The 115,343-nt window shown below is 54.3% G+C and carries 106 protein-coding genes, 3 tRNA genes and 1 rRNA gene (1 of these 110 running past the window's edge); 61 read left to right on the forward strand and 49 right to left on the reverse strand.

Annotation, left to right across the window (positions count from 1 at the left end; genetic code table 11):
* Positions 1-29 precede the first annotated feature (29 nt).
* Both DD597_RS04445 and rrf read left to right on the forward strand, forming a co-directional pair.
* Positions 30-105 (forward strand) — tRNA-Thr (locus tag DD597_RS04445).
* Between the two features lie 43 nt (positions 106-148).
* Positions 149-264 (forward strand): 5S ribosomal RNA (gene rrf / locus DD597_RS04450).
* A 340-nt stretch (positions 265-604) separates the two neighbouring features.
* Here the strand turns inward: rrf and DD597_RS04455 are convergent.
* The 3 genes from DD597_RS04455 to DD597_RS04465 form a co-directional block, all read right to left on the reverse strand.
* Positions 605-826: a lipoprotein gene (locus DD597_RS04455; RefSeq protein WP_003860364.1), complete on the reverse strand. Its 222-nt coding sequence runs from the start codon at positions 824-826 to the stop codon at positions 605-607.
* Positions 827-1,074: 248 nt separating this feature from the next.
* Positions 1,075-4,188 (reverse strand): efflux RND transporter permease subunit, encoded by a 3,114-nt coding sequence (locus tag DD597_RS04460; protein WP_023314926.1) that lies wholly within the window; start codon positions 4,186-4,188, stop codon positions 1,075-1,077.
* A gap of 11 nt (positions 4,189-4,199) precedes the next feature.
* Positions 4,200-5,339 carry an efflux RND transporter periplasmic adaptor subunit gene (locus DD597_RS04465; protein WP_129255980.1) on the reverse strand — a complete coding sequence of 380 codons (1,140 nt, stop codon included), beginning with the start codon at positions 5,337-5,339 and terminating at the stop codon, positions 4,200-4,202.
* Between the two features lie 398 nt (positions 5,340-5,737).
* On the opposite strand from DD597_RS04465, the gene envR reads away from it, so the two are divergent.
* Positions 5,738-6,385 carry an acrEF/envCD operon transcriptional regulator gene (gene envR, locus DD597_RS04470; protein ID WP_023314924.1) on the forward strand — a complete coding sequence of 216 codons (648 nt, stop codon included), beginning with the start codon at positions 5,738-5,740 and terminating at the stop codon, positions 6,383-6,385.
* Here the strand turns inward: envR and DD597_RS04475 are convergent.
* The 14 genes from DD597_RS04475 to DD597_RS04540 all read right to left on the reverse strand — a co-directional run bounded on the left by DD597_RS04475 (position 6,380) and on the right by DD597_RS04540 (position 19,312).
* On the reverse strand, positions 6,380-8,464 hold the full coding sequence (locus tag DD597_RS04475; RefSeq protein WP_003860371.1) for a bifunctional diguanylate cyclase/phosphodiesterase: 2,085 nt from the start codon (positions 8,462-8,464) through the stop codon (positions 6,380-6,382). The genes envR and DD597_RS04475 overlap by 6 nt on opposite strands.
* A 140-nt stretch (positions 8,465-8,604) precedes the next feature.
* Positions 8,605-8,769 (reverse strand): DUF2556 family protein, encoded by a 165-nt coding sequence (locus DD597_RS04480; RefSeq protein WP_003860373.1) that lies wholly within the window; start codon positions 8,767-8,769, stop codon positions 8,605-8,607.
* Between the two features lie 178 nt (positions 8,770-8,947).
* Positions 8,948-9,244, reverse strand: coding sequence for a DNA-binding transcriptional regulator Fis (gene fis, locus DD597_RS04485; RefSeq protein WP_000462905.1), 297 nt, complete (start codon positions 9,242-9,244; stop codon positions 8,948-8,950).
* Positions 9,245-9,267: 23 nt separating this feature from the next.
* On the reverse strand, positions 9,268-10,233 hold the full coding sequence (dusB, locus tag DD597_RS04490) for a tRNA dihydrouridine synthase DusB (RefSeq protein ID WP_022651936.1): 966 nt from the start codon (positions 10,231-10,233) through the stop codon (positions 9,268-9,270).
* A 329-nt stretch (positions 10,234-10,562) separates the two neighbouring features.
* On the reverse strand, positions 10,563-11,303 hold the full coding sequence (locus tag DD597_RS04495; protein ID WP_003860379.1) for a carbonic anhydrase: 741 nt from the start codon (positions 11,301-11,303) through the stop codon (positions 10,563-10,565).
* 137 nt (positions 11,304-11,440) lie between these two features.
* Positions 11,441-12,322, reverse strand: a complete 882-nt coding sequence (gene prmA / locus DD597_RS04500; RefSeq protein ID WP_003860381.1) for a 50S ribosomal protein L11 methyltransferase — start codon at positions 12,320-12,322, stop codon at positions 11,441-11,443.
* A gap of 11 nt (positions 12,323-12,333) precedes the next feature.
* On the reverse strand, positions 12,334-13,785 hold the full coding sequence (gene panF, locus DD597_RS04505) for a sodium/pantothenate symporter (RefSeq protein WP_023323805.1): 1,452 nt from the start codon (positions 13,783-13,785) through the stop codon (positions 12,334-12,336).
* Positions 13,775-14,017 (reverse strand): YhdT family protein, encoded by a 243-nt coding sequence (locus tag DD597_RS04510; RefSeq protein WP_003860385.1) that lies wholly within the window; start codon positions 14,015-14,017, stop codon positions 13,775-13,777. Before DD597_RS04510 ends, panF begins: the two co-directional genes overlap by 11 nt.
* A 108-nt stretch (positions 14,018-14,125) precedes the next feature.
* A complete protein-coding gene (gene accC, locus DD597_RS04515) occupies positions 14,126-15,475 on the reverse strand; it encodes an acetyl-CoA carboxylase biotin carboxylase subunit (protein ID WP_003860388.1) in 1,350 nt (449 codons plus the stop codon).
* A 10-nt stretch (positions 15,476-15,485) separates the two neighbouring features.
* Positions 15,486-15,950: an acetyl-CoA carboxylase biotin carboxyl carrier protein gene (gene accB / locus DD597_RS04520; protein ID WP_003860389.1), complete on the reverse strand. Its 465-nt coding sequence runs from the start codon at positions 15,948-15,950 to the stop codon at positions 15,486-15,488.
* Positions 15,951-15,971: 21 nt separating this feature from the next.
* Positions 15,972-16,424 (reverse strand): type II 3-dehydroquinate dehydratase, encoded by a 453-nt coding sequence (gene aroQ / locus DD597_RS04525; protein WP_003860391.1) that lies wholly within the window; start codon positions 16,422-16,424, stop codon positions 15,972-15,974.
* 234 nt (positions 16,425-16,658) lie between these two features.
* Positions 16,659-17,258 (reverse strand): protein-methionine-sulfoxide reductase heme-binding subunit MsrQ, encoded by a 600-nt coding sequence (gene msrQ / locus DD597_RS04530; protein WP_003860393.1) that lies wholly within the window; start codon positions 17,256-17,258, stop codon positions 16,659-16,661.
* Positions 17,259-18,260, reverse strand: a complete 1,002-nt coding sequence (msrP, locus tag DD597_RS04535; RefSeq protein WP_003860395.1) for a protein-methionine-sulfoxide reductase catalytic subunit MsrP — start codon at positions 18,258-18,260, stop codon at positions 17,259-17,261.
* 77 nt (positions 18,261-18,337) lie between these two features.
* Positions 18,338-19,312: an MDR family oxidoreductase gene (locus DD597_RS04540; protein ID WP_003860398.1), complete on the reverse strand. Its 975-nt coding sequence runs from the start codon at positions 19,310-19,312 to the stop codon at positions 18,338-18,340.
* Positions 19,313-19,495: 183 nt separating this feature from the next.
* Between DD597_RS04540 and csrD the strand changes: the two genes are divergently transcribed.
* The 8 genes from csrD (at position 19,496) to tldD (ending at position 31,769) form a co-directional block, all read left to right on the forward strand.
* On the forward strand, positions 19,496-21,436 hold the full coding sequence (gene csrD, locus DD597_RS04545; RefSeq protein ID WP_003860399.1) for an RNase E specificity factor CsrD: 1,941 nt from the start codon (positions 19,496-19,498) through the stop codon (positions 21,434-21,436).
* 282 nt (positions 21,437-21,718) lie between these two features.
* A complete protein-coding gene (mreB, locus tag DD597_RS04550) occupies positions 21,719-22,762 on the forward strand; it encodes a rod shape-determining protein MreB (protein ID WP_000913396.1) in 1,044 nt (347 codons plus the stop codon).
* Between the two features lie 62 nt (positions 22,763-22,824).
* On the forward strand, positions 22,825-23,841 hold the full coding sequence (gene mreC, locus DD597_RS04555) for a rod shape-determining protein MreC (RefSeq protein WP_003860400.1): 1,017 nt from the start codon (positions 22,825-22,827) through the stop codon (positions 23,839-23,841).
* Positions 23,841-24,329 carry a rod shape-determining protein MreD gene (mreD, locus tag DD597_RS04560; protein WP_048244952.1) on the forward strand — a complete coding sequence of 163 codons (489 nt, stop codon included), beginning with the start codon at positions 23,841-23,843 and terminating at the stop codon, positions 24,327-24,329. The genes mreC and mreD overlap by 1 nt, the downstream gene beginning before the upstream one ends.
* A 9-nt stretch (positions 24,330-24,338) precedes the next feature.
* Positions 24,339-24,932, forward strand: coding sequence for a nucleoside triphosphate pyrophosphatase (locus DD597_RS04565; protein WP_032608002.1), 594 nt, complete (start codon positions 24,339-24,341; stop codon positions 24,930-24,932).
* On the forward strand, positions 24,922-26,391 hold the full coding sequence (gene rng, locus DD597_RS04570; RefSeq protein WP_003860405.1) for a ribonuclease G: 1,470 nt from the start codon (positions 24,922-24,924) through the stop codon (positions 26,389-26,391). Before DD597_RS04565 ends, rng begins: the two co-directional genes overlap by 11 nt.
* A gap of 42 nt (positions 26,392-26,433) precedes the next feature.
* Positions 26,434-30,240, forward strand: a complete 3,807-nt coding sequence (gene yhdP, locus DD597_RS04575) for an AsmA2 domain-containing protein YhdP (RefSeq protein WP_063159089.1) — start codon at positions 26,434-26,436, stop codon at positions 30,238-30,240.
* A gap of 83 nt (positions 30,241-30,323) precedes the next feature.
* Positions 30,324-31,769 (forward strand): metalloprotease TldD, encoded by a 1,446-nt coding sequence (tldD, locus tag DD597_RS04580; protein WP_003860414.1) that lies wholly within the window; start codon positions 30,324-30,326, stop codon positions 31,767-31,769.
* A gap of 49 nt (positions 31,770-31,818) precedes the next feature.
* Here tldD and aaeR read toward each other — a convergent pair whose 3' ends face one another.
* Complete coding sequence (gene aaeR / locus DD597_RS04585) at positions 31,819-32,745, reverse strand: HTH-type transcriptional activator AaeR (protein WP_003860415.1); 927 nt, start codon at positions 32,743-32,745, stop codon at positions 31,819-31,821.
* 179 nt (positions 32,746-32,924) lie between these two features.
* On the opposite strand from aaeR, the gene aaeX reads away from it, so the two are divergent.
* The 5 genes from aaeX (at position 32,925) to DD597_RS04610 (ending at position 37,900) form a co-directional block, all read left to right on the forward strand.
* Entirely contained in the window at positions 32,925-33,128 is a 204-nt protein-coding gene (aaeX, locus tag DD597_RS04590) for a p-hydroxybenzoic acid efflux pump operon protein AaeX (protein WP_003860416.1), read from the forward strand.
* 7 nt (positions 33,129-33,135) lie between these two features.
* Complete coding sequence (gene aaeA, locus DD597_RS04595) at positions 33,136-34,068, forward strand: p-hydroxybenzoic acid efflux pump subunit AaeA (protein ID WP_048209694.1); 933 nt, start codon at positions 33,136-33,138, stop codon at positions 34,066-34,068.
* A 5-nt stretch (positions 34,069-34,073) separates the two neighbouring features.
* Positions 34,074-36,041, forward strand: a complete 1,968-nt coding sequence (aaeB, locus tag DD597_RS04600) for a p-hydroxybenzoic acid efflux pump subunit AaeB (protein WP_003860418.1) — start codon at positions 34,074-34,076, stop codon at positions 36,039-36,041.
* An 86-nt stretch (positions 36,042-36,127) separates the two neighbouring features.
* Positions 36,128-37,582 carry an NAD-dependent succinate-semialdehyde dehydrogenase gene (locus tag DD597_RS04605; RefSeq protein ID WP_003860422.1) on the forward strand — a complete coding sequence of 485 codons (1,455 nt, stop codon included), beginning with the start codon at positions 36,128-36,130 and terminating at the stop codon, positions 37,580-37,582.
* Positions 37,583-37,627: 45 nt separating this feature from the next.
* Positions 37,628-37,900: a barstar family protein gene (locus tag DD597_RS04610; RefSeq protein WP_003860424.1), complete on the forward strand. Its 273-nt coding sequence runs from the start codon at positions 37,628-37,630 to the stop codon at positions 37,898-37,900.
* 59 nt (positions 37,901-37,959) lie between these two features.
* Here DD597_RS04610 and yhcN read toward each other — a convergent pair whose 3' ends face one another.
* Positions 37,960-38,223, reverse strand: a complete 264-nt coding sequence (gene yhcN, locus DD597_RS04615; protein ID WP_003860426.1) for a peroxide/acid stress response protein YhcN — start codon at positions 38,221-38,223, stop codon at positions 37,960-37,962.
* 378 nt (positions 38,224-38,601) lie between these two features.
* On the reverse strand, positions 38,602-39,072 hold the full coding sequence (argR, locus tag DD597_RS04620; RefSeq protein WP_003860428.1) for a transcriptional regulator ArgR: 471 nt from the start codon (positions 39,070-39,072) through the stop codon (positions 38,602-38,604).
* A gap of 397 nt (positions 39,073-39,469) precedes the next feature.
* Here argR and mdh point away from each other — a divergent pair, with 397 nt between their 5' ends.
* On the forward strand, positions 39,470-40,408 hold the full coding sequence (gene mdh, locus DD597_RS04625) for a malate dehydrogenase (RefSeq protein WP_003860429.1): 939 nt from the start codon (positions 39,470-39,472) through the stop codon (positions 40,406-40,408).
* A 51-nt stretch (positions 40,409-40,459) separates the two neighbouring features.
* On the opposite strand, the gene degS is transcribed toward mdh, so the two are convergent.
* The 3 genes from degS to zapG form a co-directional block, all read right to left on the reverse strand.
* Positions 40,460-41,527: an outer membrane-stress sensor serine endopeptidase DegS gene (gene degS, locus DD597_RS04630; RefSeq protein ID WP_003860430.1), complete on the reverse strand. Its 1,068-nt coding sequence runs from the start codon at positions 41,525-41,527 to the stop codon at positions 40,460-40,462.
* Positions 41,528-41,619: 92 nt separating this feature from the next.
* Complete coding sequence (degQ, locus tag DD597_RS04635) at positions 41,620-42,987, reverse strand: serine endoprotease DegQ (protein WP_063944809.1); 1,368 nt, start codon at positions 42,985-42,987, stop codon at positions 41,620-41,622.
* Positions 42,988-43,157: 170 nt separating this feature from the next.
* Positions 43,158-43,556: a Z-ring associated protein ZapG gene (gene zapG / locus DD597_RS04640; protein ID WP_003860432.1), complete on the reverse strand. Its 399-nt coding sequence runs from the start codon at positions 43,554-43,556 to the stop codon at positions 43,158-43,160.
* Positions 43,557-43,745: 189 nt separating this feature from the next.
* Here zapG and zapE point away from each other — a divergent pair, with 189 nt between their 5' ends.
* The 11 genes from zapE (at position 43,746) to DD597_RS04695 (ending at position 54,098) form a co-directional block, all read left to right on the forward strand.
* On the forward strand, positions 43,746-44,870 hold the full coding sequence (gene zapE, locus DD597_RS04645) for a cell division protein ZapE (protein WP_023314916.1): 1,125 nt from the start codon (positions 43,746-43,748) through the stop codon (positions 44,868-44,870).
* Between the two features lie 292 nt (positions 44,871-45,162).
* The gene (rplM, locus tag DD597_RS04650; RefSeq protein ID WP_003860434.1) at positions 45,163-45,591 is read left to right on the forward strand and encodes a 50S ribosomal protein L13; all 429 of its coding nucleotides are present in this window, start codon (positions 45,163-45,165) and stop codon (positions 45,589-45,591) included.
* Positions 45,592-45,606: 15 nt separating this feature from the next.
* Positions 45,607-45,999 carry a 30S ribosomal protein S9 gene (rpsI, locus tag DD597_RS04655; RefSeq protein ID WP_003860436.1) on the forward strand — a complete coding sequence of 131 codons (393 nt, stop codon included), beginning with the start codon at positions 45,607-45,609 and terminating at the stop codon, positions 45,997-45,999.
* Positions 46,000-46,306: 307 nt separating this feature from the next.
* Entirely contained in the window at positions 46,307-46,945 is a 639-nt protein-coding gene (gene sspA, locus DD597_RS04660) for a stringent starvation protein SspA (RefSeq protein WP_003860438.1), read from the forward strand.
* A 5-nt stretch (positions 46,946-46,950) separates the two neighbouring features.
* Positions 46,951-47,448 carry a ClpXP protease specificity-enhancing factor gene (gene sspB, locus DD597_RS04665; RefSeq protein WP_003860440.1) on the forward strand — a complete coding sequence of 166 codons (498 nt, stop codon included), beginning with the start codon at positions 46,951-46,953 and terminating at the stop codon, positions 47,446-47,448.
* Between the two features lie 371 nt (positions 47,449-47,819).
* Entirely contained in the window at positions 47,820-48,497 is a 678-nt protein-coding gene (locus DD597_RS04670; protein ID WP_023323800.1) for a DUF1120 domain-containing protein, read from the forward strand.
* Between the two features lie 128 nt (positions 48,498-48,625).
* Entirely contained in the window at positions 48,626-49,330 is a 705-nt protein-coding gene (locus DD597_RS04675) for a fimbria/pilus chaperone family protein (RefSeq protein ID WP_023323799.1), read from the forward strand.
* 14 nt (positions 49,331-49,344) lie between these two features.
* On the forward strand, positions 49,345-51,831 hold the full coding sequence (locus DD597_RS04680) for a fimbrial biogenesis outer membrane usher protein (RefSeq protein WP_129255981.1): 2,487 nt from the start codon (positions 49,345-49,347) through the stop codon (positions 51,829-51,831).
* On the forward strand, positions 51,828-52,394 hold the full coding sequence (locus tag DD597_RS04685; protein WP_023323797.1) for an outer membrane protein: 567 nt from the start codon (positions 51,828-51,830) through the stop codon (positions 52,392-52,394). The genes DD597_RS04680 and DD597_RS04685 overlap by 4 nt, the downstream gene beginning before the upstream one ends.
* 168 nt (positions 52,395-52,562) lie before the next feature.
* Positions 52,563-53,228: a DUF1120 domain-containing protein gene (locus DD597_RS04690; RefSeq protein WP_023323796.1), complete on the forward strand. Its 666-nt coding sequence runs from the start codon at positions 52,563-52,565 to the stop codon at positions 53,226-53,228.
* A 198-nt stretch (positions 53,229-53,426) separates the two neighbouring features.
* A complete protein-coding gene (locus DD597_RS04695; protein WP_045350321.1) occupies positions 53,427-54,098 on the forward strand; it encodes a DUF1120 domain-containing protein in 672 nt (223 codons plus the stop codon).
* A 56-nt stretch (positions 54,099-54,154) separates the two neighbouring features.
* On the opposite strand, the gene gltD is transcribed toward DD597_RS04695, so the two are convergent.
* Both gltD and gltB read right to left on the reverse strand, forming a co-directional pair.
* Positions 54,155-55,573: a glutamate synthase subunit GltD gene (gltD, locus tag DD597_RS04700; RefSeq protein ID WP_017382721.1), complete on the reverse strand. Its 1,419-nt coding sequence runs from the start codon at positions 55,571-55,573 to the stop codon at positions 54,155-54,157.
* 9 nt (positions 55,574-55,582) lie between these two features.
* Positions 55,583-60,043: a glutamate synthase large subunit gene (gene gltB, locus DD597_RS04705; RefSeq protein ID WP_129255982.1), complete on the reverse strand. Its 4,461-nt coding sequence runs from the start codon at positions 60,041-60,043 to the stop codon at positions 55,583-55,585.
* Positions 60,044-60,730: 687 nt separating this feature from the next.
* Here gltB and DD597_RS04710 point away from each other — a divergent pair.
* A complete protein-coding gene (locus tag DD597_RS04710; RefSeq protein WP_114078569.1) occupies positions 60,731-61,672 on the forward strand; it encodes a TIGR01212 family radical SAM protein in 942 nt (313 codons plus the stop codon).
* On the opposite strand, the gene DD597_RS04715 is transcribed toward DD597_RS04710, so the two are convergent.
* On the reverse strand, positions 61,652-63,154 hold the full coding sequence (locus DD597_RS04715) for a helicase HerA-like C-terminal domain-containing protein (RefSeq protein ID WP_129255983.1): 1,503 nt from the start codon (positions 63,152-63,154) through the stop codon (positions 61,652-61,654). The genes DD597_RS04710 and DD597_RS04715 overlap by 21 nt on opposite strands.
* A 137-nt stretch (positions 63,155-63,291) precedes the next feature.
* Between DD597_RS04715 and DD597_RS04720 the strand changes: the two genes are divergently transcribed.
* A complete protein-coding gene (locus DD597_RS04720; protein ID WP_022651917.1) occupies positions 63,292-64,938 on the forward strand; it encodes a dihydroxyacetone kinase subunit DhaK in 1,647 nt (548 codons plus the stop codon).
* A 147-nt stretch (positions 64,939-65,085) separates the two neighbouring features.
* Here the strand turns inward: DD597_RS04720 and DD597_RS04725 are convergent, their stop codons facing one another.
* The 5 genes from DD597_RS04725 to pepA form a co-directional block, all read right to left on the reverse strand.
* Positions 65,086-66,105, reverse strand: a complete 1,020-nt coding sequence (locus tag DD597_RS04725; RefSeq protein WP_003861889.1) for an NAD(P)-dependent alcohol dehydrogenase — start codon at positions 66,103-66,105, stop codon at positions 65,086-65,088.
* 83 nt (positions 66,106-66,188) lie between these two features.
* Positions 66,189-66,692: a GNAT family N-acetyltransferase gene (locus DD597_RS04730; protein ID WP_003861887.1), complete on the reverse strand. Its 504-nt coding sequence runs from the start codon at positions 66,690-66,692 to the stop codon at positions 66,189-66,191.
* A gap of 123 nt (positions 66,693-66,815) precedes the next feature.
* Positions 66,816-69,671, reverse strand: coding sequence for a valine--tRNA ligase (locus tag DD597_RS04735; protein WP_116290902.1), 2,856 nt, complete (start codon positions 69,669-69,671; stop codon positions 66,816-66,818).
* Positions 69,671-70,114, reverse strand: a complete 444-nt coding sequence (gene holC / locus DD597_RS04740) for a DNA polymerase III subunit chi (RefSeq protein WP_003861884.1) — start codon at positions 70,112-70,114, stop codon at positions 69,671-69,673. The genes DD597_RS04735 and holC overlap by 1 nt, the downstream gene beginning before the upstream one ends.
* Before the next feature lie 68 nt (positions 70,115-70,182).
* Positions 70,183-71,694 carry a leucyl aminopeptidase gene (gene pepA / locus DD597_RS04745; protein WP_003861882.1) on the reverse strand — a complete coding sequence of 504 codons (1,512 nt, stop codon included), beginning with the start codon at positions 71,692-71,694 and terminating at the stop codon, positions 70,183-70,185.
* 265 nt (positions 71,695-71,959) lie between these two features.
* Here pepA and lptF point away from each other — a divergent pair, with 265 nt between their 5' ends.
* The 5 genes from lptF (at position 71,960) to mtgA (ending at position 78,221) form a co-directional block, all read left to right on the forward strand.
* Positions 71,960-73,060, forward strand: a complete 1,101-nt coding sequence (gene lptF, locus DD597_RS04750; RefSeq protein WP_003861881.1) for an LPS export ABC transporter permease LptF — start codon at positions 71,960-71,962, stop codon at positions 73,058-73,060.
* Entirely contained in the window at positions 73,060-74,142 is a 1,083-nt protein-coding gene (lptG, locus tag DD597_RS04755; protein ID WP_001147540.1) for an LPS export ABC transporter permease LptG, read from the forward strand. Before lptF ends, lptG begins: the two co-directional genes overlap by 1 nt.
* A gap of 137 nt (positions 74,143-74,279) precedes the next feature.
* Positions 74,280-76,613 (forward strand): aerobic respiration two-component sensor histidine kinase ArcB, encoded by a 2,334-nt coding sequence (gene arcB / locus DD597_RS04760; RefSeq protein WP_000809803.1) that lies wholly within the window; start codon positions 74,280-74,282, stop codon positions 76,611-76,613.
* A gap of 232 nt (positions 76,614-76,845) precedes the next feature.
* Positions 76,846-77,499, forward strand: coding sequence for an isoprenoid biosynthesis glyoxalase ElbB (gene elbB / locus DD597_RS04765; protein ID WP_003861876.1), 654 nt, complete (start codon positions 76,846-76,848; stop codon positions 77,497-77,499).
* Positions 77,496-78,221: a monofunctional biosynthetic peptidoglycan transglycosylase gene (gene mtgA / locus DD597_RS04770; RefSeq protein WP_032660497.1), complete on the forward strand. Its 726-nt coding sequence runs from the start codon at positions 77,496-77,498 to the stop codon at positions 78,219-78,221. The genes elbB and mtgA overlap by 4 nt, the downstream gene beginning before the upstream one ends.
* A gap of 39 nt (positions 78,222-78,260) precedes the next feature.
* Here mtgA and npr read toward each other — a convergent pair whose 3' ends face one another.
* The 11 genes from npr to DD597_RS04825 form a co-directional block, all read right to left on the reverse strand.
* On the reverse strand, positions 78,261-78,533 hold the full coding sequence (gene npr, locus DD597_RS04775; protein ID WP_003861872.1) for a PTS phosphocarrier protein NPr: 273 nt from the start codon (positions 78,531-78,533) through the stop codon (positions 78,261-78,263).
* Positions 78,530-79,384: an RNase adapter RapZ gene (gene rapZ / locus DD597_RS04780; protein WP_003861870.1), complete on the reverse strand. Its 855-nt coding sequence runs from the start codon at positions 79,382-79,384 to the stop codon at positions 78,530-78,532. The genes npr and rapZ overlap by 4 nt, the downstream gene beginning before the upstream one ends.
* A 45-nt stretch (positions 79,385-79,429) precedes the next feature.
* A complete protein-coding gene (gene ptsN, locus DD597_RS04785) occupies positions 79,430-79,921 on the reverse strand; it encodes a PTS IIA-like nitrogen regulatory protein PtsN (RefSeq protein WP_003861869.1) in 492 nt (163 codons plus the stop codon).
* 82 nt (positions 79,922-80,003) lie between these two features.
* The gene (gene hpf / locus DD597_RS04790) at positions 80,004-80,291 is read right to left on the reverse strand and encodes a ribosome hibernation promoting factor (RefSeq protein ID WP_003861866.1); all 288 of its coding nucleotides are present in this window, start codon (positions 80,289-80,291) and stop codon (positions 80,004-80,006) included.
* A gap of 22 nt (positions 80,292-80,313) precedes the next feature.
* Entirely contained in the window at positions 80,314-81,747 is a 1,434-nt protein-coding gene (gene rpoN / locus DD597_RS04795; RefSeq protein WP_003861864.1) for an RNA polymerase factor sigma-54, read from the reverse strand.
* A gap of 47 nt (positions 81,748-81,794) precedes the next feature.
* Entirely contained in the window at positions 81,795-82,520 is a 726-nt protein-coding gene (gene lptB / locus DD597_RS04800) for an LPS export ABC transporter ATP-binding protein (RefSeq protein WP_003861862.1), read from the reverse strand.
* 6 nt (positions 82,521-82,526) lie between these two features.
* On the reverse strand, positions 82,527-83,081 hold the full coding sequence (gene lptA, locus DD597_RS04805) for a lipopolysaccharide ABC transporter substrate-binding protein LptA (protein WP_003861860.1): 555 nt from the start codon (positions 83,079-83,081) through the stop codon (positions 82,527-82,529).
* Positions 83,050-83,625 carry an LPS export ABC transporter periplasmic protein LptC gene (gene lptC / locus DD597_RS04810; RefSeq protein ID WP_003861858.1) on the reverse strand — a complete coding sequence of 192 codons (576 nt, stop codon included), beginning with the start codon at positions 83,623-83,625 and terminating at the stop codon, positions 83,050-83,052. The genes lptA and lptC overlap by 32 nt, the downstream gene beginning before the upstream one ends.
* Positions 83,622-84,188, reverse strand: a complete 567-nt coding sequence (gene kdsC, locus DD597_RS04815; protein WP_003861856.1) for a 3-deoxy-manno-octulosonate-8-phosphatase KdsC — start codon at positions 84,186-84,188, stop codon at positions 83,622-83,624. The genes lptC and kdsC overlap by 4 nt, the downstream gene beginning before the upstream one ends.
* 14 nt (positions 84,189-84,202) lie before the next feature.
* A complete protein-coding gene (gene kdsD, locus DD597_RS04820; RefSeq protein WP_003861853.1) occupies positions 84,203-85,189 on the reverse strand; it encodes an arabinose-5-phosphate isomerase KdsD in 987 nt (328 codons plus the stop codon).
* 13 nt (positions 85,190-85,202) lie between these two features.
* Positions 85,203-86,180, reverse strand: a complete 978-nt coding sequence (locus DD597_RS04825; RefSeq protein ID WP_003861852.1) for a calcium/sodium antiporter — start codon at positions 86,178-86,180, stop codon at positions 85,203-85,205.
* A 227-nt stretch (positions 86,181-86,407) separates the two neighbouring features.
* Between DD597_RS04825 and mlaF the strand changes: the two genes are divergently transcribed.
* The 7 genes from mlaF to murA all read left to right on the forward strand — a co-directional run bounded on the left by mlaF (position 86,408) and on the right by murA (position 91,201).
* The gene (mlaF, locus tag DD597_RS04830) at positions 86,408-87,220 is read left to right on the forward strand and encodes a phospholipid ABC transporter ATP-binding protein MlaF (protein ID WP_003861850.1); all 813 of its coding nucleotides are present in this window, start codon (positions 86,408-86,410) and stop codon (positions 87,218-87,220) included.
* 7 nt (positions 87,221-87,227) lie between these two features.
* Positions 87,228-88,010 (forward strand): lipid asymmetry maintenance ABC transporter permease subunit MlaE, encoded by a 783-nt coding sequence (gene mlaE / locus DD597_RS04835; protein WP_003861848.1) that lies wholly within the window; start codon positions 87,228-87,230, stop codon positions 88,008-88,010.
* 4 nt (positions 88,011-88,014) lie between these two features.
* A complete protein-coding gene (gene mlaD / locus DD597_RS04840; RefSeq protein ID WP_003861847.1) occupies positions 88,015-88,563 on the forward strand; it encodes an outer membrane lipid asymmetry maintenance protein MlaD in 549 nt (182 codons plus the stop codon).
* A gap of 18 nt (positions 88,564-88,581) precedes the next feature.
* Positions 88,582-89,217: a phospholipid-binding protein MlaC gene (gene mlaC, locus DD597_RS04845; protein WP_003861845.1), complete on the forward strand. Its 636-nt coding sequence runs from the start codon at positions 88,582-88,584 to the stop codon at positions 89,215-89,217.
* On the forward strand, positions 89,217-89,510 hold the full coding sequence (gene mlaB / locus DD597_RS04850; protein ID WP_003861843.1) for a lipid asymmetry maintenance protein MlaB: 294 nt from the start codon (positions 89,217-89,219) through the stop codon (positions 89,508-89,510). Before mlaC ends, mlaB begins: the two co-directional genes overlap by 1 nt.
* Positions 89,511-89,636: 126 nt before the next feature.
* Positions 89,637-89,891, forward strand: a complete 255-nt coding sequence (gene ibaG, locus DD597_RS04855) for a BolA family iron metabolism protein IbaG (protein ID WP_003861840.1) — start codon at positions 89,637-89,639, stop codon at positions 89,889-89,891.
* A gap of 50 nt (positions 89,892-89,941) precedes the next feature.
* Positions 89,942-91,201 carry a UDP-N-acetylglucosamine 1-carboxyvinyltransferase gene (gene murA, locus DD597_RS04860; RefSeq protein WP_006812128.1) on the forward strand — a complete coding sequence of 420 codons (1,260 nt, stop codon included), beginning with the start codon at positions 89,942-89,944 and terminating at the stop codon, positions 91,199-91,201.
* 63 nt (positions 91,202-91,264) lie between these two features.
* Here the strand turns inward: murA and sfsB are convergent, their stop codons facing one another.
* Positions 91,265-91,552, reverse strand: coding sequence for a DNA-binding transcriptional regulator SfsB (gene sfsB, locus DD597_RS04865; protein ID WP_017382732.1), 288 nt, complete (start codon positions 91,550-91,552; stop codon positions 91,265-91,267).
* A 228-nt stretch (positions 91,553-91,780) separates the two neighbouring features.
* On the reverse strand, positions 91,781-92,752 hold the full coding sequence (ispB, locus tag DD597_RS04870) for an octaprenyl diphosphate synthase (protein WP_003861833.1): 972 nt from the start codon (positions 92,750-92,752) through the stop codon (positions 91,781-91,783).
* A 257-nt stretch (positions 92,753-93,009) separates the two neighbouring features.
* Here ispB and rplU point away from each other — a divergent pair, with 257 nt between their 5' ends.
* The 4 genes from rplU to cgtA all read left to right on the forward strand — a co-directional run bounded on the left by rplU (position 93,010) and on the right by cgtA (position 95,850).
* Complete coding sequence (gene rplU / locus DD597_RS04875; RefSeq protein WP_003025032.1) at positions 93,010-93,321, forward strand: 50S ribosomal protein L21; 312 nt, start codon at positions 93,010-93,012, stop codon at positions 93,319-93,321.
* Between the two features lie 19 nt (positions 93,322-93,340).
* Positions 93,341-93,598: a 50S ribosomal protein L27 gene (rpmA, locus tag DD597_RS04880; protein ID WP_003861831.1), complete on the forward strand. Its 258-nt coding sequence runs from the start codon at positions 93,341-93,343 to the stop codon at positions 93,596-93,598.
* 95 nt (positions 93,599-93,693) lie between these two features.
* A complete protein-coding gene (locus DD597_RS04885; RefSeq protein WP_003861826.1) occupies positions 93,694-94,659 on the forward strand; it encodes a DMT family transporter in 966 nt (321 codons plus the stop codon).
* 15 nt (positions 94,660-94,674) lie between these two features.
* Positions 94,675-95,850 carry an Obg family GTPase CgtA gene (gene cgtA / locus DD597_RS04890; RefSeq protein ID WP_003861823.1) on the forward strand — a complete coding sequence of 392 codons (1,176 nt, stop codon included), beginning with the start codon at positions 94,675-94,677 and terminating at the stop codon, positions 95,848-95,850.
* 33 nt (positions 95,851-95,883) lie between these two features.
* On the opposite strand, the gene pmrB is transcribed toward cgtA, so the two are convergent.
* From pmrB to dacB, 3 genes are read right to left on the reverse strand one after another with little or no spacing between them, the layout of a single operon-like run.
* Entirely contained in the window at positions 95,884-96,927 is a 1,044-nt protein-coding gene (pmrB, locus tag DD597_RS04895) for a two-component system sensor histidine kinase PmrB (RefSeq protein ID WP_003861821.1), read from the reverse strand.
* Positions 96,924-97,586: a two-component system response regulator PmrA gene (gene pmrA / locus DD597_RS04900; protein WP_129255984.1), complete on the reverse strand. Its 663-nt coding sequence runs from the start codon at positions 97,584-97,586 to the stop codon at positions 96,924-96,926. Before pmrA ends, pmrB begins: the two co-directional genes overlap by 4 nt.
* A 2-nt stretch (positions 97,587-97,588) precedes the next feature.
* Positions 97,589-99,022 carry a serine-type D-Ala-D-Ala carboxypeptidase gene (gene dacB / locus DD597_RS04905; protein ID WP_129255985.1) on the reverse strand — a complete coding sequence of 478 codons (1,434 nt, stop codon included), beginning with the start codon at positions 99,020-99,022 and terminating at the stop codon, positions 97,589-97,591.
* 228 nt (positions 99,023-99,250) lie between these two features.
* Between dacB and greA the strand changes: the two genes are divergently transcribed.
* On the forward strand, positions 99,251-99,727 hold the full coding sequence (greA, locus tag DD597_RS04910) for a transcription elongation factor GreA (protein ID WP_003861815.1): 477 nt from the start codon (positions 99,251-99,253) through the stop codon (positions 99,725-99,727).
* Between the two features lie 151 nt (positions 99,728-99,878).
* Here the strand turns inward: greA and yhbY are convergent, their stop codons facing one another.
* A complete protein-coding gene (yhbY, locus tag DD597_RS04915; RefSeq protein ID WP_003861814.1) occupies positions 99,879-100,172 on the reverse strand; it encodes a ribosome assembly RNA-binding protein YhbY in 294 nt (97 codons plus the stop codon).
* A gap of 127 nt (positions 100,173-100,299) precedes the next feature.
* On the opposite strand from yhbY, the gene rlmE reads away from it, so the two are divergent.
* From rlmE to DD597_RS04945, 6 genes are all read left to right on the forward strand, one after another.
* The gene (rlmE, locus tag DD597_RS04920) at positions 100,300-100,926 is read left to right on the forward strand and encodes a 23S rRNA (uridine(2552)-2'-O)-methyltransferase RlmE (protein WP_003861812.1); all 627 of its coding nucleotides are present in this window, start codon (positions 100,300-100,302) and stop codon (positions 100,924-100,926) included.
* Positions 100,927-101,028: 102 nt separating this feature from the next.
* Complete coding sequence (ftsH, locus tag DD597_RS04925) at positions 101,029-102,963, forward strand: ATP-dependent zinc metalloprotease FtsH (protein ID WP_003861810.1); 1,935 nt, start codon at positions 101,029-101,031, stop codon at positions 102,961-102,963.
* Positions 102,964-103,061: 98 nt separating this feature from the next.
* On the forward strand, positions 103,062-103,910 hold the full coding sequence (folP, locus tag DD597_RS04930; protein ID WP_003861807.1) for a dihydropteroate synthase: 849 nt from the start codon (positions 103,062-103,064) through the stop codon (positions 103,908-103,910).
* A complete protein-coding gene (gene glmM, locus DD597_RS04935) occupies positions 103,903-105,240 on the forward strand; it encodes a phosphoglucosamine mutase (RefSeq protein ID WP_003861804.1) in 1,338 nt (445 codons plus the stop codon). The genes folP and glmM overlap by 8 nt, the downstream gene beginning before the upstream one ends.
* A gap of 222 nt (positions 105,241-105,462) precedes the next feature.
* Entirely contained in the window at positions 105,463-105,795 is a 333-nt protein-coding gene (gene secG / locus DD597_RS04940; RefSeq protein ID WP_003861803.1) for a preprotein translocase subunit SecG, read from the forward strand.
* Between the two features lie 9 nt (positions 105,796-105,804).
* Positions 105,805-105,891 (forward strand) — tRNA-Leu (locus DD597_RS04945).
* Positions 105,892-106,078: 187 nt separating this feature from the next.
* Here the strand turns inward: DD597_RS04945 and argG are convergent.
* Positions 106,079-107,425, reverse strand: a complete 1,347-nt coding sequence (gene argG / locus DD597_RS04950) for an argininosuccinate synthase (protein WP_022649518.1) — start codon at positions 107,423-107,425, stop codon at positions 106,079-106,081.
* A 286-nt stretch (positions 107,426-107,711) separates the two neighbouring features.
* Here argG and DD597_RS04955 point away from each other — a divergent pair.
* The 8 genes from DD597_RS04955 to pnp form a co-directional block, all read left to right on the forward strand.
* A tRNA-Met gene (locus DD597_RS04955) sits at positions 107,712-107,788 on the forward strand.
* A gap of 207 nt (positions 107,789-107,995) precedes the next feature.
* Positions 107,996-108,448 (forward strand): ribosome maturation factor RimP, encoded by a 453-nt coding sequence (gene rimP, locus DD597_RS04960; RefSeq protein WP_014833432.1) that lies wholly within the window; start codon positions 107,996-107,998, stop codon positions 108,446-108,448.
* A gap of 28 nt (positions 108,449-108,476) precedes the next feature.
* Entirely contained in the window at positions 108,477-109,979 is a 1,503-nt protein-coding gene (nusA, locus tag DD597_RS04965; protein WP_003861798.1) for a transcription termination factor NusA, read from the forward strand.
* A gap of 24 nt (positions 109,980-110,003) precedes the next feature.
* Complete coding sequence (infB, locus tag DD597_RS04970) at positions 110,004-112,691, forward strand: translation initiation factor IF-2 (protein WP_003861796.1); 2,688 nt, start codon at positions 110,004-110,006, stop codon at positions 112,689-112,691.
* A 106-nt stretch (positions 112,692-112,797) separates the two neighbouring features.
* On the forward strand, positions 112,798-113,202 hold the full coding sequence (rbfA, locus tag DD597_RS04975) for a 30S ribosome-binding factor RbfA (protein ID WP_003861793.1): 405 nt from the start codon (positions 112,798-112,800) through the stop codon (positions 113,200-113,202).
* Complete coding sequence (gene truB / locus DD597_RS04980; RefSeq protein WP_045331543.1) at positions 113,202-114,152, forward strand: tRNA pseudouridine(55) synthase TruB; 951 nt, start codon at positions 113,202-113,204, stop codon at positions 114,150-114,152. The genes rbfA and truB overlap by 1 nt, the downstream gene beginning before the upstream one ends.
* A 154-nt stretch (positions 114,153-114,306) precedes the next feature.
* Complete coding sequence (gene rpsO / locus DD597_RS04985; RefSeq protein ID WP_003861789.1) at positions 114,307-114,576, forward strand: 30S ribosomal protein S15; 270 nt, start codon at positions 114,307-114,309, stop codon at positions 114,574-114,576.
* Positions 114,577-114,818: 242 nt separating this feature from the next.
* Positions 114,819-115,343, forward strand: partial view of a polyribonucleotide nucleotidyltransferase gene (pnp, locus tag DD597_RS04990; protein ID WP_003861786.1) — the start only. Its footprint extends 1,614 nt past the window's final position; 525 of the gene's 2,139 nt are visible here — the first part of the coding sequence; it begins with the start codon at positions 114,819-114,821; its stop codon lies beyond the right edge, outside the window.

The following is a 115,343-nucleotide window of genomic DNA, read 5'->3' on the forward strand; positions in this document are numbered from 1 at the left end:
AGGGAACTGCCAGGCATCAAATTTAGCGTGCTGATATGGCTCAGTTGGTAGAGCGCACCCTTGGTAAGGGTGAGGTCCCCAGTTCGACTCTGGGTATCAGCACCACTTTATACTTAGGTTAAAGTTCGGCAAGAAGTAAAAGAATTTGTCTGGCGGCTTTAGCGCGGTGGTCCCACCTGACCCCATGCCGAACTCAGAAGTGAAACGCCGTAGCGCCGATGGTAGTGTGGGGTCTCCCCATGTGAGAGTAGGGAACTGCCAGACATCAAACAAGTAGAAAGGCCATCCGAAAGGATGGCCTTTTTGCGTTATATCTCCAGCTAAACCAATTCCCTCATTCGATGTTCTCACTGGTGCCGTTAATACCCTACGGACGTAGCGCTTTACCGTACTGAAACTGTAGTTGTGAAATGCATTCTGCTGGCTCGCAGTAGTGTTAAATGAATTAAATGTTATGCCAAATGCTGTACAGGTAAGGGATATAGCGAGGAGTAAGGTAGCGTATTGAATTTAATTAATATCTGATGTTATTTGCGATGGGGAATATACGTTTCTTATATCAGGCAAAAATAAAAGCGCGGCCATCGCCGCGCTTTTAGAAGCCTTATTTAGTGAGGGCGACAATACCGAGTGTCAGGCCAGCGATTGCCGCGGCGCCACCAGCAATCGCACCTGCTGTTTCCCAGTTATCCTGGGTAGTGCCCTTCATACAGGTATTGGTGTGAACCAGTCGCCCCTGATCGTCGTATACCGGTACACATGGGGAATCGTGCGCGCAACCAGCAAGCAGCGCAGCGAGAAGTGCAACGGAAAGGAATCTTTTCATGATGTTACCTCAATATGATCGCCTATTCGCTAAAGAGCCGATGCGGCAATTAACGAATCGATGATTATTTTACCACCGCACTAATACCATGCAGCACGTGGAATAATCTCAATTTGTGTGGATTGTAAAAATTATGAAGAAAAAAGCGCGGGCAGTAATTATTAATGGAGGAAATGTGAAGAGGGGATGTGTTTTTACATTGTTTTCAGGAAATAAAAAAGGCACCAGAGGTGCCTTTATGATTTTCATTAATCCTTGTGCTTTGTAAATCGTCTCCGGACAACCACAAAGAAAACAGGAACAAAGAATATGGCCAACAGGGTGGCTGAGAGCATCCCGCCCATCACGCCCGTCCCGACCGCATTTTGTGCACCACTACCTGCACCGCTGCTGATGACCAGAGGCATAACACCAAGGATGAATGCCAGGGAAGTCATCAGGATAGGACGCAGACGCATACGCGAGGCTTCAAGCGTGGCTTCGATAATCCCTTTGCCTTCTTTATCCATGAGATCTTTGGCGAACTCAACGATCAGTATGGCGTTCTTGGCTGATAAACCAATTGTTGTAAGCAGACCAACCTGGAAGTAAACGTCATTGTTCAGCCCTCGCATTGATGCAGCCAGAAGCGCACCGATCACCCCCAGAGGCACAACCAGCATGACCGAGAATGGAATTGACCAGCTTTCATAGAGAGCCGCCAGACACAGGAACACCACAATAAGTGAAATGGCGTACAGCGCCGGAGCCTGATTCCCGGAAAGTCGTTCCTGATAAGACATCCCCGTCCAGTCGTAGCCGATGCCGGACGGCAGTTTTGACGCAAGGTTTTCCATCAGCGCCATTGCCTCACCGGTACTTTTGCCTGGTGCAGACTCACCGAGGATCTCCATTGATGGCATCCCATTGTAACGTTCCAGACGCGGTGAACCGTACACCCAGTGAGAGCTGCTAAAGGCAGAGAAAGGCACCATTTCGCCGTTAGCGCTACGCACATACAGGCCGTTAATGTCTCCGGGTAGCATACGGAAGCGAGCATCAGCCTGGACATAAACTTTTTTCACCCGTCCGTGATCGATAAAGTCGTTCACATAGGTGCCACCCAGGGCTGTTGAAATAGTCTGATTGACGTCAGACACGCTCACACCCAGCGCCTGTGCCTTCTCCTGATCGACGTCCAGCTTGAACTGTGGCGTATCTTCCAGTCCGTTAGGACGCACGCGGACCAGTAAGTCAGGATGTTCTCTCACCATGCCCAGCAGCTGGTTACGCGCCTGCGTTAACTGCGTATGTCCCAGGTTTGCCTGGTCTATCAGTTCAAAGTCAAAGCCTGTTGCGGTACCCAGTTCAATAATGGCAGGCAGGTTAAACGGAAATACAAGGCCGTCTTTGATCTGGCTGAACGCTTTCGTCGCGCGGCTGACAATCGCCTCAACGCCGTTTTCCTTGCCCGGACGCTCTTCCCATGGCTTCAGGCTGACGAAAGCGATACCGGAGTTCTGACCCTGTCCGCTAAAACTAAACCCGTTTACGGTAAAGACCGATTCAACGTTCGCTTTCTCTTTCGTCAGGTAATAATCCTGAACCTGATCGAGTACCTGCTGGGTACGCATCTGCGTCGCCCCTGCCGGCAACTGAACCATCGTCATAAACACACCCTGATCCTCTTCCGGCAGGAAGGAGGAAGGCAGGCGCAGGAACAGAACTGCCATGCCGCCGACGATGATGACGTAAACCAGCAGATAGCGGCCGGTCTTACGTAAAATGCCGCTCACGCTGTTGCTGTAGTGCTCCACACTCTTATCAAAGAGCGCGTTAAACCAGCCGAAGAAACCACCTTTCTTTTCATGATGTTCGCTGGAAACCGGTTTGAGCAGCGTTGCACAAAGAGCAGGCGTTAATATCAACGCCACCAGTACCGACAAGGCCATCGCGGAGACAATGGTCAGCGAGAACTGGCGATAGATAGCCCCGGTTGAACCACCAAAGAATGCCATCGGAATAAATACCGCCGAAAGCACCATGGCAATGCCCACCAGAGCGCCCTGGATTTGCTCCATTGACTTCTGCGTCGCCTCTTTTGGCGGCAGCTTGTCCTCAACCATGACGCGTTCTACGTTCTCGACTACCACGATGGCGTCATCGACGAGAAGACCTATCGCCAATACCATCCCGAACATCGTCAGGGTGTTAATGGAGAACCCGAACGCAGCCAGTACCGCAAAGGTGCCCAGTAACACCACGGGAACGGCGATAGTGGGAATAAGCGTTGCCCGCAGGTTTTGCAGGAACAGGTACATCACCAGGAACACGAGAACAATCGCTTCAAACAGCGTCTTCACCACTTCATGGATGGAGATCTTCACGAAAGGTGTGGTGTCGTACGGATACACGACTTTCAGACCCTGAGGGAAGAAGGGCTGCAACTGCGCCAGTTTACTCTTGATGGCGGCAGCGGTATCCAGCGCGTTTGCGCCAGTCGCCAGCTTGATCCCCAGCCCCGTTGCTGCCTGGCCATTGATTTTGGTGACCATGTTGTAGTTTTCGCCACCCAGCTCAATGCGTGCCACATCTTTCAGGTGGACCATTGAACCGTCCTGGTTCACCTTCAGCGTCACACGACCAAACTCCTCCGGCGATTTCAAGCGTGTTTGAGCAATAATTGAGGCGTTCAGTTGCTGCCCTGGTACGGACGGCGTTCCTCCCAACTGGCCCGCAGCAATCTGGTCGTTCTGTGTTTTCAGCTGGTTAATGATATCCAGCGGCGTGAGCTGATATTTGTTCATCGCGTTGCTGTCCAGCCAGATGCGCATTGCATACTGGGCACCGAACAGTTGCACGTCACCGACGCCGGAAGTACGGCTGATCGCATCTTTTACGTTAGAAGCGACATAGTCGGAGATATCATCCTGCGTGAGATTTTTATTGTCCGACACAAAGCCTGCAACCAGCAGGAAGCTGCTGCTGGATTTCTCCACGCCAATCCCCTGCTGCTGCACTTCTTGCGGCAGCAGCGGCATGGCGAGCTGGAGTTTGTTCTGAACCTGCACCTGCGCGATATCAGGATCCGTACCCGACTCGAACGTCAGCGTAATGGTGACGTTACCGGCGGAATCACTGGTGGACGACATGTACATCAAATTATCGATACCGTTCATGTTCTGTTCGATAACCTGAGTTACGGTGTCCTGTACCGTCTGGGCATCAGCGCCAGGGTAGGTTGCTGTCACCGCCACCGCTGGCGGCGCAATGGTCGGATATTGCGCCACCGGCAGTTTTAAAATGGCCAGCCCGCCTGCAATCATCAGAATGATGGCGAGTACCCAGGCGAAAACAGGCCGTTGAATAAAGAAATTAGCCATGTCGTTATTCCTTAACTGGCTGGAGTCGCGGCGGTATCAGGAATAGCCACGACGGTAACGCCAGGGCGAACTTTTTGCAGGCCGCTGATAATGACGCGGTCGCCGTTTTTCAGGCCTTCCGTGATCAGCCAGCGATCGCCAATCGCCTGCGGTGCAACGACAGTGCGCGATTCCACCTGGTTTTTATCGTTTACCACAAGCACAGTGGCATCCCCGCGCGGTGTACGGGTTACCCCCTGCTGGGGAACAAGAATGGCATCAGGTTGTGTACCTTCGTCAATGCGTGCACGGACAAACATACCCGGTAACAGCATATGCTGAGGGTTAGGGAAGAGGGCGCGAAGGGTGATTGAGCCGGTACTTTCATCTACCGTGACATCAGAGAACTGGAGCGTTCCTTTCAGTGGATAAGGCTGGCCATTTTCCATCAGCAACTCGACGCTGCTGGTGTCTCCCTTTTGCAGGCTCGTCTGCTGCTTCAGACGCATAAAATCGCTGCTGGATTGCGTCACATCGACATAAATGGGATCGAGCTGCTGAACCGTCGCCAGTGCAGTCGACTGACCATTAGTAACCAACGCCCCTTCGGTGACGCTGGATTTACCTATACACCCGTTGATTGGGGATGTGACTTTGGTATAAGCCAGGTTGATCCGCGCGCTTTCAACGCCAGCCTTCGCGGCAACGACGCTCGCATCCGCCTGCTGGGCGGTTGCCACCGCCTGATCGTACTCCTGCTTGCTCACATATTGCGTACCGACCAGCGGAACGTAACGTTTCACCGTCAGATGAGCGATATTGGCCGCCGCCTGTGCTTTTACCAGTTCACCTTTCGCATTGTCGTAGGCTGCCTGATACGTGGCCGGATCGATCTGATAAAGGGATTCACCCGCTTTGACGTCGCTGCCTTCGGTAAAATTACGGTGCAGAATGATACCACTTACCTGGGGACGAACCTCCGCAACACGATACGCGTCAGTTCTGCCAGGCAATTCTGTCTTTACGGCCAGTGGCGCGCTTTTAACAATATGAACACTGACCTGAGGAGCTTGCGCATGCTGCTGTGGGTTTTCTTGCCCATCGCACCCGGTAAGCAGCGCGGCACAGACAATGAAACCGGATAAGGGTAAGCATCTGAAGTGATTCGTCATTACTGTTCCTTAAACTACCCCTGAACCGATATTTGTCATGAATCGGTGAAAGGGTGTGAGGCAAAAAAAGAAATGTAGCTTCGTATAATAATGAGGGTATTTAATGTTTTTTAATTTATAAGTGCTGATGGAGCTTTTAAAAAGTAAAAATCGGAATCTGACCCAGTGCATTCGACACTCTATTTCTGTCAGGATAATCAACGAAATGCTTTTTGGTGAAAGCTATACATATGTTTTATGTATTTAATATATTCAATTTATTCACGAGGTTTATAAATTAAACGAATTGACTTTTTTTGTGCAAAACTAACAAGGATTTTGGTTAATACTTTGTCTGACACGACCACGGCAATATCCTTTGATAACGTATCAATCTTGTAAGTAACGAGTAGCAGGTAATGGCGCGCAAAAAGAAAGAAGAGGCTCAAAAGACCCGCCAGCAGCTGATTGAAGCCGCTATCAGGCTATTCGCGACGCGTGGCGTGGCCAGCACCACGCTTACCGACATTGCCGATGCAGCTCAACTCACTCGCGGGGCGGTTTACTGGCATTTCTCGAGTAAAGCGGAAATATTTAACGCAATATGGGAACAGCAATTGCCGCTGCGTGAAATCATTCGTGACAGGCTAATGCTTTCCGAAAATGACGACCCTTTGTTAATGCTTCGTGAACAATTTATTGTTGCGCTGCAATATATTGCGAGCGAACCCCGACAGTATGCGCTTTTACAAATTCTGTATCATAAGTGTGAATTTCATGACGATGTGATTTCAGAATGTGAAATACGCAAGCGGATCGGTTTAAACGATGATTATCTTCGCAAGACGCTTAAGCGATGCATTGCTCATAACATTATCTCTTCGCAAACTAATATTGAACTGGCGCTGATTGTTTTCCATGCCTTTTTTAGCGGAGTCATTAAAAACTGGTTAATGGATAACACCAGTTTTAATCTGTACAAACAAGCGCCGGCGCTGGTGGATAATATTCTGGCGACACTAAATATCACCCGAGTGGCGCCAGTGGTTTACGATACAGCCTTATGACTGCGCCCGGGGTGGCGACATCTCCCCGTGCTGGCACTGTTCCATAATAGCTTGCGCGGTAATTGGTTTGCCCAGCAGATAACCCTGTAGCGTATTGCATCCCAGTTCTGTCAGGAAGGTCTGCTGCGCTGCGGTTTCGACCCCTTCCGCCACGACCTTCAGATTCAGCGTTTTTGCCAGGGCGACAATCGCCGAGACAATTGTCGCATCTTCGCTCTCTCCACTTAACTCTTTCACAAAAGCGCGATCGATTTTCAACTCGCAGGCGGGAAGCCGCTTAAGATAGAGAAGGCTTGAGTAACCTGTACCAAAATCGTCTATTGAGGCTTTTACTCCCGCATCCGTCAGCGCTGTCAGGACGCGTACGCTTTCGTCCGGATTGCTCATTGCCGTGGTTTCAGTCACCTCCAGAATCAACATGCCGGGCGGCACGCTATGGCGCGTCAGACAATCGAGAACCGTTTTAACCAGCGACGGCTGTTCGAACTGCAACGTAGAAAGATTCACCGCCATTGACCAGTCCGTGTGGCCCTGAAGATGCCATTCACGCAGCTGGCGGCAGGCCTCGTCGATTACCCAGTTTCCAATCGGAATAATCAGCCCTGTTTTCTCTGCCAGCGGTAGAAACAGGTCGGGGGAGAGTAATCCCTGTTTGGGATGCTGCCAGCGTAACAGCGCTTCGAACCCGATGACCGGCCCGGCAGGGGCGTGGAATTTAGGTTGATAAAGCAGGCGTAACTCATCACGGTCGATGGCCTGCCACAGATCATTCATCAGCTGTAGATGCGTCTGCGCCAGCGTATTCATTGACGGCTGGAAGAAGTGATAGCCGTTGCGACCCATATGTTTCGTGTGGTACATCGCAGCATCAGCGTTAAACATTAGTTCACGATCGGTTTTGCCATCGTGTGGATAGAGCGCAATGCCAATGCTCAGGGTGACCATCAGTTCGTAAGGATCGAGATGGAACGGGCTATCAATGACGCGCACCAGTGAATTTGCCAGTGAGGCAGCATCATCCGGGGTGGCGGTTTCGGCCAGCAGCACGAATTCATCCCCACCGATACGCGCCAGCGTGTACTGACCTTTCAACTGCAACAGCAAACGCTGAGTCACCGCTACCAGAAGCTTGTCACCGACATCATGACCATAGGCATCGTTGACGGTTTTAAAGCCGTCGAGATCCATAAACATCAGCGCGAAAGGGCTTCCTTCGCGATCGGCCTTGCTGATGGCCTGATCGAGGCGATCCTCAAGCAGAATACGATTGGGTAATCGCGTCAGCGTATCATGCAACGCCAGCTGTGCGAGTTCACGATTAGCTTCTGCCAGTGATGAGGCCAGCAGCGAGGTACGAGCCTGAAGGCGGGCATCAAACATCGACACCAGCAGCGTAATCCCCAGAATAGCGAGCGCGACCACGCTAACCAATATCGCCAGCCAGCTCCCGTTAATGCCATGATGGTGGACCATCGTCGACATCGGAAATTGTGCTGCTTCCATGCCAGCGTAATGCATGCCAGCGATAGCGATGCCCATGGTGATCGCCGCCCCCAGCCGCATCAACGCCATTCGTGCGGCTTCCTGACGTAAACGGAACGTCAGCCAAAGAGCGGCCAGTGAAGCGGCAAGGGCTATGACCACAGAGATAGCCACCCACGTTTTATCCCAGACAATACCCGGTGTGACCTCCAGGGCAGCCATACCGGTGTAGTGCATGGCAACAATGCCCGTTCCCATCACGACGGCGCCAGGCAGCAGCCGGCGCAAACGTAGCTGCTCGCCGCTAACGAGCCACAGGGCAAACATTGACGAGCTAATGGCGATAACCATCGAAAGCACGGTCAGGGCCGCGTTGTAACTCATGCTCATGGAAAGATCCATCGCCAGCATACCGATGAAATGCATCGCCCACACGCCAATCCCCATCGAAACACCGCCACCTGCCAGCCAGACGCGTGCAGCGACGCCCTGGCTTCCAGCAACGCGCGCAGCCATATTCAGTGCGGTATAGGCGGCAAGAATGGCAACAACAAAGGAGATGACTACGAGGATTTGGTTGTATTGGCTAACCAGCATGGTCTGTTCACTCGTGTGAGACGTTAAGCAAGAGCGGTTGGAAAGGGGACAGACATTATCATCGTCAGGAAATGACGAAAAGTGATTTAAGCCCCTGTTTTTATTGGGTGTTAACAGGGTTTTATACAGGATGGAAGCGGTTAGTCCAGCTCTGAGCAGTTGACCAGTTTAAGCGGGTTCACGGAATTCATATTGCGACATTTATCGGTTTCAGTGCTCATCAGTTCAATCCACTGCATCAGCAGCGCATCGAAAATGAAAACAGAGACAGCAAAAACGACCAGCCACCAGTATTTACGAATCATGTGTCATTCCGCGAAAAGAGAGCCTGTAAGTTGGTGGAAATATACACGAAAAGCGGGCGTTGAAAAGTGGGGAAAGGGAAGGTTTACAAAGCGTTGACGGTTGCTCGCCCGAACGATAAAAAAGGCGCTTCCCCATGCCGAAGAGCGCCTTTTTAAACAAGCAGTTAGCTAATCGAAATTAGTTCATGCCGTATTTTTTCAGTTTCTTACGCAGGGTACCACGGTTGATGCCCATCATCAGGGCAGCGCGGGTTTGATTACCACGGGTGTATTGCATCACCATGTCCAACAGTGGCTGTTCAACTTCAGCCAGTACCAGCTCATACAGGTCATTAACATCCTGACCGTTCAGTTGAGCAAAATAGTTCTTCAGTGCCTGTTTAACCGAGTCACGCAGGGGCTTTTGAGTCACCTGATCCTGAGAGTTAACGGTAGAAACGGTCAGTACGTCAGAATTTACGCGTTGTTCGAACATAGTTCTGTCAGCTCTTTATTTCATTACGCAAGATTTTCGAAGTATGCCTCCAACGCCTCCAGCTGTTCGCTGGCATCCTCAATGGCGTTGAATGTGCGCCGAAACTGGTCATTTGGAGCGTGCTCCTGGAGATACCAGGAGACGTGTTTACGCGCAATTCGGTACCCTTTTGCCTGGCCGTAGTGGTCATGCAATTCCCGAACATGCGAACAAAGCAAGCGCTTGACCTCTGCCAGAGGCAGCGGGGCAAGCAGCTCCCCAGTGTCCAGATAATGCTGGATTTCCCGAAAGATCCAGGGTCTTCCCTGAGCGGCACGTCCTATCATCAGAGCATCAGCTCCCGTATAGTCGAGCACAGCTCTGGCTTTAAGCGGGTCAGTAATGTCGCCATTCGCGATAACCGGAATGGAAACTTTCTGCTTAACTGCCCGAATGCTGTCGTATTCAGCTTCACCGTTGAACAAACAGGCGCGAGTGCGTCCATGAATGGTCAGGGCCTGAATGCCACAGTCTTCGGCCAGTTGGGCAATCTCTACGCAGTTACGGTGTTCCGGCGACCAACCCGTGCGAATCTTCAACGTAACAGGAACGTCCACTGCGCTGACAACCGCCGTCAGGATTGACTTCACCTGGTCGGGGTATTGCAGAAGGGCTGAACCTGCAAGCTTGCGATTCACCTTTTTGGCCGGGCAACCCATATTGATATCAATAATCTGGGCGCCACTTTCCACGTTAATACGCGCGGCATCTGCCATTTCTTCAGGCACGCTTCCGGCAATTTGCACGGTGCGGATACCTGGTTCATCCACGTGCACCATCCGAAGGCGGGACTTGTCGCTTTCCCAAACCTGCGGGTTAGACGACATCATCTCGGAAACGGTTAATCCTGCTCCCATCTCGTAGCACAGCGTCCTGAACGGCCGGTCGGTAATACCTGCCATTGGGGCTGCGATCAGGCGATTTCTGAGCTGGTGGTGTCCGATGCGCATGAGTTAAGAAATGACCATACTGTGACTGCAAGGCGGCGTATATTACGCATTTTTTGCACGAGATGAAAGGCCAAACTTTGAACAATCCTCTGTTGTAGATCAAGGAATCGCCAGTCATTCTTTTGGGATAAGATTATTCGCTATTTAAATCATTGTGTTATGAATAAATGAACATTTTGTGGGCGCTTACAATTTCCCGTAACTTCTCATCATTTCTGAATAAATGGATCAATTGTTCGGGATAATCTGCTGCTATAAGCAGCAGATTATGGCGCTTCTTTGCGATCTGCGTCGCATTTCAGCACAGGATATCAACGTAAAAAATCGACTTATTCAACAACCAGACGGCCATGAAGCGGCTGAACCGGGCGGCTGTTTTCGTGGTGCAGAGTGTGAGTAAATTTTTGCAGCTGTTCAGCAGAGACGGTCAGCGGATGCTTGAGGACCAGCCACGTTACCCCTTCTGAACACGGTGGGGTGGTCAGAGAGCCGCTAAAACGCCAGTAAGTTTTATCCGCGGGCAGTAATTTATTCATATCAAGGGTTGGCTTAATCGTGACGTTCTGGTCAACCTGTCCCGGCATCACGCCCCAGAGTTTATCCAGTTCAGTGTTTGCAGCGCCCTGATCGAACATAACGGCAACGACCGTCAGTTCGCCGTCAGCGTTTTTATGGACCAGATGCATTTCCATTGCGTATTTTTTACCGTGCACCGTGTTTTCGGATGGTGCATGGAAATGGAACTGCTGTAACGTCCAGCGCTGTTTATCAAGCGTGATGCTGTCGCGTGTATCGGCATTTTCACTCGCCTGGATAGTATGGCCGTTATTTGTCAGAATGACCGGGCCGTCGATATAGTGCGTTTCCAGCGGAGAGATGTGGGCTTTGACCGTGTTATCTATGTTGACCGGCGACTGATACATTCCGCTTTTACACGTCTTGTACGCCTCGTCCAGTTCGCCCCAGTGTTCCGGTGCGCCTTCTCCTTGATAGCTCCAGTGTGATGCGTAAGCCGTAGCCGAAATCATGCTCAGCGCCAGCAGCGCTGCCTTGCCTGAAATGTGTTTCATCATATTCTTCCTGTGAATTTTATTATCCAAATCAATAATTAACATTGTGATTTGTGGGGTTATTTTATCGAAGAAAGGAAGAAGGCGGGAGAAAAAACCGAAGGAAAAAGGCGTGGTCAGACGACCACGCCAAACGCTTATTTTTTATGACCGGTGATGCGACACCACTCTTCTTTCTCGACCACCGGGTCGAGCGCAAAGAGATCGGCGTAGGCTTCACAGACGCTGTCTGCCTGGCTGGCAAGGATACCGGACAGGCCCAGCAGACCGCCTTCAACCGGCAGCACGCTGATTAATGGCGCCAGCTCGCGTAATGGGCCAGCCAGGATATTCGCGACCACCACATCGGCTTTCATCGCCTCTGGCTGTGCATCGGGCAGATACAGTTCAAGGCGATCGGAAACGCCATTACGCTCGGCGTTATCACGGCTGGCCTGAATCGCCTGCGGATCGATGTCGATCCCGATGGCTTTTGCCGCGCCCAGTTTCAGTGCTGCGATAGCAAGGATCCCGGATCCGCAACCGAAGTCGATCACGGTTTTGCCTTCCAGATCCAGGCCATCCAGCCATTGCAGGCACAGGGAGGTTGTCGGGTGGGTACCGGTGCCGAACGCCAGACCCGGATCCAGCATCACGTTGACGGCGTTTTCATCGGGCACTTCACGCCAGCTTGGGCAGATCCACAGACGCTGACCAAACTGCATCGGATGGAAGTTGTCCATCCACTCGCGTTCCCAGTCTTTGTCTTCCAGCTGTTCAATTTTATGCGCGAAACCCGCGCCCAGCAGCGGATGGTTTTCCAGAATCGCCACGACCTCTTTCATATCGGTTTCTGCATCGAACAGGCCGATAACGTCCGTATCACCCCACAGGCGCGTTTCGCCTGGCAGCGGCTCAAAGACCGGCGTGTCATGCGTGTCCTGGAAGGTGATAGAGACCGAACCGGCCTCCATCAGCGCATCACTCAGTTCTTCGGCGTTCGCGCCGGTTGTGTTCAGTTTTAATTGGATCCACGGCATGGCAAAACTCTTTATTTGTCAGTAGAAATCAGGGCAGTTTGTGGCACCGGTCGACCAAAACGGTTTCCCACCACAAACGCCAGTAAACTTAACAGTAACGAAGGCACGATCGGATGGAAGCCCAGATACTGAATTTTAAACGTAGCGAGAACGGCATACAGGACGCCCCCGACAATCATGCCGCTTAATGCACCCGCGGCATTCGCGCGTTCCCAGTACAGCCCCAGCACCAGCGGCCACAGGAAAACGGCCTCCAGCCCGCCAAAGGCGAGCAGGTTTAGCCAGATGATCATCTCCGGTGGACGCCACGCGGCCAGCAGCAGTAACGCCCCCAGCACCAGGGTAATCACCGCCGACATACGCTTGAGGCGTCGCTCATTTTCGACCTGTTCAGGGCGCAAATTCAGATAGAGATCTTTAATGATCGTAGCGGAACTTTGCAGCAACTGAGCGTTGATGGTCGACATAATGGCCGCCATGGGTGCGGCGAGGAAAATCCCGGCGGCAAACGGCGGAAGCACTTTCACCATCAGGGTCGGAATGACCAGATCCGGTACGGTAAGGTCAGGGATCACCGCGCGGCCCAGCGCGCCCGCCAGGTGCATACCAAACATCAGGATCGCCACCACAATTGTCCCGATAATGATCCCGCGGTGCACCGCTTTGCTGTCTTTATATGAGATGCAGCGCACGGCAGTATGCGGCAGGCCAATCACGCCAAAGCACACCAGCACCCAGAACGAGGTCATAAAGGTTGGAGAGAGGATATCATCCGCCCCCTGCGGCGAGACCAGTTTCGGATCGATCGCTTCCAGGGTTTCAACCGCATGGCTCAGGCCCCCTGCGGCATGCACGATACCCACCAGCAGAACGAGGGTGCCAATGAGCATCACCATCCCCTGCATCGTGTCGTTGAGTACGCTGGCGCGGAACCCGCCAAACGCGGTATACAGCGCGATACTCACACCGAAAATGACCAGGCCCGTCTCATAGGGGATACCGGCTGCCGTCTCCAGCAGACGTGCGCCGCCGATAAACTGCACCGTCATTGCGCCAATAAACGCCACCAGCAGACTCAGGCTTGCCAGCCATACCAGCAAGCGACTCTGATAGCGGGCAAACAGCATATCGTTCAGCGTTACGGCATTGTAGCGACGGGCCAGAATGGCAAACTTTTTACCCAGTATGCCCAGAGAGAGCCAGATGGCAGGCAGCTGGATCATGGCCAGCAGTACCCAGCCCAGCCCGTACTTATAAGCGGCGCCCGGGCCACCGATAAACGAGCTGGCGCTGATGTAAGTAGCGGTCAGCGTCATGGCCAGCACGACGCCACCCATTGAGCGGCTCCCGAGGAAATACTCGTTCAGAAAGGTGCCGGTCGAACGTTTACGCATCGCATAAACCGACAGGCCAAACACCAGGAACAGGTAAGCGATAAGGGGCAGAATGACTTCAAGCTGCATCATCGTCCTCCAGTGAAATATCGCGATAGATGAATTTCACCATCGCCCAGCACAGCAGGATAAACACCAGCGGCAGCAGCAGGCAGGCCATTTCAAACCAGTGCGGGAGGCCGGTAATGCCAATCGCCGAATCAGGTAAGTAAGCAGTTACTAACCATGCGGCGAGATAGAGAAGGGTCAGCCACAGCGCCCAGCGCGCTTCTTTATGGGCCTGAACAAAACGTTTGTCCATTTTTTGTCCCTTGTGGATGAAGAAAGCGGGGATTGTACATGATGGGGCTTAGCGATCCCCAGAAATAAAAAAGGCCGGATAATCCGGCCTTTTAGCAACACTGATCTCTTACTTCTCGTTCAGACCGAGTTTTTTCTCCAGGTAATGGATGTTAGTCCCACCATTCTGGAAGTGCTCGTCGCTCATAATGCGCATCTGGAGATCAACGTTGGTTTTGATCCCGTCGATGATCAGCTCCTGAAGGGCGTTCTTCATGCGGGCAATGGCCACGTCACGGTTTTCGCCGTAGCAGATCAGCTTACCAATCATTGAGTCATAGTACGGCGGTACGGTGTAACCGGCGTAGATATGGGACTCCCAGCGCACACCAAAGCCACCCGGCGCGTGGAAACGCGTGATTTTACCCGGGCTTGGCAGGAAGGTGTTCGGGTCTTCGGCGTTGATACGGCACTCTACCGCATGGCCTTTAACCACAACTTCTTCCTGTTTGATGGACAGCGGCTGACCGGCTGCGATACGCAGCTGTTCTTTAATCAGGTCAACGCCGGTGATCATTTCGGTAACCGGGTGTTCAACCTGAATACGGGTGTTCATCTCAATGAAGTAGAACTCGCCGTTTTCGAACAGGAACTCAAAGGTACCCGCCCCGCGATAGCCGATATCGACACACGCTTTGGCGCAACGCTCACCGATGTAGCGACGCAGTTCCGGCGTAATGCCCGGCGCTGGCGCTTCTTCGACGACTTTCTGGTGACGACGCTGCATGGAGCAGTCACGTTCTGCCAGATAGATCGCGTTACCCTGACCGTCAGCCAGCACCTGAATTTCGATGTGGCGTGGGTTTTCCAGGTATTTTTCCATGTACACCATGTCATTGCTGAAAGCCGCTTTCGCTTCCGCTTTGGTCATGGAGATGGACTGCGCCAGTTCAGCATCGCTGCGTACAACGCGCATACCGCGACCGCCGCCGCCGCCGGACGCTTTGATGATCACCGGATAGCCAATGCGTTTAGCATGGGCGCGGTTAGCATCCATATCGTCGGTCAGCGGGCCGTCAGAGCCCGGTACGGTTGGCACGCCAGCTTTTTTCATCGCGGTGATGGCAGACACTTTGTCACCCATCAGGCGAATGGTGTCAGCTTTCGGGCCAATGAAGATAAAGCCAGAGCGTTCAACCTGCTCAGCAAAGTTGGCGTTCTCAGAGAGGAAACCATAACCCGGGTGAATCGCGACCGCGCCAGTGATTTCGGCGGCGCTGATGATCGCCGGGATGTTCAGATAGCTTTTTACGGACGGAGCCGGACCGATACAGACCGTCTCATCCGCCAGCAATACGTGTTTTAAATCGCGATCCGCGCTTGAATGCACGGCCACGGTCTTGATGCCCAGTTCTTTACAGGCACGAAGAATACGCAGTGCAATCTCGCCACGGTTGGCGATAACAATTTTATCCAGCATGTTCGCCTCGTTACTCGATGACGACCAGCGGCTCGTCAAATTCTACCGGCTGACCACTTTCGACCAGGATCGCTTTCACAGTACCTGATTTGTCTGCTTCGATCTGGTTCATCATTTTCATGGCTTCAACGATGCACAGGGTATCGCCTACGTTGACTTTCTGACCCACTTCGATGAACGCCTTCGCGTCCGGGCTCGGGGTGCGGTAGAAAGTACCAACCATTGGGGAACGTACGATGTGACCACTGATTTCTGTTGCAGCCGCAGGTGCCGCTTCTGCTGCCGCTGGCGCAACGGCTGCGGAGAGCGCAGGCTGCTGCACTGGCGCAGCATAAGCTTGCTGCATTACCGGGAAGCTAGCGGCTGGGGCTGCACGGCTGATGCGTACAGACTCTTCGCCTTCAGAAATTTCCAGTTCGGAGATGCCTGATTCTTCAACCAGCTCGATCAGTTTTTTAATCTTACGAATATCCATGAGTGGGTTCCGTACTCTTGTTTAGTGTGATTGTGACAAGCGTTTTACCGCTGTCTGTAAAGCGTATGAATAGCCGTCTGCACCCAGCCCACAAATCACGCCAGCGGCGATATCTGACAGGTAGGAGTGGTGGCGGAACGGCTCTCGGGCGTGCACGTTACTCAGGTGAATCTCGATAAACGGGATACTCACCGCGAGCAGTGCGTCGCGTATAGCAACACTGGTGTGCGTAAACGCGGCCGGATTGATCAGGATATAGTCCACAGTGTCTTTAGCCTGATGAATACGGTCGATGATTGCGTACTCCGCGTTAGACTGAAAATGGTCCAAATCCACATTCAGCGACGCTGCTTCCGTACTCAGACGGTTAACAATTTCGCTCAATGTTAGCGTGCCGTACTTCTCTGGCTCACGGGTGCCGAGCATGTTCAGGTTCGGTCCGTTTAAAACTAAAATTTGGAATTTATCAGCCATTATGCCGCTATCTCCTGCGATTTTCGGGTAAAAAACAACATATACCCTCAAAGCGCAATTGTCACCCTTTCAGAGGCCTAAAACCCCTGTCCGGAAAACCGAAGTCGCACATTATAACGATTTCGTAGCATTTGGCAGCTAAATACTGGTCTTATCAGGGAAGATTATCAACCGCTATCCGAAAAAGATTCGCGGTTGATAAATAATCTGCGGGAAAACGCACAGTTTCGTGAACTATCGCAACCACTGGCGGAACTTCTTGTAACGCCACGCTAAAAGTGCCAGGGCCAGCAGGGCGTAGATGACCGGCTGAGGGGATAAAATCTTCACCGACCACAGGTAATGAATAGGGGCGAGGATCGCGACCAGATAGACGAAGTTATGCAGTAGTTGCCAGCGTCGCCCCAGTTTTCGCTGCGCATACTGCGTGGATGTCAGCGTCAGCGCCAGTAAAACCAGCCAGCTTACGATACCCAGCGTCAGATAGGGACGCGTCACCAGTTCGCTGCCAAGGAGTGCCAGGTTATTAATGCCCAGTTCCAGCAGGGCGTAGCTGGTGAGATGCAGCGTTGCCCAGGCGAAACACCATAGCCCTAAAAGCCGACGGGTGCGTATCAATAATGGCTGTTTAGCGTAGCGCGCCAGCGGTGAGACGAGCAAGGTCGCCAGCAAAAATTTCAGAGCCATCCGACCCGTAAAATGCTGAATATCTTTCGCCGGATCGGCACTGAACTGTCCCTGGCTGGCTGCCCAGAAGAGCCAGATAAAGGGGAGCAATCCGGCTAAATGCAGGAGTACCTTCAGCCAGGTTATCTGCTTTGCCGTTAAACGCACTTAGAAGTTCTCCCGTAAGTTCAGACCACGGTAGAGGGATGCCACCTCATCCGCATAGCCGTTAAATAGCAGCGTTGGCTGGCGTTTAACATCCAGCGCGCCGCCGGAACCGATAAAACGTTCTGTTGCCTGCGACCAGCGCGGATGGTCAACGTGCGGGTTAACGTTGGCAAAAAAACCATACTCGTCAGGCGCTGCCAGGTTCCAGGTGGTGGGGGGGCGTTCACGGGTGAGCTTAATGCTGACGATCGATTTGATGCCCTTGAAACCGTATTTCCACGGTACGGTCAGGCGAATGGGCGCCCCGTTTTGCGGCGGCAGCGCTTTGCCATAAACCCCGACGGTGAGCAGCGTAAGCGGATGCATGGCTTCGTCGAGACGTAAACCTTCAACGTAGGGATACTCCAGCCCGCCGCCGATAAACCGATCCTTCTGGCCTGGCATCTCGTCCGGGGCATAGCGCGTCTGGAAAGAAACATACTTCGCGTTGCTGGTGGGCTCAACCAGCGCCAGCAGTTTATGCAAAGGGAAACCTACCCACGGCACCACCATCGACCAGGCTTCCACACAGCGCATACGGTAAATGCGTTCTTCAAGGGGGAAGCGGGTGGTGAGGTCATGATGATCCAGCGTCAGCGGTTTTGCCACCTCGCCATCTATCTTCAGCGTCCAGGGATCGGTTTTCATGCTCCCGGCGTTGGCGGCAGGATCGGCCTTATCAAGACCAAACTCATAGAAGTTGTTATAGCCGGTGACTTTATCTTCCGGCGTCAGCGTCAGTTTATTCTGCCACTGTGCCGGTTTGGTGAAGTCAAGCGGTGCGCCGGAGGGGGCTTTCGGGCGATCGTTGCCCTTAAACCAGTCGAGCAGATCGGCATGGGCCGCAGGGGTGAGCGTCAGGGCAGTGGCGCTGATGCCAAGCATTTTCAGGATCTGGCGGCGCTGTAGCATAAAGACAGATTCAGACGTTACGTCGGCTTCCGTCAGTTTTCGGGTTTTCATGGCATCCTCCGTCAGGCGTTTTTCTAAGCATGACGGAGGAGGAGGGTTAGCGCGAATATGTCACGAAAATTTGAAGATTAGGCGATTTTAACCAGCGCACGACCGTGGAACTGGTTGTCCATGATTTTATTGGCGAACTCTGGCGCCTGGCTCAGGGTGATCTCAGTGGCGCTCTGCTCATAGAATGAGGCTGGCAGATCCTGCACCAGACGTTCCCAGGCCTCAGCCCGCCGCTCGGCTGGGCTCATGACCGAATCGACACCCTGAAGACGCACGTTACGCAGAATAAATGGCATCACCGTCGTCGGCAGGGCAAAACCACCCGCCAGACCACAGGCCGCCACGCAGCCGCCGTAATTCATTTGCGCCAGCACCTTCGCCAGCACGTTGTCGCCGACGGTATCTACTGCGCCAGCCCAGACCTGTTTTTCCAGCGGGCGGGTCTCGGCGAATTCGTCGCGGCTCAGAATACGGCTTGCGCCCAGCTGACGTAGATAATCATGCGTACTTTCGCGGCCAGAGACGGCGGCGACCTGATACCCCAGCTTGTGCAGCAGCGTGACGGCCGTGCTGCCCACGCCGCCGCTGGCGCCGGTGACGACAATTTCGCCCGAGTCAGGACGAATCCCGGCCTCTTCCAGCGCCATCACGCACAGCATGGCGGTGAAGCCTGCCGTGCCGATGATCATCGCCTTACGACCGTCCAGGCCTTTCGGCATCGGGACCAGCCAGTCACCTTTGACGCGCGCCTGTGCTGCCAGTCCGCCCCAGTGGTTTTCACCTACGCCCCAGCCGGTGAGCAGCACCTGCTGTCCGGCGTGAAAACGCGGATCTTCACTGGTATGCACGCGGCCTGCAAAGTCGATTCCTGGCACCATCGGGAAATTTCGGATGATTTTACCTTTTCCCGTAATCGCCAGTGCATCCTTATAGTTCAGGCTGGACCAGTCGATATCTACGGTCACGTCGCCCTCCGGCAGGCGGTTCTCCTCAATGGCTTGCACCGAGGCAACGGTTTTGCCGTCCTGCTGTTCTAAGATCAAAGCCTGCATACAGGGTCCTCACTAGGTTTGATGATGGGAAAATATGTCCTGATGACTATACTCGCTCAATGAAACGCAGTGCCGATTTAACGCAATAAATTGCCAGATACACCAGGTTTGATAGTATGTCGCATTTAAAATGCAAGTTAGTGCTCACTTGCCCCCCCTTCAACCCACGGAGTAATCTCAAGGATGCGATTAACGACGAAGTTCTCAGCTTTTATTACCTTGCTGACGGGGCTGACCATATTTGTCACGCTAATCGGCTGCTCGCTGAGCTTTTACAATGCCATCCAGGATAAGCTGGTTAACCGGGTTGAATCGGTTGCATCGGTTATCGACACTCGCCTGATAACGTCCTCCTTCCCGGCGCTTTCGCGTGAGCTGGATGAGTTAATGGTGCCTGTGGATATAGTGCAGATCGACATTAAACAGGGGAAGCAGACCGTTTTCAGCCATACCCGCCAGGGCAGCTATCGTCCTGCCGGCACGGTAGATCAGTATCGGGACGTCACGGTTAATTCACTTAAACATCCGGGTATGACAATTCATCTGATGTACCAGGATCCGATGAGCAACTATTTACGCTCGCTTATGACCACCGCGCCCTTAACCATCGCCGTTGCTTTTATCGTACTGCTGATTTTCCTCGCCGTTCGCTGGCAGCGTCGTCAACTTTCCGGCCAGGAACTGCTGGAAACACGCTCCGTGCGGATACTGAATGGCGAGCGGGGTCCGCAGGTGCGGGGATCGGTTTATGAATGGCCATCACGCACCAGTAGCGCCCTGGACGTGCTGCTCTCCGAAATCCAGTTTGCCAGCGATCAGCGTAGCCGTATGGACACGTTGATTCGCTCTTACGCCGCGCAGGATAACAAAACGGGCCTCAACAACCGTCTCTTCTTTGATAATCAGCTGGCTACGCTTCTTGATGACCCCGAAAAGGTGGGTACGCATGGCGTGGTAATGATGATTCGCCTGCCCGACTTTGATCTGCTCCGTGATACCTGGGGTCAGCGCGTGGCGGAAGAGAACCTCTTTACGCTGATTAATCTGCTGTCCACCTTTATCATGCGCTACCCCGGCGCGTTACTGGCACGCTACCACCGCAGCGACTTTGCCGTCTTGCTGCCGCATCGCACCTTAAAGGAATCCGAGAGTATCGCCAGTCAGCTGCTGAAAGCCGTCGATGCGCTGCCCCAGAGCAAAATGCTCGACAGAGACGACATGGTGCATATAGGCATCTGTGCCTGGCGCGGCGGTCAGTCGACGGAGCAGGTGATGGAACATGCGGAAGCGGCAACGCGTAACGCCGTATTGCAGGGGGCGAACGGCTGGGCGGTCTATGATGATACGCTGCCGGAGAAAGGGCGCGGCAACGTGCGCTGGCGAACCCTGATTGAACAGATGCTGAGCCGGGGCGGACCGCGCATCTATCAAAAACCGGCGGTCATGAAGAGTGGTCATGTCCATCATCGTGAGCTGATGTGCCGTATTTTTGATGGCACCGAAGAGGTTATCTCCGCGGAATATCTGCCCATGGTGTTGCAATTCGGATTGTCCGAAGAGTATGACCGTCAGCAAATCACCCGCCTCATTCCGTTTTTATCGTACTGGCCTGAAGAAAATCTGGCTTTACAGGTGACCGTCGAATCGCTGATCCGTCCGCGCTTTCAGCGCTGGTTACGTGACACGTTAATGCAATGCGAAAAATCGCAACGCAAACGCATTATTTTTGAACTTGCAGAGGCAGATGTAGGTCAACACATCAGCCGGTTGCGCCCGGTGGTGCGTTTAATCAATGCGCTTGGGGCTCGCGTGGCGGTAACCCAGGCGGGTCTGACGCTGGTGAGCACCAGCTGGATCAAAGAGCTGGATGTTGAATTATTGAAGCTGCATCCGGGTCTGGTAAGGAATATTGAAAAACGCACGGAAAACCAGCTGCTGGTACAAAGCCTGGTGGAAGCGTGCAAAGGAACGCAAACGCAAGTATTTGCCACAGGCGTACGTTCACGAAGTGAATGGCAGATGTTGACAGAGCGCGGCGTGACGGGCGGTCAGGGGGATTTTTTTGCCGCCTCTCAGCCGCTTGACACCAATGTGAAAAAATATTTGCAAAGATACTCTGTTTGACCTGCCGTTTACTTTGTTTTCACGTAGAATATCGCGCCTGTAGCTTTGAGTAAGACGAGCATAAAAGCCAGTGAACGACCTTTAATGGGTTACAAGTGAAAGTGAGGGACGCTGCTGTTTACTCAGCCCTGAGGGATTCAGGGGATGAATTTGTAACAAAGGAAACGTGCTGCACTAATTTTCACCGTAGCAGACGATTTTTGCGCCTTGTCGCTGCTGCGTGTGGTTGGTAAAGTAAGCGGATTTTGTTTTCCGCCCCAGCTTTCAGGATTATCCCTTAGTATGTTGAAAAAATTTCGTGGCATGTTTTCCAATGACCTGTCCATTGACCTGGGTACCGCGAATACCCTTATTTATGTAAAAGGACAAGGCATCGTATTGAATGAGCCTTCCGTTGTGGCCATTCGTCAGGATCGTGCCGGCTCGCCAAAAAGCGTGGCCGCAGTAGGTCATGATGCGAAGCAGATGCTGGGCCGTACGCCGGGCAACATCGCCGCGATCCGCCCAATGAAAGACGGCGTTATTGCTGACTTCTTCGTGACCGAAAAAATGCTTCAGCACTTCATCAAGCAGGTTCACAGCAACAGCTTCATGCGCCCAAGCCCGCGCGTGCTGGTGTGTGTGCCGGTTGGCGCGACCCAGGTTGAACGCCGTGCAATCCGTGAATCTGCTCAGGGTGCCGGTGCGCGTGAAGTGTTCCTGATTGAAGAACCGATGGCTGCGGCAATTGGTGCGGGTCTGCCGGTTTCTGAAGCAACCGGTTCTATGGTGGTGGATATCGGTGGCGGTACCACTGAAGTGGCCGTTATCTCCCTGAACGGCGTGGTGTACTCCTCTTCCGTGCGTATCGGCGGCGACCGTTTCGACGAAGCTATCATCAATTACGTTCGCCGTAACTACGGCTCTCTGATCGGTGAAGCGACCGCAGAGCGCATCAAGCACGAAATCGGTTCTGCCTACCCGGGTGATGAAGTGCGCGAGATCGAAGTTCGCGGTCGTAACCTGGCGGAAGGCGTGCCACGCGGATTCACCCTGAACTCCAACGAAATCCTGGAAGCGTTGCAGGAGCCACTGACCGGTATCGTGAGCGCGGTGATGGTTGCGCTGGAACAGTGCCCGCCAGAGCTAGCCTCCGATATTTCCGAGCGCGGTATGGTTCTGACCGGTGGTGGTGCGCTGCTGCGTAACCTCGACCGCCTGTTAATGGAAGAGACAGGTATTCCTGTCGTAGTTGCAGAAGATCCACTGACTTGCGTCGCCCGTGGTGGTGGCAAGGCGTTGGAAATGATCGACATGCACGGCGGCGACTTGTTTAGCGAAGAGTAGTCGGGTGTGAGAGGGTAGCAATTTGCTACCCTTTCTCTCTGACGCGAGAATACGCATAGCCTATGAAGCCAATTTTTAGCCGTGGCCCGTCGCTACAGTTTCGCCTGATCCTGGCGGTTCTGGTTGCGCTCGGGGTCATTATTGCCGATAGCCGCCTCGGTACGTTCAGCCAGATCCGAACGTACATGGATACCGCCGTCAGTCCTTTCTACTTTATTTCAAATGGTCCCCGTGAACTGCTCGACTCCGTGTCGCAAACGCTCTCATCGCGTGACCAGCTCGAACTCGAAAACCGTGCGTTACGCCAGGAACTGCTGCTGAAAAACAGCGAGCTGCTGATGCTGGGGCAATATAAGCAGGAAAACGCACGCCTGCGTGAACTGCTTGGCTCGCCGCTGCGCCAGGATGAACAGAAAATGGTCACCCAGGTGATCTCCACCGTAAACGATCCGTACAGCGATCAGGTGGTGATTGATAAAGGCAGCGTGAACGGCGTATACGAAGGTCAGCCTGTCATCAGCGATAAAGGCGTCGTGGGCCAGGTTGTGGCGGTTGCCAAACTGACCAGCCGCGTGCTGCTGATTTGCGATGCCACCCATGCACTGCCGATTCAGGTGCTGCGTAACGATATTCGCGTGATTGCCGCCGGTAACGGCTGCACGGACGATCTGCAACTGGAACATCTGCCCGCCAACACGGATATCCGCGTGGGCGACGTGCTAGTGACGTCCGGTCTGGGCGGTCGTTTCCCTGAGGGCTACCCGGTTGCGGTTGTCTCTTCCGTGAAGCTCGACACTCAGCGTGCCTACACCGTGATTCAGGCGCGTCCAACGGCCGGCTTGCAGCGTTTGCGCTACCTGCTGCTGCTGTGGGGCGCCGATCGTAACGGAGCTAACCCGATGACCCCGGAAGATGTGCATCGCGTGGCGAATGAACGCCTGATGCAGATGATGCCGCAGGTACTGCCTGCGCCGGATGCGATGGGACCACCTGCACCCGTACCGGCTCCGGCGACGGGGTTAACGCAGCCGCTGCCGGATGCGCCGCCACCGCCGCAAGTCTCGGGTGGAGGGCAGTAGTGGCCAGTTATCGTAGCCAGGGGCGCTGGGTAATCTGGCTCTCATTCCTCGTTGCACTGTTGCTGCAAATTATGCCCTGGCCGGACGACATTCTTGTTTTCCGGCCAAACTGGGTATTGCTCATTTTGCTCTACTGGATCCTTGCCCTGCCGCACCGCGTAAATGTCGGCACAGGTTTTGTGATGGGTGCCATACTGGATCTTATCAGTGGCTCTACGCTTGGCGTCCGCGCCTTATCCATGAGCATTATTGCGTATCTCGTCGCACTCAAATTCCAGCTCTTTCGTAACCTTGCGCTCTGGCAACAGGCGCTGGTGGTGATGTTGTTGTCGCTCGCTGCGGATATCATTGTTTTCTGGGCAGAGTTTTTAGTGATCAACGTCTCTTTCCGACCGGAAGTGTTCTGGAGTAGTGTAGTAAACGGTGTGCTCTGGCCGTGGCTGTTCCTGCTGATGCGTAAAATTCGCCAGCAGTTTGCCGTGCAATAAAAGGTTTCTATGACGTCTTTGTATCTTGCCTCCGGTTCTCCGCGTCGCCAGGAACTGCTCGCGCAGTTGGGTGTCTCCTTCGAACGCATCGTTACCGGTATTGAAGAAAAACGTGCTGAGGGTGAAAGCGCTCAGCAGTATGTCTCTCGTCTGGCGCGTGAAAAAGCGCAGGCGGGCGTGGCATGCGTGCCGCGTGACTTACCGGTGCTGGGTGCGGATACCATTGTCATTCTCAATGGTGAGGTGCTTGAGAAACCCCGCGACGCAGACCATGCGGCGCGGATGCTGCGTAACATGTCCGGACAAACCCATCAGGTGATGACGGCGGTAGCGCTGGCAGACAGCCAGTACGCTCTGGATTGCCTTGTGGTAACGGAAGTGACGTTCAGAGTCCTCACCGACGAGGAGATCGCCGGCTATATCGCCAGCGGTGAACCTATGGATAAAGCAGGTGCATACGGTATTCAAGGGTTGGGTGGCTGTTTTGTCAGGAAGATAAATGGCAGCTATCACGCCGTAGTCGGCTTACCGCTGGTGGAAACGTATGAGTTGCTGAGCAATTTTAACTCACTGCGTGAGGGAAGGGATAATTATGACGGCTGAATTGTTGGTAAACGTAACGCCATCGGAAACCCGTGTGGCCTACATTGATGGTGGCATTCTTCAGGAAATTCATATTGAGCGTGAAGCGCGACGCGGAATCGTAGGCAATATCTACAAAGGTCGTGTCAGTCGTGTCCTGCCGGGTATGCAGGCGGCTTTTGTAGATATTGGGCTCGATAAGGCGGCGTTTTTACATGCCTCCGATATCATGCCGCACACCGAATGTGTGGCAGGCGAAGAGCAAAAGCAGTTTGCCGTGCGCGACATCTCTGAGCTGGTGCGTCAGGGCCAGGATCTGATGGTGCAGGTGGTAAAAGATCCGCTGGGCACTAAAGGCGCGCGTCTGACCACCGACATCACCCTGCCTTCACGCTACCTGGTGTTTATGCCGGGGGCGTCGCACGTCGGCGTGTCACAGCGTATTGAGAGCGAAAGCGAGCGTGAGCGCCTGAAAAAGGTGGTCAGCGCCTACTGCGACGAGCAGGGCGGGTTTATTATCCGTACCGCGGCGGAAGGGATCAGCGAAGAAGATCTCGCCTCGGATGCGGCCTACCTGAAGCGCGTCTGGACCAAAGTGATGGAGCGTAAAAAACGCAACCAGACCCGCTACCGGCTGTACGGTGAGCTGGCGCTCGCTCAGCGCGTATTACGTGATTTCGCCGACGCCCAGCTTGACCGCATCCGCGTGGACTCCCGTCTGACGTACGAAGCCTTACTGGAGTTCACCGCCGAGTACATCCCGGAAATGCCGGGTCTGCTGGAGCATTACACCGGACGCCAGCCGATATTTGACCTCTATGACGTTGAAAACGAAATCCAGCGTGCGCTGGAGCGTAAGGTTGAGCTGAAATCGGGTGGCTATCTGATCATCGATCAAACCGAAGCGATGACCACCGTCGATATCAACACCGGCGCGTTTGTCGGCCATCGCAACCTCGATGACACCATCTTCAACACCAACATCGAAGCGACGCAGGCCATCGCGCGTCAGCTTCGCCTGCGTAATCTGGGCGGCATTATCATCATCGACTTTATCGATATGAATAATGAAGATCACCGCCGTCGCGTGTTGCACTCTTTGGAGCAGGCGCTGAGTAAGGACCGCGTGAAAACCAGCATCAATGGCTTCTCGCAGCTCGGTCTTGTGGAAATGACCCGGAAACGGACCCGCGAAAGCGTGGAACATGTCCTGTGTAATGAGTGTCCAACCTGCCATGGACGCGGAACGGTAAAGACGGTGGAGACGGTCTGCTACGAGATCATGCGTGAAATTGTCCGTGTCCATCATGCCTACGACTCAGACCGTTTTCTGGTCTATGCTTCCCCTGCGGTGGCGGAGGCCCTGAAAGGGGAAGAGTCGCACGCGCTGGCGGAAGTGGAAATCTTTGTCGGCAAACAGGTAAAAGTGCAAATTGAGCCGCTCTATAACCAGGAGCAGTTTGACGTCGTCATGATGTAAACGCAGTTCACTGCGAGATTTAAGGCTGACAAGGAGAGACGCGTGAGGCGATTGCCGGGGATTTTACTGCTTACAGGGGCAACGCTGGTCGTGATTGTCGCGTTGCTCGTGAGCGGGCTGCGTCTCGTCTTGCCGCATCTGGACAGCTGGCGTCCGCAGATCCTGGCAAAAATCGAATCCGCCACCGGCCTGCCGGTGGACGTGAGTCATATCGAGGCAAGCTGGCAGAACTTTGGCCCGACGCTAGATGCGCGGGATATCCGCGCCAGCCTGAAAGATGGCGGCCACCTCAAAATCAAACGCGTCACCCTGGCGCTGGATGTCTGGCAAAGCCTGCTGCATCTGCGCTGGCAGTTTCGCGATCTCACCTTCTGGCAACTTCAGCTGATGACTAACACGTCGCTGCAAAGCGGCGACAGCGATCGAGGGCTGGAAACCAGCCGTATCAGCGATCTGTTCCTGCGGCAGTTCGATCATTTCGATCTGCGCGACAGCGAAGTGAGCTTTATTACTCTTTCCGGTCAGCGCGCTGAGCTGGCGATCCCACAGCTGACCTGGTTAAACGGGAAAGATCGCCACCGCGCCGAGGGGCAGGTGAATCTCTCCAGCCTGAACGGGCAGCACGGGGTTATGCAGGTGCGGATGGATCTGCGTGACGACAATGGCCTGCTGAACAACGGCAGGGTCTGGCTACAGGCGGACGACGTGGACGTGAAGCCGTGGCTCGGTGAGTGGCTACAGCAGAACATGCAGCTGGAGACCGCGCGCTTCAGCCTGGAAGGCTGGATGACGCTGACGAACGGGGCGTTCGCCAGCGGCGATATCTGGCTTAAGCAGGGGGGCGCGAGCTGGAAAGGGGAAAACCATCAGCATCAACTTTCCGTCGATAACCTCACCGCACACGTGACGCAGGATAAAGGCGGCTGGCAGTTCGCCATTCCGGATACGCGCATCTCCATGGATAACAAACCCTGGCCGCGCGGCGCGCTGACGCTGGCGTGGATGCCGGAACAGGACGTCGGCGGGATAAACGGTAAACGCAGCGACGAGCTGCGTATCCGCGCCAGTAACCTGGATCTGACGGCGATCGAAGGGCTGCGTTCAATGGCCGCAAAACTTTCACCGGAGCTGGGCGAAATCTGGCTGGCGACGCAGCCGAGCGGGCAGATAAACCGGCTCGCGCTGGATATTCCGCTCCAGGCTACGGAAAAGACGCGTTTTCAGGCGGCATGGAAAAATCTCGCATGGAAACAGTGGAAATTGCTGCCGGGTGCCGAGCACTTCAGCGGTAAACTGGAAGGAAGCGTGGAAAACGGCAGGCTGACGGCAGAAATGCAGGACGCGAAAATGCCGTACGAAACGGTCTTCCGTGCGCCACTGGAGATCGAAAAGGGAAATGCCACTCTCAACTGGCTGAAGAATGACAAAGGTTTTCAGCTCGATGGCCGCGATATTGATGTAAAAGCCAAAGCGGTACATGCCCGCGGTAATTTCCGTTATCTACAGCCTGAAGGCGATGAGCCGTGGCTGGGTATTCTGGCGGGCATCAGCACGGATGACGGTTCGCAGGCGTGGCGCTACTTCCCGGAAAACCTGATGGGGAAAGCGCTGGTGGACTATCTCAGCGGCGCTATTCAGGGCGGCCAGGCGGATAACGCCACGCTGGTCTACGGCGGCAACCCGCACCTGTTCCCGTATAAGCACAACGAAGGCCAGTTCCAGGTTCTGGTGCCGCTACGCAACGCCACCTATGCCTTCCAGCCAGACTGGCCGGCGCTGAAGAATCTGGATATTGAACTCAACTTCCTGAATGACGGCTTGTGGATGAAGACGGACAGCGTCGCGCTGGGCGGCGTAACGGCAAGCAACCTGACGGCAAACATCCCGGATTATTCCAAAGAGAAGCTGCTGATTGATGCGGATATTAAGGGGCCGGGTAAAGCGGTTGGCCCGTACTTTGAAGATACGCCGCTGAATGACTCCCTGGCAGCCACCCTTCAGCAGTTGCAGTTAGATGGCGATGTGAATGCTCGCTTACATCTGGATATCCCGCTGGACGGTGAATTGACCACCGCCAAAGGCGACGTTCGCCTTAATAACAACAGCCTCTATATCAAGCCGCTGGACAGCACCCTGAAAAACCTCAGCGGTCAGTTCAGCTTTGTTAACGGCACGCTGAAAAGTGAGCCGCTTAAAGCGACCTGGTTCAATCAACCCGTTAATATCGATTTCTCCACCACCGAGGGCGATAAAGCCTACCAGGTGGCGGTCAATATGGACGCGAACTGGCAGCCGTCACGCATGGATGTTCTGCCGAAGCCGATTGAGAATGCGGTGGACGGTGCGGTGTCATGGAATGGCAAGGTCGCCATCGACCTGCCTTATCATGCCGGTGCGCGCTATAACGTCGACATTACGGGCGATCTAAAAAACCTCAGCAGCCAGCTTCCCGCGCCGCTGAATAAAAAAAGCGGTGAAGCATTGCCCGTCAACGTTAAGGTTGCGGGCAACCTTAACAGCTTCGATTTAACCGGAAACGCGGGCGGAACAAACCACTTCAACAGCCGCTGGCTGCTTAACCGCAAGCTGACGCTGGACAGGGCGATCTGGACGACGGACAGCCGTACCACGCCGCCGCTGCCGGAGCAGGCGGGCGTTGAACTGAATCTCCCGCCGATGGATGGCGCAGAGTGGCTGGCACTGTTCCAGAAAGGTGTCGGGCAAAACGTCGACCAAACGGCGCAGTTCCCGCAGTCCATTACCTTGCGCACGCCTGCGCTGACGCTGGGCGGGCAGCAGTGGAACAACCTGAGTATTGTCTCCCGGCCGACGGTAAACGGCTCAAAGGTCGAGGCGCAGGGGCGTGAGATCAACGGTTCGTTGATCATGCGCGATCACGCGCCATGGCAGGCGGCTATCCGTTATCTCTATTACAATCCGACCTTTACGGCGTCTAAAGCAGAGTCGACAAGCACTTCTCCTGTCAGTGGCAGTGGGACGTCGCGCGTGGATTTCAGCGGCTGGCCCGATCTCCAGCTGCGCTGCGCGGAGTGCTGGTTGTGGGGACAGAAATATGGCCGTATCGACGGTGATTTTGCCATTCACGGAAATACGCTGAGCCTCTCTGGTGGGCTGGTGGATACCGGCTTTGGCCGCATGACTGCCGCGGGCGAATGGGTGAACAAACCGGGTGAACAACGCACCTCGCTGAAAGGCGATATTAAAGGCAATAAGCTGGACGCCGCGGCTAACTTCTTCGGCATTAGCACGCCGCTTCGCGGATCGTCCTTCGATGTGAATTACGATCTGCACTGGCGCGCTGCGCCGTGGACACCCGATGAAGCTTCGCTTAACGGCATCCTGAAAACCAACTTCGGTAAGGGTGAGATTGCCGACGTGAGCACGGGGCGCGCCGGGCAGATCCTGCGCCTGCTGAGTTTTGATGCGCTGCTGCGCAAGCTGCGCTTCGATTTCAGCGACACCTTCAGCGAAGGTTTCTACTACGATTCAATTCGCAGTACGGCGTGGATCAAAGACGGCGTTCTGCATACGGACGATACGCTGGTGGATGGCCTGGAAGCGGATATCGCCATGAAAGGCTCGGTCAACCTCGTGCGTCGCGAACTGGATATGGAAGCCGTGGTGGCGCCGGAAATATCCGCAAGCGTGGGCGTTGCGGCGGCCTTTGTGGTGAACCCGATTGTCGGTGCGGCGGTGTTTGCCGCCAGTAAAGTGCTGGGGCCGCTGTGGAGCAAGGTCTCTATTCTGCGCTATCGCATTACCGGTCCGGTCGATAAACCGCAGATTAACGAGGTGCTGCGCCAGCCGCGCAAAGAAGCACCGCAATGATTTGACGTGGGCAGGTAATTGCCTCACTCTCAATAAATACGATCTTTATACCGCCCCGGGCGGCAACGAACGAGTAGCAATAGATGAGTCTGAACCTGGTAAGTGAACATTTGCTCGCAGCGAACGGCCTGAGCCATCAGGACCTGTTCTCCATTCTTGGTCAACTGACCGAACGCCGCCTCGACTACGGCGATCTCTATTTCCAGTCGAGCTATCACGAATCCTGGGTTTTAGAAGACAGCATCATTAAAGATGGCTCTTACAACATCGACCAGGGCGTCGGCGTGCGCGCCGTCAGCGGGGAGAAAACCGGTTTTGCTTATGCCGATCAGATTAGCCTCGCCGCACTTGAGCAGAGCGCGCAGGCCGCGCGCACCATTGTGCGTGATACCGGAGATGGTCGCGTGAAAACGCTGGGTGAAGTGCAGCACGCTGCGCTCTATACCAGCATCGACCCGCTGCAAAGCATGAGCCGCGAAGAGAAGCTCGACATCCTGCGTCGCGTGGACAAAGTGGCTCGCGCGGCGGATAAACGCGTGCAGGAAGTCTCTGCCAGCCTGACCGGTGTTTATGAACTGATCCTGGTGGCGGCGACGGACGGTACCCTGGCGGCGGATGTTCGCCCGCTGGTGCGTCTCTCTATCAGCGTGCAGGTTGAAGACGACGGCAAGCGCGAGCGCGGCTCAAGCGGTGGCGGCGGTCGTTTTGGCTATGACTGGTTCCTCGGCGACGTTGACGGCGAAGCGCGCGCGGATGCGTGGGCAAAAGAAGCCGTGCGCATGGCGCTGGTCAACCTGTCTGCCGTGGCGGCACCTGCCGGTACGCTGCCGGTGGTTTTGGGCGCAGGCTGGCCTGGCGTGCTGCTGCACGAAGCGGTCGGTCACGGCCTTGAGGGTGATTTCAACCGTCGCGGGACGTCCGTATTCAGCGGTCAGATGGGGCAGCTTGTCTCCTCCGAACTGTGTACCGTGGTGGATGATGGCACCATGCTCGACCGTCGCGGCTCGATTTCTATCGACGATGAAGGCACGCCGGGCCAGTACAACGTGCTGATCGAAAACGGCGTACTGAAAGGCTACATGCAGGACAAGCTTAACGCGCGCCTGATGGGCGTAGCGCCAACGGGTAACGGTCGTCGCGAATCCTATGCGCACCTGCCGATGCCGCGCATGACCAACACCTACATGTTGCCGGGCAAATCCACGCCGCAGGAGATTATCGAATCCGTTGATTACGGGATCTTCGCGCCAAACTTTGGCGGCGGTCAGGTGGATATCACCTCCGGCAAATTTGTCTTCTCTACCTCAGAGGCGTATCTGATTGAGAAGGGCAAAGTGACCAAAGCGGTGAAGGGCGCAACCCTGATTGGCTCCGGCATTGAGGCCATGCAGCAGATTTCCATGGTGGGTAACGATCTGAAGCTGGATAACGGCGTGGGCGTTTGCGGCAAAGAGGGCCAGAGCCTGCCTGTGGGCGTCGGTCAGCCTACGCTGAAAGTAGATAATCTGACGGTGGGCGGCACGGCGTAAATTTTCCCCCGCACCCTAACCCTCTCCCCAACGGGGAGAGGGGAAAAGCCTACTCTTTCCTTCTGCCCCGCATGCCCTGAAACAGCTCCGCCACTTCCACAAAATAGTCCGTCAGATAGTTAATACAGACCTGCACCTTCAGCGGCAGCTTGTCCTTTTCCGTATAGAGCGCGTACACCGGACGCGGATCGGACTGGTAGCGCGGGAAGAGGATCTCCAGCACGCCGCTGTTGATCTCGTTGATCACCCACATCAGCGGTACGTAGGCGATCCCGGCCCCGGCCACCAGCCAGCGTGAGATGGTCATCGGATCGTTGGTGACGAAGCGGCCTTCAGGCAGCAGTTTAGTGGAAAGCCCTTCCGGCGCGATCAGTTCAAATTCGTTATCTGGCCGAACGCTGTATTCCAGCCACGAGTGGTTGCTCAGATCGGCAGGTTTCTCCGGCACGCCATACTGTGCCAGGTAGCTTTTCGAAGCGCAGACCACCATCGGCATGCTGCCCAGTCGACGCGAGAACAGGCTAGAGTCCTGCAACGCGCCAACGCGGATCACCACGTCTAACCCATCGGCAATCAGGTCCGGTGCCGGAATGCCCGTAACCAGATTAACGGTTAAACCGGGATACTCTTTCAGCATTTCCGCCGTCATGGCAGCGAGAACATTTTGTGCCATAGTTGAAGAACACCCTATACGCAGCGTGCCGATAGGCGTGTTGTTAAAGGCATAGAGCTGCTCGTGAACGTCCTGCACTTCATGCAGCATTCGACGGCAGCCCTGATAGTAAATTTTACCCGCTTCCGTCAGCCCGATGCTGCGGGTGCTGCGGTTGAGCAGCTTCACCTGAAGCTCATCTTCCAGTTTTGACACTGTCTGGCTAATGGATGAGACGCTCATTTGTAGCTGACGTGCTGCGGCGGTAAAAGAGCCTTGCTCAACCACTTTCGCAAAGACGGACATGCGTTTTAGACGTTCCATTATTCACTCTGGCTTAAAAGTGATTTAGATCACATATGATAGATAACAGCATAACAGTTACGTTAATATATTATTAATTACATAACGGCTGCGCCACTCTCGCCCGGCAATTCTTGCTCTCCTGCGGCGGCGCGAGCTTAAAAATCCAGTAACCTGCACTCTCTTTAATCAAGGTCAACATGAGTCTGTTTCCCGTTATCGTGGTGTTCGGTTTGTCGTTCCCACCGATATTTTTCGAGCTTCTTTTATCACTGGCGATCTTCTGGCTGGTGCGCAAGGTGCTGGTCCCTACCGGGATTTATGATTTCGTCTGGCATCCTGCATTGTTCAATACCGCGCTGTATTGCTGCCTGTTCTATTTAATATCGCGCATGTTTGTCTGAGGTTGATGTGAAAACGCTAACAAGAAAAATCTCCCGCACTGCCATCACTATGGCGCTGGTCATCCTGGCGTTCATCGCTATTTTTCGCGCCTGGGTTTATTACACCGAATCCCCGTGGACGCGCGATGCGCGTTTCAGCGCGGAGGTGGTCGCGATAGCGCCCGATGTCGCCGGTCTCATTACGGCAGTCAACGTCCACGATAACCAACTGGTGAAAAAAGATCAGGTGCTGTTCACCATCGACCAGCCGCGCTATCAAAAAGCGCTGGAAGAAGCGGAAGCAGACGTGGCGTATTACAACGCGCTGGCCTCTGAAAAACGCCGTGAAGCAGGACGCCGTAACAAGCTGGGCATCCAGGCCATGTCCCGGGAAGAGATTGACCAGTCCAATAACGTGCTGCAAACCGTGCTGCATCAGCTGGCAAAAGCGCAGGCGACGCGCGATCTGGCGAAGCTCGATCTGGAACGTACCGTTATCCGCGCCCCGTCCGATGGCTGGGTGACCAACCTCAATGTCTATGCGGGCGAGTTTATTACGCGCGGCTCTACGGCCGTGGCGCTGGTGAAAAAGAACTCTTTCTACGTCCTCGCCTATATGGAAGAGACCAAGCTGGAAGGCGTGCGTCCGGGCTATCGCGCCGAAATCACGCCGCTCGGCAGCAACCGGGTCCTGAAGGGAACCGTGGACAGCGTGGCCGCGGGGGTGACCAACTCCAGCAGTACCAATGATTCAAAAGGGATGGCGACCGTCGATTCTAACCTCGAGTGGGTTCGTCTGGCGCAGCGCGTACCGGTACGCATTCGTCTGGATGAGCAGCAGAGCAACCTCTGGCCCGCAGGCACCACGGCGACGGTGGTGATCACGGGTGAAAAAGACCGTGATGCCAGCCAGGATTCGATCTTCCGTCAAATCGCCCATCGCCTGCGCGAGTTTGGTTGATCGCTATGGGCATTTTTTCCATCGCCAGCCAGCACATCCGCTTCGCCGTGAAGCTGGCATGCGCCATTGTGCTGGCGCTGTTTGTTGGCTTCCATTTCCAGCTTGAAACGCCGCGCTGGGCCGTTCTGACCGCCGCGATCGTCGCCGCCGGTCCTGCCTTCGCGGCGGGTGGCGAACCTTACTCCGGGGCAATTCGCTATCGCGGGATGCTGCGTATTATCGGCACCTTTATCGGCTGTATCGCCGCCCTGACCATTATCATCCTGATGATCCGCACGCCGCTGCTGATGCTGATTGTATGCTGTATCTGGGCGGGTTTTTGCACCTGGGTCTCTTCGCTGGTGAAGGTGGAGAACTCGTACGCCTGGGGTCTGGCGGGATATACCGCGCTGATTATTATCATCACCATTCAGAGTGAACCGCTGCTTGCTCCGCAGTTCGCCGTGGAACGTTGCAGCGAGATTGTCATTGGTATCGTCTGCGCGATTGTCGCAGACCTGCTCTTCTCTCCGCGATCGATCAAGCAGGAAGTCGATCGTGAGCTGGACGCGCTGATTGTTGCTCAGTACCAGCTCATGCAGCTGTGCATTAAGCACGGCGACAGCGAAGAGGTCGACAAGGCCTGGAGTGCGCTGGTGCGCCGCACGCAGGCGCTGGAAGGGATGCGCAGTAACCTCAATATGGAGTCTTCCCGCTGGGAGCGGGCCAACCGTCGTCTGAAAGCGATCAATACCGTCTCGTTAACGCTGATCACCCAGGCGTGTGAAACCTACCTGATTCAGAACACCCGCCCCGAAGTGGTAACGGATACTTTCCGCGAACTGTTTGATGAGCCTGTGGAGACGGTGCAGGACGTGCATCGACAGCTTAAACGCATGCGTCGTGTGATTGCGTGGACAGGAGAACGGGATACGCCAGTCACCATTTATACCTGGGTAGGCGCCGCAACGCGCTACCTGCTCCTGAAACGCGGCGTGATTAGCAACACCAAAATCAGTGCGGCGGAAGAAGAGGTGTTACAGGGCGAAGTGGTGATCAAACCTGAATCCGCCGAGCGCCATCATGCGATGGTTAACTTCTGGCGTACCACCCTGGCCTGTATACTCGGCACGCTGTTCTGGCTGTGGACCGGCTGGACGTCTGGCAGCGGCGCGATGGTGATGATTGCCGTCGTCACCGCGCTGGCGATGCGTCTGCCCAACCCGCGCATGGTCGCGATCGATTTTCTGTACGGCACTATTGCGGCGTTACCTATTGGCGCGCTCTACTTCCTGGTGATTATTCCCTCGACGCAGCAAAGCATGCTTTTGCTCTGCATCAGCCTGGCGGTGATGGCGTTCTTTATCGGGATTGAGGTACAAAAACGCCGTCTGGGATCGTTAGGCGCACTGGCGAGTACGATTAACATCATCGTGCTGGATAACCCGATGACCTTCCATTTCAGTCAGTTCCTGGATAGCGCACTAGGTCAGCTGGTGGGCTGTTTCCTGGCAATGATGGTGATCCTGCTGGTGCGGGATAACTCTCAGGCGCGGACAGGGCGCGTGCTGCTGAATCAGTTTGTATCGGCCGCCGTATCGTCCTTGACCACCAACACCGCGCGGCGCAAGGAGAACCACCTGCCGGCGCTCTATCAGCAGCTGTTCCTGTTGCTAAATAAATTCCCGGGCGATGTCGCCCGCTTCCGCCTGGCGTTAACCATGATTATCGCGCACCAGCGTCTGCGGAACGCGCCAGTGCCGATCAACGACGATTTGTCCGCCTTCCACCGCCAGCTACGGCGCACGGCGGACCATGTGATATCGGCATCCAGTGATGACAAACGTCGCCGCTACTTTAAGCAACTGCTGGAGGAGCTGGATATCTACCAGGAGAAACTGCGGATCTGGGAAGCGCCGCCGCAGGTTACCGAGCCGGTAGAGCGGCTGGTGTTTATGCTGCACCGCTACCAGAATGCGCTGACAGACAGCTAACGAAGAGAAAACCGACGCCAAAAGCGTCGGTTTTTTTGTGGCTATACTTATTCTTGCAGGTTCAAACATTCAGGAAGGGAGGACACATGACAACCCAGGCTCTTCAGGACAGTATTCTTTTTCAGACCGGGTATCTGGTCAACGGTATCTGGAAAACACTAGACACCACGTTTGATGTGCTAAACCCGGCCACGGGCGAGGTCATTGCGAAAGTGGCGAAAGCAGGAAAAGCCGAAACCGAAGAGGCCATTGTGGCCGCGACGAAGGCCTTTCCCGCATGGCGCGCAAAAACGGCAAAAGAGCGTTCCGCGATCCTCTATCGCTGGTATGAACTGATTATCGAGAACAAAAGCTGGCTCGGGCGGCTGATGACTACCGAACAGGGCAAGCCGCTGAAAGAGGCTGAAGGTGAGGTGGACTACGCTGCTAGCTTCATTCAGTGGTTTGCCGAGCAGGCCAAGCGCGCCAACGGTGAAATCATTCCTCCGGTTAAACCTGGCTCCCGTATTCTGGCCACTCGTGAACCTGTCGGGGTGGTTGCTGCTATCACGCCATGGAATTTCCCGATGGCTATGCTCACCCGTAAGCTCGGCCCGGCGCTGGCAGCAGGATGTACCGGCGTGATCAAACCTGCAAACAACACGCCGCTGAGCGCCTTTGCGCTGCTGACGCTGGCGAAGCAGGCCGGTGTGCCGGATGGTGTGCTGAATGCGGTCGCGGGGAGCACCTCAGAAATTAGCGACGCCATTATGGCCAGCCATGACGTGCGCAAAATCTCGTTTACGGGTTCAACCGCCGTCGGGAAAACGCTGGTTCGCAATTCCGCAGAGACCATGAAAAAGGTATCGATGGAGCTGGGCGGTAATGCGCCGTATATCGTTTTCGAGGACGCGGATATTGATGCCGCCGTCAAAGGCGCGATCGCCAATAAGTTCCGTAACGCCGGGCAGGTCTGCGTCAGCGTAAACCGTTTCTATATTCAGGAGACGGTCTATGACAAGTTCGTCAATCAACTTGCCGATGCGGTGAAGGCGCTGAAGGTGGGTAACGGTCTGGACGAGGGCGTCGTTGTCGGCCCGCTGATTGAGCCTTCGGCTGTCGAGAAAGTGCGTGAGCACGTCGAAGATGCGGTAGCGAAGGGCGCCACGGTGCTGGCTGGGGGTAAACCGCACGAACTTGGCGGCAACTTCTGGATGCCAACCGTACTCGGTGACTGCCATGAAGGCATGAAGCTGGCAGAAGAGGAGACCTTTGGTCCCGTAGCCGCCTGCTTCCGCTTCACGTCGGAAGACGAAGTGGTTATGCGCGCTAACAATACGCCTTACGGGCTGGCGGCCTACTTTTATACCCAGAATCTTTCGCGCGTGTTCCGCGTCTCACAGGCCATTGAGAGCGGCATGATCGGAATTAATGAATGTGCGGTCTCGACCGAACTGGGTCCGTTTGGGGGCGTAAAAGAGTCCGGGCTGGGCCGCGAGGGGTCCGTGCTGGGGCTGGAGGAGTTTCTGGAAGTTAAAACCCTGCATATCGGGGGATTATAATAGACAGGGCGGCATTTGCCGCCCGCCTGTACCGGGTGGCTGGCAATGAAAATTTATACCTTTGATTTTGACGAAATTGAGAGTCAGGAAGACTTCTATCGCGAGTTTATTCGGGCGTTCGACCTGGAGCGGGGCAGCGTAAGCAATCTTGATATGCTGTGGGATGTGGTTACCGGCGACAGGCTGCCGTTACCGCTGGAAATCGAATTTACCCATCTGCCTGAAAAACTGCGCAGACGCTTTGGCGCATTGATTTTATTGTTTGATGAAGCGGAGGAGGAGCTGGAAGGGCAACTGCGTTTCAACGTGCGCCAGTGATAAAAAAGCCCCTGACCGGGAGGTCAGGGGCAAGTCGTATGATGAGATACGACGAGGGTTTATTTGTACAGTTCTGCGGTAGCGTGCCAGTGGTCGCCACTGCGCGCTTCGATGATGCGATAAGATGACGCACCCTGTTCTTCCGCTTTTTTGTTCAGCATTTCGTGCATGTCCATCGGAGACGTACCGATGGCACCAACAGAAACAGTCCCGATAGCCTGACGGGATTGTGCCTGTTCGGCATTAATGGTGTCGGCTGCAAACGCACCGAATGACAGGACTGACAGTACGCTCAGGGTAGCTACAGTGGTTTTAATTTTCATGATTATTTACCTCGTCAATTATTTTACTGGGGTCTTTGTTCTGTGACCCTCATCACAAAATCAAGTATACACTAATCACGCTAAAAATTAATACCAGGCTAATGGTTTCCCCTGTTATTACGTGTTAAAAAAATCATTTTTTATAACGCGAATGCATAAAAAAGGACGCCACAATGCAAGATTTATGGTTTTTTCTTTCCTAAATCAAAGGGATAGATCAATTTGATTTTTTGTGCGATTTTGCGGCAGATCATTCACTGAATGAATGTTAACAGGCGGTAAAAAGCACTATTTGCAAAAACAGCAGGCAGAGAAAAGCAGGGTAAAACGCGGAAGCAGCAGAATGATCCCCGCAGTCAGGCGCTACGGGGCAGACAATTACAGCTCCTGTTCGAACAGGACCAGAATCGCTTCGTAGAGGTCTTTCACCGAGAAACCATTTGCCGGGGTGGTAAAAATGGTGTCATCACCGGCGATGGTTCCGAGGATCCCCTCTGCTTTACCCAGCGAGTCCAGCAGGCGGGCAATCAGCTGGGCTGCGCCCGGGCTGGTGTGGATCACGACCACGGCATCGTTATAGTCGATGTCCAGAACCAGGTTTTTCAGCGGGCTGGAGGTCGTTGGCACGCCAAGTTCAGCAGGCAGGCAATAAACCATTTCCATTTTGGCGTTGCGCGTACGCACCGCTCCAAACTTGGTTAACATGCGAGAGACCTTCGACTGGTTGATGTTGTCGAAGCCTTGTTCCTGCAACGCCTGAACAATTTCTCCCTGAGAACTGAATTTCTCTTCTTTGAGTAGCGCTTTAAACGCCTTCACTAATTCTTCTTGCTTAGACGAGCTTCGCATAAGTCACCCGGAATATGACGATAGAAACAACATTATTATGCATGTGGATGAATTTTTATGCAAATTATCTACCTGACGCCAGGCTGAAATAATGTTATGAAAGGGAGAGATTTTATCAGATTTCGTTATCGGAAAACATGCCTGGGTCACGCCGCGCAAATAACCTTAAAAGTAAATTAAATGTTATCAAAATGATGTTGTTTTGGTGGCGTGGCAGGGTGTATTGTAACCCCCTCTTAATTCGTTGTTGCCTACAGCCCGATAGTATTCAGGTGAAGGTGAAAGACGTGCGACCTCAAATTCTTTAGCGATGAAAATTGTAATTAATGACGTGCTGAATTATGGTCGCCGCAACGGAGTTACAGATACTTAAGTTAACCATAATAAGGAGTTTAGGATGAAAGTCGCAGTCCTCGGCGCTGCTGGTGGTATCGGCCAGGCGCTTGCCCTACTACTGAAAACCCAACTGCCTTCAGGCTCAGAACTCTCCCTGTACGATATTGCTCCGGTAACCCCAGGTGTGGCGGTTGACCTGAGCCACATCCCGACAGCTGTGAAAATCAAAGGCTTCTCCGGTGAAGATGCGCGTCCTGCGTTGCAGGGTGCCGACGTGGTGCTGATCTCCGCGGGTGTTGCACGTAAACCGGGTATGGATCGTTCAGACCTGTTCAACGTCAACGCGGGCATCGTGAAAAACCTGGTTCAGCAGATCGCTGAAACCTGCCCGAAAGCGTGCATCGGTATCATCACCAACCCGGTGAACACCACCGTTGCCATCGCAGCAGAAGTACTGAAGAAAGCAGGCGTTTACGACAAGAACAAACTGTTCGGCGTAACTACGCTGGATATCATCCGCTCCAACACCTTCGTGGCTGAGCTGAAAGGCAAGCAGCCAACGGAAGTGGAAGTGCCGGTTATCGGCGGTCACTCTGGCGTGACCATCCTGCCTCTGCTGTCGCAGATCCCGGGCGTGAGCTTCACCGAGCAGGAAGTGGCTGACCTGACTAAACGCATTCAGAACGCAGGCACCGAAGTGGTGGAAGCGAAGGCGGGTGGCGGTTCTGCAACCCTGTCTATGGGTCAGGCGGCGGCACGTTTCGGCCTGTCTCTGGTTCGCGCGTTGCAGGGCGAAAAAGGCGTTGTTGAATGCGCCTATGTTGAAGGCGACGGTGAACACGCGCGCTTCTTCTCTCAGCCGCTGCTGCTGGGTAAAAACGGTGTTGAAGAGCGTAAGTCTATCGGCACGCTGAGCGCGTTTGAGCAAAACGCGATGGAAGGCATGCTGGATACGCTGAAGAAAGACATCACGCTGGGCGAAGAGTTCGTTAACAAGTGATCTTGTCCCGGTAAAAAAAACGGAGCGCTAAGCTCCGTTTTTTTATGCCCGTCAGTTAGTGGCCGGGTATTCCTGGATGGTGACCTGGATCGTCAGCTTCTTGTCATTACGCATGACTTCAACAGGGATGATGGAGCCCGGGCGAATCTCAGCCACCTGGTCCATGGTTTCCAGCGCAGAGACCGCTGGCGTACCGTTGACGGAAAGGATAACGTCGTTCACCTGGATACCTGCATTGGCCGCCGGGCCGCCAGGCGCCACTTCGTTGACCACAATCCCCTGGATCTGATCGATACCACCGCCCTGCGTATGCATCGGTGCGATTTCACGCCCACCAATACCGATGTAGCCACGGATCACGCGGCCATCGCGGATCAGCTTGTCCATGATCTTGGTCGCCAGCTGGAATGGAATGGCAAAGCCAATCCCTTCCGGCGTTTCGCCGTCGTTGCTCTTGTCGAAGGAGAGGGTGTTAATGCCCATCAGTTCGCCCAGAGAGTTCACCAGCGCACCGCCGGAGTTACCGTGGTTGATCGAGGCATCGGTTTGCAGGAAGTTCTGCCGCCCTGACGGGTTCAGGCCGATTCGACCGGTCGCGCTGATGATCCCCTGAGTGATGGTCTGGCCCAAGTTATACGGGTTACCGATCGCCAGTACCACATCGCCGATATGCGGCGTTCGTTTGCGATTAATCGGGATAGTCGGCAGACCGCCGGTGGCGTTGATCTTCAGCACCGCCAGATCGGTCAGGCTGTCCGACCCCACCAGCAGGGCTTCAAACACGCGGCCATCCTGCAAGGCGACGATAATCTGGTCGGCATCGTTAATGACGTGTTTATTGGTGATGATGTAGCCCCGGTCATCCATGATCACACCGGAACCGAGCGTGCGGATCTCCAGCTGGTTATGAGCAGAACTGTTAAGCCCGCGGTTATAGACGTTAACCACGGCGGGGGCGGCACGGCGTACCGCCTGATTGTACGTCGCAGGCGTTTCATCCGTGCTGTCGAACTGAGGAGCCGACAGTTTGTTGAACTGGCGTAAAGATGGCATAGCCACCAGCAGCAGACCGGCAACGATCAAACCAATGACAATTGAACGAAAGAGCTTTAAAAGCATGATGCGTGTGTCGTTAAAAAAGGAACGGTTTGCAGCATAACATGAGTTATCCGGACATCACACGCAGCGGCGATGCCCGGAGTTGCAAATGGTTAACGCAGTAAAATGTAGAGGGTATCGTTGCCACGGATAATTTGCAGGGCAATAACTGCCGGTTTACTCTCCAGCACCTTACGCATTTCGGCAATAGACTGCACGCGAGTACGGTTCACGCCCACGATCACGTCGTCCTGATGCAAACCTGCCTGCGCGGCCGGGCTGCTCTTCTCAACGGTAGTGACAGAAATGCCTTTCGTGCCGTTTTTAAGCTGACCGTCGCTCAGCGTAGCGCCCTGTAGAGTCGGGGAGATCTGTTCTGCGCTGGCGGAAGAGGAGGTGCTCTTGTCCAGCGTCACTTCCACGGTCAGCGGTTTGCCCTCGCGGATCAGGCCCAGCTTCACTTTAGCGCCAGGCTCCGTGGTGGCAATACGCGAACGTAATTCAGCGAAGCTGCTCAGCGGTTTATCGTTCAGGCTGACAATAACGTCACCGGATTTCACGCCCGCTTTCGCAGAGCCTGAGTTGGGCAGCACTTCGCTGACAAACGCCCCGCGCTGGACGTTGAGCTTAAAGGCTTTGGCGATATCGGCGCTCATCTCCATGCCTTTGATGCCCAGCAGACCGCGCTTAACCTCGCCAAACTGAATCAGCTGTTGAGACAGAGTTTTCGCCATGTTGCTCGGAATGGCAAAACCAATCCCGATGCTGCCGCCGCCTGGCGCGAGGATAGCGGTGTTGATGCCGATCAGCTCACCGTTCAGATTAAGCAGCGCACCGCCGGAGTTGCCCCGGTTGATGGAGGCATCGGTCTGGATGAAATTTTCCAGCCCTTCGAGATTCAGGCCGCTGCGCCCCAGGGCGGAGACAATTCCGGAGGTGGCGGTCTGGCCTAAGCCGAACGGGTTACCGACCGCGACAGCAAAATCACCGACGCGCAGCTTATCGGAATCAGCAATGGCGATCTGGGTCAGGTTGCTGGGGTTTTGTACCTGTAGTAGGGCGATATCACTCTGATCGTCACCGCCGATCAGTTTGGCGTCAAACTCCCGGCCATCGTTCAGCTGAACGCTGATTTTATCGGCCTGGCTGATCACGTGGTTATTGGTCAGGATATAGCCCTTAGCCGCGTCGATAATTACCCCTGAGCCCAGACCTTCAAACGGCTGAGCCTGCTGATCCGGCGCGTCTTCGCCAAAATATTTCTTCAGCTCTTCGGGAATACGCTGGCTTTGGCGTGCCGTCCCTTCCACCTGAACGCTGACTACCGCAGGCAGGACTTTTTCAAGCATCGGCGCAAGGCTGGGAATGGCTTCTTGTCCAGGCACCTGCGAAGGCAGTGCCGCACTGACGGGGAAGGACGCCGAGAGAGATAACCCGACACTTAACGCTAAGGCGCTCAACAGCTGGTTTTTTTTCTTCATCGATGCTGACTCTCGTATCCTGGAATGAAAAAGAACGGCCCCAAAAACATCTTGATGTTATTGAATTTTCAACCGCTGAACAATGAGGTGTTTGACTAAATAATAGCTGGGGACGGGAAGAAAGGACGGGCGCATAAGGTGCGCCCGTAAAATTTATTCAGGTTGTGCGATTAATCGCGTTTTACGCCACCGCGCAGCAGGCCGGACGCGCCGTCTGAATAGTCGCGTGGCATCTGAACCGGTGCCTGATCGTTACCGGCTTCAGAATCAGCCAGACGATTGCGGAAGGGGTTGGTCTCCGCGGTCATTTCCGGCAGCAGGCTGCTGGAGCTTTTCGCCATGTGCTGGTAGAGCTGGCGATAATCTGTCGCCATGTTGTCCAGCAGCTCAGCGCTACGGGCAAAGTGGCTGACCAGCTCTTCGCGATATTCTTCCAGTTCGGCTTTGTTCTTTTCCAGTTCGTATTGCAGTGACTGCTGCTGACGCAATTTGCGGTTACCGAAACGCATGGCCACAGCACCAATGATGATGCCGACGACTAAACCGATTAGCGCATATTCCCAGGTCATGAACTTCTCCCGTTGTCTTGTTGTTCCGTAGGGTGTTGGCTCGGCTCCTGCCTGTGCCTGATTATGCCACTATAACCGCTATTTCCGCAGAAGTGGAATCCTGACGTATCATCGCGTAGTGTAGAACGGCCTTTTTTTCATCAGCCACGCGCGCTGGTGAGGTTTAACTAAAGGAATAACAACAACATCATGCAAAACCTGTCCCCTTCATCGCGTTACCAACTGGCCCTGAGCGAGGGCACACACCAGCCGGATGATGTCCAGCGTGAAGCGGTTAACCGCCTGGACACGATTTATCAGGAAATTCTGGCGAAACCCGCCGATGCGGTGCAGAGCAGTGGGCTGAAGGCGGCATTCGGCCGTTTACTGGGCAAAAAAGAGCCCACGGTAAACGCACCGGTTCGTGGATTATATATGTGGGGTGGCGTTGGGCGGGGTAAGACCTGGCTGATGGACATGTTCTACCAGAGCCTGCCCGGCACGCGTAAGCAGCGTCTGCACTTTCACCGTTTTATGCTGCGGGTCCATGAAGAGCTGACGGCGCTCCAGGGCGAAACCGACCCGCTGGAGATTGTGGCCGATCGCTTCAAGGCGGAAACGGACGTGCTCTGCTTCGACGAGTTCTTTGTTTCCGATATTACGGATGCCATGTTGCTGGGGGGCCTCATGAAAGCGCTGTTTGCGCGTGGGATTACCCTGGTGGCGACCTCAAATATCCCGCCGGATGAGCTTTATCGCAATGGTCTTCAGCGGGCGCGTTTCCTGCCAGCCATAGATGCCATTAAGCAGCACTGCGACATCATGAATGTCGATGCCGGCGTCGATTATCGTCTGCGCACATTAACGCAGGCGCACCTGTGGCTTTCACCGCTGAACGCCGACACAGCCAGCGAGATGGATAAACTCTGGCTGGCGCTGGCAGGGGCACCGCGGGATAACGCGCCAGCGCTGGAGATTAATCATCGCCCGTTGTCGACGCTTGGCGTAGAGAACCAGACGCTGGCCGTCTCGTTTGCAACGCTCTGCGTGGACGCCCGCAGCCAGCATGACTACATTGCGCTTTCACGTCTGTTCCATACCGTTATGTTGTGGGATGTGCCCGTTATGACCCCACTCATGGAGAGCGAAGCGCGCCGCTTCATCGCGCTGGTAGATGAGTTTTACGAGCGCCACGTTAAGCTGGTGGTCAGCGCCGAGGTGCCTTTATATGAGATCTATCAGGGCGAGCGCCTGAAGTTTGAGTTCCAGCGCTGCCTGTCGCGCCTGCAAGAGATGCAGAGCGAAGAGTACCTCAAGCGTGAGCATATGCCGTAATAAATGCGCCCCTCTCCCCGTGGGAGAGGGGCTGGGGGTGAGGGCACCAGACCGCACAGTACGCAACCCCGAAAAACCCATTCCAAATCACATTTAAGGGTCGATCTTTGACCTCAACTTCTCTATAATCTTGCGACCCCACGTTACGAGAAGGTTTTTTTCCCGAAACTTTCTATGTGTCGGCATGTGCTATTCGAAGGGGTAGGTTTGCCGGACTTTGTCGTGTGAACCTCAACTGACTAAACGTTTGGGTGTTCACCAACGTGTAACTTATTATTTGGGTAAGCTTTTAATGAAAACTTTTACAGCTAAACCAGAAACCGTACAGCGCGACTGGTATGTTGTTGACGCGACCGGTAAAACTCTGGGCCGTCTGGCTACTGAACTGGCTCGTCGCCTGCGCGGTAAGCATAAAGCGGAATACACTCCGCACGTTGATACCGGTGATTACATCATCGTTCTGAACGCTGACAAAGTTGCTGTTACCGGCAACAAGCGTACTGACAAAATGTACTACCACCACACCGGCCACATCGGTGGTATCAAAGAAGCGACCTTTGAAGAGATGATTGCCCGCCGTCCTGAGCGTGTGATTGAAATCGCGGTTAAAGGCATGCTGCCAAAAGGCCCGCTGGGTCGTGCTATGTTCCGTAAACTGAAAGTTTACGCAGGCAACGAGCACAACCACGCGGCACAGCAACCGCAAGTTCTTGACATCTAATCGGGATTATAGGCAATGGCTGAAAATCAATACTACGGCACTGGTCGCCGCAAAAGTTCCGCAGCTCGCGTTTTCATCAAACCGGGCAGTGGTAAAATCGTAATCAACCAGCGTTCTCTGGAACAATACTTCGGTCGCGAAACTGCCCGCATGGTAGTTCGCCAGCCGCTGGAACTGGTTGATATGGTAGAAAAACTGGATCTGTACATCACCGTTAAAGGTGGTGGTATCTCCGGTCAGGCAGGTGCGATCCGTCACGGTATCACCCGCGCTCTGATGGAGTACGACGAATCCCTGCGTTCTGAACTGCGTAAAGCTGGCTTCGTTACTCGTGACGCGCGTCAGGTTGAACGTAAGAAAGTGGGTCTGCGTAAAGCACGTCGTCGTCCACAGTTCTCCAAACGTTAATCCATTCTGCTTACGCAGAACGATTGGCGAAAAACCCGCTTCGGCGGGTTTTTTTATGGATAATACGCAGGTTATCCACAGTAACATTTCATATATCTTCTCTTTTTCCACATTTCCGGAATCCCCTCACCACAAAGCCATCAAAATCTGGTAAACTATCATCCAATTTTCTGCCCAAATATCGGTGAATACTCGATTTTTGTTCGATTCTTGAACAATGTGTCTTCTCTGGGATGGGCGATACATCATCTGGCTGGCCCCGTTGGGCTGGTAGCAGTAAAAATTCTGAATATACCTGGAGGTTTTCATGGCTGTCGCTGCCAACAAACGTTCGGTAATGACGCTGTTTTCTGGTCCTACTGACATTTATAGCCATCAGGTTCGTATCGTGCTGGCCGAGAAGGGTGTCAGTTTTGAGATCGAGCATGTGGAAAAGGATAACCCGCCTCAGGATCTGATCGATCTCAACCCGAGCCAAAGCGTACCGACGCTGGTGGATCGCGAGCTGACCCTGTGGGAATCCCGTATCATTATGGAATACCTGGATGAGCGTTTCCCGCATCCGCCGCTGATGCCTGTTTATCCTGTTGCGCGTGGTGAAAGCCGCCTGTACATGCAGCGTATCGAGAAAGACTGGTACTCGCTGATGAACGTTATTGTCAACGGTTCCTCTTCTGAAGCGGATGCTGCACGTAAACAGCTGCGTGAAGAGCTGCTGGCGATTGCGCCGGTATTTGGTCAAAAGCCTTTCTTCCTGAGCGACGAATTCAGCCTGGTAGATTGCTACCTGGCTCCGCTGCTGTGGCGTCTGCCAACCCTGGGCGTAGAGTTCAGCGGTCCTGGCGCGAAAGAGCTGAAAGGCTACATGACTCGCGTCTTTGAACGCGACTCTTTCCTGGCATCCTTAACTGAACCGGAACGTGAAATGCGTCTCGGCCGAGGCTAATGACTGTGGAAATGTCACAACTTTCACCACGCCGTCCGTATCTGCTGCGCGCCTTCTATGAATGGCTGCTGGATAACCAGCTCACGCCGCACCTGGTTGTGGATGTGACGTTGCCGGGCGTGCTGGTTCCAATGGAATACGCGCGCGACGGACAGATTGTACTGAATATTGCGCCACGCGCAGTGGGTAACCTGGAGCTGGCGAACGACGAAGTGCGCTTTAATGCGCGCTTCGGCGGCGTGCCGCGTCAGGTTTCCGTGCCGCTGGCAGCTGTGCTGGCTATCTACGCCCGTGAAAACGGTGCGGGCACAATGTTTGAGCCGGAAGCAGCTTATGATGAAGAGGTTGCGAGCCTGAACGATGAAGAGGGCGGCGTTGGGACCGAGAGCGAAACGGTGATGTCTGTGATTGATGGTGATAAGCCCGATCGCGAAGATGATAACGATCCTGATGACGATCCGCCGCCGCGCGGAGGACGTCCGGCATTACGCGTTGTAAAATAACGCTAACTCAATTTTAATCTTAACGGTCAGGTTTATGCCTGGCCGTTTTTTTTTGGAGAAAATTATATATTTTTTAAATTGATCGAAAAATAAGAATATGAGACTGCATTTTTCGTTTTTTTTTATCTCGAGAAGAATGGTTACAATAATAAACGCAATGAATAATTTAAGCGGGTAGCCTTGCGTAATACCCGATTTAATAATTCATGATTATTATATCAGAGAAACTAAAAGTATAAATTAAATTTGCTAAATTGCATATATTTATAAAAATAATATTATAAAGTTCCCCAGTGACAGCTCATATTGCAAAAATAGTTTTGTACCTGATGGAAACCTATTTTTAATTATCATATGTTAAGGATTAACGAATGAAAAAAGTTCTTATTGCCACCGCACTGTCTCTTTGCGTCGCTTCCGCATTTGCTGCTGATACCGCAGTATTGCAGGTAAAAGGTAAGCTGACAAATGCTGCCTGTACTCCAGAATTAAGTAAAGGTGGTGTAGTAGATTACGGTACTATTCACCTTGGTTCATTGTCTGCCAGCGCAGTAAACCAGTTAGGTCAGAATAATATCGATCTAACCATCACTTGTTCTGCTGCGACGAAAGTTTCGTGGACTATGGTTGACGATCGTGCAGAGACGAATGCGGGTTTAACCGTTAATAACGCAATGTTTACCGGTGCAAGCCTATCCAATTCTAGTCAGACCTACGGTGTAGGTAAAACAACGGGCGGCGTGAACATCGGCAGCTATGCAATGTTTGTTAAGGTTGATAGCGTAACCGCTGACGGGGCGACAGTTGATCCTATTTACACTCAGAATGGTGATACCTCCAAGTGGACCACGAGCACGAATGGTTCTAGTCAGGCTCAAAACATCCGTGAGTTTACTGTTGCAAAATCTGGCGAAAAAGTTCCATTGGCATTCCTGAGTGCAACATTCCCGCTGGTGACATCACTGGCTATTCAGGATACTACCACGCTGGCCATTACCGACGATACCACACTTGATGGTCAGCTGACTATCAGCCTGAAATATTTATAATATTTTAAAAGTTATAATATTTTAAAATCGGTATATTAATTAAAAAGGGAATAAACATATCTTGTTTATTCCTTTCTAACTACACGTGAACATGGAATGTTGTGTTGTGGATTAAAGGAGTGATAATTATGTCTTGTTTAAAGAAAACCTTACTGAAGTCCGTTATTGCTGCCGCTCTGTTTTCAGCTCAATTCTCGACGTATGCAGCAGGAATGGTTCCTGAAACCAGTTTACTGGTAATTGATGAGGCAACGCACAGCGGTACGATCAACGTCAAAAATACGGACAGCTTTCCGGCTCTGTTATATACCAATGTCCTTGATTTACCGGACGATCAGGGTTTAAAACTGATTTCCACCCAACCAGTGGTACGTCTGGAGCCTGGCCAGACCCAGCAGCTTCGTTTTATTTTACAAAATAAAGAACCGCTGGAGGCTGAGCACTATAAACGTGTGACGTTCGAGGGTATTCCGCCGAAAAGCGATAACAAGAACATTAAGATCGGATTTAATCTTCGTCAGGATTTGCCTGTGCTTATCCGTCCGGCGAAACTGGCGGTTGTTACCGATGCATGGAAGTACCTGGAATGGAACGCAACGGGTACAACGCTTACGGTGAAAAACCCCAGCAAATACGTTGTGCGTTTGGCACAAAACGTTATGACTCAGCCATCTGGCACCGCAGGCACGCTGCCTAAAACGTATATTTTACCAGGCCAAAGTATGACCGCAACTCTGAAGAAAACGGTGAGCGGCGATAATAAAGTGAAATTTTTCCCGGCCAGTCGCTACGGTGTGGAAGTACCGAGCTTTGTTTCAGAATTAAATAAATAACACTCAATAGGGATATGACGGTGTGTAAAAAAAGCCGCCTTGCACTTTGTGTCCGCGCTATTCTTTGCGGCACATTACCTCTGGTAGTCCTCGCGTCACCCTCTTTGTATGCGAGGGAAGTGACGTTTGATACGGGCATTATTCAGTCACGTGGATTAAGCCCCGATTTAAACCATTACTTTGCACAAGCGCCACGATTCTTACCCGGCACACACTCTGTACAGGTTAAAGTGAATGGGAAAGATCGCGGTACGGCCGCTGCACGTTTTAATGAAGACGGCGAGCTCTGTATTGATAAAGATTTTCTGGATTTTGCCGGGATTATGCCTGTCCCGCTCAAGGCTGGCGAAGCGTGCCATGATATCCGCAGCGATTATGCGCAGGCGGTTGTCAACGCATTACCAAACCAGGACGCGGTAGAGCTTTATTTACCCCAGGAGGCAATTAACAGTTTAACCTCCAATATTAAACACTTTCAGCAAGGTGGCACGGCGGGGTTACTGAACTACTCATTATTCAGTACCCGTAACGAATATGGCGACAGCGATAACAGCCGCTATTCGCAGGCTAGCCTGGAGGCTGGCTTTAATACGATGGACTGGTCTGTGCGCAGCCGTTATATCCTGACGGATGATGATGGCGATAAAAATGCGGAAAGCATTTACACCTACGCGGAGCATGTATTTGTTCCCCAGCGCCTGACCATGCAGGTGGGTGAAATTAACGCCATGTCCGGTGTATTAAGCGGCGTGCCGATTACGGGGGTGCAGCTCATGCCCACCAACGGCCTGGAAAGGGACGGGACTGGCGTAAGCGTATCGGGTATCGCCCGTTCCTCGCAGGCGCGCGTTGAGGTGCGCCAGAGTGGTCGTCTCGTCTACAGTACGTTAGTGCCGGCGGGTCCGTTTACCCTGGACGATATGCCAGTTGTCAGAAATAACGTCGATCTCGACGTGACTGTCGTGGAATCAGATGGCTCTTCAAGCCACTTCATTGTGCCTGCTTCCGCAGTCAGAACCCGCAAGCTGGGGCGTCCGCAGGGATTGACCATGTCTGTGGGCCAGGTACGGAGTATTGACAGCGATTATAGCGATCCGCTGGTCGCGAACGTCTCTGACGGCTGGCGTATCACACCATGGATGAACGTACTGGCATCCGGCGCAGTGGCAGAAAAGTATCAGGCTGCGGGCGGCAGCGCGGAGTTTATGCTCTCTGATATATGGGGCATCACGACTACCGCTGCGGCAAGTAAAGAGCAGTTTGGCGACAGTAATAGCGGGCTCAAAACCGAGCTGCAAAGCGATTTAACGCTGGGTGAACACGTGAGCCTTTCCGCCAGCGCAACGCATTTTAGCAGCGGTTACCGCGAGCTTGCCGATGCGCTGGATGATGAATTTCAGCCTAATGATAATACTTACAGCGGCAACGTAAGTTTTGCGACAGGGATTGCGGGTACGTTTAGCGCAGGGTTTAACTACAACCAGAGCGCAAACTACGAGGACAGCCGCTACCTGCTGCTGTCGTGGGGTAAAACCTTTAAATATGCCAGCATCACCGTGAACTGGCAGAGCGCCGTCGGAAATACTGATGACGAGCAGGATGACGATATGCTCTACGTCAACCTGAGCATTCCACTCGGCGGCTCGCAAAGCCTGAGCAGCTATATGCGCAAGCAGGGTGACAGAACCACCTATGGTGTCGCGAACAGCGGCGCCATTGGCGATAACACCAATTATTATATCTCTGCGGATCGTGATAACGATGAGAATGAGAATAGCTTTAACGGCAATATCAACACTAACCTGCACTATACCCAGTTGAGCGTTGGTGGGGGCAGCAGCGGTAGTAACCAGCGCAACTATAGCGCAACGCTGACGGGCGGTATCGCAATGCATAAAGATGGCGTGACCTTCTCGCCGTACGCTATTAAAGATACGTTCGCCATCGCTAAGCTGAACGAGCCGAAGAGTGGCGTAGAGATTTCAACGCCGCAGGGCACCATCTGGACCGATCATTGGGGACAGGCTGTGGTACCGGGGCTGAATGAGTGGCGTAACTCCCGTATTGAAATTGATGCCAATAAACTTCCGCCAAGCATGACGCTGGCGAACGGCATTAAATACGTTGCGGCAGGGCATGCTTCCGTTAGTGAAGTCAGCTTTAAAATCCTGAATAGCCGTCGCGTGATGCTGCGGGTGAAGAGAGCGGATGGTACACCACTGGCGAAGGGGTTATCCATTGTTGATGAGAAGGGCAATTATATCGTCACCAGCGTGGATGGTACACCACTGGCGAAGGGGTTATCCATTGTTGATGAGAAGGGCAATTATATCGTCACCAGCGTGGATGACGGCCATGTGTTTATCAATGATGCCGATCAGCTGAAAGGGCTGTATGCCATGGATGACAATAACAATCGGCTTTGTCAGATTCACTATACCTTAAGTGATAAAAAAGATGACGAAGCGTTCTATGAGGAAGTAAACGGAGTATGCCAATGAAGACTCAGCGCGTAATCAAAGTAGCGACGTTTCTGGCGTTTTGTTTACCCGGTTTGACGCTTGCCGAAGATTGTCAGATCACGCTTTCTCAGCCCATAGTAGATTATAAACAGCTCAAGCGTGACGATATTGTTACGTCTCAGCAAAGCTGGCATAAATTGCCGGAACGGGAAGTTACCGTGAATGTGTTTTGTCCAGACAAACAGAAGCTGGCAGTGCTTTTACAGGGTAATGCTGGAGAGAAAGGTCGCTTCCGTTTTGGTCAGAATGGCGGTGTCGCAGTTAAAATTGATGATATGAATGTTGATGGCAAAAGCTATACCGTGGGTAAAACGGTTGATCAGCTTAACTTTACGCCGGAAAGCGGGTCGCCTTCGCCATTCTATTTAAGAAATAATGAAGCCGTCGTCGCGGTTGAAAATAACCAGGCCGTTACGGGCCAGCAGATGACATTTACAGCTACGATATTCCCTGTGCTTAATGAAAGTGCATTCAGTAATAATGCCGATCAAACAACGCTGGAAAGCGATTTAAGCTGGAAAATATTGCAAAATAATCCATAGGCAATGTGGTGATGATATCGTAATAACGTTATCTTTAAGCGTTGCAGGATTGTTTTATCACGAATGGTACGCCATTTAATTAGTAAGTGCGGAATATACAACCCATTCTTTACATGAATAAAAGATTGGGTTGGGTTTCCGTGAATCAATAATGTTAAGGATTAACAAATGAAAAAAGTTCTTCTCGCTACCGCGTTGTCTCTTTGTGTCGCTTCCGCATTTGCTGCTGATACCGCAGTATTGCAGGTAAAAGGTAAGCTGACAAATGCCGCTTGTACTCCTCAGTTAAGTAACGGCGGTGTCGTAGATTATGGCACTATCCATTTGGGTGAGCTCTCTGCAACAGCTGTTAACCAGTTAGGTGACAAAGATATTAACCTGACGATTACATGCGGTGCGCCTACTCAGGTTGGTTGGGTTGTGAATGACGATCGCGAGTCAAGTAAGGCTGGTATTAATGTCGATTTCAACGGCACAATGCAAAACATTTCTTACTATCAGTATGGCGTAGGTAAAACCACAGGTGGTGTGAATATTGGTAACTATATGCTTTTCATCAAAAATAAGAAAGTCACCATTGATGGGCAAGAGGGCGACGAAATTTTTTCAAACGTCGACTGGAATGGCTCTAAATGGGAATCAGGCGGTGCGGTTCGCAGCGACGGTATCTCCATTATCAGTGCCGCAACCACAGGCACAACGACCCCTGTTGCATTTACCACTGCGGTTTTCCCACTGGTTACCTCTCTGGCTATTCAGGGGACCGATACGCTGGCGATTACTGACGATACATCTTTAGATGGTCAGGCAACAATTACCCTGAAATACCTTTAAGTTATTTGGATATTAATATCCCGCTCTGTCGTTGTGTAAGGCTATATTAGCATTTACGCTTACAGCGGATTATTTAGGTTTGAATATGTAGAGGGAGTAACTTCCCTCTTTGTTTAGAAAATTCTGTTTTTAATAGCGAGAGTAGCCCACTTTATTAAAAGCAGAAAGAACATTTACATTAACGTTAAGAATTAACAAATGAAAAATGTTGTATTGGCTTCTATGCTTGTCATGTTTGTATCTTCTGCCTTTGCCGCAGACACCGCCGTACTGAAAGTCACAGGCGTTCTGACAAATAGCAGTTGCATCCCTGAAATCAGCGGCGGTGGCGTGGTAGATTACGGTACGATCCACCTGTCAGCCCTGAACACCACTGCTATTAACCAGCTGGGCCAGAAAGATTTCTCTCTTTCTATTACCTGCCCTGCGCTGACCAAAGCGGGCTTTAGCGTTTCTGACGACCGTACTGGTACTGCGCCAAACATTATGGTTAAAGATGGTGCGGGTAACGGTAACGATATTATTCAGCCGCTCAATATGTTTGGTCTGAATAAGACCGCAGGAAACGTTAACATCGGTAACTACACCATTTTCGTGAAAAACGACACGATTACTGCTGATGGTGCCACTGTTGGGGCGATCTACAGCGCAGACAACGGCACCAGCTGGTCTGATAACGGCACACTGATGGTTAATGACGGTAGCCAGATTGTATCCGTTGCTACAGTTGGCAGCACCGCGCCAGTTGCGTTTAAAAACCTGGTCATTCCGATGGCGGTTTCTGCTGCGATTCAGGATACCAATACGCTGGCTATTACTGATGATACCAACATGGATGGTCAGGCAACGTTTACCATCAAGTATCTGTAATATTCAGAAACTGGCAGAATATAAAAATAATGCCCGGCATTGCCGGGCATTATTATTTACACTTCGAGGAAGTTCATGATCCCATCAGCCGCTTTACGACCTTCGGCAATCGCCGTGACCACCAGGTCAGAGCCACGAACGATGTCGCCACCGGCGAAGATTTTCGGGTTGCTGGTCTGGAACGCGTTGTCGCTGCCTTCTGGCGCAATGATGCGGCCCTGAGAGTCCAGCTCTACGCTGTGCTTCGCCAGCCACTCCATGCTGTGAGGACGGAAACCAAACGCCATCACCACGGCGTCAGCCGGGATCACGTGTTCAGAACCGGCCACGATCTCCGCGCGACGACGGCCTTTCGCATCTGGCGCACCCATCTCCGTGCGCGCCATCTTCACGCCGCTCACTTTACCATTGGCATTCACTTCAATACCCAGAGGCTGAATGTTGAACTGGAACTCGACGCCCTCTTCACGCGCGTTTTTCACTTCGCGTTTAGAACCCGGCATGTTCTCTTCGTCACGACGGTAGGCACAGATGACATGCGCCGCATTCTGACGAATGGAGGTACGCACGCAGTCCATCGCGGTATCACCGCCGCCCAGCACCACCACGCGTTTGCCTTCCATACTGACGAACGGCTCATCGGCGGTCTCGCCGTAGCCCATTAGCTGTTTGGTATTCGCAATCAGGAACGGCAGCGCGTCGTACACGCCTGGCGCATCTTCGTTCTCCAGACCACCGCGCATGGACTGATAGGTTCCCACGCCCAGGAACACGGCGTCGTAATCTTTCAGCAGGTCGTCGAGCTGTACGTCGCGGCCCACTTCGGTGTTGAGTTTGAACTCAATGCCCATGCCGGTGAAGATTTCGCGGCGGCGGGTCATGACCTCTTTCTCCAGCTTGAAGGCCGGGATACCGAAGGTCAGCAGGCCGCCAATCTCTGGGTGGCGATCGAAGACCACCGCCTTCACGCCGTTACGGGTCAGCACGTCCGCACAGGCCAGGCCTGCCGGGCCCGCGCCGATAATCGCCACGCGCTTGTCGGTTTGACGCACACCGGTCATATCCGGACGCCAGCCCATCTCGAACGCTTTATCGTTGATATAGCGTTCGATGTTGCCGATGGTCACCGCGCCAAACTCGTCGTTCAGCGTACAGGAGCCTTCACACAGACGATCCTGAGGGCACACGCGGCCGCACACTTCCGGCAGGGTGTTGGTCTGATGAGACAGCTCGGCGGCTTCAAAAATACGCCCTTCGTTGGCCAGCTTCAGCCAGTTCGGGATGTAGTTATGGACCGGACACTTCCATTCGCAGTAAGGGTTACCGCAGGACAGGCAGCGGTCTGCCTGTGCTTTGGCCTGGCCTTCTGAAAACGGCTCATAGATTTCAACAAATTCAATTTTACGGATCTTCAGCGGTTTCTTTGGCGGATCAACACGCTGAAGGTCGATAAACTGGTAAACGTTCTGGCTCATCTGAATTCCTTACTGCGCCTGCACGCGCAGCTCTGCTGCGCTACGACTACGGTGACCCAACAGGGCTTTAACATCGCTGGACTTCGGCTTAACCAGCGCGAATTTCGCAGAGAACGCCGGCCAGTTGGCCAGGATCTCTTCGCCGCGCGAAGAACCGGTATGCTGCACGTGTTCGGTAATTAAGCCGCGCAGGTGTTCTTCGTGGATGGCCAGAGTATCAACGTCCAGCACTTCCACCAGCTCAGGGTTCACGCGTTTGCGGAACTCACCGTCTTCATCCAGGACGTAGGCAAAACCGCCCGTCATGCCCGCGCCAAAGTTCACGCCGGTTTTACCCAGGACGCACACTATTCCGCCCGTCATGTATTCACAGCCGTTATCGCCGATGCCTTCCACCACGGTGATGGCGCCGGAGTTACGCACCGCAAAACGCTCGCCCGCACGGCCCGCGGCAAAGAGACGACCGCCGGTTGCACCGTACAGACAGGTATTGCCGATGATGCTTGCTTCATGGCTGCGGAAGGCTGAACCAACCGGAGGACGCACCGCCAGCAGACCGCCCGCCATGCCTTTTCCGACGTAGTCGTTGGCATCACCGGTCAGGTATAACTCAACGCCACCCGCGTTCCACACGCCGAAGCTCTGACCCGCGGTACCGCTGAAATGCGCGGTAATCGGATCCGACGCCAGACCCTGATCACCGTGCGTTTGCGCGATGTAACCGGAGAGAGACGCACCCACGGAACGGTCGGTGTTGCGGATATCAAACCAGAACGTTTTGCTCTGCTTCTCATCCACATACGGCTTCGCCTGTTGCAGCAGCTGTGCGTTCAGCACGCCGTTATCGAACGGCGGGTTGTTCTCGGTACAGTAAACCGCTTTGCCAGGATGCGGCTGAGCGGTTTCCAGCAGCTTGGACAGCTCCAGCTTCTGCTGCTTGGCCGTGAAGCCCTCAAGCTCTTTCAGCAGGTCGGTACGGCCAATCAGATCCACCAGACGCTTCACGCCCAGCTGCGCCATCAACTCGCGGGTTTCACGGGCGATGAAGTCAAAGTAGTTAGTCACTTTGAACGGCAGGCCGTGATAGTGGTTCTTACGCAGCTTTTCGTCCTGGGTAGCAACGCCCGTTGCACAGTTGTTCAGGTGGCAAATACGCAGGTATTTACAGCCGAGCGCAACCATTGGGCCGGTACCAAAGCCGAAGCTTTCCGCTCCCAGAATCGCCGCTTTGATGATGTCGAGGCCGGTTTTCAGCCCACCGTCCACCTGCAAACGGATCTTGTGACGCAGGCCGTTAGCGACCAGCGCCTGCTGGGTTTCCACCAGGCCGAGCTCCCACGGACAGCCCGCATATTTCACGGAGGAGAGCGGGCTTGCGCCGGTGCCGCCGTCGTAACCGGCGATGGTGATCAGATCCGCATAGGCTTTCGCCACGCCGGTGGCAATGGTGCCAACGCCCGGTTCGGAAACCAGCTTCACGGAGATCATCGCTTTCGGGTTGACCTGTTTCAGGTCGAAAATCAGCTGCGCCAGATCTTCGATAGAGTAAATATCGTGGTGCGGCGGCGGGGAGATCAGCGTCACGCCTGGCACCGAGTAGCGAAGCTTAGCGATGTACGGGGTGACTTTATCACCCGGCAGTTGACCGCCTTCACCCGGTTTTGCCCCCTGAGCGACCTTAATCTGGATCACGTCGGCGTTAACCAGGTACGCAGGCGTTACGCCAAAGCGACCGGACGCCACCTGCTTGATACGGGACACTTTGTTGGTGCCGTAGCGGGCCGGATCTTCACCGCCTTCGCCGGAGTTGGAGTTGCCGCCGATGCTGTTCATGGCTTCCGCCAGCGCTTCGTGGGCTTCCGGGCTCAGCGCGCCGATGGACATCGCCGCGGTATCGAAGCGTTTGAACAGCTCAGACGCGGGTTCAACCTCGGCAATGCTGACCGCTTCCTCACCCGGATTGAGGGCAATGAGATCGCGCAGCGTCGCCGCGGGACGGTTGTTCACCAGCTCAGCATACTGCTGATAATCGCTGTACTCGCCGCTCTGCACCGCCTGTTGCAGCGTGCGCACTACGTCCGGGTTATAAGCGTGATACTCACCCCCGTGGACATATTTCAGCAGGCCGCCCTGTTCCAGCGGCTTACGTGCCAGCCAGGCGCGTTTCGACAGGTTAACCAGATCCTGCTGGAAGTCAGCAAAACCAGCGCCACCGATACGGCTGACCACGCCCTGGAAGCAGAGGTTGGCGACCTCGTTATGCAGGCCGACCGCTTCAAACAGCTTCGAGCAGCGGTAAGAGGCGATGGTCGAGATGCCCATTTTGGACATGATCTTGTACAGACCTTTGTTGATGCCGTTACGGTAGTTCAGCATCACAGCACGGTAGTCTTTGTCGATCGCGCGGGTATCTACCAGGCGTGCCAGCGTTTCGTAGGCCAGGTACGGATAAATCGCCGTGGCGCCAAAGCCTAACAGCACCGCAAAGTGGTGCGGGTCGCGCGCGCTCGCGGTTTCAACGATGATGTTGGCATCGCAGCGCAGGCTCTTGTCCACCAGACGCGTCTGGATAGCCCCCACCGCCATGGGGGCAGGCACCGGCAGACGGTTTTTCGCGATGTTGCGGTCAGACAGCACCAGCAGAACGGTGCCGTTACGTACCATCTGCTCGGCTTTGTCGCACAGCGCGTTCACCGTCTCTTCGAGGCTCTTTTCGGTCACGTCGAAGGTGATATCGAGCGTGTCGGCGCGATAGTGCTCCTCGGTCATGGTGGTGAGCTGTTTGAAATCGGAGTACAACAGGATCGGTGATTTAAAGGTCAGACGGTGCGCCTGGCCTTCGGCTTCACAGAATACGTTCATCTCACGGCCGATGCTGGTGGCCAGCGACATGACGTGGGCTTCGCGCAGCGGGTCTATTGGCGGGTTAGTGACCTGCGCAAACTGCTGACGGAAATAGTCGTAAATAATGCGTGGCTGGCTGGAAAGCACGGCAAACGGGGTATCGTCACCCATTGAGCCGACCGCTTCCTGGCCGTTTTCGCCGAGAACGCGAATAACCGAGTCCAGTTCTTCCGCGCTGTAGTTAAACTGCTTCTGGAAGCTCGCGAGGGTGTCATCGTCCAGCTCGCGGCTGCCCACTTCTTCGTCCGACAGATCTTCAAACGGCACCAGACGACGCACGTTTTTCTCCATCCACTCTTTGTACGGATGGCGGCTCTTCAGATCGTTGTCGGTTTCGGCGGAATGCAGAATACGCCCACCGCGGGTGTCGATCACCATCAGCTCGCCCGGACCGACGCGGCCTTTTTCGACCACTTCGTCAGGCTGGTAATCCCAGATGCCGACTTCAGAGGCGCAGGTGATGAGCTTGTCTTTGGTGATAACGTAGCGCGCCGGACGCAGACCGTTACGGTCCAGGTTACAGGCGGCAAAACGACCGTCGGACATCACGATGCCCGCCGGGCCGTCCCACGGCTCCATGTGCATGGAGTTAAAGTCGAAGAACGCGCGCAGCTCAGGGTCCATATCCGGGTTGTTCTGCCAGGCCGGTGGCACGAGCAGACGCATGGCGCGCACGATATCCATCCCGCCCGCCAGCAGCAGCTCCAGCATGTTATCCATGGAGCTGGAGTCCGAGCCGGTTTCGTTGACGAACGGTGCGGCATCGTGCAGGTCCGGGATCAGCGGGGTCTGGAACTTATAGGTACGGGCGCGGGCCCACTGGCGGTTGCCGGTAATGGTGTTGATCTCACCGTTGTGCGCCAGGTAGCGGAACGGCTGAGCCAGCGGCCAGCGTGGAACGGTGTTGGTGGAGAAGCGCTGGTGGAACAGGCAAATGGCCGATTCCAGACGCAGGTCCGCCAGGTCCAGGTAGAAGCGCGGCAGGTCAGCCGGCATACACAGACCTTTATAGATGTTCACCAGGTTAGAGAGGCTACAGACGTAGAACTCTTTATCGTCCTGAAGACGTTTTTCAATGCGGCGGCGTGCGATAAACAGACGGCGTTCCATATCACGCGGACGCCAGCCCGCAGGCGCGTTGACGAAAATCTGTTCAATACGAGGCAGCGAGGAGAGGGCGATTTCACCGAGCACCCCTTCGTTGGTTGGCACATCGCGCCAGCCGACAATCGACAGGGTTTCACGCTGAAGTTCTTCTTCAACGATGCGGCGTGACGCGGCAGCTTTTTCTGGATCCTGATTCAGGAACAGCATACCGACAGCGTAGTTTTTGGCTAAACGCCAGCCGCGCTCTTCCGCCACGATGCGGAAGAAACGATCCGGTTTTTGCAGCAGCAGGCCGCAACCGTCGCCGGTTTTACCATCGGCAAGGATGGCGCCACGGTGCTGCATACGGGCCAGTGCGTGAATAGCAGTACGCACTACCTTGTGGCTAGGTTCGCCTTCTATGTGGGCGATCAGGCCGAAACCACAGTTATCCTTCTCAAGGGATTTATCGTACAACATATCAGTGAACCTCCCCAGGCTCGTCGGGCTTCCCACTGAACTTTACCGTGGCGCACAGGCACAGAAAGAGCATGGCGACGGGGTTTGCGTTTCATACGCGGACCTCGCATTCGCCCTCTTTTTCATCCTTTCGCGCAGGTAAACAAGTTTGAGGACTTGCTTCAGAGGGAATCTCAATTACTGCATAAATATGATGAGCAGGCCGCTCATCCAGAAAGCTTCCAGCGGATTTCCAACTTATCGGGAATTGGTACACAGGTCAAATGGCAATCTTATTTATACAAAAATGTGCTAAAGAGAGTTTATCTACCTGTATTTTAAGGTTATTTAACTAATTTTACATTGATTGATTGCCCTGAAAGAGCGCAGCGGAGTGTGATCTGACTCACTATATGAAAGCGGTATTATCCATGTAGCGTGCTGAATAGCGGTTTTATAGCAGAACAATAATCTGGCATTGGCCGCAATCCCGCATAAACACACTGTTTTTCAGTGATGGCGCTATAAATGAAAAAAACAATCAGAACATAAGGAAAAGTAATCACATGCGGCGTGAATGAAATTGCAGTAATCCTGAGTATTTATTCATATAGATAAAGGCCGTCCAGGGCGATTGATCCAGGTCATCGCCGACAGAGGCTAAAAATGGCAGGCTTGTCCCCTTTCTTCGGGACGGTCTATCAGATTATGCAGTTACAGAAATTAGTCAATATGTTTGGTGGGGATCTTTTGCAGCGCTACGGACAAAAGGTTCACAAACTGACGCTGCACGGCGGCTTTAGCTGCCCGAACCGCGATGGCACCATCGGGCGTGGTGGCTGCACCTTCTGTAACGTGGCCTCGTTTGCTGACGAGGCCCAGCAGCATAAATCTATCGCTGAACAGCTCGCCCATCAGGCGAGTCTGGTGAACCGCGCGAAGCAGTATCTGGCCTATTTCCAGGCCTATACCAGCACGTGGGCGGAGGTGCAGGTGCTGCGCTCGATGTATCAGCAGGCGGTTGCTCAAGCGAACATTGTCGGGCTGTGCGTGGGGACGCGTCCGGACTGCGTGCCGGACGCCGTGCTGGATTTACTTAGCGAGTACAAAGAGAAGGGCTACGAGATCTGGCTGGAGCTGGGCTTGCAGACCGCGCATGACAAAACCCTGCACCGTATCAATCGCGGGCATGATTTCGCCTGCTATCAGCGCACCACGCGTCTCGCCCGCGAGCGTGGATTAAAAGTCTGCTCGCATCTGATTGTCGGCTTGCCGGGAGAAGGGCAGCAGCACGGGCTGGAAACGCTGGAAAAAGTCGTTGAGACCGGCGTGGATGGCATTAAGCTGCATCCGCTGCATATCGTGAAGGGCAGCATAATGGCGAAAGCCTGGGAAGCGGGGCGGTTATGTGGTATCGAACTCGACGACTATACGGTGACTGCGGGGGAAATGATTCGCCATACGCCGCCGGAGATTGTTTACCACCGCATCTCGGCAAGCGCCCGCCGTCCAACGCTTCTGGCACCGCTATGGTGTGAGAACCGCTGGACGGGGATGCTGGAAATCAACCGCTATCTACAGGAGAACGGCGTACAGGGGTCGGCGCTTGGCCGCCCGTGGGTTCCCACGCTACCGGCGACGGCCGCCTAGCAGACTTCCCAGCATGCCGCGTACTATCTGGTTGGTAATCTGACGCGTCGCGCTTTTTGCCATGGTCTGAACCACGCCATCGCGTTTGCCGCCGCGTGGCCCGGTGCTGCCGAACAGAATATCTTTCAGCCCGCCGAGAATGCCGTCGTCCACGGCAACAGATTGCCCTTTTGCGGCAGGCGCATCCTGCGATTCGGCAGTCGCCTGCACCCCTTTTTGCAGCATCTCGAACGCCGATTCGCGATCCACCTCGTCTTCATACTTTCCGTACACCGGGGAGTGGTTAATCAGGCTGTTGCGTTCATCGTCCGTTACCGGACCCATGCGCGAGCAGGGCGCAATCACCATCGCGCGCTCGACAACTGTCGGGCTACCTTTTGCATCGAGAAACGAAATCAGCGCTTCACCGATGCCCAGCGCCTGAATGGCGGTTTCGGTATCAAAGGCCGGATTGACACGCATGGTTTGCGCCGCGGCTTTCACCGCTTTCTGATCTTTCGGCGTAAAGGCGCGCAGGGCGTGCTGCACGCGGTTACCCAACTGCCCCAGTACGTTGTCCGGAATATCCGACGGGTTTTGCGACACAAACCAGACCCCGACGCCTTTGGAGCGGATCAGGCGGATAACCTGTTCAATTTTATCCAGCAGCACCTGCGGCGCGTCGTTAAACAACAGGTGCGCTTCGTCAAAGAAGAACACCAGTTTGGGTTTTTCCAGATCGCCTGCTTCCGGCAGTTGTTCGTACAGTTCAGAGAGCATCCACAGCAGGCTGGCGGCGTAAAGCTTCGGCATCTGGTAGAGCTTCTCTGCGCTCAGAATGTTGATGATGCCTTTGCCGCTGCTGTCGGTACGCATCCAGTCTTTGATATCCAGCATTGGCTCGCCGAAGAAGTGTTCGGCGCCCTGTTGCTCCAGCGTCAGGAGCCCGCGCTGAATGGCGCCCACTGAGGCGCTGCTAATATTGCCGTACTGGTTCTGGAAGGATTTGGCGTTATCGCCAATGTACTGGGTGATGGCGCGCAGATCTTTGAAGTCGAGCAGCAGTAGCCCCTGATCGTCGGCGATACGGAAGATAATGTTCAGTACCCCGGACTGCACGTCGTTGAGGTTAAGCAGACGAGCCAGCAGCAGCGGGCCGAGGTCGGAGACGGTGGCACGCACCGGATGCCCTTTTTCGCCGAAGATATCCCAGACCACCACCGGATTACCGTGCGGCGTCCAGTCCGTGATACCGATATTTTTCAGGCGCTCAAGCAGTTTTTCTGACGCTGCACCTTCCTGAGCCACCCCAGTTAAATCGCCCTTCACGTCAGCCATAAAAACCGGCACGCCAGTCTCTGACAACGACTCAGCCAGCTTTTGCAGGGTAACGGTTTTTCCCGTCCCGGTCGCGCCGGTGATCAGGCCATGACGGTTCGCCATCGCGGGCAGTAAAAACAGCTCTTTTTCCAGCGTCCTGGCGATTAGCAATGGTGTACTCATGATGCACGTCCTCTCGTAGTCCTGGGTGGAGTATAGGCAACCTGACGGCAAAATGTCTGCGTAAATTCCTCACTTTGCGGCGCATTATCCAGTGCGGACTATGCTTTTGCATACGGTAAACAAAATTTTGGGAAACTATGTCCAGATTCTTTTTTAACGACCGCAAACAGCTTGTCAACGATGCCATTGAAGGCATACTTCTCTCCGCGCCGCACGGTAATCTCGTCAAACTGGATATCGATCCGGCCATCCGCGTGGTGGCTCGCGGCGACTGGGATAAAAGTCGCGTGGCGGTGATCTCCGGTGGCGGCTCCGGCCATGAACCGGCACATGCCGGGTTCGTCGGCAAAGGCATGCTTACCGCAGCGGTGTGTGGCGATCTGTTCGCCTCCCCAAGCGTGGATGCGGTCCTCAATGCCATTGTGGCGGTGACGGGCGACCGTGGCTGCCTGCTGATTGTGAAAAACTACACCGGCGACCGGCTTAACTTTGGCCTGGCGGCGGAAAAAGCCAAACGCTACGGCCTTAAGGTCGAGATGGTTATCGTGGCGGATGATATCGCCCTGCCGGATAACAAGCAGCCGCGTGGTATCGCGGGAACGGCGCTGGTGCATAAAATTGCGGGATATGCGGCAGAGCAGGGGAAATCGCTAAACGACGTGCGGGATATTGCGCAACAGGCCTGCGATAACCTCTGGAGCCTGGGCGTGGCGATGCAAACGTGCAACCTGCCGGGCAGCGATGATGAAGGGGGGCGCATTAAACAAGGCCATGTCGAGCTGGGTTTGGGCATTCACGGCGAGCCGGGAGCTTCCGTCGTGGATACGCAAAACAGCAAAGCCATTATCGACACGCTGGTGACGCCGTTACGCGCGCAGGCGGGGGAAGGGCGTTTTGCGGTGCTGATTAACAATCTTGGTGGCGTATCGGCGTTGGAGATGGCGCTGCTGACCAAAGAGCTGGCGCACTCGGCGCTGAAAGAGAACATTGCGTATCTGATTGGCCCGGCGCCGCTGGTGAGTGCGCTGGATATGAAAGGCTTTTCGTTAACGCTGCTAAAGCTCAACGATTTCTTCGAGAAGGCGATTCACGCCGAGGTCGAGACGCTGGGCTGGCAGAAGCCCGTGGCGTTCGCGCCCCTGCGTACCGTCCCACATAGCGCCCTTCATGATCGCGTGGAATATGCCCCGTCGGACAATACGGAGGTGAGCGAGGCCGTCGCCTCGGTAACGAAAACATTGATTCAGCTGGAAAACCGCCTTAACGCGCTGGATGCCAAAGTAGGCGATGGCGACACGGGCTCCACTTTTGCGCAAGGGGCGCGGGATATTGCGCAGCGACTTGAGGAGAACAACCTGCCCCTTAACGACGTGCCGACATTACTCCTGCTGGTAGGCGAGCGGCTGGCAACGGTGATGGGCGGATCGAGTGGGGTGTTGATGTCGATCTTCTTCACGGCGGCAGGACAAAAGCTTCACGATGGACAGCCGCTACCTGAAGCCTTGCTGAGCGGACTTGCGCAGATGAAGCAGTATGGCGGCGCGGATCTCGGCGATCGTACGCTGATCGATGCGCTGCAACCGGCGCTGGAGGCGTTACAGAAAGGCAATATTCAGGCGGCAGCGCAGGCCGCGCAGCAGGGCGCCGAAGCAACGGCAAAAATGGCGAAAGCCGGCGCGGGACGCTCGTCGTATGTGAATAAAGAGAATCTGGACGGGGTGATGGATCCGGGGGCAGTCGCGGTGGCGGAAGTTTTTAAGACCATGGTAGATGCAAAACGGTAACAACCGTTACCGTTTTTAGTGTTTGCGCCCTCTCCCTGTGAGCTGAGGGATCCCCACAAAATAATGCCTGCACAGACGGCCCCCTCTCCCTTGAGGGAGAGGGTTGGGGTGAGGGCATCAGGCCGCACATTCCCCGGCAATGTCACATCAAAAATCCGCTTTCAACACCACGCGGTAGCGGGCTTTGCCGTCGCGCACGTGCTGGATCGCTTCGTTGATTTTTGACATCGGGTACAGCTCGGTGGTGGGTGCCACTTTTGTGCGTCCGGCAAACTTCATCAGCTTGCGCAGCTCGTACGGTGTACCGGTCGCGGAGCCTGACACGCTGCGATCCCCGCCGATCAGGGTAAACGCCGGAACCGGCAGCGGCTTCATCACCGCACCCACGGTGTGGAAGTTACCGCCGTAGGCCAGCGCTTCAAAGTACGGCTGCCAGTCGAGATCGACGTTTACCGTGTTGATGATCAGGTCAAACTGGCCTGCCAGGGCGGTGAGCGCCTGCGGGTCGCGACTGTTCACCACTTTATCCGCACCCATGGCCAGCACTTCCTGCTCTTTCGCCGGGTTAGAGCTGAACGCCGTGACTTCACAGCCCATCGCGTGCAGCAGCTTGATGGCAATATGCCCCAGCCCGCCAATACCGATCACGCCCACGCGGCTGGTGGCGGTGATGTGATGCATCAGCAGGGGCTTAAAGACGGTGATGCCGCCACACAGCAGCGGACCGGCGGATTCGATATCAATGCTGTCCGGCAGCGGGATAACCCATTGCCAGTCGGCGCGCAGCTTATCGGCGAAACCGCCCTTGTTAAGGATGGTCGGCGTTGCGCCCTCAAGGCAGTTGATCTGGTTGCCGCTGATACAGGCATCGCAGTGACCGCAGCTGCGTGCCGTCCAGCCGATACCCACGCGCTGGCCCACTTTCAGCCCTTTGTCCTGCGCGGCGCTGCCGAGCGCCACGACGCGGCCAATGACTTCGTGCCCGGCAACCAGCGGATAGCTGGAAAAGCCCCATTCATTGTCGATCATCGAGAGATCCGAGTGGCAGATCCCGCAGTAATCAACCTGTACTTCGACGTCTTCCGCTTTTAGTTCGCCCGCATCGTACTCGTACAGCTCAAGTTCTGCACCCGCCTGCGGTGCGGCGTAGCTTTTTATCTTCGACATCGCGTTTCCCCTGTTTTGGTGTGAACTGTGAGTGTAGAGCATTCAGTTTACAGACGCTTAACAGAAGACGGCAGGAACGAAACTTACAGACTTTTCAGCATCCTGACTTCGCAGTCCACGTGGCCCGTGCAGCCCAGTGGCGCATCGATATGCTCAAAGCCCAGATGCTCATACAGGCCAATGGCCTCTTTAAGGAAAGCGGTGGTTTCGAGGTAGCAACGTTTAAAGCCCTGTGAGCGTGCATGTTCCAGGGCGACCAGCGCCAGCTTTTTCGCCAGGCCTTGTCCGCGTATCGTTGGCAGGAAATACATTTTCTGAAGTTCACAGATATCCGGCTCGCTGCAAAGCAGTGGGGCAATGCCGCCGCCGCCCACGACCTGGCCGTCCTGTTCAATGACCCAGTAGGCATGACCCGGCTGGCTGTACAGCTGAAAAAGTTCGTCCAGATTGGGGTCGGCCACGGTGTAGCCTTTGTCGGCGGTCAGGCCATATTCGGCAGAAACCGTGCGGATAACGGCGGCGATAGCCGGGTTGTCCTGCTCAGTGATCCGACGCATTGTCGTCGCGACGGGGGTAATCACGCTCATAGCATTACTCATGACAAAAATTGACACACAACTGCTGTTAATAGCACCGCAGAAAGGGGAGTGCAAGCGAGGAGTTTTCAGGAAGGATACCCCTTACGCCCTGAAGCGTAAGGGGTAAAAGCATTACAGGGCTGCGATAACCGCCTGCTGCTCGATCAGTTTGGTCTTCGCATCGGCGAAGGCAACCAGACGCTCACGCTCTTTGGCGATGACCGCTTCCGGCGCGCGGGCCACAAAGCCCTCGTTCGCCAGTTTGCTTTCGATTTTGCCAATTTCCACGTCGACTTTCGCCACTTCTTTCGCCAGACGCGCCAGCTCCGCGTCTTTGTCGATCAGGCCCGCCATCGGGATCAGCAGCTCCGCGCCGTCGATGATTTTGGTCACGGAAACCGGACCTTTGTCATCGGCAGGCAGCACGGTGATGCTTTCCAGACGCGCCATGGTTTTCAGGAATGTGTTGTTCTCGGTGACGCGACGAACGGCAGCTTCGCTGCAACCGCGCAGCAGCAGCTCCAGTGGTTTACCCGGAGAGATGTTCATTTCCGCGCGGATGTTACGTACCGCAACGATCGCCTGTTTCAGCCACTCGGTATCCGCAGACGCGGCTTCATCCACTTTCGCGGCATCGAATGCCGGGAACGGCTGGAGCATGATGGTATCGGCATTAATACCGGCAATCACCTTCACGCGCTGCCAGATGGTTTCGGTGATGAATGGAATGATCGGGTGCGCAAGGCGCAGCAGACCTTCCAGAACGGTAATCAACGTATTACGCGTGCCGCGCAGTTCCGCTTCAGAACCACCGTTCATGACCGGCTTCGCCAGCTCCAGGTACCAGTCGCAGAACTGGTTCCAGGTGAATTCGTACAGGATGCCTGCCGCGATGTCGAAGCGGTAGCTGTCCAGCGCGTCGCGGAATGCTTTAACCGTCTGGTTAAATTCCGCCAGGATCCAGCGGTCTGCCAGAGACAGGGTCATTTCGCCGCCGTTAAAGCCGCAATCCTGATCTTCGGTGTTCATCAGCACGAAGCGGCTGGCGTTCCACAGCTTGTTACAGAAGTTACGGTAACCTTCCAGACGCTTCATATCCCAGTTGATGTCACGGCCGGTGGAGGCCAGCGCCGCCAGGGTGAAGCGCAGGGCGTCGGTACCGTGAGATTCGATCCCGTTCGGGAACTGCTTCTCGGTACGCTTGCGGATTTTCTCCGCCAGCTGCGGCTGCATCATATTGCCGGTACGTTTTTCCAGCAGCTCTTCCAGAGAGATACCGTCTACCATATCCAGCGGGTCGATAACGTTACCCTTGGATTTGGACATCTTCTGGCCTTCGTCGTCGCGGATCAGGCCGGTCATGTAAACGGTATGGAACGGAACCTGCGGCTTGCCGTCTTCGTCTTTGATGAAGTGCATGGTCATCATGATCATGCGGGCGATCCAGAAGAAGATGATGTCGAAGCCGGAGACCATCACGCTGGTTGGGTGGAACTGACGCAGCGCGTCGGTGTTTTCCGGCCAGCCGAGGGTAGAGAAGGTCCACAGCGCGGAGGAGAACCAGGTATCCAGCACGTCTTCATCCTGGCGCAGGGCAATGTCAGCGCCCAGGTTGTTTTCCTGACGCACTTCCTCTTCGGTGCGGCCAACGTAGACATTGCCTTCGTTGTCGTACCACGCCGGGATACGGTGACCCCACCACAGCTGACGGGAAATACACCAGTCCTGAATATCGCGCATCCAGGAGAAGTACATGTTTTCGTACTGCTTCGGCACGAACTGAATGCTGCCGTTCTCAACCGCTTCCACAGCCGGTTTCGCCAGCACGTCGGCACGCACGTACCACTGGTCGGTCAGCATTGGCTCGATAACTACGCCGCCACGGTCGCCGTACGGCACGGTCAGATCGTGAGGCTTAATCTCTTCCAGCAGGCCGAGCGCGTCAACGGCGGCTACGATGGCTTTACGCGCGGCAAAGCGCTCCAGCTTCTGGAACTCAGCCGGGATGTCGCTGGAATAAACGTCGGACTCGTTGCCTTTGGTGTCATACACTTCTGCGCTTTCGCGGATATCGCCGTCGAAGGTCAGAATGTTGATCATCGGAAGTTGATGACGACGACCGACTTCATAGTCGTTGAAGTCATGCGCTGGGGTGATTTTCACGCAGCCGGTGCCTTTTTCCATGTCGGCGTGTTCGTCGCCCACAATCGGAATACGGCGGTTCACCAGCGGCAGCACCACGAATTTGCCGATCAAATCTTTATAACGCGGATCTTCCGGGTTAACGGCCACGCCGGTATCGCCCAGCAGGGTTTCCGGACGGGTGGTCGCCACCACCAGGTAATCTTTACCGTCGGCGGTTTTCGCACCGTCTGCCAGCGGATAGCGGATGTGCCACATGGAGCCTTTAGACTCGCGGTTTTCCACTTCCAGGTCAGAGATGGCGGTACGCAGTTTCGGGTCCCAGTTGACCAGGCGTTTGCCGCGGTAAATCAGGTCTTCTTTGTACAGACGGACGAAGACTTCTTTCACGGCGTTGGACAGGCCTTCGTCCATGGTGAAGCGCTCGCGCTCCCAGTCCACGGAGTTGCCGAGGCGGCGCATCTGACGGGTAATGGTGCCGCCGGATTCTGCCTTCCACTGCCAGATTTTGTCGATGAACGCGTCGCGACCGTAGTCGTGGCGGGTTTTACCCTCTTCAGCGGCAATTTTACGCTCAACCACCATCTGGGTCGCGATACCCGCGTGGTCAGTCCCCGCCTGCCACAGGGTGTTTTTGCCCTGCATGCGCTGGTAGCGGATCATGGTGTCCATGATGGTCTGCTGGAAAGCATGCCCCATATGCAAACTGCCGGTGACGTTCGGCGGCGGGATCATGATGCAGAAGGACTCTTTGCTTTCGTCGCCGTTAGGCTTGAAATAGCCCTGCTGTTCCCAGTGCTCGTAAAGCGGCTGTTCGATATCGCGTGGGTTATATGTCTTTTCCATTATTTCCAGGTTGCCGTATTCAGGTTAAAACCGGCCAGGCGGTACGCTTTGTAGCGTTCGCGCGCCAGTTGTTTCAAAGATTCTTCGTAAGGGACAAAGTCTACCACTTCTGTGAAAGCGGTGGCAAAATCTGCAAAGTCTGTCCGCAGGCTAATGAGAATGTCGCGCGCGCTGCTGTTGCGTTTTTGCGGCCAGGCAATCTCCACCGGTGCCCCACCGCGTGGACCTTCGCCCGACAGGTTATGCGGAACAAAACTCTCCGGCGGGCGCGCCCATAGCGCTTCATCCAGGCGAATCGCTTGCTGCTCATCTTCACAGGCAATCAGGACGCGTTTACCTGCGCGCCAACGTTCTGCGGCAATTTCACACACCAGCTGTTCAACGGCGCTGAGGCCATCCTGATGGGTGTCATTGTCCAGAAGGTAGAACGTTGCATTCTTCATATATGGGGTTTCTTGTCGTGGATTTAAATGCAAAGCCGGGTAAGCGTAGCGCCACCCGGCGTTTATCATTACTCGTCGCCGTTAAAACCCGCACGATTGAGCAGGAACTGCGACAGCAGCGCCACCGGACGTCCGGTCGCGCCTTTGGCTTTACCGGAGCGCCATGCGGTCCCCGCGATGTCCAGGTGCGCCCAGTTGTACTTGCGGGTAAAGCGCGCCAGGAAGCAGCCCGCGGTAATCGCCCCGCCAGGACGACCGCCGATGTTTGCCATGTCTGCGAAGTTAGACTCCAGTTGTTCCTGGAACTCGTCCCCCAGCGGCAGACGCCACGCGCGGTCGCCGGCCTGTTCGGACGCGCCGATCAGTTCATGCGCCAGCGGGTTGTGGTTCGACATCAGGCCGGTGATGTGATGCCCCAGCGCAATCACGCAGGCGCCGGTCAGTGTAGCCACGTCAATCACCGCTTCAGGTTCGAAACGCTCAACGTAGGTCAGCACGTCGCACAGTACCAGACGGCCTTCGGCGTCGGTGTTCAGCACCTCAACGGTCTGGCCGGACATGGTGGTCAGCACATCACCAGGACGATAAGCGCGGCCGCCAGGCATGTTTTCGCAGCCCGCCAGCACGCCGATCACGTTGATGGGCAACTGAAGTTCCGCGACCATGCGCATAACGCCGTAAACCGCCGCCGCGCCGCACATGTCGTACTTCATCTCATCCATGCCTTCTGAAGGCTTGATGGAGATACCGCCTGAGTCGAAGGTCAGCCCTTTACCGACGAGCACGATCGGACGCGCATCTTCAGACGGATTGCCCTTGTACTCAATGACTGACATCAGGGATTCGTTCTGGGAGCCGTTACCGACCGCCAGATAAGAGTGCATCCCCAGCTCTTTCATCTGCTGTTCGCCGATAACGCGGGTGATAACGTTCTTGCTGTAGGCGTCAGCCAGCTGGCGCGCCTGAGACGCCAGGTACGCGGCGTTACAGATGTTTGGCGGCATATTGCCAAGATCTTTTGCCGCTTTGATACCGGCGGCAATGGCCAGACCGTGCTGAATGGCGCGCTCGCCGCTGGTCAGCTCGCGACGGGTTGGCACGTTAAAGACCATTTTACGCAGCGGGCGACGCGGCTCGCTTTTGGTGGTCTTCAGCTGATCAAAGCTGTAGAGGCTCTCTTTTGCGGTTTCGACGGCCTGGCGCACCTTCCAGTACGTGTTGCGGCCCTTAACGTGCAGCTCCGTCAGGAAGCAGACGGCTTCCATCGAACCAGTATCATTCAGTGTATTAATGGTTTTCTGAATAACCTGCTTGTACTGGCGCTCATCAAGCTCACGTTCTTTACCACAGCCAATCAGCAGAATACGCTCGGACAGGACGTTCGGAACATGGTGCAGCAACAAGGTCTGCCCTGGTTTGCCTTCCAGTTCGCCACGGCGCAGCAGGGCGCTGATATAGCCGTCGCTGATTTTATCGAGTTGCTCGGCGATCGGGGAGAGTCGGCGTGGTTCAAAGACGCCCACAACGATGCAGGCACTCCGCTGTTTCTCCGGGCTACCGCTTTTTACACTGAACTCCATGCACTACGCTCCTGAATCTTAAAGACAACGGCGGCGGCTACGGATAGAATTGAAACCTTTCGTAACTCATGTCCGCCGTTGTGGTGACTTCGTGTTAATCTTACGTTACTACGGTTTCGACACGTCAATAAATGTCATGAAGCGCGAATCCGCCGGGTTTTTTAATCTTAGCGATGATTTCGACGACTCAAGAGAATAAATGACGTTTAAGCCATGAAACAAGCTAAATTCCTGCATAAGACGAGTTTTAACGGGCGTATTTAAAGTGATAATCATAAGATATCTGGTTCGGGAGACGCTGAAGAGCCAACTGGCGATCCTCTTTATCCTCCTTCTGATCTTTTTCTGTCAGAAGCTGGTCAGGATCCTCGGCGCGGCGGTTGATGGCGAAATCCCAACGAATCTGGTGCTTTCCCTGCTCGGGCTTGGCGTGCCGGAAATGGCGCAGCTTATCCTGCCGTTAAGCCTGTTCCTTGGTCTGCTGATGACCCTGGGTAAGCTCTATACCGAAAGTGAAATCACCGTGATGCATGCCTGCGGCCTCAGTAAAGCCGTACTGGTAAAAGCAGCCATGGTGCTGGCACTGTTTACGGGCATTGTTGCCGCGGTTAACGTCATGTGGGCGGGGCCGACCTCCTCTCGTCATCAGGATGAGGTGCTGGCGGAAGCAAAAGCTAACCCGGGGCTGGCGGCGCTGGCGCAGGGGCAGTTCCAGCAGGCGACCGACGGTAACTCCGTGCTGTTTATCGAAAGCGTCGATGGCAACCGCTTCAATGACGTGTTTCTTGCTCAACTGCGCCCGAAAGGTAACGCTCGGCCTTCTGTGGTGGTGGCGGACTCCGGTCAGCTGTCTCAGCGTAAAGACGGCTCTCAGGTTGTCACGCTGAACAAAGGAACGCGTTTCGAAGGCACGGCTATGCTTCGCGACTTCCGTATTACCGATTTCCAGAACTACCAGGCCATCATTGGTCATCAGGCCGTCGCGCTCGATCCAACGGATACTGAGCAGATGGATATGCGCACCTTAATGAATACCGATACCGATCGTGCGCGTGCTGAACTGCACTGGCGTATCACGCTGGTATTCACCGTATTTATGATGGCGCTGATGGTGGTTCCGCTGAGTGTGGTGAACCCGCGCCAGGGCCGCGTGCTGTCGATGCTGCCAGCGATGCTGCTGTATCTGGTGTTCTTCCTGCTGCAAACCTCAATCAAGTCTAACGGCGGGAAAGGAAAAATTGACCCGATGATCTGGACCTGGGTCGTGAATGGTTTGTATCTGCTGCTGGCAGTCGGACTCAACTTGTGGGACACGGTGCCTGTGCGTCGTCTTCGTGCCCGGTTTACGCGTAAAGGAGCCATCTAATGCAGGCGTTTGGCGTACTTGACCGCTATATCGGTAAAACGATTTTCACCACCATCATGATGACCCTGTTCATGCTGGTGTCGCTCTCGGGCATTATCAAATTTGTCGACCAGCTGAAAAAAGCCGGGCAGGGGAGTTACGATGCGTTGGGTGCCGGGATGTACACCCTGCTCAGCGTACCAAAAGATGTGCAGATCTTCTTCCCGATGGCGGCCCTGCTGGGGGCGTTGCTGGGCCTGGGGATGCTGGCTCAGCGTAGCGAGCTGGTGGTGATGCAGGCATCTGGCTTTACCCGTATGCAGGTTGCGCTGTCGGTAATGAAAACCGCGATCCCGCTGGTGCTGTTGACCATGGCGATTGGCGAATGGGTCGCGCCGCAGGGCGAACAGATGGCGCGTAACTACCGTGCTCAGGCTATGTACGGTGGTTCGCTGCTCTCCACGCAGCAGGGGTTATGGGCGAAAGATGGTCAGAACTTCGTCTATATCGAACGCGTGAAAGGGGACGATGAACTGGGCGGCGTGAGCATCTACGCCTTCAACAACGATCGTCGTTTGCAGTCGGTGCGTTATGCCGCCTCCGCTAAATTTGATGCGAACAACAAGCTGTGGCGGTTATCCCAGGTTGATGAATCTGACCTGACGAACCCGAAACAGATCACCGGTTCGCAGACCGTAAGCGGTACCTGGAAAACCAACCTGACGCCGGACAAGCTTGGCGTGGTAGCGCTCGATCCCGATGCGCTCTCCATCAGCGGTCTGCATAACTACGTGAAGTATCTGAAATCGAGCGGACAGGATGCGGGGCGTTACCAGCTCAACATGTGGAGCAAAATCTTCCAGCCACTGTCCGTGGCGGTGATGATGCTAATGGCGCTGTCGTTCATCTTTGGACCGCTACGTAGCGTGCCGATGGGGGTCCGCGTGGTAACTGGTATCAGCTTTGGTTTCGTGTTCTACGTCCTCGATCAGATTTTCGGTCCGCTGACACTGGTGTATGGCATTCCGCCAATTATCGGCGCGCTGTTGCCGAGCGCCAGTTTCTTCCTGATCAGCCTCTGGATGCTGCTAAAACGCTCCTGATAAAACGTCTTCCTCGCTCCCGCTAGCCCGGGGGCGAGGCTAATCTCCTGTTTCACCCCGCACTTTTTCTCACAACCTTCAACGCCTCGCCGTGAATTTGAGTATTATTGAGCGATAAAGTCGTGAAGGGATCCTCTATGAAGCAAATTCGAATGCTGGCCCAGTACTACGTCGACCTGATGATGAAGCTCGGGCTGGTGCGTTTTTCCATGCTGCTGGCGCTGGCGCTGGTCGTTCTGGCCATTGTCGTGCAAATGGCCGTGACCATGGTTCTGCATGGTCAGGTCGAGAGCATCGACGTGATCCGCTCTATTTTCTTTGGCCTGCTGATCACCCCATGGGCGGTCTATTTCCTCTCCGTGGTGGTTGAGCAGCTGGAAGAGTCCCGACAGCGTTTATCGAAACTGGTGGATAAGCTGGAAGAGATGCGCGAGCGCGATCTTAAACTCAACGTTCAGCTCAAGGACAACATTGCCCAGCTGAATCAGGAAATTTCAGACCGTGAGAAGGCGGAAGCCGAGCGTCAGACCACGCTTGAGCAGCTGAAAATTGAGATGAAAGAGCGCGAAGTCACGCAGATCCAGCTTGAACAGCAATCCTCTTTCCTGCGCTCGTTCCTCGATGCGTCGCCGGATCTGGTGTTCTACCGTAATGAAGATAAAGAGTTCTCCGGCTGTAACCGGGCCATGGAACTGTTGACCGGGAAAAGCGAAAAACAGCTGATACACCTGAAACCTCAGGATGTCTATTCCGAAGAGGCGGCAGCAAAAGTGATGGAGACGGATGAAAAGGTCTTCCGCCATAACGTTTCGCTGACCTATGAGCAGTGGCTGGACTACCCCGACGGGCGCAAAGCCTGCTTTGAGATCCGCAAAGTACCTTATTACGACCGGGTGGGTAAACGTCATGGTCTGATGGGCTTTGGCCGTGATATCACTGAGCGTAAGCGCTATCAGGATGCGCTGGAGCGCGCCAGCCGGGATAAAACAACCTTCATCTCCACCATCAGCCATGAACTGCGCACCCCGCTGAATGGCATTGTGGGGCTGAGCCGCATTCTGCTGGATACCGAGCTGACCAGCGAGCAGGAAAAATACCTCAAAACGATCCACGTCTCGGCGGTCACGCTGGGCAATATCTTCAATGATATTATCGACATGGATAAGATGGAGCGCCGTAAAGTTCAGCTCGACAACCAGCCGGTTGATTTTACCGGCTTCCTCGCAGACCTGGAGAACCTGTCAGGTTTGCAGGCCCAGCAAAAAGGGTTGAGCTTTGTGATGGAGCCGACGCTGCCGCTGCCGCATAAAGTGGTGACGGACGGCACGCGGCTGCGGCAGATCCTGTGGAACCTCATCAGCAATGCCGTGAAGTTTACCCAGAAGGGGCAGGTTGCGGTGCGCATTCGCTATGACGAAGGCGACATGCTGCACTTTGAAGTTGAGGACTCGGGTATCGGCATTCCTCAGGAAGAGCAGGATAAGATCTTCGCCATGTATTATCAGGTTAAAGACAGCCACGGCGGTAAACCGGCGACCGGTACGGGCATTGGCCTGGCGGTGTCGAAACGTCTGGCGAAAAGTATGGGCGGGGATATCACCGTTGCCAGCCAGCCGGGTAAAGGCTCCACCTTTACGCTTACCGTCCATGCGCCTGCCGTAGCGGAAGAGGTGGAAGATACGTTTGAGAACGACGATATGCCGCTGCCAGCCCTGCACGTCCTGCTGGTGGAAGATATTGAGCTGAACGTCATTGTCGCCCGGTCGGTACTGGAAAAACTCGGTAACAGCGTGGATGTGGCGATGACCGGCAAAGCCGCGCTGGAGATGTTCACGCCGGGCGAGTACGACCTGGTGCTGCTCGATATTCAGCTACCGGACATGACCGGACTGGATATCTCCCGCGAGCTGACGCGCAAATATGCTCCTGACGAGCTGCCGCCGCTGGTGGCGTTGACCGCAAACGTGCTGAAAGATAAAAAAGAGTACCTCGAGGCCGGAATGGACGATGTGCTCAGCAAGCCGCTGGCGGTACCTGCCCTGACGGCGATGATCAAGAAGTTCTGGGATACCTGTGATGAAGAGGAGAGCACCATGACGTCTGTTGATAGCGCCAAAGCCCAAACGATACTGGATACCGCCATGCTGGAGCAGTATATCGATCTGGTAGGACCAAAACTGATCACCGATGGCCTGGCCGTGTTCGAAAAAATGATGCCGGGCTATCTGAACGTGCTCGAATCCAACCTGACGGCGCGTGACCAGAAGGGCATCGTCGAAGAGGGACATAAAATCAAAGGCGCGGCAGGATCGGTCGGGTTACGTCATCTCCAGCAACTGGGCCAACAGATTCAGTCGCCTGATTTACCTGCCTGGGAAGATAATGTAGGTGATTGGGTCGAAGAGATGAAACAGGAGTGGCAAAACGATGTGGCAGTGCTGAAAGCCTGGGTAGATGCCAGAAAAAAATGACCCCGGCTATACCGGGGTGCGCGAATACTGCGCCAACACCAGGGAAATCGTGGCTGCGCCTGATTTTTGTGGGTTGTTTTCGCATGGACGCCGCCTGAAAATTGAGGCCGCACGCAGATAAGATAGCAAATCTTAAACAGTTTGTTACATGAATCAGTGAAATGTGTGAAGCATAGCGTTTTAATCAGAATTTTTAATGTGCTTCAGCGAGTTGCTTAGAAGGATCGTCAGAATGAAGAAAGTGGGTGTCGTGCTGAGCGGATGTGGCGTTTACGATGGTTCAGAGATACACGAAACCGTATTAACGCTGCTGGCATTATCGCGGCAGGGGGCAGACGTTCTCTGCTTCGCGCCGGATAAAACTCAAGCAGACGTAATGAATCATCTTACCGGCGAGCCAATGGCGGAAAGCCGTAACGTGCTGATTGAAGCAGCACGTATTGTGCGTGGAGATATTCATCCGCTGGCACAGGCCGATGCCGCTGAACTTGATGCGCTCATCGTGCCGGGCGGCTTTGGCGCGGCAAAAAACCTGAGCACGTTTGCAACAGAAGGCGCGGCGTGCCATGTCGATCCCGATTTGAAAGCGCTATCGCTGGCGATGCATGCAGCAGGTAAGCCGCAGGGCTTTATCTGCATTGCGCCAGCCATGCTGCCGAAAATTTTTGATTTCCCGCTGCGGCTCACGATCGGAACCGACATTGATACCGCTGAAATTATTGAGGATATGGGCGGCGAGCACGTGCCATGCCCGGTCGACGACATTGTGGTGGATGAGGACAACAAAATCATCACCACGCCGGCGTATATGCTGGCGCAGAATATCGCTGAGGCTGCCGCAGGCATTGAAAAGCTGGTGGACAGAGTGCTGGTTCTTACCGAATGAGTCGTAAATTATCCCCTGGCGGGTGGTTAAAACGGATCCTGCTGCGTATTGTGCTGGTCCTGGCCGTTTTTTGGGGCGGAGGCATTGCGCTGTTCAGCATCCTGCCCGTCCCGTTCTCCGCCGTGATGGCAGAGCGGCAGATTAGCGCCTGGCTCTTGGGTGATTTTGGCTATGTTGCCCACTCAGACTGGGTCGGCATGGATGAAATCTCCCCGTGGATGGGGCTGGCGGTCATTGCGGCAGAAGATCAGAAATTCCCGGAGCACTGGGGTTTTGACGTGGCGGCTATCGAGAAGGCGCTGGATCATAATGAACGTCATGAAAACCGCGTCCGCGGCGCGTCAACGCTTTCTCAGCAGACGGTAAAAAATCTGTTCTTATGGGACGGTCGCAGCTGGGTAAGAAAAGGGCTGGAGGCCGGGCTGACGCTGGGGGTCGAGACGGTGTGGAGCAAAAAACGCATTTTGACCGTCTACCTGAATATCGCGGAGTTTGGTGACGGCGTGTTTGGCGTCGAAGCGGCATCGCAGCGCTATTTTGGCAAGCCCGCCAGCAGGTTGACTATGTCCGAAGCGGCACTCCTTGCCGCCGTGCTGCCGAACCCGCTGCGTTTTAAGGCCAGCACCCCGTCAGGCTACGTGCGAAGCCGCCAGGCGTGGATTATGCGCCAGATGCGTCAGTTGGGTGGGGAAGGGTTTATGGAGCGAAATAATCTTATGTAAGGCGGGTAAGCGCAGCGCTACCCGCCGACATGGCGAACGTTAGTCTTCGTCAAACCCGGCGTTAAACAGGGCAATCACTGCCGCCAGCGCTTCTTCTTCCTGCGGGCCGGTGGCTTCAACTTCAATCTGGCGGCCTTTGGCAGAATCCAGCATCAGCAGGGCGATCACGCTATTGGCTTCTGCCTCGGTTCCCTCGTCGTTGCGCAGCAGCACCTCAGCATCAAAACCCTGCATCAGCTCAAACAGCTTCATCGCCGGGCGCGCATGCATGCCCAGCTTATTGGTGATTTCGACGGTCTGTTTTACGGTCATGTTTTGCGTTTTTCCAGCGTGCGATGACGGGACTGAACGTTCTTTCCGCGTGAGCGGAAGTAATCGGCCAGCTGTTCGGCAATATAGACCGAACGATGTTTACCGCCGGTACAGCCAATCGCCACCGTCAGGTAGCTGCGATTGTTTGTTTCCAGCATAGGTAACCATAGCTCAAGGTAGCTTCGCGTCTGGTAGATAAAATTGTGTACTTCTGTGTGTCGGTCGAGGAACGCCGCCACCGGCTTATCCAGACCGGTCATCGGACGCAGTTTCGGATCCCAGTGCGGGTTCGGCAGGAAACGCACATCAAAAACGTAATCCGCATCGATAGGTATGCCGTGCTTAAAGCCGAAGGATTCAAACACCATCGTCAGTTCACGCTCGCGCTTGCCGAGTAAGCGCGTACGCAGCATTTCCGCCAGCTCGTGGACGGACATTTCAGAGGTGTCGACAATCAGGTCGGCCCGCGAACGCAGCGGCTCAAGCAGATCGCTCTCTTTATCGATGGCGCTTTCCAGCGAAAGATTTTTACTGGAGAGCGGATGCAAACGACGTGTATCGCTGTAACGGCGGATCAGCGTGTTGCGGTCAGCGTCCAGGAACAAGAGCTGAGGCGAGAAGCATTCCGGCAGGCTGTTCATTGCCTGCTCGAAGATTTCCGGCGATTCCGGCATGTTACGCACGTCAATACTGACGGCGGCAGAGATTTGCCTGTCCGCCAGCGTCCGCGCCAGATCGGGTAACAACACTACCGGCAGGTTATCTACACAGTAAAATCCCATGTCTTCCAGCGCGCGCAGGGCCACGGACTTCCCGGACCCCGAACGACCGCTGACGATCATCAGCACCATGTTCCGTTTCTCCTCAGGGCAGCCGTTCTGAAGGCCCTTTCCCGATTATGCCTCATCCTGATTGCCTTCTGCTTCAGTGATAATTTGATAAAGCTCTTCATCACTTTGGGCTGAGCGCAGTCGACGACAAATGGTTTTATCCGCCAGACGTTTGGCAACCAGCGACAGCGTGTGCAGGTGGGTCTTGGTCTGATCGGCAGGAACCAGCAGCGCGAAGAGCAGATCCACAGGCTGGTTATCAATGGCGTCAAAAGCGATAGGCGTTTCCAGTTGCACAAACACCCCCACGGCACGCAGCGTATCTTCTTCCAGCTTGCCATGCGGGATCGCAATGCCATTGCCGATGCCGGTACTGCCCATTTTTTCACGAGTCAGAATGGCTTCAAACACGATCTGCGGCGGCAGACCCAGCTGTTTTGCGGCCAGCTCACTGATGATTTCCAGCGCACGTTTTTTGCTCTGGCAGTGAACGCCACTGCGGGTACAATCCTGGTTAAGGACATTGCTCAGTTGAAGAGCGGAATCGTTGTTTATCATAATTTCACCTAAGCGCTAACTGTACAAATGGCCTGTTGTGTTTCACAACAGGCCGTCCTGCACCCGTTAACTGCCCGGACAATTAGTGTTGTTTCAGTTTATCTTTATGTTTATTGAGCTGTCTCGCAAGCTTATCAATCAAGCCGTCGATAGCCGCGTACATGTCTTGCCCTTCCGCACTGGCATGGAGTTCCCCTCCGTTGACGTGCAGGGTCGCATCCGAGATATGCGTCACTTTCTCCACTTTCAACACAACATAGACCTGGTTGATCCTCTCGAAATACTGCTCGAGTTTCGCAAACTTAGTGTTTACAAAATCGCGTAAAGCCTCAGTAATCTCGACGTTATGTCCGGTGATATTGAGCTGCATAGTGTCTTCCTTATCGGTTGTGTCAAACCAGTTGTTTACGCTGGTTAGACGGCGGAATGGATAAAGACTCTCGATACTTCGCGACAGTACGACGTGCCACCATAATACCCTGATCGGACAGCATGGTGGTTAACTTACTGTCACTGAGTGGCTTCGCGGGGTTCTCCGCGGCGATCAACTTCTTCACCAGTGCGCGAATGGCCGTCGACGAGGCTTCGCCGCCGCCTTCGGTGTTCACGTGGCTGGAGAAGAAATACTTAAGCTCAAAAATACCGCGTGGGCTGTGCAGATACTTCTGCGTGGTCACGCGGGAAATGGTTGATTCATGCATCTCGACGGCCTGGGCTATGTCCGCCAGCACCATCGGTTTCATAAACTCTTCGCCCTGCTCAAAGAATGCCTGCTGCTGTTCGACAATACAGCGGCTGACGCGCAGCAGCGTGTCATTACGGCTCTCCAGACTCTTAATCAACCAGCGTGCTTCCTGAAGGTTGCTGCGAATGTATTGATTATCAGCGTCGTTACGGGCGCTGGTGCACATGGAGGCGTATTGCTGGTTGATTTGCAGGCGAGGAATGCTGTCGGCGTTCAGTTCAACGACCCAGCGGCCATTGTGTTTTCTCACCAGCACATCGGGAATGACATATTCCGGTTCGCTGGTCTGAATCGACTGCCCCGGACGCGGATCGAGCGACTGGATCAGATTCACCGCTTCCTTCAGCACCTCTTCTTTCAGGCGCGTGACGCGCATCAGGGTGCGGAAGTCGTGGTTCGCCAGCAGATCCAGATGATCGCTGATGATGAGCCGGGCTTCGTCAATCCACGGTGTCTCTTTAGCAAACTGCGAAAGCTGGATCAGAAGGCAGTCACGCAGATCTTTCGCGGCGACGCCAATCGGGTCGAAACGCTGAACGCGTTTCAGGACGGCTTCGATCTCTTCCAGTTCAATCTCGTCATCGCCGATGCTTTCAAGAATCTCGTCCAGCGTCACGGTCAAATAGCCCGTGTCGTCAACGGCATCGACAATCGAGGTGGCAATGGCGCGATCGGTATCGGAGAAAGGCGTCAGCTCCACCTGCCACATCAGGTAGTCCTGAAGCGATTGGGTAGTTTCGCCCTGGTAGACCGGGAGTTCATCGTCCTGGTAGTCTGCACGCGTCCCGGAAGGGGTACCCGCGGTGTAGATTTCATCCCAGCTGGCATCCAGCGGCAGTTCGTCCGGCATCTCTTTCTGTTCGAGTGCATCTACGGAGTCGAGCGTTTCTGTGTCCTGCGTCTGCTGGGCGTCTACCTCGTCATGAAGATCGGTCTGCTCCAGCAGCGGATTGCTGTCCAGCGCCTGCTGGAGCTCCTGCTGGAGTTCTAACGTGGACAGCTGCAACAGACGGATTGCCTGCTGGAGCTGCGGCGTCATGGCCAGTTGCTGGCTGAGCCGTAATTGCAAACCTTGCTTCATGTTCAGAGCGTTTTTCTCCGGTTCGGCGTGACTTAACCTCTACCCTATCAGAGTCTGAAGTCTTCCCCAAGGTACACGCGCTTAACATGCTCATCTTCGAGGATTTGCTGCGGCGTACCGTGGGCAATCAGATGGCCCTGGCTCACTATGTAGGCGCGCTCACACACCGCCAGCGTTTCACGAACGTTGTGGTCCGTGATCAGTACGCCAAGCCCGCTGTCGCGCAGGTGTTCAATGATACGTTTGATATCGATAACGGAGATGGGGTCAACGCCCGCAAACGGTTCATCCAGCAGGATAAATTTCGGGTTTGCTGCCAGCGCGCGCGCAATCTCAACGCGGCGGCGTTCACCACCGGACAGCGCCTGACCGAGGCTGTCGCGAAGGTGTTCAATATGAAACTCTTCCATCAGCTCGTTCGCACGGTCAGTGCGCTGCTCGCTGGTCAGATCGTCACGGATCTGGAGCACGGCCATCAGGTTGTCGAACACGCTTAAGCGGCGGAAGATAGACGCTTCCTGCGGCAGATAGCCGATGCCACGACGCGCGCGGGCATGCAGCGGCAGCAGGCTGATATCTTCATCATCGATAATGATGTTGCCGGCGTCACGTGGGACGATGCCCACTACCATGTAGAAGGTCGTAGTTTTACCCGCGCCGTTAGGGCCAAGCAAACCCACGATTTCGCCGGAGTTGACGGTCAGACTGACATCTTCGACAACGCGGCGGCCCTTATACGCTTTCGCGAGGTTTTTTGCAGTTAAAGTTGCCATAACGAATTAGTTACTCTTTTTCTTTGCCGGAGCCTGACCGTTGTTCTTGTCCTGCAACTGCGAAGGCACAAGCACGGTCGTGACGCGTTTGCCTTTTTCGCTGGAGGCCTGCATTTTCTGCTCTTTCACCAGATAAGTGATCTTGTCGCCTTTGATATTGCTGTCCAGCTGTTCCAGGTAAGCATTACCGGTCAGGATGACCAGATCCTTCGCCAGTTCATAGTGCATATGCGAGGCATGGCCTTTCACCGGCTTGCCGTTGTCCTGCATCTGGTAGAAGGTGGCCGGGTTGCCATAACCATCGATAATCTCTTTCCCCTGCTCGCCGCCCGGACGGGTAACGACCACTTTGTCGGCGTTGATTTTGATAGTGCCCTGGGTCACAACGACGTTGCCGGTAAAGGTGACGACGTTACCCTGCATATCCAGAGACTGGGTATCGGATTCAATATGAATCGGCTGTTCGGTGTCGCCAGTCACAGCAAGCGCGGGAAGACTGGCCGCCAGCAGCGCGCTGGCGATAACAACTTTAAGGCTGAGTTTGTTTGTTTTGAATTTCATAGGAGGTTCTAACCTTTTCAATCAGCTCGGCGTTTTTGCTGCGTAAGTTCCCGCGCATTCTTAAACCGCTGGAATTAAATGTTGTGCCATACAGGGTGACTAAATCCTGCGACGTGACATCCTGGGTGACCAGGTTGATCTGGGCGTTATCCGTCGTAATTTTTCGCAGTTGCGCGTCAGCGGTCAGGGCGTTGACTTCAACGTGACCATACAGGTAAAGCATACGGTCATTTGTCAGTTTTGCCCGGTCAGACTTGATTGACCACGTCGGCACTTTGTCCGTATCAAAGGTGGTCAGGACCGGCTGGGTAAACCACGAGGTGCCGTCATCTGAAAAATATTCTACATGCTGAGCAACGAGGCGATAGTTCAGCGCACCTTCCGGGCTATAGACCACGGTGTCGCTGTGATCGCTTTTATAGGTCGGGTCGCTCGTGTTAACCACTTCCGCTTGCGTATCATCGCGGTCAGCGAGATTTACGCCAATCAGTATCAGGGCGACAAGCGCAAGCAGAATGATAACCCAACGTCTGGTTTTACTCATATCGATTGCCCTTTCGCCTCATCAAGCTTGCCCTGCGCCAGCAGAAGCAGATCGCAGACTTCACGGACGGCGCCACGGCCACCGTGAATATGGGTAACGTAATCAGCACGCGGGATCAGCAGCGGGTGCGCGTCAGCCACGGCGATGCTCAGACCCACCTCCGCCATGACTGGCCAGTCGATCAAATCATCCCCGACGTATGCCACATTCTCTGGCGCAATGGCCAGTTTTCCCAGCAAATCCCGGAAGGCTACCATCTTATCAGACTGTCCCTGATAGAGATGCGTAATGCCCAGCGTTTCACACCGATCTTCTACCAGTTTAGCTTTCCGCCCGGTGATGATTGCAACTTCAATACCGGACGTGAGCGCACAGCGGATACCGTAACCGTCGCGAACGTTAAAGGCTTTCAGCTCTTCGCCGTTATTGCCCATATAAATCAGACCGTCGGAGAGCACACCATCCACATCGAGGATCAGCAGGCGGATATTTTCCGCCTTTGACATCATGTGGGCGCTCACCGGGCCATAACAGGTTGCAAGGGATGCACCCGCATTACTCATTGTCTTATCCTTCATTACACTACGCCAGCGCGCAGCAGATCATGCATATGTACCACACCCAGCAGTTGGTCGCCATCGGCAACCATCACTGAGGTAATATGACGGGACTGCATCAGGTTCAGTACATCTACCGCCAGCGTACCCGGACGGACGCGGATCCCTCCTGGTGTCATTACATCAGCGATGCCCAGCGTTCGGACATCCACACCCATATCGAATACCCGGCGCAGGTCGCCGTCGGTGAAAATGCCCTGAATCTTCATCAGATCGTCGCAGATAACCGTCATGCCCAGGTTTTTACGGGTGATCTCCAGTAAGGCGTCGCGCAAAGAGGCCTCTTTGCTGACGTGCGGGATCTCATCCCCGGTGTGCATAATATCGTTAACCCGCAGCAGCAGTTTGCGCCCGAGCGCGCCGCCGGGGTGAGACAGGGCGAAATCTTCTGGCGTAAAACCGCGGGCTTCCAGCAGCGCAACGGCAAGGGCATCGCCCATCACCAGCGCGGCGGTTGTGCTGGAGGTCGGCGCCAGCCCCAGCGGGCAGGCTTCTTTAGGCACCTTCACGCACAGGTGAATATCCGCCGCGCGCGCCATGCTGCTTTCCGGGCGGCTGGTCATGCAAATCAGCGGTACGTGCAGACGCTTCAGCACCGGGATCAACGCCAGGATTTCATTCGATTCCCCGGAGTTGGACAGCGCAATAACCACGTCCTGCGGCGTAACCATGCCGAGGTCACCGTGCGCGGCTTCACCGGGATGAACGAAGAATGACGACGTGCCGGTACTGGCAAAGGTCGCCGCCATTTTGCGCCCGATATGGCCGGATTTGCCCATCCCCATCACCACGACTTTACCGGCGCAGTAGAACATCTTCTCACAGGCCAGACTAAAATCCTGATTAATGTACTGATCTAACTGCGCCAGACCTTCACGTTCAATCTCCAGAACGTCTTTGCCTGCTTTCTGAAAGTCAAAACCCGGCTGCAATTCTATTTGCGACATAATGCGTTTCCGTTTACCCAGAGAGAAGTGGCGAAAGCCAGTACAGCATCGCCAGCCATACGATAAATCCACCCGTCAGCAGCGCGCCCGCGCCTTTGCCGATCTGCTCTTTTCGCCGCCAGCAGAGCAGGGCGAAAATCACGCTGACCAGCAGCATCACACCGTAATCGCGCGTGAAAACCATAGGGTTAAACGGCCCCGGTGAGATTAATGCCGGCAGCCCCGTCACGATCGCGATATTGAAAATATTCGAGCCAATGATATTGCCGATGGCGATATCATCTTCCCCTTTACGCGCCCCGGCGATGGCGGTAGCCAGCTCTGGCAGGCTGGTGCCGATAGCGATGACCGTCAGACCGATTGTCAGTTCGCTCATCGCAAACGCGTTCGCCAGCACCGTCGCGTTATCGACCACCATCCGCGTGGCCATTGGCATGATAATCAGCGCGACGCCCAGCCACAGCAGGGCGACGGGTAAGGTCCCTTCCCGGGGCAGCTCGGCGAGGTGCTCACGCGTGAGGCTATCGTTACCCTGTTTTTCCGCCAGACGTGCGATCTTCACGCTGTAAAGCAACCAGATCACGGCCAGGGCGAGCAGGAATATACCGTCACCGACGCTCAGCACCCCGTCATAAAGCACATAGCCCGCCAGCAGACTGACGACTAACATTAGCGGCAATTCACGACGCAAAACATCGGAATGTACGCGAAATGGATGCAGTAATGCGGCTAAGCCTAAAATCAGCAAGATATTGACGATGTTAGAGCCAATCGCGGTGCCGATAGCGAGGTCAACCTGGCCATGCAACGAGGCTGAAACAGAAACGATGATTTCAGGAAGCGATGTGCCTACACTGACCACCGTCATGCCGATAATGATGGGCGGCATGCCAATGAGTCGACAGAGAATGGATGCGGCAAAGACCAAACGGTCAGCACTGTAGACCACCAACAGTAAACCAATTATTAACAGTGCTGTTGCTAAAAGCATCAAAAGTCCTTTCTTCAGGTATACTCGCTGGTCCACTGCGCACGAATTTTAGCGCCAGATGAAGTCTGAGACGTGACGAATTCCTAATTTTGACTTTATGCGCCGGAAAAGTAAAACAAATGCCAGCTTTCGCTAACCCCAATAGTGAATATTCTGTAAAAATGCGGGGTTTAGGGCTGATTTACGCTTCATGCCAGCCGTGAAGCAAGGTAAGTAAGGAACCATAAATGAGCCAAACGATGGCGAATATAGTCGATGTCCGGGGCGTCAGTTTTTCTCGCGGCAACCGGTTAATATTTGATGATATTTCGCTGACCGTGCCGCGCGGTAAAATCACCGCCATCATGGGGCCGTCAGGGATCGGTAAAACCACGTTGCTGCGTCTTATCGGCGGGCAAATCCCCCCTGACAGCGGCGAAATTCTCTTCGACGGCGAAAACGTCCCGGCGATGTCTCGCTCGCGCCTCTACACGGTTCGCAAACGGATGAGCATGCTCTTTCAGTCGGGTGCGCTGTTCACCGATATGAACGTTTTTGACAACGTGGCCTATCCGCTGCGTGAGCACACCCATCTTCCTCCTGCGCTGTTGCACAGCACGGTGATGATGAAGCTTGAAGCCGTGGGGCTGCGGGGGGCTGCGAAACTCATGCCGTCCGAACTCTCGGGTGGGATGGCGCGCCGCGCCGCGCTGGCGCGTGCTATTGCCCTGGAACCCGATTTAATCATGTTCGATGAACCGTTCGTCGGGCAGGACCCCATCACCATGGGCGTGCTGGTGAAGTTAATTTCGGAGCTGAACAGCGCCCTTGGCGTCACCTGCGTGGTGGTTTCCCACGACGTGCCGGAAGTGCTGAGTATCGCTGATTACGCCTATATTGTGGCTGACAAAAAGATCGTCGCCCACGGCAGCGCGCAGGCGTTGCAGGAGAATGGCGATCCGCGCGTGCGGCAGTTCCTGGACGGTATCGCAGATGGGCCGGTGCCTTTCCGCTATCCGGCGGGCGACTATCATGACGATTTACTGGGAATAGGGAGTTAAGCCACTCATGCTGTTAAATGCGTTGGCGGGTCTTGGACACCGTGGCCTAAAAACCATCAGTACGTTCGGGCGTGCCGGATTAATGTTGTTCAACGCGCTGGTCGGCAAACCGGAGTTCCGCAAGCATGCGCCGTTACTGGTGCGGCAGCTCTATAACGTCGGCGTGCTGTCGATGCTTATCATCATCGTGTCGGGTCTGTTTATTGGCATGGTGCTGGGGTTGCAGGGGTATCTGGTACTGACAACCTACAGCGCGGAAACCAGCCTTGGCATGCTGGTGGCGCTCTCGCTGCTGCGTGAACTCGGGCCGGTGGTTGCCGCGCTGCTGTTCGCCGGGCGTGCCGGGTCAGCGTTGACGGCGGAAATTGGCCTGATGCGCGCCACCGAGCAGCTCTCCAGTATGGAGATGATGGCAGTCGATCCGCTGCGCCGGGTGATCTCGCCGCGCTTCTGGGCCGGGGTTATCTCCTTGCCGTTACTGACTATCCTCTTTGTGGCGGTAGGTATCTGGGGAGGCGCGCTGGTTGGCGTTAACTGGAAAGGCATTGATGCCGGATTCTTCTGGTCTGCCATGCAGGACGCCATCGATCTGCGGATGGATCTGGTGAACTGTCTGATCAAGAGCGTGGTTTTCGCTGTGACGGTTACCTGGATTGCGTTGTTTAATGGTTACGATGCCATTCCGACGTCGGCGGGCATTAGCCGTGCAACGACGCGTACTGTCGTACATTCGTCGCTGGCCGTTTTAGGTCTGGATTTTGTGCTCACCGCACTGATGTTTGGGAATTGAGTTCATGCAAACGAGAAAAAATGAAATTTGGGTTGGCGTGTTTCTGCTTCTGGCGCTACTGGCCGCGCTGTTCATCTGCCTGCGAGCGGCGGACATCACCTCTGTTCGCGCCGAGCCGACGTACCGTATCTACGCGACTTTCGATAACATCGGCGGCCTGAAAGCGCGCTCACCGGTGCGTATTGGTGGCGTCGTTATCGGACGTGTCGCCGACATTACGCTTGATGAGAAAACCTATCTGCCGCGCGTCGCGATGGATATCGAAGAGCGCTATAACCACATTCCGGACACCAGCTCGCTTTCTATCCGCACCTCTGGCCTGCTGGGGGAGCAATATCTGGCACTTAACGTTGGTTTTGAAGATCCTGAGTTGGGAACGACTATCCTTAAAGACGGTAGCGTAATCCAGGATACCAAGTCAGCGATGGTGCTGGAAGATATGATTGGTCAGTTCCTTTACAACAGTAAAGGGGATGATAAAAAGTCTGACGATGCCCCTGCGCAGAGTGAAGACCACACCAACGTCGAACCGACGCCAGGCGCGACGAATTAATTTCAGGAGAAGTTATTCATGTTTAAACGACTGTTAATGGTTGCCATGCTGGTCATTGCCCCTCTTACCGCGGCGCACGCTGCGGATCAGAGTAACCCGTACAAACTGATGAATGAGGCCGCGAAGAAAACCTTCGACCGTCTTAAAAACGAACAGCCAAAAATCCGTTCTAACCCTGATTATCTGCGTGATGTGGTGGATCAGGAGCTGCTGCCGTATGTGCAGATCAAGTACGCGGGCGCACTGGTGCTGGGCCGTTACTACAAAGACGCGACCCCGGCGCAGCGCGAGGCTTACTTTGCGGCGTTCCGTGAATACCTGAAACAGGCTTACGGCCAGGCGCTGGCGATGTATCACGGGCAGACCTATCAGATTGCCCCTGAACAACCGCTGGGCGATGCCACTATCATTCCTATTCGCGTGACGATTATCGATCCAAACGGTCGTCCACCGGTTCGTCTGGACTTCCAGTGGCGTAAAAACAGTCAGACCGGAAACTGGCAGGCGTACGACATGATCGCTGAAGGCGTCAGCATGATCACCACTAAACAGAACGAGTGGAGCGATCTGCTGCGCACTAAAGGCATTGATGGCCTGACGGCTCAGCTTCAGTCCATCTCTCGTCAGAAAATTACCCTGGACGAGAAGAAGTAATGTCACAGCAGCTTAGCTGGGCGCGTGACGGCGAGACGTTGACGCTGACGGGAGAGCTGGATCAGGATCTGCTTAACCCGCTGTGGGACGCTCGCCATAACGCGATGCAGGGCGTGACGCTGATTGATCTCCATGGCGTCACGCGGGTAGATACCGCCGGTATCGCCCTGCTGGCGCACCTGGTGGCCACGGGCAAAAAGCAGGGGAGTAGCGTCACCCTGACGGGGGTAAGCGATAACGTGATTACCCTTGCACAGCTTTACAATTTGCCCGAAGACGTATTACCTCGCTAATTTTTTCAGTACGTTACTTCTGAAAGCCCCGACAGTTTACGCGTCGGGGCTTTTTGCTTGTTTAAGACCGCGCCACTTTGCTCTAAGATGTTGAGCTTGTTTTCACTATCAGATGATGTAGACCCCATGGAAAATAATGAAATCCAGACTGTGCTGATGAATGCACTCTCCCTTCAGGAAGCCCACGTCTCTGGCGATGGCAGTCACTTCCAGGTTATTGCTGTGGGTGAGATGTTCGACGGAATGAGTCGCGTGAAGAAACAGCAGGCTGTGTACGCGCCGCTGATGGAATACATTGCGGATAACCGCATCCACGCCCTGTCGATTAAAGCGTTCACCCCACAGGAGTGGGCACGCGATCGCAAACTAAACGGTTTTTGAGCTGAGGGCGAAACGCCCGCAGCACGGTTGAATTTATAAGAGAGCAAACGATGGATAAATTTCGTGTACAGGGACCTACGCGTCTCCAGGGCGAAGTCACAATTTCTGGCGCAAAAAACGCCGCACTGCCCATTCTTTTCGCTGCGCTGCTCGCAGAAGAGCCGGTAGAGATCCAGAACGTACCGAAGCTGAAAGATATCGACACGACCATGAAGTTGCTCGGCCAGTTGGGCACCAAAGTGGAGCGTAACGGTTCCGTCTGGATCGATGCCAGCAACGTGAACAACTTCTCAGCGCCGTATGAGCTGGTGAAAACCATGCGTGCGTCCATCTGGGCGCTTGGTCCGCTGGTGGCGCGCTTCGGTCAGGGACAGGTTTCACTGCCGGGCGGATGCGCTATCGGCGCGCGTCCCGTTGACCTGCATATCTTCGGGCTGGAAAAACTCGGCGCGGAGATCAAGCTGGAAGAGGGTTACGTTAAAGCATCCGTCAATGGTCGTCTGAAAGGCGCGCACATTGTCATGGACAAAGTGAGCGTGGGCGCAACGGTCACCATCATGTCGGCTGCTACGCTGGCAGAAGGCACTACCATCATCGAAAACGCCGCCCGTGAGCCGGAGATCGTGGATACCGCGAACTTCCTGGTCGCGCTGGGAGCGAAGATCAGCGGGCAGGGCACAGACCGTATCACCATCGAAGGCGTTGAACGTCTGGGTGGCGGTGTGTATCGCGTACTGCCAGACCGTATCGAAACCGGCACTTTCCTGGTGGCCGCGGCCATTTCTGGCGGTAAGATTGTCTGCCGTAACGCCCAGCCGGATACCCTGGATGCGGTGCTGGCGAAGCTGCGCGATGCGGGTGCGGACATTGAAATCGGTGAAGACTGGATCAGCCTGGATATGCACGGGCAGCGTCCTAAAGCCGTTAACGTGCGTACTGCGCCACATCCGGCATTCCCGACGGATATGCAGGCACAGTTCACGCTGTTGAACCTGGTGGCCGAAGGCACGGGCTTCATCACGGAAACCATCTTCGAAAACCGTTTCATGCACGTACCGGAACTGATCCGTATGGGTGCGCATGCTGAGATTGAAAGCAACACGGTAATTTGCCACGGCGTTGAAAAACTGTCCGGTGCGCAGGTGATGGCGACCGATCTGCGCGCATCTGCGAGCCTCGTACTGGCAGGTTGTATTGCGGAAGGGACTACCGTTGTCGATCGTATCTACCACATCGATCGTGGTTACGAGCGTATTGAGGATAAACTGCGCGCGCTGGGTGCAAATATCGAGCGTGTGAAGGGCGAGTAATCATTCCGGCACCCCCCTGCCAGAACAGGCCGGGGGATTGCTGTTCTTGTCAATTCTGGTGCATCAGTCCTGATGCGCTTTCTTCGTTTTGCTCTGGCGCATCATGCGCGTTCTGTCGATAAATTCATGGGTGATGGGATCGTGGTAGCGTGACGGCCATATCACCCACGGATGCGTATCCAGCGCCGTCGCGATAATCAGTTCCCCCTTCGGCCATGGGCGGGTCAGGGCGTTTGCCAGCGTCGACGAGCTCAGCCCATGACGACGTGATTCGGCAGCCAGCGAAGTTCCTTTTTTACGCAGTGCCGCAATAATGTCAGCAGAATGCCAGTCGATGAATTTTGTATCCATAATGCTGTCCTTGTGTTCGTTATCGTCCACGTCGTTTCGTGTGAAAAGACAGCATTACTATACTCACTTCGAACATCTGTTCTAAAAAGTTCATGTTACGAGAAGCAATATTCAGAATAAGGCACGGCTTTATACATACGGCCTGTAACCCGATGGGCTTACGCGTAAATGTAATTTACTGGAGCGTACTGGAGTCTCCCTGCGTAGGGGCAGGGAGATGATGAGGGATTAACGGTCGCGCTGGACGGCGATGTGCGCGAGGCCGATTAGCGCATCACGCCATGGGCTGTCGGGAATGACCTGAATAGCGGCGATGGCTTTGTCCGCTTCTTCTTCAGCGCGCTGACGCGTCCATTCCAGGGAGCCGCAGATTGCCATTGTTTCCAGTACCGGTTCCAGAAGATGGCGTCCATTTCCCTGCTCGATAGCCTCCCGGATCATTTTCGCCTGCTCTGGTGTACCATTGCGCATCGCGTGGAGCAGCGGCAGCGTTGGCTTGCCTTCGTTCAGGTCATCGCCGACGTTTTTACCGAGCGTTTCGCCATCCGCGCTGTAGTCCAGCAAATCATCAATCAACTGGAACGCGGTGCCGAGGTAACGGCCATAGTCCTGAAGGCCTTTTTCCTCCGCTTCGCTACAGCCAGCCAGAATGCCAGAGCACTGCGCGGCGGCTTCGAACAGACGTGCGGTCTTGCTGTAAATCACCCGCATATAGTTTTCTTCGGTGATGTCCGGGTCGTTGACGTTCATCAGCTGTAGGACTTCACCTTCAGCGATAACGTTCACGGCTTCTGACATCACTTCCAGCACCTTCAGCGAGCCAAGGCTTGTCATCATCTGGAAGGCTCGGGTATAGATAAAATCGCCTACCAGAACGCTTGCCGCATTACCAAACGCGGCGTTGGCGGTGGCTTTGCCACGACGCATGTCTGATTCATCCACAACATCGTCGTGAAGAAGGGTGGCGGTGTGGATAAATTCGATCAGCGCCGCGATCGTGACATGGGCATTTCCCTGATAGCCAACCGCGCGTGCGGCCAGAATGGCAATCATCGGACGAATACGTTTACCGCCGCCGCTGACGATGTAATAGCCCAACTGATTGATCAGCTGAACGTCAGAGTTGAGTTGCTCCAGGATTGCTGCATTCACACCCGCCATATCTTGCGCGGTTAACTCATTGATTTTTTCTAAATTCATCGCAAAAGCCGGGCTTTTTATCCTGTTTATCCCACACGAGATGGGTACACAAAGGGTTTCGGTTTATAAATAGTATTGCTGATTGTACTGAAAAAACGGCTCAGATAAACGTTACCGTACGTGTTGTGTTTTTTTTCTTCATGTATTGATGGTAGCACTTGTCAAAGGCTCGCATTTTGCGTAATATTCGCGCCCTATTGTGAATATTTATAGCGCACTCTGAATCATACGAGGATGTGCGCGGAAGCGGAGTTTATATGTACGCGGTTTTCCAAAGTGGTGGTAAACAACACCGAGTAAGCGAAGGTCAGACCGTTCGCCTGGAAAAGCTGGACATCGCAACTGGCGAATCTGTTGAGTTCGCTGAAGTTCTGATGATCGCAAACGGTGAAGAAGTCAAAATCGGCGTTCCTTTCGTTGATGGCGGCGTTATCAAAGCTGAAGTTGTTGCTCACGGTCGTGGCGAGAAAGTTAAAATCGTTAAGTTTCGTCGTCGTAAACACTATCGTAAGCAGCAGGGCCACCGTCAGTGGTTCACTGATGTGAAAATTACTGGCATCAGCGCCTAAGACCTGAGGAGAGATTTAAATGGCACATAAAAAGGCTGGCGGCTCCACACGTAACGGTCGCGATTCAGAAGCTAAACGCCTGGGCGTTAAGCGTTTCGGTGGCGAATCCGTTCTGGCGGGTAGCATCATCGTTCGTCAGCGTGGCACCAAGTTCCACGCGGGTACCAACGTAGGTTGCGGTCGTGACCACACTCTGTTTGCTAAAGCAGACGGTAAAGTGAAATTTGAAGTTAAAGGCCCGAACAACCGTAAATACATCAGCATCGTTGCTGAGTAAGGTTTTCTCGGTCCGGTAACGGATTAAAGCCCCGCAACGTGTTGCGGGGCTTTTTACATTGGAAACCCGGAAAATTTTCTGTAGGGAAAACGGGCATGAAGCAGCAGGCCGGCATTGGTATTCTTTTGGCGCTCACTACCGCAATGTGCTGGGGTGCGCTGCCAATTGCAATGAAGCAGGTACTGGAAGTCATGGAGCCACCGACGGTGGTGTTTTATCGCTTCCTGATGGCAAGCATAGGCCTGGGTGCCATTCTGGCCGTCAAAGGTAAGCTGCCACCGCTGCGCATCTTTCGAAAACCGCGTTGGCTGGTGTTACTGGCTATCGCGACGGGCGGTCTGTTCGGTAACTTCATTCTGTTCAGCTCTTCCCTGCAATATCTTAGCCCTACAGCGTCGCAGGTGATTGGTCAGCTTTCACCGGTCGGCATGATGGTCGCCAGCGTATTCATCCTCAAGGAGAAGATGCGCGGCACGCAGATCATTGGGGCAAGTATGCTGCTTTGCGGGCTGGTGATGTTCTTTAACACCAGCCTGATTGAGATTTTTACCCGCCTGACGGATTACACCTGGGGTGTCATTTTTGGGGTGGGCGCAGCAACGGTCTGGGTGAGTTATGGCGTCGCGCAAAAGGTGTTATTGCGCCGTCTTGCCTCACAGCAGATCCTCTTTTTGCTGTACACTTTGTGTACACTGGCATTATTGCCTTTAGCGAAGCCGGGTGTAATTACCCAGCTCAGCGACTGGCAACTGGCGTGCCTCATTTTTTGTGGGCTGAATACGCTGGTCGGTTATGGCGCGCTGGCTGAAGCCATGGCGCGCTGGCAGGCAGCACAGGTGAGCGCCTTAATCACGCTTACCCCGCTGTTTACGCTGTTATTTTCAGATTTATTATCAATGGCCTGGCCCGATGTCTTCGTCAAGCCGATGCTCAACCTGTTGGGTTATCTCGGTGCGTTTGTCGTGGTTGCGGGCGCGATGTATTCCGCCATTGGTCATCGTCTCTGGGGGCGTTGGCGCAAAAATGAAGCGGTTGTAATAGTCCCCCGCTCAGGCGAATGAGTTACGGAGAGTAAAATGAAGTTTGTTGATGAAGCGACGATTCTGGTCGTGGCAGGTGATGGCGGTAACGGTTGTGTAAGCTTCCGCCGTGAAAAATATATTCCTCGTGGCGGTCCTGATGGCGGTGACGGTGGGGACGGTGGCGACGTGTGGCTGGAGGCGGATGAAAACCTCAACACGCTGATCGACTACCGTTTCGAAAAATCTTTCCGCGCCGAGCGTGGCCAGAACGGCCAGAGCCGCGACTGTACCGGTAAACGCGGTAAAGACGTGACGATCAAAGTGCCGGTGGGTACGCGTGTCATCGATCAGGGTACGGGCGAAACCATGGGTGATATGACCAAACACGGTCAGCGCCTGATGGTGGCCAAAGGCGGCTGGCACGGTCTGGGTAACAGCCGTTTCAAATCTTCCGTTAACCGTACCCCGCGTCAGAAAACCATGGGTACCCCGGGTGATAAGCGCGACCTGCAACTGGAACTGATGCTGCTGGCGGATGTGGGGATGCTGGGCATGCCAAACGCCGGTAAATCGACGTTTATCCGTGCGGTCTCTGCGGCGAAACCAAAAGTGGCAGATTATCCGTTTACGACGCTGGTACCGAGCCTGGGCGTTGTCCGTATGGATAACGAGAAGAGCTTCGTGGTCGCTGACATCCCGGGTCTGATTGAAGGGGCAGCAGAAGGCGCCGGTCTGGGTATTCGCTTCCTGAAGCACCTTGAGCGTTGCCGCGTACTGTTGCACCTCATCGACATCGATCCAATCGACGGTTCCGATCCGGTTGAAAACGCTCGTATCATTATCGGCGAGCTGGAGAAATACAGTGAAAAACTGGCGCAAAAACCGCGCTGGCTGGTATTCAACAAGATCGACCTGATGGACAAAGCGGAAGCTGAAGCGAAAGCTAAAGCGATTGCCGAAGCGATGGGTTGGGAAGATAAGTACTATCTGATCTCTGCCGCCAGCCAGGTTGGCGTGAAAGATCTCTGCTGGGATGTGATGACCTTTATCATCGAGAATCCGGTTGTTCAGGCAGAAGAGGCGAAACAGCCTGAAAAAGTCGAATTCATGTGGGATGACTACCACCGCCAGCAGCTCGAAGAGCTGGAAGCGGAAGAAGATGATGAAGACTGGGACGATGACTGGGATGAAGACGACGAAGAAGGCGTCGAGTTCATCTACAAGCACTAACCCCTGTATAAAGCCCCTTAACGGGGCTTTTTTTTATCCTATTTTCGTCGGTAACCAACAGCTGGCGATGAGGCCGCCCTCAGCGCCGTTCTCCAGCGTTAAATGACCATGATGGAGCTGTACGATACGCTGTACGATGCTCAGCCCAAGGCCGCTGCCGCCGTAGCGCTGGTCGAGACGTCGGAAAGGTTCGGTGATCGACTGGCGGTGCGCCTCATCAATACCCGGCCCCTGATCGGTAACGCTCACCCGGGTACCCCCCTCCGTCGCTGTTAATGCCACTTCAATGGTTGTGCCTGCCGGGCTGTAACGGGCGGCATTCTCCAGAAGGTTCCTTAGCATCAGACGTAACAGGACGGCGTCCCCCTGTACCGTCAGCGTGCTGTGGGCCGGCCATAATACCGTATGCTCTTTGGCTTCATGCTCCAGGCTAAGCGGAGCAATGATCGACTCAGTCCAGTTCACGGTATCGTAATGGCCGCTGGCCATCGCCTGTCCGGCACGCGCCAGCATCAGCAGCTGTTCCACCGTGTGCATCAGCTGATCGATCCGGTTTATCAGTGGCGTGGCCTGCGGGGAACCGGACTGAGCCATCAGTTCCAGATGGAGCCTAATCCCCGCCAGCGGCGTACGTAACTCGTGTGCCGCATCGGCGGTAAACAGGCGTTCCTGTTGAATAGTGTGGTCCAGCCGGGCGAGGAGTTGGTTGAGGGACGTGGTTACTGCGCCTATCTCTTCCATATCAGAATACATCGGCAGGGGAGTCAGATTATCCGCCGAACGGTTCGCAAGGCTGGCGCGAAGTTTGTTGAGTGGTCGGGTGATCCATGTGACTGCCCAGAATGAGAAGAGCAGGGTAAAACCGACCATCACCAGTGAAGGGACCAGCAGGGAGGCAATGGCTTCGCGGATCTCTTTTTCGACATGGTTGTTGCGTGCTTTAGCGGACAACGTTTCATTCACCAGAAAACCGATCTGCTCGCGGCTCTCATGCCACAGCCAGACTACGCTAATGAGTTGAAAAAATAGCAGAATAACCGCCAGCAACACCATTAATCGCCGGCGCATACTGTTCATTTCTGGCTCTCCAGACGGTAACCCACGCCGCGTACGGTTTTGATCCGATCTTTACCGAGCTTGCGACGCAGATTATGAATATGAACTTCAAGCGTGTTTGATCCTGGATCGTCCTGCCAGGAGTAGATGTCCTGTTGCAGCGTTTCACGGTGCACGGTCTGCCCGCTGCGCATGATCAGGCGCGTCAGCAGAGCGAACTCTTTTGGGGTCACTTCCACAGGCTGAGACTGGCGCAGCACCTGCTGAGTTTGCAGATTGAGGGTAATATCCCCGTCCGTCAGCAGGTTGTCGCTGTGGCCCTGATAGCGGCGGATCAACGCCCGTACGCGAGCCTGTAGCTCGGCAAGGGCGAAGGGTTTTACCAGATAATCGTCAGCGCCAGAATCAAGCCCGTTAATTCTGTCTTCAATGGCATCGCGGGCGGTGAGAATCAATACGGGATTCTCCACTCCGCGACGACGCCACTGGCAGAGCAGCGTCGCGCCGTCTTTATCCGGCAGTCCCAAATCCAGGATCACCAGGCTGTATTCACCGCTCTGGATCAAGGCATCTGCTTCAGCGGCTGTGGCGGCACAATCCAGGGCGTAGCCCTCATTGGCCAGCGCCAGCGCTAACCCTTCCTGCAATAACAGATCGTCTTCAACTATCAGTAGTTTCATCGCTAGTTATTCTGGTAGATGTCCTTATAGAGCCTGCTTTCGAAACGTACCAGTGGAATACGGCGATTGCGCAGGTCAGCCGGTTCGACGGCATAGCCGGAAAGATACTGCACAAATGCCATGCGTTGTCCGCTGGCGGTCGTGATGAAACCGGCAAGGTTGTAAACGCCTTGCAGGGAACCCGTTTTGGCTGAAACTTTGCCATCCACGCCCGCAGCGTGAAGGCCCGCGCGGTACTGAAGAGAGCCGTCGTGTCCGGCAAGCGGCAGCATCGTAATAAAGTTTAGCTCAGCGTCATGCTGAGCAATGTACTGCAACACCTGCATCATGGTGGCCGGCGAGATCAGGTTATGACGCGATAAACCGGAACCATCAACGGCGATCGTATTGCCCAGATCGATACCCGCCTGCTGGCGCAGGATCTGACGTACGGCATCAGAACCGGCCCGCCAGGTGCCCGGCACACCAAAGCGCGCGTGCCCGATCATGCGGAATACCGTGTCGGCAATCATGTTATCCGACTTTTTCAGCATAATCTTAAGCAAATCATGCAGTGGCGCGGACTGTTTGCTGGCAATCACCGTGCCTGGCTCATTCACCTGCGTCTGGCGCAGCAGCGTTCCGGTGTAGGTTATGCCCGCCTGCTTCAGTTCATCTTTAAAAATGGCACCGGCATAACCTGCGCCATCCTGAATGGCAAAGGCCAGCGGGAGTGGATCGGCCCGCTGGGTCAGGCAGCCGGTGAGCGTATAGCGGTTGAGATCGCCCGGTACCACGTCCAGCTCGCAATACTGTGCCTCCGGGGAGCCTTTCGCCAGCGTCCGCACCTGGCTGAACATCGTGACCGGGTAGTAAGACGCCACGCGGATAAACGCTAAGTCATTTGGTTTTGGCGCGCTGTAAAGCGATACGGAGAAGCAGTTACGGTCAACGATGGCGGCGGCTGGCGGGGCGCTAAAACACTGCGTCATGTCGTTCCATGGCCAGCCAGGCGCTTTATCGTGGCTGGCGAAAATGGAGGTGTCGATCAGCACGTTGCCATCAATTTTTGTTACGCCGGATTTTTTCAGTACCGCCACCATGTTGCGGACATCCTGGCGCTTAAAGGTGGGATCGCCACCAAAACGGGCGATAAGATCGCCTTTCAGTTCGCCACCCTCAACGTTACCTCTGGTTTCAAGGGTGGTAGTAAAACGGAAGTCAGGCCCGAGCTGGAGCAGAGCGGCGAGGGCGGTGATCACCTTCTGGGTACTGGCAGGCAGCGCCATCTGTTGACTGTGATAGTCAATCTCGGGAGCCTGCGCGCCAACCTTCTGCACCATCAGGGCAAGGTTCGCGCCGGCGGGCAGTTGATTAATGTACTCATCAACATTCGCGGCCTGAACGGTGAACGTTATACTGGTAGTCAATCCGATGATAAAACTGGAAAATCGCATAATCTCGCGCTAACAACCCGAAAACAAACCGTCATACTACGGTGCATGGCACTGTAAAGTAAACGATGACCCATAGTGAACTTCGCGGTAAAATGCGTATCAAATTGAAAAATTGCTGCTGACCTGGGGCGTTGCTCCCGGGTCGGTTTTCTTTTTGCTTCTGGCCTGTTCAGGTGGGCTGGAGCAGGGAACACTGCTCCCAACAGGAATGTTTAAGAGGTATAACAAATGCAAGCTATTCCGATGACCTTACGTGGTGCCGAAAAACTGCGCGAAGAGCTGGATTTTCTGAAATCCGTACGTCGCCCTGAAATCATCGCCGCTATCGCGGAAGCGCGTGAGCATGGCGACCTGAAAGAGAATGCTGAATACCACGCGGCGCGTGAGCAGCAGGGTTTCTGTGAAGGGCGTATTAAAGATATCGAAGCAAAATTGTCCAATGCACAGGTTATCGATATCACCAAAATGCCGAATAATGGCCGTGTGATTTTTGGTTCAACCGTTACCGTGCTGAACCTGGACAACGACGAAGAGCAGACCTATCGCATCGTGGGTGATGATGAAGCTGACTTCAAACAGAACCTGATTTCGGTGAACTCGCCAATTGCTCGTGGCCTGATTGGCAAAGAGCAGGACGATGTGGTCACCATCCGCACCCCTGGTGGTGAAGTGGAATACGAAATTATTAAGGTTGAATATCTGTAATTCGCTTCTCTACTAAGATGTTGATACATTGTAAAGAAAAGAAAAAGGCCGCATAGCGGCCTTTTATCAACTCACGGAGCATGGCATTTTGCTCGCCTGCTGAAAGAAATCCCTCGTTTCACACAGAAAATGTGTTCGATTCAGGATATCCTTAACGTGGCAGCGAGATTTTGCGCTCTTTAGATGGGCGATAGAGCACCAGCGTTTTACCGATGACCTGTACATTACAGGCGCCGGTTTCGCGCACGATGGCTTCCACGATCAGGTTTTTTGTGTCTCTGTCTTCAGAGGCGATTTTCACCTTGATCAGCTCGTGGTGTTCCAGCGCTTGTTCAATCTCGGCAAGCACCCCTTCGGTCAAACCATTGTTGCCAAGCATCACTACAGGCTTGAGCGGATGTGCCAGACCTTTAAGGTGCTGTTTTTGTTTAGTACTCAGATTCATCGTATATTTTTGCTTACGTTGGGATTGAAAACGGTTCATTCTACCGCCATCTCCCTAATATCGCCAAATAGCTGCGTAGAAATTTACGTCACAGGCAAGCAACGATGAACCAGGACGGAAATGTTAAATGACAGGTAAAAAGCGTTCTGCCAGCTCCAGCCGCTGGCTTCAGGAACACTTTAGCGATAAATATGTTCAACAGGCGCAGAAAAAGGGGTTGCGTTCCCGCGCCTGGTTTAAACTTGATGAAATACAGCAAAGTGACAAACTTTTTAAACCGGGAATGACGGTGGTCGACCTCGGTGCGGCACCTGGCGGATGGTCCCAGTATGCGGTTACGCAGATCGGCGGAACGGGCCGAATCATCGCATGCGATCTTTTACCAATGGATCCCATCGTCGGTGTCGACTTCCTTCAGGGCGACTTTCGTGATGAATTAGTGCTGAAAGCATTACTTGATCGTGTAGGTGACAGTAAGGTCCAGGTTGTCATGTCGGATATGGCGCCAAATATGTGTGGAACACCGGCGGTGGATATCCCCCGCGCCATGTATCTGGTGGAACTAGCGTTAGAAATGTGTCGTGATGTACTAGCGCCTGGTGGTAGTTTTGTTGTGAAGGTGTTTCAGGGCGAAGGTTTCGAGGAGTATCTTAAGGAAATTCGCTCCCTGTTTGCGAAGGTCAAAGTTCGTAAGCCGGACTCTTCCCGGGCCCGTTCCCGTGAAGTGTATATTGTAGCGACCGGGCGAAAATGATAACCGGTAGATTTCAGGCGAAAGTTTGAATGAAACTGGATATAGAGTATCCTGACGCTGTTTTTAACACAGTTGTAATATGAGGTTAATCCCTTGAGTGACATGGCGAAAAACCTAATACTCTGGCTGGTCATTGCCGTTGTGCTGATGTCAGTATTCCAGAGCTTTGGGCCCAGCGAGTCGAATGGCCGCAAGGTGGATTATTCTACCTTCCTGCAAGAGGTCAATCAGGACCAGGTTCGCGAAGCGCGTATCAACGGACGTGAGATCAACGTTACCAAGAAAGATAGTAACCGTTACACGACTTACATCCCGGTGAACGATCCTAAGCTGCTTGATAACCTTCTGACCAAAAACGTCAAAGTGGTAGGCGAGCCGCCGGAAGAACCAAGCCTGCTGGCTTCTATCTTCATTTCCTGGTTCCCGATGCTGCTTCTTATCGGCGTCTGGATCTTCTTTATGCGCCAGATGCAGGGCGGTGGTGGCAAAGGTGCCATGTCGTTCGGTAAGAGCAAGGCGCGTATGCTGACGGAAGACCAGATCAAGACCACGTTTGCTGACGTAGCAGGTTGTGACGAAGCAAAAGAAGAGGTGGGTGAACTGGTTGAATACCTACGCGAGCCGAGCCGTTTCCAGAAACTGGGCGGTAAGATCCCGAAAGGCGTCCTGATGGTCGGCCCTCCGGGTACGGGTAAAACCCTGCTGGCAAAAGCCATCGCGGGTGAAGCGAAGGTGCCGTTCTTTACTATTTCAGGTTCTGACTTCGTTGAAATGTTCGTGGGTGTCGGTGCATCTCGTGTGCGTGACATGTTCGAGCAGGCTAAGAAGGCAGCACCGTGCATCATCTTCATCGATGAAATCGATGCCGTAGGCCGCCAGCGTGGCGCAGGCCTGGGTGGTGGTCACGATGAACGTGAGCAGACGCTGAACCAGATGCTGGTTGAGATGGACGGCTTCGAAGGTAACGAAGGTATCATCGTTATCGCGGCAACTAACCGTCCGGACGTACTTGACCCTGCGCTGCTGCGTCCAGGCCGTTTCGACCGCCAGGTTGTGGTCGGTCTGCCGGATGTTCGCGGTCGTGAACAGATTCTGAAAGTGCATATGCGTCGCGTACCGCTGGCGCCAGATATCGACGCGGCAATCATCGCGCGTGGTACTCCAGGCTTCTCCGGTGCGGATCTGGCTAACCTGGTCAACGAAGCAGCCCTGTTTGCCGCTCGCGGTAACAAGCGCGTGGTGTCCATGGTGGAATTTGAGAAAGCGAAAGACAAAATCATGATGGGTGCGGAACGTCGCTCCATGGTGATGACGGAAGCGCAGAAAGAGTCCACGGCATATCACGAAGCGGGCCACGCGATTATCGGTCGTCTGGTGCCGGAACACGATCCGGTACACAAGGTGACGATCATTCCACGCGGTCGTGCGCTGGGTGTGACCTTCTTCCTGCCTGAAGGCGACGCGATCAGCGCCAGCCGTCAGAAGCTGGAAAGCCAGATTTCAACCCTGTACGGCGGTCGTCTGGCTGAAGAGATTATCTACGGTGCGGAACATGTTTCCACCGGTGCGTCGAACGATATTAAAGTGGCGACAAACCTGGCGCGTAACATGGTGACTCAGTGGGGCTTCTCCGACAAACTCGGTCCGCTGCTGTATGCAGAGGAAGAGGGCGAGGTGTTCCTGGGCCGCTCCGTGGCAAAAGCGAAACATATGTCCGATGAAACGGCACGTATCATCGACCAGGAAGTGAAAGCGCTGATTGAACGTAACTACGCTCGCGCCCGTCAGATCCTGAACGACAATATGGACATCCTGCATTCGATGAAAGATGCGCTCATGAAATATGAGACCATCGATGCACCACAGATTGACGACCTGATGGCGCGCCGCGAAGTGCGTCCGCCGGCAGGCTGGGAAGACCCAGGCGCGTCTAACAATTCTGACAACAATGGCACCCCGCGTGCGCCGCGTCCGGTCGATGAACCGCGTACGCCAAACCCGGGCAACACCATGTCAGAGCAGTTAGGCGACAAGTAAGTCACTGCTGTTGAAGCGTTTGTCTGTATCTCAAACCCTGGAGCTTGCTCCGGGGTTTTTCTTATCTGTTTAACCACATTAATCCCAGGGACTTCACCATGAAACTATTCGCCCAGGACTCGCATCTCGACCTTTCACATCCCCATGTGATGGGGATCCTGAATGTCACGCCTGATTCCTTCTCTGACGGCGGCACGCATAATTCGCTTATCGACGCGGTTAAACACGCGAATTTAATGATTAACGCGGGTGCCACCATCATTGACGTTGGAGGGGAGTCAACGCGGCCTGGCGCGGCGGAGGTTTCGGTGGAAGAAGAGCTGGCGCGCGTGGTGCCGGTGGTGGAGGCTATCGCCCGGCGCTTTGAAGTGTGGATCTCTGTTGATACCTCCAAACCCGAAGTGATCCGTGAAGTGGCGAGAGTGGGCGCTCACATTATCAATGATATCCGCTCGCTGACCGAGCCGGGCGCGATTGAAGCCGCCGCAGAAACCGGGCTACCGGTGTGTCTGATGCATATGCAGGGCCAGCCTAAGACAATGCAGGAGGCGCCAAAATATGAAGACGTGTTTGCCGACGTCACCCGCTTCTTTATTGAGCATATCGAACGCTGTGAACGTGCGGGTATCGCAAAAGAGAAATTGCTGCTCGACCCGGGCTTCGGTTTCGGTAAAAATCTCTCACACAATTACGCGTTGCTTGCGCGCTTATCAGAGTTTCATCAGTTCGGCCTGCCACTGCTGGTGGGAATGTCGAGAAAATCGATGATTGGTCAGTTGTTGAATGTCGGGCCGAGCGAACGTCTGAGCGGCAGTCTGGCCTGCGCGGTGATTGCCGCGATGCAAGGTGCACACATCATTCGCGTCCATGACGTAAAAGAAACAGTAGAAGCCATGCGTGTGGTGGAAGCCACACTGGCAGCGAAGGAAAACAAACGCTATGAGTAATCGTAAATATTTTGGTACCGATGGCATCCGTGGGCGCGTAGGCGATGCGCCAATTACCCCTGACTTTGTCCTGAAGCTGGGCTGGGCAGCGGGGAAAGTGCTGGCGCGTCATGGCTCCCGTAAGATCATTATTGGGAAAGATACCCGTATTTCGGGTTATATGCTGGAATCCGCGCTGGAAGCCGGGCTGGCGGCGGCGGGGCTTTCAGCTTCCTTTACGGGGCCAATGCCGACTCCTGCTGTTGCCTATCTGACCCGCACCTTCCGTGCGGAAGCGGGCATCGTCATTTCCGCTTCCCATAACCCGTTCTATGACAACGGTATCAAATTCTTCTCCATCGACGGCACTAAACTGCCGGATGACGTGGAAGAGGCGATTGAAGCGGAAATGGAAAAAGAGATCACCTGTGTTGACTCCGCTGAGCTGGGTAAAGCCAACCGTATTGTCGATGCCGCAGGCCGCTACATTGAATTCTGCAAAGGCACTTTCCCGAATGAACTGAGCCTGGCACACCTCAAAATTGTGGTGGACTGTGCAAACGGTGCGACTTACCACATTGCGCCGAATGTGTTCCGCGAGCTGGGTGCGAAAGTGATCACTATCGGCTGCGAGCCGGACGGTCTGAACATCAACGAAGAAGTTGGCGCGACAGACGTGCGTGCCTTGCAAGCGCGTGTCCTGGCTGAAAAGGCCGATCTGGGTATTGCCCTGGATGGCGATGGTGACCGTGTGATCATGGTTGATCACGAAGGTAACAAGGTCGATGGCGATCAGATCCTCTACATCATTGCGCGTGAAGGCCTGCGTCAGGGGCAACTGCGCGGTGGCGCGGTGGGCACTTTGATGAGCAATATGGGTCTGGAGCTGGCGCTGAAACAGCTGGGCATCCCGTTTGTTCGTGCGAAAGTGGGTGACCGCTACGTGCTGGAAAAACTCCAGGAGAAAGGCTGGCGTATTGGCGCGGAAAACTCCGGCCATGTGATCCTGCTCGATAAAACCACCACCGGTGACGGCATTGTGGCGGCGCTTCAGGTTGTTGCCGCGATGGCGCGTAACCATATGAGCCTGCACGATCTGTGCAGCGGCATGAAAATGTTCCCGCAGATCCTGGTCAACGTGCGTTTCACCGCGGGTAAAGGTGACCCGCTGGAAAATGATAACGTGAAAGCGGTGATGGCAGAGGTGGAAGCGACGCTTGGCAGCCGTGGGCGCGTCCTGCTGCGTAAGTCGGGTACCGAGCCGCTGATCCGCGTGATGGTGGAAGGCGAAGACGAAGCGCAGGTGACTGAATTTGCGCACCGCATTGCGGATGCAGTCAAAGCTGCATAATCTTTCAGAATAAGTGTTTAAAAAGGCGGCGTTTGCCGCCTTTGTTTTAAACAATTAATGGCTTTTTGCTGTTTTTTTCCGCAGTTGATACAATGCCTCGAAAATGCCCTTGCGAAGGTGATTCGCTTTGGTTAGTATTCACACCCGCTTCAGTGGGAAACAAAATCCTGCTAATTGGTCGAAGCATTGGTATGCGGCAAATCCGCAAGGAACAGGTTGATTATGTACGAAGCTCTTTTAGTTATTTTCCTTATTGTAGCCATCGCTCTCGTAGCGCTGATTATGCTACAGCAAGGTAAAGGCGCTGATATGGGAGCCTCCTTCGGAGCAGGCGCTTCCGGTACGCTGTTCGGTTCAAGTGGTTCTGCGAACTTCATGACCCGCACGACGGCGATTCTGGCTACGCTGTTCTTCATTATCAGCCTGGTGCTGGGCAATATCAACAGCAACAAGACCAGTAAAGGAAGCGAGTGGGAAAATCTGAGCGCGCCAGCAAAAACTGAGCAAACTCAGCCAGCTGCACCGGCTAAGCCAACCAGCGATATCCCGCAGTAAGTATTCCGTACCGAGGTGGTGGAATTGGTAGACACGCTACCTTGAGGTGGTAGTGCCCTAACGGGCTTGTGGGTTCGAGTCCCATCCTCGGTACCAATATTCCAGAAGAAAGACGTCGCAAGACGTCTTTTTTTTCGTCTTTATATTCTGTGTTTCCGATCTATTGTAGGGCGGGTAAGCGCAGCGCCACCCGCCGTTTTGCCCGGTGGCGCTGCGCTTACCGGGCCTACGAAGACCACAAAAAAGGCGCCCATTGGGCGCCTTTTGCATGTCTTGCTGTCGATTACTTCTTATCGCTGTGTTCCAGGTTCTCAACCTGCGGCAGACCATTACCGGAATTCGCGGAGAGCAGGCCATTCTCAACATAGTTGAACAGCTTCTCACGGGTATCGGTGATGTCCAGGTTACGCATGGTCAGCTGGCCAATACGATCGTCCGGAGAGAATACTGACTCACCTTTCTCCATGGTCAGACGCTCTGCTTTATAGGTCAGGTTGTCAGACACGGTGTTCAGGATGGAGTAGTCGTTACCGCGACGCAGTTCCAGGGTCACTTCGCCGGTGATGGCGCTTGCCACCCAACGTTGCAGGGCGTCACGCAGCATCAGCGCCTGTGGATCAAACCAGCGACCCTGATACAGCAGTTTGCCCAGCTGACGGCCATGAGCGTGATACTGCTCAATGGTGTCTTCGTTGTGAATACCGGTCAGCAGACGCTCATAAGCGATGTGCAGCAGCGCCATCCCTGGAGCTTCGTAAATGCCGCGGCTTTTTGCTTCGATGATACGGTTTTCGATCTGATCGCTCATACCCAGACCGTGACGACCGCCGATGCGGTTTGCTTCCAGCATCAGTTCAACATCGTCGGAGAAGGTTTTACCGTTCAGGGCAACCGGATGACCACGTTCGAAACGCACGGTCACTTCTTCCGCCGGGATCTTCACGTTTTCATCCCAGAACTTCACGCCCATGATCGGGTTAACAATTTTTACGCTGGAGTTCAGGAATTCCAGGTCTTTCGCTTCGTGCGTCGCACCCAGCATGTTGGAGTCGGTTGAGTAGGCTTTCTCAACCGACATCTTGTAGTCAAAGCCGCAGGCAATCATAAACTCAGACATTTCATGACGGCCACCCAGCTCGTCGATGAAGTCGGTATCCAGCCACGGTTTGTAGATCTGCAACTCGGCGTTGGTCAGCAGGCCATAACGATAGAAACGTTCAATATCGTTGCCTTTATAGGTGCTACCGTCCCCCCAGATGTTCACGCCATCTTCTTTCATGGCGGCGACCAGCATAGTGCCGGTGACGGCACGACCCAGCGGGGTGGTATTGAAATAGGTCAGGCCGCCGGTCGTATTATGGAAAGCACCGCACTGGATCGCGGCAATCCCTTCGGCGACCAGCTGCTTACGGCAGTCGATCAGACGTGCGTTCTCTGCGCCATATTCCATGGCACGACGAGGGATCGCGTCATAATCTTCCTCGTCCGGCTGACCCAGGTTCGCAGTATATGCATAAGGAACCGCTCCCTTCTGGCGCATCCACAGCAGTGCAGCGCTGGTATCCAGGCCGCCAGAAAAAGCGATGCCAATACGTTGTCCTACCGGGAGATGCTTGAGAATCGTCGTCATATAATAAAACCCTGCTTGATTGACTGATTAGAGACCGCTTTCGCTCTCGATGCATGTTTATGCAAAATAAGTGAGTATTCATTTAATCATCTTTTATCGACGACCGAAAGAGACGTGTGCGTTTTTTGTAAAAATTTCCCTTTTATTGCCCTGGCCGAAGTTGGGTTGACAGGTGGGGTCAACTATCAATATACTGAATGCCGATTTTACGTCCCGTCTTCGGTACCAAATCCCAGCATTATTTGCAAATTCTGTCCAAAACGCGTAGAATTTGCCACGTTTCAGGCGCGGGGTGGAGCAGCCTGGTAGCTCGTCGGGCTCATAACCCGAAGGTCGTCGGTTCAAATCCGGCCCCCGCAACCACTTTCCCATAAAGTTCTTTTTCAAATATACTGTGAAGACTTAGAGCCTTCGTAGCTGGATTTGAAAAAATGCTTTCGGAGAGTGCTCCAGGCCACAGTTGTGGCTATAGGGTTCAGTTATCTAAAGCCCCGATTTATCGGGGTTTTTTGTTATCTGACTACAGAATAACTGGGCTTTACGCCCTTTTTTTATGTCTTGGGGGTGGGCTTGTCCACATTAGAGCAAAAATTAACAGAGATGATTACTGCGCCGGTCGAAGCACTGGGCTACGAACTGGTCGGCATCGAATTCGTTCGCGGCCGTACATCCACACTGCGCATCTATATTGATAGTGAAGATGGCATCAATGTTGATGATTGTGCTGATGTCAGCCACCAGGTGAGTGCGGTTCTTGATGTTGAAGATCCGATTACCGTTGCGTACAACCTGGAAGTTTCCTCACCTGGCCTCGATCGTCCGATGTTCACGGCCGAGCACTACGTGCGCTTTACCGGTGAAGAAGTGGCTCTCGTTCTGCGTATGGCCGTACAGAACCGCCGTAAATGGCAGGGAATTATCAAAGCCGTTGATGGTGAAATGATCACGGTGACAGTCGAAGGCAAAGATGAAGTGTTCGCGCTGAGTAATATCCAGAAGGCGAACCTGGTTCCCCACTTTTAACAGTCTGGATTGAGGTGAAAAGCCCGCGATGAACAAAGAAATTTTGGCTGTTGTTGAAGCCGTCTCCAACGAGAAATCACTGCCGCGTGAGAAGATTTTCGAAGCGCTGGAAAGTGCACTGGCTACAGCAACCAAGAAAAAATACGAACAAGAGATCGATGTTCGCGTAGAAATCGATCGTAAAAGCGGTGACTTCGATACATTCCGTCGTTGGGTAATCGTTGAAGAAGTGACCCAACCGACCAAAGAGATCACCCTGGAAGCGGCACGTTTTGAAGACGAAAGTCTGAACGTGGGTGACTACGTTGAAGATCAGATTGAATCTGTTACCTTCGACCGTATCACCACCCAGACCGCGAAGCAGGTTATCGTGCAGAAAGTTCGCGAAGCCGAGCGCGCTCTGGTTGTCGATCAGTTCCGCGATCAGGAAGGCGAAATCATCACTGGCGTGGTGAAGAAAGTGAACCGCGACAACATCTCTCTGGAGATCAAATCCGAAGGACTGCCGGGTAACGCTGAAGCCGTCATCCTGCGCGAAGACATGCTGCCGCGTGAAAACTTCCGCCCAGGCGATCGTATTCGTGGTGTGCTGTATGCCGTACGTCCTGAAGCGCGTGGTGCACAGCTGTTCGTGACGCGTTCTAAACCAGAAATGCTGGTTGAACTGTTCCGTATCGAAGTGCCGGAAATCGGCGAAGAAGTTATCGAAATCAAAGCGGCGGCCCGCGATCCGGGTTCCCGTGCGAAAATTGCGGTGAAAACCAACGACAAGCGTATCGACCCGGTCGGTGCTTGCGTCGGTATGCGTGGCGCACGTGTTCAGGCGGTTTCTACCGAACTGGGCGGCGAGCGCATTGATATCGTTCTGTGGGACGACAACCCGGCGCAGTTCGTGATCAACGCAATGGCACCGGCTGATGTGGCGTCTATCGTTGTTGACGAAGACAAACACACCATGGATATCGCTGTTGAAGCGGGCAACCTGGCGCAGGCGATTGGCCGTAACGGTCAGAACGTACGTCTGGCGTCACAGCTGAGCGGCTGGGAACTCAACGTGATGACCGTTGATGACCTTCAGGCCAAGCATCAGGCTGAAGCCCACGCGGCGATCGATACCTTCACCAAATACCTGGACATTGACGAAGACTTCGCCACTGTGCTGGTTGAAGAAGGTTTCTCTACGCTGGAAGAACTGGCCTACGTGCCAATGAAAGAGCTGCTGGAAATTGACGGTCTGGATGAACCAACCGTTGAAGCCCTGCGTGAACGCGCTAAAAACGCACTGACCACCCTGGCGCTGGCTCAGGAAGAAAGCCTTGGCGATAAGAAGCCGGCTGATGACCTGCTGAATCTGGAAGGTCTTGATCGTGCGATTGCGTTCAAGCTGGCTGCCCGTGGTGTTTGTACGCTGGAAGATCTCGCTGAGCAAGGCGTTGATGACCTGGCCGATATCGAAGGTTTAACCGACGAGAAAGCCGGCGAACTCATCATGGCCGCACGTAATATTTGCTGGTTCGGCGACGAAGCGTAATAAACTGTAGCAGGAAGGAACAGCATGACTGATGTAACTGTAAAATCGCTGGCTGCTGAGATTCAGACCTCCGTGGACCGCCTGGTACAGCAATTTGCTGATGCAGGGATCCCGAAGTCCGCTGATGACTCGGTGACCGCGCAAGAAAAACAAACCTTGTTAGCGCACCTGAACCGTGAACACGGCTCTACGCCTGACAAGTTAACGCTACAGCGTAAAACGCGTAGCACGTTGAACATCCCTGGTACCGGTGGCAAAAGCAAGTCGGTACAAATTGAAGTCCGCAAGACGCGCACCTTTGTAAAACGTGATCCGCAAGAGGCAGAACGCCTTGCCGCGGAAGAGCAGGCACAGCGTGAAGCGGAAGAACAAGCTCAGCGTGAGGCAGAAGCCACTGCCAAACGTGAAGCAGAATTAAAAGCTGAACGTGAGGCCGCAGAAAAAGCGAAACGCGACGCCGGTGAAAAAGCGAAGCGTGACGCTGCGGAAAAAGACAAAGTGAGCAATCAACAGACCGACGAAATGACCAAAACTGCCCAGGCTGAAAAAGCCCGCCGTGAAAATGAAGCTGCCGAGCTGAAGCGTAAAGCGGAAGAAGAAGCCCGCCGCAAGCTTGAAGAAGAAGCTCGCCGCGTCGCCGAAGAAGCGCGTCGCATGGCAGAAGAAAACGAGAAGAATGGTGTGAATACTGCTGAACCAACTGAAGATACCAGCGATTATCACGTCACCACGTCTCAGCATGCGCGTCAGGCAGAAGACGACAACGACCGCGAAGTAGAAGGTGGTCGTGGTCGTACTCGCAGTGCAAAAGCTGCGCGTCCTGCGAAAAAAGGTAACAAACACGCTGAATCAAAAGCTGACCGTGAAGAAGCGCGTGCAGCGGTTCGCGGCGGTAAAGGCGGCAAGCGTAAAGGTTCCGCTCTCCAGCAGGGCTTCCAGAAGCCTGCTCAGGCCGTTAACCGTGACGTTGTGATCGGCGAAACTATCACCGTTGGCGAACTGGCTAACAAAATGGCGGTGAAAGGCTCTCAGGTCATCAAAGCGATGATGAAACTGGGCGCAATGGCCACCATCAACCAGGTCATCGACCAGGAAACCGCACAGCTGGTTGCCGAAGAGATGGGCCACAAAGTTATCCTGCGTCGTGAAAACGAGCTGGAAGAAGCAGTAATGAGCGACCGTGATACGGGCGCAGCGGCTGAACCGCGCGCACCGGTTGTGACCATCATGGGTCACGTTGACCACGGTAAAACCTCTCTGCTTGACTACATTCGTTCTACTAAGGTTGCCTCCGGCGAAGCGGGTGGTATTACCCAGCACATCGGTGCTTACCACGTAGAAACCGAAAACGGCATGATCACCTTCCTGGATACCCCAGGCCACGCAGCGTTTACCTCAATGCGTGCTCGTGGTGCTCAGGCAACGGATATCGTTGTTCTGGTTGTTGCTGCCGACGATGGCGTGATGCCACAGACCATTGAAGCTATCCAGCACGCGAAAGCGGCGCAGGTGCCTCTGGTTGTTGCAGTCAACAAAATCGATAAGCCAGAAGCTGATATGGATCGCGTGAAGAACGAACTGTCCCAGTACGGCGTTATGCCGGAAGAGTGGGGCGGTGAAGCACAGTTCATCCCTGTATCTGCAAAAGCAGGTACCGGTATCGACGACCTGCTGAACGCTATCCTGCTTCAGGCTGAAGTTCTGGAGCTGAAAGCGGTTCGTAAAGGTATGGCGAGCGGCGCGGTAATCGAATCCTTCCTGGATAAAGGTCGTGGTCCGGTTGCAACCGTTCTGGTTCGCGAAGGTACTCTGCACAAGGGCGACATCGTTCTGTGTGGTTTCGAATACGGTCGCGTTCGCGCGATGCGTAACGAACTGGGTCAGGAAGTGCTGGAAGCGGGTCCGTCCATTCCAGTGGAAATCCTGGGGCTGTCCGGTGTTCCGGCTGCCGGTGACGAAGTAACCGTCGTACGTGACGAGAAGAAAGCGCGTGAAGTCGCTCTGTATCGTCAGGGTAAATTCCGTGAAGTGAAGCTGGCTCGTCAGCAGAAATCTAAACTCGAGAATATGTTCGCCAACATGACCGAAGGCGAAGTTCACGAAGTGAACGTTGTTCTGAAAGCGGACGTTCAGGGTTCTGTGGAAGCGATCTCCGACTCCTTGCTGAAACTGTCTACCGACGAAGTGAAAGTGAAGATCATCGGTTCTGGCGTAGGTGGTATCACCGAAACCGACGCAACTCTGGCAGCAGCGTCCAACGCGATACTGGTTGGCTTCAACGTTCGTGCTGACGCATCTGCGCGTAAAGTGATTGATGCTGAAAGCCTGGATCTGCGTTACTACTCCGTCATCTATAACCTGATTGACGAAGTGAAAGCAGCGATGAGCGGCATGCTGTCTCCTGAGCTGAAACAGCAGATCATCGGTCTGGCTGAAGTACGTGACGTGTTCAAATCACCGAAATTCGGTGCGATCGCGGGCTGTATGGTTACCGAAGGGACCATTAAGCGTCACAACCCAATCCGCGTACTGCGCGACAACGTGGTTATCTACGAAGGTGAGCTGGAATCCCTGCGCCGCTTCAAAGATGACGTTAACGAAGTTCGTAACGGCATGGAATGTGGTATCGGCGTGAAGAACTACAACGACGTTCGCGTTGGCGATATGATCGAAGTGTTCGAGATCATCGAAATTCAGCGTACCATCGCGTAATCTTCGTCAACTGAAGAGTAATTAGCGTAGGCCGGGTAAGCGAAGCGCCACCCGGCAGTAATTTTAAAAAGGGGCTTAAGCCCCTTTTTTGTCTGGAGAATTTATTATGGCGAAAGAATTTGGTCGCCCACAGCGCGTCGCGCAGGAGATGCAGAAAGAGATCGCTCTCATTCTGCAACGTGAAATCAAAGATCCACGCGTGGGTATGATGACCACCGTGTCTGGCGTGGAAATGTCCCGCGACCTGGCGTACGCCAAAGTGTTTGTGACTTTCCTGAATGACCAGGATGAAGACGCCGTGAAGAACGGCATTAAAGCGTTGCAGGAAGCCTCTGGTTTCATCCGCTCTCTGCTCGGCAAAGCGATGCGCCTGCGTATCGTGCCAGAGCTGACCTTCTTCTACGACAACTCGCTGGTTGAAGGTATGCGTATGTCCAACCTGGTGACCAGCGTGGTGAAACATGACGATGAGCGTCGTGTTAACCCGGCGGACGACAGCAAGGAGGACTGATGAGTCGTCCTCGTCGTCGCGGTCGTGACGTGCATGGCGTGCTGTTGCTGGATAAACCACAGGGCGCATCCAGCAACGACGTGCTGCAAAAAGTGAAGCGTATTTATAACGCCAACCGAGCAGGGCACACTGGCGCGCTGGATCCGCTGGCAACCGGCATGCTGCCGATCTGCCTGGGGGAAGCGACAAAGTTTTCCCAGTACCTGCTGGATTCCGATAAGCGCTACCGCGTGATTGCCAAACTGGGCCAGCGCACGGATACCTCCGATGCAGATGGCCTGGTGGTGGAAGAGCGCCCGGTGACCTTCAGCGCAGAGCAACTTGATGCGGCGCTGGACAGCTTCCGTGGTGATACGCTACAGGTGCCGTCGATGTATTCGGCGCTGAAATATCAGGGCAAAAAGCTCTACGAATATGCACGTCAGGGCATTGAGGTTCCGCGCGAAGCTCGTCCGATTACCGTGTATGAGCTGCTGTTCATTCGTCACGAAGGTGATGAACTCGAGCTGGAAGTACACTGTTCGAAAGGGACCTATATCCGCACCATCATTGATGACCTCGGTGAAAAGCTGGGTTGCGGCGCGCATGTGATTTATCTGCGTCGTCTGGCGGTCAGCAAATATCCGGTCGAACGCATGGTGACGCTTGAGCATCTGCACGCCCTGATTGAGCAGGCGCAAGCGCAGGGCGTTGCGCCGGCCGATCTGCTGGACCCGCTGCTGATGCCAATGGACAGTCCGGCAGTGGACTTCCCGGTTGTTAATCTTCCTTTAACATCGTCCGTTTACTTTAAGAACGGAAACCCGGTTCGCACAACGGGGGCACCGCTTGAGGGCCTGGTACGCGTGACGGAAGGTGACGAAGGGAAATTCATCGGTATGGGCGAAATGGACGGCGAAGGGCGTGTGGCGCCGCGTCGTCTGGTCGTCGAATATCCGGTCGAAGCGTGACGGTGATAACGCCTTACCTTGCGATAAGCAGGGGAGACGAGTAGAATATCGCCGCTTAACGCCTGGTAAATTGTTTAACAATCTGCGGGGCGTACATGGGATAGCTGAATTAGAGATCGGCATCCTTACATTCTTTATACTTTGGAGTTTGAAAATGTCTCTAAGCGTTGAAGCTAAAGCTAAAATCGTTTCTGAGTTTGGTCGTGGTACTAACGACAGCGGTTCTACCGAAGTTCAGGTTGCACTGCTGACTGCACAGATTAACCACCTGCAAGGTCACTTTGCAGAGCACAAAAAAGATCACCACAGCCGTCGTGGTCTGCTGCGTATGGTTTCTCAGCGTCGTAAACTGCTCGACTACCTGAAGCGTAAAGATGTTGCACGCTACACCGCGCTGATCGAGCGTCTGGGTCTGCGTCGCTAATTCTTGCGAGTTTCAGAAAAGGGGGCCTGATGGCCCCTTTTTTCAACCAGACGGCAGCAATTCAATGGAAACTATTGTATTGTTGCTATAAATGATCTTCATTGCAGAGGTTCGCGCGGCTAATGAGAGGCTTCACCCATGGGGGTGTCGGTTGTCATTAGTCGCGAGGATGCGAAGAAGGTCGGGTTAAATCGTCAGCACACCTGAGGTGTGCTTTCAAACATTTAAGAAAGGACAGAACTTTGCTGAATCCGATCGTTCGTAAATTCCAGTATGGTCAGCATACCGTCACGCTGGAAACCGGCATGATGGCGCGTCAGGCTACTGCTGCCGTTATGGTAAGCATGGATGACACTGCTGTATTCGTTACCGTAGTTGGCCAGAAAAAAGCTAAACCAGGTCAGGACTTCTTCCCGCTGACCGTTAACTACCAGGAGCGTACCTACGCTGCCGGTAAAATCCCAGGTGGCTTCTTCCGTCGTGAAGGCCGTCCAAGCGAAGGCGAAACCCTGATCGCGCGTCTGATTGACCGCCCGGTTCGTCCGCTGTTCCCGGAAGGCTTCGTGAACGAAGTGCAGGTTATCGCAACCGTTGTTTCCGTTAACCCGCAGGTTAACCCGGACATCGTTGCGATGATCGGTGCGTCTGCTGCCCTGTCACTGTCTGGTATTCCATTCAATGGTCCAATCGGTGCTGCGCGCGTGGGTTACATCAATGATCAGTACGTGCTGAACCCAACTCAGGAAGAGCTGAAAGAGAGTAAGCTG

This window comes from Enterobacter cloacae complex sp. 677-3DZ2D5B, from assembly GCF_004136695.1.
GTDB lineage: Bacteria > Pseudomonadota > Gammaproteobacteria > Enterobacterales > Enterobacteriaceae > Enterobacter > Enterobacter hormaechei_C.

Coding starts and splice junctions, on each gene's coding strand:
- rpsO (WP_003861789.1), top strand. CDS start 114,307: ATGTCTCTAAGCGTTGAAGCTAAAGCTAAAATCGTTTCTGAGTTTGGT.
- rplM (WP_003860434.1), top strand. CDS start 45,163: ATGAAAACTTTTACAGCTAAACCAGAAACCGTACAGCGCGACTGGTAT.
- murA (WP_006812128.1), top strand. CDS start 89,942: ATGGATAAATTTCGTGTACAGGGACCTACGCGTCTCCAGGGCGAAGTC.
- accC (WP_003860388.1), bottom strand. CDS start 15,475: ATGCTGGATAAAATTGTTATCGCCAACCGTGGCGAGATTGCACTGCGT.
- DD597_RS04610 (WP_003860424.1), top strand. CDS start 37,628: ATGAAAATTTATACCTTTGATTTTGACGAAATTGAGAGTCAGGAAGAC.
- DD597_RS04680 (WP_129255981.1), top strand. CDS start 49,345: ATGACGGTGTGTAAAAAAAGCCGCCTTGCACTTTGTGTCCGCGCTATT.
- greA (WP_003861815.1), top strand. CDS start 99,251: ATGCAAGCTATTCCGATGACCTTACGTGGTGCCGAAAAACTGCGCGAA.
- tldD (WP_003860414.1), top strand. CDS start 30,324: ATGAGTCTGAACCTGGTAAGTGAACATTTGCTCGCAGCGAACGGCCTG.
- fis (WP_000462905.1), bottom strand. CDS start 9,244: ATGTTCGAACAACGCGTAAATTCTGACGTACTGACCGTTTCTACCGTT.
- kdsD (WP_003861853.1), bottom strand. CDS start 85,189: ATGTCGCAAATAGAATTGCAGCCGGGTTTTGACTTTCAGAAAGCAGGC.
- DD597_RS04480 (WP_003860373.1), bottom strand. CDS start 8,769: ATGATTCGTAAATACTGGTGGCTGGTCGTTTTTGCTGTCTCTGTTTTC.
- DD597_RS04565 (WP_032608002.1), top strand. CDS start 24,339: ATGACGTCTTTGTATCTTGCCTCCGGTTCTCCGCGTCGCCAGGAACTG.
- dacB (WP_129255985.1), bottom strand. CDS start 99,022: ATGCGATTTTCCAGTTTTATCATCGGATTGACTACCAGTATAACGTTC.
- dusB (WP_022651936.1), bottom strand. CDS start 10,233: ATGCGCATCGGACACCACCAGCTCAGAAATCGCCTGATCGCAGCCCCA.
- gltD (WP_017382721.1), bottom strand. CDS start 55,573: ATGAGCCAGAACGTTTACCAGTTTATCGACCTTCAGCGTGTTGATCCG.
- mlaD (WP_003861847.1), top strand. CDS start 88,015: ATGCAAACGAGAAAAAATGAAATTTGGGTTGGCGTGTTTCTGCTTCTG.
- DD597_RS04605 (WP_003860422.1), top strand. CDS start 36,128: ATGACAACCCAGGCTCTTCAGGACAGTATTCTTTTTCAGACCGGGTAT.
- csrD (WP_003860399.1), top strand. CDS start 19,496: ATGCGATTAACGACGAAGTTCTCAGCTTTTATTACCTTGCTGACGGGG.
- yhcN (WP_003860426.1), bottom strand. CDS start 38,223: ATGAAAATTAAAACCACTGTAGCTACCCTGAGCGTACTGTCAGTCCTG.
- argR (WP_003860428.1), bottom strand. CDS start 39,072: ATGCGAAGCTCGTCTAAGCAAGAAGAATTAGTGAAGGCGTTTAAAGCG.
- argG (WP_022649518.1), bottom strand. CDS start 107,425: ATGACGACGATTCTCAAGCATCTCCCGGTAGGACAACGTATTGGCATC.
- lptC (WP_003861858.1), bottom strand. CDS start 83,625: ATGAGTAAAACCAGACGTTGGGTTATCATTCTGCTTGCGCTTGTCGCC.
- DD597_RS04460 (WP_023314926.1), bottom strand. CDS start 4,188: ATGGCTAATTTCTTTATTCAACGGCCTGTTTTCGCCTGGGTACTCGCC.
- aaeB (WP_003860418.1), top strand. CDS start 34,074: ATGGGCATTTTTTCCATCGCCAGCCAGCACATCCGCTTCGCCGTGAAG.
- mtgA (WP_032660497.1), top strand. CDS start 77,496: ATGAGTCGTAAATTATCCCCTGGCGGGTGGTTAAAACGGATCCTGCTG.
- aaeR (WP_003860415.1), bottom strand. CDS start 32,745: ATGGAACGTCTAAAACGCATGTCCGTCTTTGCGAAAGTGGTTGAGCAA.
- rbfA (WP_003861793.1), top strand. CDS start 112,798: ATGGCGAAAGAATTTGGTCGCCCACAGCGCGTCGCGCAGGAGATGCAG.
- rpoN (WP_003861864.1), bottom strand. CDS start 81,747: ATGAAGCAAGGTTTGCAATTACGGCTCAGCCAGCAACTGGCCATGACG.
- mreC (WP_003860400.1), top strand. CDS start 22,825: ATGAAGCCAATTTTTAGCCGTGGCCCGTCGCTACAGTTTCGCCTGATC.
- ibaG (WP_003861840.1), top strand. CDS start 89,637: ATGGAAAATAATGAAATCCAGACTGTGCTGATGAATGCACTCTCCCTT.
- msrP (WP_003860395.1), bottom strand. CDS start 18,260: ATGAAAACCCGAAAACTGACGGAAGCCGACGTAACGTCTGAATCTGTC.
- DD597_RS04695 (WP_045350321.1), top strand. CDS start 53,427: ATGAAAAATGTTGTATTGGCTTCTATGCTTGTCATGTTTGTATCTTCT.
- infB (WP_003861796.1), top strand. CDS start 110,004: ATGACTGATGTAACTGTAAAATCGCTGGCTGCTGAGATTCAGACCTCC.
- folP (WP_003861807.1), top strand. CDS start 103,062: ATGAAACTATTCGCCCAGGACTCGCATCTCGACCTTTCACATCCCCAT.
- arcB (WP_000809803.1), top strand. CDS start 74,280: ATGAAGCAAATTCGAATGCTGGCCCAGTACTACGTCGACCTGATGATG.
- pmrB (WP_003861821.1), bottom strand. CDS start 96,927: ATGAACAGTATGCGCCGGCGATTAATGGTGTTGCTGGCGGTTATTCTG.
- DD597_RS04670 (WP_023323800.1), top strand. CDS start 47,820: ATGAAAAAAGTTCTTATTGCCACCGCACTGTCTCTTTGCGTCGCTTCC.
- DD597_RS04825 (WP_003861852.1), bottom strand. CDS start 86,180: ATGCTTTTAGCAACAGCACTGTTAATAATTGGTTTACTGTTGGTGGTC.
- DD597_RS04735 (WP_116290902.1), bottom strand. CDS start 69,671: ATGGAAAAGACATATAACCCACGCGATATCGAACAGCCGCTTTACGAG.
- holC (WP_003861884.1), bottom strand. CDS start 70,114: ATGAAGAATGCAACGTTCTACCTTCTGGACAATGACACCCATCAGGAT.
- DD597_RS04690 (WP_023323796.1), top strand. CDS start 52,563: ATGAAAAAAGTTCTTCTCGCTACCGCGTTGTCTCTTTGTGTCGCTTCC.
- rlmE (WP_003861812.1), top strand. CDS start 100,300: ATGACAGGTAAAAAGCGTTCTGCCAGCTCCAGCCGCTGGCTTCAGGAA.
- ispB (WP_003861833.1), bottom strand. CDS start 92,752: ATGAATTTAGAAAAAATCAATGAGTTAACCGCGCAAGATATGGCGGGT.
- degQ (WP_063944809.1), bottom strand. CDS start 42,987: ATGAAGAAAAAAAACCAGCTGTTGAGCGCCTTAGCGTTAAGTGTCGGG.
- ftsH (WP_003861810.1), top strand. CDS start 101,029: ATGGCGAAAAACCTAATACTCTGGCTGGTCATTGCCGTTGTGCTGATG.
- rpsI (WP_003860436.1), top strand. CDS start 45,607: ATGGCTGAAAATCAATACTACGGCACTGGTCGCCGCAAAAGTTCCGCA.
- lptB (WP_003861862.1), bottom strand. CDS start 82,520: ATGGCAACTTTAACTGCAAAAAACCTCGCGAAAGCGTATAAGGGCCGC.
- prmA (WP_003860381.1), bottom strand. CDS start 12,322: ATGCCGTGGATCCAATTAAAACTGAACACAACCGGCGCGAACGCCGAA.
- elbB (WP_003861876.1), top strand. CDS start 76,846: ATGAAGAAAGTGGGTGTCGTGCTGAGCGGATGTGGCGTTTACGATGGT.
- DD597_RS04885 (WP_003861826.1), top strand. CDS start 93,694: ATGAAGCAGCAGGCCGGCATTGGTATTCTTTTGGCGCTCACTACCGCA.
- rplU (WP_003025032.1), top strand. CDS start 93,010: ATGTACGCGGTTTTCCAAAGTGGTGGTAAACAACACCGAGTAAGCGAA.
- DD597_RS04710 (WP_114078569.1), top strand. CDS start 60,731: ATGCAGTTACAGAAATTAGTCAATATGTTTGGTGGGGATCTTTTGCAG.
- DD597_RS04685 (WP_023323797.1), top strand. CDS start 51,828: ATGAAGACTCAGCGCGTAATCAAAGTAGCGACGTTTCTGGCGTTTTGT.
- mdh (WP_003860429.1), top strand. CDS start 39,470: ATGAAAGTCGCAGTCCTCGGCGCTGCTGGTGGTATCGGCCAGGCGCTT.
- pepA (WP_003861882.1), bottom strand. CDS start 71,694: ATGGAGTTCAGTGTAAAAAGCGGTAGCCCGGAGAAACAGCGGAGTGCC.
- DD597_RS04730 (WP_003861887.1), bottom strand. CDS start 66,692: ATGAGCGTGATTACCCCCGTCGCGACGACAATGCGTCGGATCACTGAG.
- gltB (WP_129255982.1), bottom strand. CDS start 60,043: ATGTTGTACGATAAATCCCTTGAGAAGGATAACTGTGGTTTCGGCCTG.
- ptsN (WP_003861869.1), bottom strand. CDS start 79,921: ATGATAAACAACGATTCCGCTCTTCAACTGAGCAATGTCCTTAACCAG.
- rpmA (WP_003861831.1), top strand. CDS start 93,341: ATGGCACATAAAAAGGCTGGCGGCTCCACACGTAACGGTCGCGATTCA.
- nusA (WP_003861798.1), top strand. CDS start 108,477: ATGAACAAAGAAATTTTGGCTGTTGTTGAAGCCGTCTCCAACGAGAAA.
- degS (WP_003860430.1), bottom strand. CDS start 41,527: ATGCTTTTAAAGCTCTTTCGTTCAATTGTCATTGGTTTGATCGTTGCC.
- lptG (WP_001147540.1), top strand. CDS start 73,060: ATGCAGGCGTTTGGCGTACTTGACCGCTATATCGGTAAAACGATTTTC.
- secG (WP_003861803.1), top strand. CDS start 105,463: ATGTACGAAGCTCTTTTAGTTATTTTCCTTATTGTAGCCATCGCTCTC.
- DD597_RS04455 (WP_003860364.1), bottom strand. CDS start 826: ATGAAAAGATTCCTTTCCGTTGCACTTCTCGCTGCGCTGCTTGCTGGT.
- sfsB (WP_017382732.1), bottom strand. CDS start 91,552: ATGGATACAAAATTCATCGACTGGCATTCTGCTGACATTATTGCGGCA.
- kdsC (WP_003861856.1), bottom strand. CDS start 84,188: ATGAGTAATGCGGGTGCATCCCTTGCAACCTGTTATGGCCCGGTGAGC.
- rng (WP_003860405.1), top strand. CDS start 24,922: ATGACGGCTGAATTGTTGGTAAACGTAACGCCATCGGAAACCCGTGTG.
- glmM (WP_003861804.1), top strand. CDS start 103,903: ATGAGTAATCGTAAATATTTTGGTACCGATGGCATCCGTGGGCGCGTA.
- aaeX (WP_003860416.1), top strand. CDS start 32,925: ATGAGTCTGTTTCCCGTTATCGTGGTGTTCGGTTTGTCGTTCCCACCG.
- accB (WP_003860389.1), bottom strand. CDS start 15,950: ATGGATATTCGTAAGATTAAAAAACTGATCGAGCTGGTTGAAGAATCA.
- mlaE (WP_003861848.1), top strand. CDS start 87,228: ATGCTGTTAAATGCGTTGGCGGGTCTTGGACACCGTGGCCTAAAAACC.
- DD597_RS04540 (WP_003860398.1), bottom strand. CDS start 19,312: ATGCAGGCTTTGATCTTAGAACAGCAGGACGGCAAAACCGTTGCCTCG.
- DD597_RS04495 (WP_003860379.1), bottom strand. CDS start 11,303: ATGAAACACATTTCAGGCAAGGCAGCGCTGCTGGCGCTGAGCATGATT.
- hpf (WP_003861866.1), bottom strand. CDS start 80,291: ATGCAGCTCAATATCACCGGACATAACGTCGAGATTACTGAGGCTTTA.
- npr (WP_003861872.1), bottom strand. CDS start 78,533: ATGACCGTAAAACAGACCGTCGAAATCACCAATAAGCTGGGCATGCAT.
- yhbY (WP_003861814.1), bottom strand. CDS start 100,172: ATGAATCTGAGTACTAAACAAAAACAGCACCTTAAAGGTCTGGCACAT.
- zapE (WP_023314916.1), top strand. CDS start 43,746: ATGCAAAACCTGTCCCCTTCATCGCGTTACCAACTGGCCCTGAGCGAG.
- DD597_RS04465 (WP_129255980.1), bottom strand. CDS start 5,339: ATGACGAATCACTTCAGATGCTTACCCTTATCCGGTTTCATTGTCTGT.
- DD597_RS04510 (WP_003860385.1), bottom strand. CDS start 14,017: ATGGACAAACGTTTTGTTCAGGCCCATAAAGAAGCGCGCTGGGCGCTG.
- truB (WP_045331543.1), top strand. CDS start 113,202: ATGAGTCGTCCTCGTCGTCGCGGTCGTGACGTGCATGGCGTGCTGTTG.
- mlaB (WP_003861843.1), top strand. CDS start 89,217: ATGTCACAGCAGCTTAGCTGGGCGCGTGACGGCGAGACGTTGACGCTG.
- DD597_RS04725 (WP_003861889.1), bottom strand. CDS start 66,105: ATGTCGAAGATAAAAAGCTACGCCGCACCGCAGGCGGGTGCAGAACTT.
- DD597_RS04720 (WP_022651917.1), top strand. CDS start 63,292: ATGTCCAGATTCTTTTTTAACGACCGCAAACAGCTTGTCAACGATGCC.
- rapZ (WP_003861870.1), bottom strand. CDS start 79,384: ATGGTGCTGATGATCGTCAGCGGTCGTTCGGGGTCCGGGAAGTCCGTG.
- envR (WP_023314924.1), top strand. CDS start 5,738: ATGGCGCGCAAAAAGAAAGAAGAGGCTCAAAAGACCCGCCAGCAGCTG.
- pmrA (WP_129255984.1), bottom strand. CDS start 97,586: ATGAAACTACTGATAGTTGAAGACGATCTGTTATTGCAGGAAGGGTTA.
- mlaF (WP_003861850.1), top strand. CDS start 86,408: ATGAGCCAAACGATGGCGAATATAGTCGATGTCCGGGGCGTCAGTTTT.
- sspA (WP_003860438.1), top strand. CDS start 46,307: ATGGCTGTCGCTGCCAACAAACGTTCGGTAATGACGCTGTTTTCTGGT.
- cgtA (WP_003861823.1), top strand. CDS start 94,675: ATGAAGTTTGTTGATGAAGCGACGATTCTGGTCGTGGCAGGTGATGGC.
- aroQ (WP_003860391.1), bottom strand. CDS start 16,424: ATGGCTGATAAATTCCAAATTTTAGTTTTAAACGGACCGAACCTGAAC.
- mreB (WP_000913396.1), top strand. CDS start 21,719: ATGTTGAAAAAATTTCGTGGCATGTTTTCCAATGACCTGTCCATTGAC.
- DD597_RS04675 (WP_023323799.1), top strand. CDS start 48,626: ATGTCTTGTTTAAAGAAAACCTTACTGAAGTCCGTTATTGCTGCCGCT.
- DD597_RS04715 (WP_129255983.1), bottom strand. CDS start 63,154: ATGAGTACACCATTGCTAATCGCCAGGACGCTGGAAAAAGAGCTGTTT.
- mlaC (WP_003861845.1), top strand. CDS start 88,582: ATGTTTAAACGACTGTTAATGGTTGCCATGCTGGTCATTGCCCCTCTT.
- DD597_RS04475 (WP_003860371.1), bottom strand. CDS start 8,464: ATGCTGGTTAGCCAATACAACCAAATCCTCGTAGTCATCTCCTTTGTT.
- zapG (WP_003860432.1), bottom strand. CDS start 43,556: ATGACCTGGGAATATGCGCTAATCGGTTTAGTCGTCGGCATCATCATT.
- panF (WP_023323805.1), bottom strand. CDS start 13,785: ATGCAGCTTGAAGTCATTCTGCCCCTTATCGCTTACCTGTTCCTGGTG.
- lptA (WP_003861860.1), bottom strand. CDS start 83,081: ATGAAATTCAAAACAAACAAACTCAGCCTTAAAGTTGTTATCGCCAGC.